We start from the raw sequence: 115343 nt of genomic DNA, 5'->3' as shown, positions 1-115343 counted from the left end.
CTACGCACTTTAAGCATCCTGAAACGCCGATGCCTGACGCACTCCTTGTCGATCGGTGTCAGGCACCAACTCGATACACTCCATCACCGCGCACTACGTCGGCTTCGCCGACAACATCCACCGCCTGAGCGAGCCCCGGAGCTGGACGGCGACATCGGCATGGTCGACCTCCTGCTCCTACGCAGCTGTCCTGCCCGGGGTCTGTGTCGCTGCGGCCGTGGAACCCCGGCTCCGGAGTCGCCACCGGCGGCGACTGCGCCGTGGAGCTCCAACCCACCGTCCCCCACGGACCGGCTCAGGCTGCATCAACGGCTGAACCATCCACATAGCACAGCGTCGGCTGTCGGGGTCGATGCCGTCGCGACCGGCGTAGGACCCGGCGGCGGTATGCGATGGGGTGGTGGTCGCCGCACAACCAGTCGCCCCACACTCGGGTTGCCGGCACATGCCGCTCCCCGCGCCAAGTCCTCCAGGTCGGAATGCGAGGCGCGGAGGGAGGACGCGGGCCGGGTGAGCGCGACCTCCTCCCCGTCACCACCGCGCGCAGTCCTGGCGGGCGCGAGCACCCGCGGTGTCGCGGGCGGGCCGGCGGGGCGGAGTGCGTCGTGGAGCGGTCCCATGTGTGTTCGTTGGCCGCCGACGGCCGTTCTCTTGCCGGGAGATGAGTCGTGCAGCGGTGTCCCGTCGGGGCGATGCGAGTAGTGATGACTCAAGACGCGGGCGGCGCCGCGGTGATGTTGTTGTCCACGGGCCCGCGGCCAGGTGCCGGGACTTTTCCCAGGCAGGCCGGAGGCGGCCGATGCGGACCGGGAACAGCTCGGCCGACGGGGGACGACACCAGACGCGAGCGCTGGTGGGGTGAGAGGAGCTGCGGTGCAGACAGGGAAGACGAATCTCAGGCCGGAAGGGTGCGCCGAGGTCGACCACGCTCTGTCCTTCGCACAGGACCGCATGTGGTTCCTGGACCGGCTGGAGGGCGGGCGAAGCACCGCGTACGTGGCGACCCCCATGTGGCGGATGCACGGCCCGCTCGACCGGAAGCGCCTGGAGCTGGCCCTGTCCCGCCTCGTGGCCCGTCACCAGTCGCTGCGGATGAGGTTCGTCGAGCGAGACGGCACCCCTCGCGTCCTCGTCGCGGACCGTCTCGACGCCCGCATCGACTGGCGTGACGCCGCCACTGCTGCCGAGGTGGAAGCGGAAGCCGCAGCCGAGGCCGGCGAACCGTTCGACCTGACCACGGGTCCGCTGTTCCGCGTCGTGGTGTGGCGGCTGAGCGACACCGAGCACGTACTGCTGGCGGCGATGCATCACATCGTTTCCGACGGCTGGTCGATCTCCCTCTTCGTTCGCGACCTCGGCGCCTTCTACGACGGGGACACCCTGCCCGAGCTGAGCCTCCCTTACACGGAGTTCGCCGATTGGCAGCGGCGTGAGTTGGGTGGGGATGGTGTTGCGGGGGAGTTGGGGTTTTGGCGGGAGCGGTTGTCGGGGTTGCCGGTGTTGGAGTTGCCGGTTGATCGTGTGCGTCCGGTGCAGCCGTCGTGGGTGGGTGGGACGTGTGAGTTCTCTCTTGAGCCGGAGTTGGTTGCGGCTTTGGAGCGGTTGGGGCGGGAGCACAATGCGACGTTGTACATGACGTTGCTGGCTGCGTTTCAGGTGTTGGTGGGTCAGTGGAGCGGGCAGTGCGATTTCGGTGTGGGGACGCCGGTTGCGGGGCGTGGTCGTCCTGAGGTCGAGGGTGTGATCGGGCTGTTCGTGAACACCCTGGTCATGCGTGCCGACCTGTCCGGAGACCCCACCTTCACCGAACTGCTCGCCCGGGTCCGTGACCACACACTTGACGCACTCGACCACCAGGACGTGCCCTATGAGCAGGTCGTCCGGGAACTGCGACCGGAACGCTCCGACACCGACTCGCTGATCGACACCTGGTTCGCCATGCAGAACGTCCCGGACGACCAGGGCACCGGAACGCTCCGGTTCACCGACTACGAGACCGACCGCCCCCGGCCCCTGTTCTCGGTGTCGCTGTTCGCCCAGCCGCGCGACGACGAGATGGCGATGACTCTCGTCTACCGGGCTGATGTGTTCGATGAGGTGTCGATCGGTCGGTTGGTGGAGCGGTGTCGGGTGTTGTTGGCGGGGGTGGTGGCTTCGCCGGGTGTGCGGGTGAGTGGTTTGGGTTTGCCGGCGGGTGAGTTGGGTGTGTTGCGTCGTTGGGGTGCGGGTGAGGTGTCGTCGGGTCTGTCGCGGGATCCGGTGGTGTTGTTCGAGGAGCGGGTGGGGCGTGTTCCTGAGGGTGTGGCGGTTGTTGGTCGGGATGGTGTGGTGTCGTATGCGGAGTTGAATGCGCGGGCGAATCGGGTGGCTTGGTGGCTGCTGGGTCGGGGTGTGTGTGCTGAGGTGCCGGTGGGGGTGCGGCTGCGGCGGGGTGTGGACATGCTCGTTGCGGTGTTGGGTGTGTTGAAGGCCGGTGGTGTGTATGTGCCTTTGGATCCGGCGTGGCCTGCGGAGCGGGTGGAGTTCGTCCGTTCGGATGTGGGTGCTGGTGTGGTGTTGGAGGGTCCGTTGCCGGACGGGGGTCGGGATGATGATCCCGGGGTTGCGGTGGTGGATGGTCAGTTGGCGTATGTGATTTATACGTCGGGTTCGACGGGGCGGCCGAAGGGTGTGGGGGTGTCTCGTGGGTCGATGGCGGGGCATGTGTCACGGATGCGGCGTCGGTTCGGGTTGGGTGCGGGGGATCGGGTTCTGCAGTTCGCTGCGTTGGCGTTCGATGCGTCGGTGGAGCAGATTTTCCCGGCGTTGACGTGTGGGGCCGCGTTGGTGCTGCCGGAACATGGTCTTGTCGCTCCGTCCCAGCTCCTCACCGACCTCGACCACTACCGCGTCACCATCGCCAACCTGCCTCCGGCGTACTTCGGAGAGCTGGTCGACCGGCTGGCCGAACGGGAGGCGGATGCCCTGGGCGCGCTCCGGCTGATGATCCTCGGCGGTGACGTGCTGCGCCCGGCCGAGGCGCGGACATGGTCGGACCGCTACCCCGATGTTCCACTGCTGAACGCCTACGGTCCGACGGAGGCGACGGTTTCGTCGACGGTGTTCGATGTGCCGGCGGGCGTTGAGTGTGGGGGAAGTGTGCCCATCGGGCGTGCGGTGGGGGATCGCTGTCTGTATGTACTGGACGAGGGGCTGTGCGAGGTGCCGGTGGGTGCTGTCGGTGAGTTGTTCATCGGTGGCGGTCAGTTGGCGCGTGGGTATGTGGGTCGTGCGGGGTTGACGGCGGACCGGTTCGTGCCGGATCCGTTCGGTGGTGAGGCGGGGGGCCGGCTGTACCGGACGGGGGATCTGGTGCGGTGGCGTGAGGGGTTCCTGGATTTCTGCGGTCGTACCGATGGTCAGGTGAAGGTGCGTGGATTCCGGGTCGAGGTCGGTGAGGTGGAGTCCCGGTTGCGGGAGCATCCGCTGGTCGGGGACGCGGTCGTGGTGGTGTGGCAGGACCGTCTGGTCGCGTATGTGGCCGGGCAGCGGGGTGTGGCGACGGATCAGGTGCGGGAGTGGTTGGGGGAGCGGCTGCCGGAGTACATGGTGCCGGCGGTGCTGATCCTCCTCGATGAACTGCCGCGCACCGTGGGCGGCAAGGTCGACCGTGACCGGCTCCCTGACCCCGACGGACACCGTCCGACGCTGTCCGGGGAGTACGTCGCTCCGCGGAACCCGACCGAACAGGCCATCGCCGACGTCTGGAAGGAAGTCCTCCAGGTCGACCGGATCGGCATCCACGACAACTTCTTCGACCTCGGCGGCCACTCACTCCTCGTGACGCTGGCCGTGGCACGCGTGGGCAAGGCGCTGGAACGGCCCGTCGACATGCGCGACTTCTTCGAGCACCCGACGATCGCCGAGTTCGTCGCCGCCCTGCCACCGGCGCCCTCCCGCCCGATGCCGCGGATCGGCAAGGTGGTCCGCAGCGGGGACTTCCCGCTCTCCTTCGCCCAGGAAGGCCTCTGGTTCCTGAACCGGCTCGAACCCGATGCCCCGGACTACATGGCCGCCCTGGCCTGGCGGGTCGACGGAGTCCTCGACCGGGAGCGCCTCGACCGAGCCCTCCGACAGCTCGTCGATCGGCACGAGTCACTGCGCACCACCTTCCCGCTGGTCGACGCGCAGCCCGTGCAGCGCGTGGCCACCGGGATGGAGACCGCAGCATCCTGGTACGACCTGCGCTCAGTGCACGATCCGCTCGATGCGGCGGTCAGGCACGCCGGCGAGGAACTGCACCGGCCGTTCGACCTGGCCACCGGCCCGCTGTTCCGGACCATGGTCTGGCAGCTCGACGCCACGGATCACCTGCTGGTGCTGGCGATGCATCACATCGTCTCCGACGGGTGGTCGATGGGCGTGCTCGTCCGCGAACTGGGTGATCTGTACGCCGGCGAAAGCCTGCCCGATCTGCCGGTGCAGTACGCCGACTACGCCGATTGGCAGCGGCGTGAGTTGGGTGGGGATGGTGTTGCGGGGGAGTTGGGGTTTTGGCGGGAGCGGTTGTCGGGGTTGCCGGTGTTGGAGTTGCCGGTTGATCGTGTGCGTCCGGTGCAGCCGTCGTGGGTGGGTGGGACGTGTGAGTTCTCTCTTGAGCCGGAGTTGGTTGCGGCTTTGGAACGGTTGGGGCGGGAGCACAATGCGACGTTGTACATGACGTTGCTGGCTGCGTTTCAGGTGTTGGTGGGTCAGTGGAGCGGGCAGTGCGATTTCGGTGTGGGGACGCCGGTTGCGGGGCGTGGTCGTCCTGAGGTCGAGGGTGTGATCGGGCTGTTCGTGAACACCCTGGTCATGCGTGCCGACCTGTCCGGAGACCCCACCTTCACCGAACTGCTCGCCCGGGTCCGTGACCACATGCTCGACGCACTCGACCACCAGGACGTGCCCTTCGAGCGGGTGGTGGAGGAGCTCCGGCCGGACCGTGACCTCAGCCGCTCGCCGCTGTTCCAGACCATGTTCGACCTCGAGGTCCGCTCCATCGCGGCGCCGCGACTGGGCACCGCGACGTTGCACCCCGCGGACATTCCCTTCGACGTCACCAAGTACGACCTGATGTTCACCTTCACCACCGACCCGGGTGCCGCCGGCGGATTCGTGCAGTACCGGGCTGATGTGTTCGATGAGGTGTCGATCGGTCGGTTGGTGGAGCGGTGTCGGGTGTTGTTGGCGGGGGTGGTGGCTTCGCCGGGTGTGCGGGTGAGTTGTTTGGGTTTGCCGGCGGGTGAGTTGGGTGTGTTGCGTCGTTGGGGTGCGGGTGAGGTGTCGTCGGGTCTGTCGCGGGATCCGGTGGTGTTGTTCGAGGAGCGGGTGGGGCGTGTTCCTGAGGGTGTGGCGGTTGTTGGTCGGGATGGTGTGGTGTCGTATGCGGAGTTGAATGCGCGGGCGAATCGGGTGGCTTGGTGGCTGCTGGGTCGGGGTGTGTGTGCTGAGGTGCCGGTGGGGGTGCGGCTGCGGCGGGGTGTGGACATGCTCGTTGCGGTGTTGGGTGTGTTGAAGGCCGGTGGTGTGTATGTGCCTTTGGATCCGGCGTGGCCTGCGGAGCGGGTGGAGTTCGTCCGTTCGGATGTGGGTGCTGGTGTGGTGTTGGAGGGTCCGTTGCCGGACGGGGGTCGGGATGATGATCCCGGGGTTGCGGTGGTGGATGGTCAGTTGGCGTATGTGATTTATACGTCGGGTTCGACGGGGCGGCCGAAGGGTGTGGGGGTGTCTCGTGGGTCGATGGCGGGGCATGTGTCGCGGATGCGGCGTCGGTTCGGGTTGGGTGCGGGGGATCGGGTTCTGCAGTTCGCTGCGTTGGCGTTCGATGCGTCGGTGGAGCAGATTTTCCCGGCGTTGACGTGTGGGGCCGCGTTGGTGCTGCCGGAACATGGTCTTGTCGCTCCGTCCCAGCTCCTCACCGACCTCGACCACTACCGCGTCACGGTCATGGAGGTGGTTCCCGGATATCTCACCGAACTGATCGCCGAACTCTCCGCGGACGGCACCACGCAGCCCGCCTGGAGCCCCGACCACCTGCGGCTGCTCGTCCTCGGCGGAGACACCGTCCGGCCGGCCGACCTCGCCTGGTGGACCTCGCACTTCCCCGAGATGGCCGTGGTCAATACCTACGGTCCGACGGAGGCGACGGTTTCGTCGACGGTGTTCGATGTGCCGGCGGGGGTGGAGTGCGGGAGCGGTGTGCCGATCGGGCGTGCGGTGGGGGATCGCTGTCTGTATGTACTGGACGGTGGGTTGTGCGAGGTGCCGGTGGGTGCTGTCGGTGAGTTGTTCATCGGTGGCGGTCAGTTGGCGCGTGGGTATGTGGGTCGTGCGGGGTTGACGGCGGACCGGTTCGTGCCGGATCCGTTCGGTGGTGAGGCGGGGGGCCGGCTGTACCGGACGGGGGATCTGGTGCGGTGGCGTGAGGGGTTCCTGGATTTCTGCGGTCGTACCGATGGTCAGGTGAAGGTGCGTGGATTCCGGGTCGAGGTCGGTGAGGTGGAGTCCCGGCTGCGGGAGCATCCGCTGGTCGGGGACGCGGTCGTGGTGGTGTGGCAGGACCGTCTGGTCGCGTATGTGGCCGGGCAGCGGGGTGTGGCGACGGATCAGGTGCGGGAGTGGCTGGGGGAGCGGCTGCCGGAGTACATGGTGCCGGCGGTGCTGATCCTCCTCGATGAACTGCCGCGCACCGTGGGCGGCAAGGTCGACCGTGACCGGCTTCCCGATCCGGACGGACACCGCCCGACCCTGTCCGGGGAGTACGTCGCTCCGCGGAACCCGACCGAACAGGCCATCGCCGACGTCTGGAAGGAAGTCCTCCAGGTCGACCGGATCGGCATCCACGACAACTTCTTCGACCTCGGCGGCCACTCCCTCCTCGCCACCAGAGTCGTCATCCGGCTACGAGCGGCCTTCGGCTGCGACATCGGCGTACGAACCCTCTTCGAGCGGCCGACCGTGACCCGGCTCGCCGCCGCGGTCGAGGAACAGCTGATGCGGGAGATCGCAGGGATGACCGGCGAGGACGTCGAGCAGGCACTGAAGGAGCAGCAGGCATGAGCACGATGCACGGGCTGGTCGAGGCCCAGGTCAGACGTACCCCTGACGGCATTGCCCTGGAGTTCGAGGGCGAGGAGATGACCTACCGGGAACTGGAGCGGCGAGCCAACCGGCTCGCCCACGCGCTGCGCCGGCACGGCGCCGGACCGGAGACCGTCGTCGCCGTCGGCGCCCAGCGCTCCCTGGACCTGGTCGTCTCCCTGCTGGGCATCCTCAAGAGCGGCGCCGCGTATCTGCCGCTGGACCTGGAACTGCCCACCGAGCGGCTGGCCTACATGGTCGGGCAGGCCGGCGCGGTCGCGCTCGTCCGCGGCCCCGGCATGGACTGTGATCTCGGCCGGTCCGGACTGCCCGAGGTGACCCTGGCCGGCACTGCCGGCGAGTCCGACGAGCCCTGTGGCGTCGTCGTCGACGGGCGCAACGCCGCCTACGTCATGTACACCTCTGGGTCCACCGGCCGGCCCAAGGGCGTGGTGGCCGAGCACCGGGGTGTCTGCAACCGTCTGGTCTGGGGCCAGCACGAGTACGGTATGACGTCCGACGAGCGCGTGCTCCAGAAGACTCCGTACGCCTTCGACGTCTCGGTGTGGGAGCTGTTCTGGCCGCTCACCGTCGGCGCCCGTCTGGTCATCGCCAAACCCGGCGGACACCGCGACAGCGGCTACCTCGTCGAGCTGATCCAGCGGCGCGAGATCACCACTGTCCACTTCATCCCCACCATGCTCGCTCTGTTCATCGGCGAGCGGGGTGTGGAGGAATGCCGCAGCGTCCTGCGCATCATGACCAGCGGCGAGGCGCTCCCCACCGACCTGCAGAACCGGGTGCTGCGCGTCCTGTCGCACATCGAACTGCACAACCTCTACGGCCCGACCGAGGCGTCCATCGAAGTGAGCGCCTGGCAGTGCAGACCCGGCTGGCCCGGCGCCGGCGTGCCGATCGGCGCGGCAGTGGCCAACACGCAGCTCTACATCCTCGACGACGACCTGCGCCAGGCGCCGGGAGACGGACCCGGGGAGCTGTACCTCGCAGGAGTGCAGCTCGCCCGCGGCTACTCCGGGCAGCCGGGGCTCACCGCGGAACGCTTCCTGCCCGACCCCTACGGTCAGCCCGGCGCACGGATGTATCGCAGTGGCGATCTGGCCGGCTGGCACCGCCCTGGCGTGGTCGACTACCTCGGCCGGGTCGACGAGCAGCTGAAGCTCGCCGGCAACAGGGTCGAACTCGGCGAGATCCAGGCCGTGCTGAACGAACTGCCCGGTGTGCGCGCCGGTGTGGTGGTGGCCGCCGGCTCGGCCGCCGAACAACGGCTCGTCGCCTACGTCGTCGGAGCCGATCTCGACATCGCCGTACTGCGCGAACAGTTGGCCGGTCTGCTTCCCGCCTACATGGTGCCGTCCACCTTCGTGGAGCTGGCCGAGCTGCCACTGACCTCCAGCGGAAAGCTGGACCGCAAGGCCCTGCCGGCCCCGGACCGCCCCGACCTCGCCACCCCGTACCGAGCCCCCGGGACCCCGGTCCAGGAGAAGCTGGCCGCCGTGTGGGCATCGGTCTTCGGCGTCGCGAGGATCGGCGTCGACGACACGTTCCTCGCACTCGGCGGCCACTCCCTGCTCGCCGTGCGGCTCATCTCCCGACTGCGCGAGGAGGCCGGTGTCGACATCTCGATGCGCGACCTGTTCGCCGGACTCACCGTCGCCGAACTCGCCGACACGGTCACCGCGGCACCTGCCGGCAACGCCGCCACGGCACCCGTCCTGAGCCGGGGCGGCGACGACGAGCCCGTCGTCCCCTCGTTCGGGCAGGAACGGCTGCTGTTCCTCGAGCAGATGAACCCGGACAGCTCCGCCTATGCCATCCCGGTCGCCTGGCGGATGGAAGGGCGGCTCGACGAAGGCGTCCTGCGCCGCGCCCTGGAGCGACTGGCCGCGCGGCACGACGCCCTGCGCACCCGTTTCCCGGGCATCGACCGCGCACCCGTCGTCGCGCCCGAACCCCTGGTGGACCTGCGCCGCGTCGACGCCGGCGCAAGGAACGACGACCTCGCCTCCGCCGAGATCCGCCGGCCGTTCGACCTGGCCGCCGGGCCCGCCTGGCGGGCCGTCCTGATCAGGCTCCCCGGGCACGACGTTCTGCTGCTGGTGCTGCACCACATCGTCGCCGACGGCTGGTCCCTGGGCGTCATCGCCCGCGAGCTGGGCGACCTGTACGCAGGCGCCACCCCGCCGGCGCCGCCCGTGCGGTACGCCGACTTCGCCCGTTGGCAGCGCGCCGCGCTCACCCCGGACCGGCTGGCCGGCGAACTGGAGTGGTGGCGCACCACCCTGGACGGGGCTCCCGCCCTGGAGCTCCCCACCGACCGGCCACGGCCGATGGTGCTCGGCACGCAAGGCGCCACCCACCGGTTCGAGCTGCCGCAGGAGGCCCTGCGCTCGCTGACCCGGCGTGCGCGGACCGACGCCGCCACCCTGCACACCGTGCTCCTGATGGCGTTTCAGGTCCTGCTCGGCCGGTGGAGCGGGCAGAGGGACTTCGTCGTGGGCACACCCGTCGCCGGCCGCACGGCCTCCGAGGTGGAGAACGTCGTCGGCTTCTTCGTCAACACCCTTGCGGTGCGGGCAGATCTCACCGGCGACCCCACCTTCGCCGAGCTGCTCGGCCGGGTCAGGGAGGCCACCCTCGGGGGATACGAGCACCAGGACGTGCCGTTCGAACGGGTGGTGGAGGAACTGCGGCCGGAGCGGGACCTCAGCCGCACCCCGGTGTTCCAGACCATGTTCGCGCTGCGGGACACCGCCGCCACGGCCCTGCGGGTGCCCGGGATGCCCGCCGAGGAGATCCCGCTCGGCTGGCGGACCGCGAAGTTCGACCTCACCCTCTTCGTCGACCAGGCCACCGACGGGTCCTGCACCGGCCTGATCGAGTACGCCACCTGCCTGTTCGACCCGGCGACGGTGGAGCGGATCGCCGACGGGTACCGCCGCCTGCTGCTCACGCTCGCCGAGGACGCCGAGGGCCGGCTCGGAGACTGGGACGTCCTGGACGCCGATGCCCGCGCCCGTCTGGTCGATCTGGGCACCGGTCCCACGCCCGCGATCCCTGCGCGCGCCCTGCACCAGCTCGTCGCCGACCAGGCGGCCGACCGGGGCGACGAGCCGGCCGTCGTGGACGGCGAATCCATCTGGACCTACGCCCAACTGGACGGGCGGGCCAATCGATTGGCCCGGCACCTGCTCGCCCTCGGCGTGGGCCCGGAGACCGTGGTGGCGGTCAGCCTGCCCCGCTGCGCGGACCTCGTCCTCGCCCAGCTCGCGGTGCTGAAGGCAGGCGGCGCCTATGTGCCGCTCGACGCGGACCAGCCCGCCGAGCGCAGCCGGCACATGCTCGACGACACCGCCGCGACGCTGCTCATCACATCAGCCGGCCACCTGTCGGCGGACGGCCTGGGCCTGCGGGTCGTCGATCTTGTCGCGGACGCCGGCGAGATCGACCGGCTGCCGGACACCGCACCCGCAGTGAGCGTCTGCCCGGACAGCCTCGGCTACGTCGTCTACACCTCCGGTTCCACCGGGCGGCCCAAGGGCATCGGCATCACCCACCGCGGGCTGGTCCGTACCGTCCACGAGAGCGACTACCTCACCCTCGGGCCGGACGACCGAGTGGCGTTCGCGGCCAGTCCCGTCTTCGACGCGGCCACCTTCGAGGTGTGGGCCACCCTGGTTGCCGGAGCGACCCTGGTGGTCACCCCGCCGGATGTCGCGCTGTCGCCCGCGGCCCTTGCGGCGCACCTCACCCGGCACCGGGTCACCACCCTGTTCCTCACCACCGCGCTGTTCAACCAGCTCGTCCGGGAGCGGCCCGGCGCTCTCGGCGGACTGCGACACGTGCTCTTCGGCGGCGAGGCCGCCGACCCGCACACCGTGGACGCCCTGCTCGCCCACGGCGGGCCCGGCCGACTGCTGCACATGTACGGCCCGGCCGAGTCGACCACCTTCGGCACCTGGCACGAGGTCACGGCACCGGCCGTCGCCACGGCCGTGCCGATCGGGCGCCCCATGAACAACACCACCGCGTACGTGGTCGACGAGCGGCTGCGTCCGGTCCCCGTCGGTGTCGTCGGCGAACTGCTCCTCGGCGGCGCCGGCCTGGCCCGCGGATACCTCGGTGCGGCACACCGCACGGCCGACCGGTTCCTGCCCGACCCGTTCGGCCCGCCCGGCGGCCGGGTCTACCGCACCGGCGACCTGGTGCGGTGGACGGCACAAGGCCGCCTGGAGTTCATCGGCCGCGCCGACGGGCAGGTCAAGGTGCGCGGCTTCCGGGTGGAGCCCGGCGAGATCGAGACCGCGATACGGCGGCACCCGGCCGTGCGGGACACCGTCGTGGTGGCCCGCCCCGACCGCAGCGGCGCCCTCAGCCTCTGCGCGTACGTCGTGGCCGATCCCGCCGAACTGGGGGATCTGCGCGGGTTCATCGGTGAGAGCCTGCCGGCGTTCCTGGTACCGGCCGCCGTGGTCGTGCTCGACGAACTGCCGCTGACCCGCAACGGCAAGGTGGACCGGGCGGCGCTGCCGGAACCGACGTACGCCCCGACCACCGGCCGGCGGGAGCCGGCCTGCGAGCTGGAACGGCAACTCGCCGAGGCATGGACGGAGGTCCTCGGTATGGCCGAGCCCGGCATGGACGACGACTTCTTCGCCCTCGGAGGGCACTCGCTGCTGGCCATCAAGATGGTCGGCGCGGTCGCCGAGCGCACCGGTCGGGAGATGACCTTCCGCGACCTGTTCACCGCCCGCACCATCGCGGCCCTGGCCCGCCTGCTCACCGACGCCGAACAGGTCGGTGCCCCCATCGTCCGGGGCGACGGCACCACGGGGCTGCCGGTGTCCTTCGGGCAGGAACGACTGGTGTTCCTGGACTGCCTCGAGGGCGCCGGCCCGGCGTACACGATTCCCGTCGCATGGCGCCTGAGCGGACCGCTGGACCGCGACCGGCTGTCCGCCGCGTTCGACGCCCTGGTCGCACGGCACGAGGTGCTGCGCACCCGGTTCACGCTGGTCGACGGCGTAGCGTTGCAGGACATCGTCCCCGACTGGGCCGGAGTCGACTGGCGCGAGGCCGGTACGGTCACCGACGCCATCAGGGCGGTCCGGGACGAGGCGCGGGAGCCGTTCGATCTCACCACCGGGCCGCTGTTCCGGGTCGTGGTGTGGCATGCCGGCGACAACGAGCACGTGCTGCTGATGGCCATGCACCATGCCGTGTCCGACGGCTGGTCCATGGGTCTGCTGATCCGCGAACTGGAGTCCTGCTACGACGGCGCCGAGCCGCCTCCTCCGCCGGTGCGCTACGCCGACTTCGCGGTGTGGCAACGCGACCGGCTCACCGGGGAACGGCTGGCGGGGGAGCTGACGCACTGGCGGCAGCGGCTGTCCGGCGTGCCGACACTCGAGCTGCCCACCGACCGTCCCCGCCCGGTCCGCCGCAACGGCGCCGGCGGCTCGGTGGAGTTCACGGTCGACGCGGAGTTGGTCGCCGGACTGGAACGGCTGAGCCGGGAGCACGGCGCGACACTGTTCATGACCCTGCTCGCCGCCTATCAGGTGCTGTTGGGCCGATGGAGCGGTCAGACCGACTTCGGCGTCGGCACCCCCGTCGCCGCCCGCGGCAGGCCCGAGGTCCGCGATGTCGTCGGGTTCTTCCTCAACACCCTCGTGCTGCGGGCCGACATCGGCGGAGACCCCTCGTTCACCGAGTTGCTCGGCCGGGTCCGCGGCGACGCTCTCAGCGCCTACGAGCACCAGGAGATGCCGTTCGGTCGTCTGGTGGAGGAGCTGCGCCCGGAGCGGGACCTCAGCCGATCCCCGCTGTTCCAGGCCATGTTCAGCTTCAACGACTGGAGCCTGGACACTCTGCGGCTCGGCCCGGCGGCCGGTACGGCGGTCCCCGTCGACCGGGGGGCGGCCAAGCTCGACCTCACCCTGGAACTGGTGCAGCGTCCCGACGGACTGGCCGGCGCCATCGACTACACCACCGACATCTTCGACACCGCCACGATCCGGCGGATGGCCGAGGCGTTCACTCTGCTGCTGCGCGCCGTCGTGGCCGATCCCGCGACACGGACCGGTGATCTGCCGCTCGCCCCGCCGGCCACGGCACCCGCGGCCGTGGCACCGCGTCCCGCCGCGTCCAGGCCGCTGCTGGAACGGATCGCCGACCAGGTCCGGGCCACCCCGGACGCGACGGCGGTTATCTGCGGTGATCGCGAGGTCACGTACGCCGAGTTGGACCGGCGGGCGAACCAGCTCGCTCACCACCTCGTCGGCCGGGGCGTGGGTCCGGAGACCCGGGTAGGACTGCGCCTGCCCCGCGGGATCGACACCGTGGTGGGCGTGCTCGGCATCTGGAAGGCCGGAGGAGCGTTCGTCGGACTCGACCCCGACCTGCCCGCACGCCGCCTCGCGCGGATCGGCGCCGATGCCGGAGCCCGGCTGGTCGTCGACGAGGACATGTTCAACGATCCGGCGCTCGGCCGGTGTCCGACCACTCCACCGGACCTGATCCGCGACCCGGGCACCCTCGCGTACGTCGTCTACACCTCCGGTTCGACCGGGGCACCGAAGGGTGTCCTGGTCGAGTTCGCCGGCCTCACCGGCCACCTCGACACCGTGCTCGACCACTACGAGCTGGGCCCGGACGATGTCGTCCTCCAGCGTGCCTCTGCGTCCTTCGACGCGTTCCTGCGGGACTGCATCGGCCCGTTGACGGTCGGCGCGACCGTGCTGATGGCCGGGCAGTCCGACCTGTCCACCCTTGTCACCGATCTCACGGGCCGGCCCGCGCCGACGGCTGTCCTCAGCATGGTGCCGTCCCTGCTGCACCAGCTTCTCGACGGCGGCGACCTCAGCGAGGTGAGCCTGCCGAAGCTGCGGTTGCTGGTGCTCAGCGGCGAGCCCTCCACTCCGGCACTGCTGGCCCGCCTGCATGAGGCGCTGCCGGCGCTGCGCAGGGTGGTCAACCAGTACGGCCCGTCCGAGTGCACCCTCACCACCACATTCGAGGACCTGGACCCGGCGGTGCGGGAGGCGACGGTGTCCATCGGGCGGCCCATGCCGGCCACCACCGTGCACGTGCTCGACGAGGCACTGCGACCCGTGCCGGTCGGGGTGTTCGGAGAGGTGCACATCGGCGGCGCCGGAGTGACCCGCGGCTACCGCAACCAGGCCGGCACGACCGCGCGGTCCTTCGTACCCGACCCGTTCGGCCCGCCCGGAGCCCGGATGTACCGCACCGGCGACGCCGCACGCCGACTGGCCGACGGGACACTGGAGTTCCGCGGCCGGCTGGACCGCCAGGTGAAGGTCCGGGGCGTGCGGATCGAACCGGGCGAGGTCGAAGCGTGCCTCGCGCTGCACCCCGCCGTGGGTTCGGCGGCCGTGGTCGCCCGCCCGGACGGCCCGAACGGCTGGAAACTCAGCGGCTATGCGCAGCGTTCCCCCGGGGCCCGCCTCTCGGCTGCCGAACTGCGGACGCACCTGGAGTCCCGTCTGCCGTACGCGATGATCCCGACGGAACTGCTGATCCTGGACTGCCTGCCGCTGCTCGCCAACGGCAAGGTCGACCGGCACGCGCTGCCGGAGATCACCGCTACCGCCCCGGAGAGCGGACCGGGGCATGTCGCACCGCGCACCCCCCTCGAGAAGATCATCGCCGAGGTGTGGGCGGAGCTGCTCGACCGGCCCGACGTCGGCGTCGAGGACGACTTCTTCGCCCTGGGCGGCCACTCGCTGACCGCGCTGAGAGTCATCTCCCGTCTCCGGTCCCGGCTCGACACCGCGGTCACCCTCCGTGCCTTCTTCGAGGCCCGGACCATCACCAACCTTGCCCAGAAACTGAAGGAGACGCCGTGAACGGCCTAACCCCCATGCAGCTGGAGCTGCTCCACCAGCGGCTGGCGGGGCGCGCGGAGAACCGCACGGCTCCGGACGGGATCACCCGCTCCACCGGCACCAGCGACCTTCCGGTGTCGTTCGGGCAGGAGCGCCTGGTCTTCCTCGACCGCCTGGAAGGGCCCGGCCCTGCGTACACGATTCCGGTGGCCTGGCGTCTGACCGGACCGCTGGACCGCGGCCGGCTCTCCGCAGCGTTCGACGCCCTGGTGGCGCGGCACGAGACCCTGCGGACCCGGTTCACCGTGGTCGACGGCGTGGTGAGCCAGGATGTCGACCCGGGGTGGAGTGGCGTGGACTGGCGCGAAGCCGGCACCGTCGACGAGGTTGTCCTGGCGGCGGGCGCAGTGGCCCGCGAGCCGTTCGACCTGGCGGCCGGCCCGGTGCTCCGGGTGACGGTGTGGCGCCTCGGCGCCACCGATCATGTGGTTCTTCTGACGATGCATCACATCGTCGCGGACGGCTGGTCGATGGGCGTGCTGGTGCGCGATCTGGAGACCCTGTACGGCGGCGGAACTCTGCCGGAACTGCCTGTCAGGTATGCCGACTTCGCCGCCTGGCAGCGCCGTGAGCTCGCCGGGGACCGGGCGGCCGGGGAGCTGGGCTACTGGCGGAACCGGCTGGCGGGGCTGCCGCCGCTGGAGCTGCCCACCGACCGTGTCCGCCCCGGCAAGCGCGACACCGCCGGCGCCGTCTGCGAGTTCGCACTGGAGCCCGAGACGGTCTCCGGCCTGGAGCGGCTCGGGCGCGAGCACAACGCGACGCTGTACATGACGCTCCTGGCCGCGTTCGAGGTGCTGCTGGGCCGTTGGAGCGGGCAGACCGACTTCGGGGTGGGCACCCCGGTGGCCGGACGGAACCGGCCCGAGGTCGAGAACCTGATCGGCTTCTTTGTCAACACCGTGGTCATGCGGGCCGACCTGGCCGAGAACCCGACCTTCGCCGATCTGCTCGCCCGGGTCCGCGACGACGCCCTCGGCGCGTACGAGCATCAGGACGTCCCGTTCGAGCGGGTCGTCGACGAGGTCAGCCCCGGCCGGGACCTCCATCGCACCCCGCTGTTCCAGGCCATGTTCAGTCTGGACGACGACACCGATGACCGGCCGGTCCACCTCGGCGAGGTCACCGGCGGCCGGTTCGAACTCGACGTGGAAGCCGTCAAGTTCGACCTGATCCTGCAGACCGCCCGGCGCCCCGACGGGCTGGCCGCGGCGTTCTTCCACCGCTCCGATCTGTGGCGCCCGGAGACCGTGCGCCGCTGGGCGGACCAGTACACGCGCCTCCTCCAGCTGGTCCTCGCCCATCCGGACACGCCACTATCCGACCTGGAGCTGCTGCCGGAGACCGAGCGCCGGCAACTCGCCGCATGGGCCGCCCCGCTGCGTTCGTACGACTGTGAGGACCGGCTCCACGAACGGTTCGAGCGGCACGCCGCCGTCCGGCCGGACGCCGTCGCAGTGGTCGCGGGGGAGGAGCGGCTCGACTACGCCGGCCTGAACCGGCGGGCCAACCAGCTCGCCCACCGGCTGCGCGCCGCCGGAGTGGGACCCGAGTCGGTGGTGGGGCTCTGCGTCAACCGGGACCTCGACCTGGCCGTCGGCATCCTCGGCATCCTCAAGGCCGGAGGCGCGTATCTGCCGCTGGACCCGGAACACCCGCGGGACAGGCTGGAGTTCATGGTCGCTGACGCGGGCCCTCGGCTCGCCGTCGTCTCTCCGGGCCTTGCCGAACAGGTGCCCGTCAACGTCGGTCAACTGAGGCTGGACGACCCCGCGTTGGACGCAGAACCGGTGGAGGACCTCCCGTCGGACGGCAGCGCCGACTCACTCGCGTACATCATCTACACCTCCGGATCCACCGGCCGGCCCAAGGGCGTCTGCATCCCGCACCGGCAGGTGGTCCGCCTCCTCGACTCCTGCGAGGACGCCCTCGATCTGCCGGAGGCGGGTGTGTGGAGTCTGTTCCACTCGTACGCCTTCGACTTCTCCGTCTGGGAGCTGTGGGGAGCCCTGACCCGAGGCGGCAGCGTCGTCCTGGTCGACAAGGCCACCGCCCGCGACCCGGAGAGGTTCGCCGCGCTGCTCGGTGCCGAGAGGGTGTCGGTGCTCAGCCAGACGCCCGGCGCGTTCCGCAACCTGCGCGCGGCGCTCGGCGAACGGCGGCCCGCCGACCTGGGTGTGCGGACCGTGGTGCTCGGCGGGGAGAAGCTCGACCTGCCCGAACTCGACGGCTGGCTCGACGGACCCGGTGCCGGTGTGCGGCTGGTCAACATGTACGGCATCACCGAAACCACGGTGCACGTCACCCATCACACAGTGACCTCTGCCGACCTCACCGGCGAGGCCGTCTCGCCGATCGGCCGGGCGCTCGGCGACCTGACGATCCACGTTCTGGACCGTCACCTGCGGCCCGTCCCGGCCGGCGTCGTCGGCGAGATGTACGTCGGCGGCGCCGGGGCGGCCCGCGGCTACCTCGGCCGGCCCGGTCTGACAGCCGACCGGCTGATTCCCGACCCGTTCGGCGACCGGCCGGGTGCCCGGCTCTACCGCACCGGAGACCGGGCCCGCCATCTGCCCGACGGTCGTCTGGAGTACCGGGGCCGCGCCGACGACCAGGTGAAGATCCGCGGACACCGCATCGAGCTGGGCGAGGTGGAGGCGGCGCTGCTGCGCCACCCCGCTGTCGACCAGGCCGCCGTGGTGGCCCATGGTTCCCGCACCGGCGAGTACCGGCTCCACGCGTACCTGGTCGTCGACGGCGAGCCGGCCCGCGACGACCTGCGCCAGTGGCTGCTCGGCCAACTGCCGGAGCCGATGGTGCCGGCCTCGTTCACCGTGCTGCCGGCTCTGCCGCTGACCGCCAACGGCAAGGTCGACCGCAAGGGGCTGCCGGCTGTCGACGGCGCCACCCTGACCTCCGCCGGACGCCACGTCCCGCCGGCGACCCCCACCGAGCGTGCGCTGGCGGAGGTGTGGTGCGACGCGCTCGGCGTCCAGAGACCCGGCGTCACCGACCGGTTCTTCGACCTCGGCGGTGACTCCATCCTGGCCCTGCGCGTGGTGGGGCTGGCCGAGCGGCGCGGGCTGACCGTGGCGCTGCGCGATGTCTTCGCCCACCAGGCGCTCGGCGAGCTGGCCCGGGCCGTGGACCTGGCCGCCGACCAGCGGGGCACCCCGGGGCACGCCGTGCCCGTGGAGCGGTTCGCCATGGTGGCGCCGGGTGACCGGGACCGGCTGCCAGCCGGGCTGGAGGACGCCTACCCGCTGACCCGGATGCAACAGGGCATGCTCTACGAGCTGCTGGCCGACGCCGGCAAGGGCGCGTACCACAACGTGACCAGCTTCCGGGTCCAGGAACCGGCCGGATTCGACGCCGAGGTGATGCAGCGTGCCGCCGACGCGGTGGTCCGCCGGTACGAGATCCTGCGCACCGGTTTCGACTGGAGCAGCTACGACGAGCCCCTGCAACTGGTGCACCCGGACGCCGATCTCCCGGTCGGTGTGGACGACCTGCGCGGGCTGGACGACTCCACCCAGGCCGACCGGGTCCGGGGATATCTGAACGCGGAGGCCGGGCGCTGGTTCGAGCTGTCCGTCCCACCGCTGATCAGGCTGCATGTGCATGTGCTCAACGACGCCGAGTACCGGCTCACCATCACCGACTGCCACGCCGTCCTGGACGGCTGGAGCCTCACCTCCCTCATCGCCGAACTGATCGACCGGCACCGGCGGGAGCGCACCGGCGCGGCCGCAGCGCCCGCCGGTCCACCGGTGCCCCGGTTCGCCGAGTACGTGGTGCTCGAACGAGAAGCCGTGGCCGACCCGGCCGCGCACGCCTTCTGGGACGCCATGGTGGAGTCGTTCCCGCCGGTACGGCTCCCGCGCTCGGCCGGCGGGGACCAGGCGGACAAGTCCACCTGCGAGGCGCTGAGAAGCTACGGCCATCTCCACGCGGGCATCGACGCTCTCGCTGCCCGGGCCGGGGTGCCCCGCAAGACGGTGCTGTTCACCGCCTACTACCACCTGATGGGGCAGCTGGCCGACGGCGACTCCTACTCGACCGGAATCGCCACCAACGGGCGACCGGAGCGGGCCGGGTCGGAGGGGATGCGCGGTGTCTTCCTCAACGTGGTGCCGTTCGGCGTGCGTTCCACCGCGACCAGCTGGGTGGACCTGCTGCGAGACGTCTTCACCGCGGAACAGGAGGTCATCCCGCACCGCCGCTTCCCGCTGGCCGAGATGCAGCGCGGCCAGTGGGCCGGTGAGGTGCTCGTCGACACCGCCTTCAACTACGTGCATTTCCACGGCCTGGGCAGCGAGCACAAGCAGGAGATCGAGGAGATAGCCCGCACCAACTTCGGGCTCATGGTGACCACCGGCCCCGGGGGCGTGTCGTTCGAGTCCGACGCCGGCCGCATGTCGCAGAGCGAGGTCGAACGTCTCGCCGACGCGTACTGCGCGCTGCTCACCGCGATGATCGACGAACCGGAGGGCGTCCCCGGCATCCCGGTCGAGGCTATGGCTCCCCGGTCGGGGGAGAGCGCCGACCAGGTCCGTGACGAGCGCAGTGTGGTGGCCGTCTTCGAGGCCCAGGTGGCCGCCCACCCGGACGGGGTGGCGGTTGCCACCGCTGACGGCGAGTTGACGTACGCGCAGCTCAATGCACAGGTCAACCGCGTCGCCCACCATCTGCGCAGACACGGCGCCGGACCTGAGGCGGTCGTGGGGCTGTGCGCGGAGCGCTCCGTCGAGCTCGTCGTGGGCATGCTCGGCATCCTCAAGGCCGGGGCGGCCTACCTGCCCATGGACCCGCGCGACCCGGGCCGCCGTCTGGACCGGCTCATCCGCGACACCGGTGCGGACCTGGTGCTCGCCCAGCCCGCATGGCGTCACGTCGTGCCCGAGCGGGCCGGCACCGTCATCACCCTCGCCGGGACGAGCTTCGACGGCGAGCCGACGACCGACCCGGACCGCGGCCCGGACACCGACAACCTGGCCTGTGTGCTCTACACCTCGGGCTCCACGGGTCTGCCCAAGGGGATAGCCCTGCCGCAACGGGCCATCGTGGACACCCTGGTGGAGCAGCGGGACATCGCCCTCGACTCCGGCGAGACGGTCCTGCACCTGAGCAGCTTCAACTGGGACGCGGCCATCTTCGAGATCTTCGGGCCACTGCTGACCGGCGGCACCTGCGCCGTCTACCCGGCGGAGCCCATCACGCCGGCCGGCATCGTCGCCGCGATCCGCCGGCACGGCGTCACCACGGCATTCCTCACCACCACACTGTTCAACCTCGTGGTGGAGGAGGGACTGGAGGACCTGGGAGGACTGCGCCAGATCTTCTTCGGGGGCGAGGCGGCGTCCCCGACACACGTTCGCGAACTGCGGACCCGCTGGTCGGACATGCGCATCGCCAACGGCTACGGCCCGGTGGAATGCACCTTCGTCGCCACCACCCACCCGGTGCGCACCGTCCCCGCGGACGCGGTCAGCGTCCCGATCGGCCGCCCGCTGGACCGCACCACGGTCCTGGTACTCGACGACGAGCTCCACCCCGCCCCGGCCGGGGTCGCCGGGGAACTCTGCATCGGCGGTGACTCCCTCGCTCGCGGCTACGCCGGGCAGGCCGGACTGACCGCGGACCGCTTCGTTCCCGACCCCCGCGGCGGCGGCCGGCGGCTCTACCGCACCGGCGACCGGGGACGTTGGCGGGCGGACGGCACCCTCGAGTTCGGCGGACGCCTCGACGGCCAGGTGAAGATCCGGGGCCGCCGGATCGAGCTCGGGGAGATCGAAGCGGTGCTGTCGTCGCGGCCGGATGTGGCGGTCGCGGCCGCGGTCGCCCGTACCGACGAGCCCGGCGACGCCCGGCTCGTGGCCTACCTGGTTCCGGCGGCCGGCGTCGCCGTGCCCACCGCGGACGAGCTGCGCCGCTGGCTGCGCGACCGTCTCCCGGCCTACCTGGTGCCGACGGCGTTCGTGCCGATGCCCGCACTGCCGGTGACGGCCAACGGCAAGCTCGACCGGGCGGCCCTGCCGGCACCGACCGGGCCCGCCGTCACGGACCGCCCGTACGTGGCGCCGCGCACCGACACCGAGGAGAGGCTGGCCAAGCTCTGGGCCGAGACGCTGCGGCAGAACCGGGTCGGCGTGCACGACGACTTCTTCGAACTCGGCGGCAGCTCGCTCGCCGTCGTCAGGGTCGCCGCCCGAGCCTGCGACCTCGGGCTGCCGGTCGGTGTGGCCGACCTCCTGGAGCACCCCACCGTGGCGTCGCTCGCTGCCGCCATCGCCACACGGGAACCAGCCGGCGAAGGAACCGCGCTGCGCCGGGAAGGCGATGTGCTGGTCGTGCTGCGCGAGGGCACACAGCGTCCGCTGTTCTGCGTGCACCCGAGCGGCGGAAGCGTCGCCTGGTACCTCCCGCTGGCCAAGGCACTCCCGCCCGGGCGGCCGGTGATCGGGCTGCAGGCCCGGGGCATCGACGGCGGCGTCGACGCCCACACGATGCAGGGCCTTGCCGAGGACTACGTGCGGCGGCTGCGCGCCCATCAACCGGAGGGGCCGTACGCCCTGTTCGGCTGGTCCATGGGCGGCAACATCGCCCAGGAGATGGCCATTCAGCTCACCGCGCAGGGCGAGCAGGTCGACACCCTGCTGCTGCTGGAGCCGGCCGTGCCGGACGAGGCCGGGATGTTCGCCGTCACCGAGGCGCTCGAGCTGCTCGACCGGGCGGTCGCCATGCGCGAGGCGATCCGTGAACTCTCCCCGGGCACCCCGGCCCGACTGAGCCAGGAGCGGGAGCTGGTGACCACGCTGCTCGCCGCCGGCGTCAACAGCGCGGAGGCCGATCTGGGCGCCGACTGGCCGGTGGCGATGTGGACCGCACTGCTGCGCGCCGCCTCCACCTATCGCCCCGATCCGTACTACGGGCCGGTGCACCTGCTGGTCACCGCCGAGGCGGCGGACGCCGGGCCCGGACGCCCGTCCGTGGTCGCGGGCGAGAGCTACCCGGCTTACGAGCGGCGGTGCCGCGAGCTGTTCCCGGAGGGCCTCACCCTCCACCACGTGCCCGGCACCCACCGGAGCATGGTCGCCGATCCCGGGGTCGCGGCTGTCGCCGCCCTCGCCGCCGAGTTGATGGAGCGCACGGCATGACCACGACCGGTCAGATCACCGACCGTTACCTGCTGGACGACGAGATCGTCGCCGACCCGTTCCCCTACTTCGCCCACCTGCGCACCACCGCACCCGTGCACTGGATCCCGGTCCACCGGGTCTGGCTGGTGACCGGATACGACGAGGCGACCGCCTGCTTCAGCGACCCCGCGGTGTCAGCCGACCGGATATCCCCGATGCTGGCGCAGACACCGCTGCACCTGCTCAGCCCGGAGGCGTCCCGCGCCTTCGGGATCATGGCCGGCTGGATGGTCTTCGTGGACCCGCCCGAGCACCGCCGGCTGCGCAGCGTCTTCCGCGGCGCGTTCGGCCCCCGGCAGATCCGCCGCAACCGGCCGATGGTGCAGGAGGCGGTGGCCCGGCTGACGGCCCGGGCCCGTGAGGGCCGCGACGTCACCGATCTGGTGGCCGACTTCGCCCGGCCTCTGCCGGCGACCGTGGCGGCTGCCTGGATGGGGGTACCGGCGCTGGACACCGAGCGGTTCCAGCGCTGGGCGATCCAGGTCGGTGACCTGGCCCTCGGCTCGGTGCAGTCGGCGGAGGAGCACGAGAGTTCCCAACAGGCCCTGCTGGATCTCTTCGACTATCTCCGGCGGCTGGTCCGTCGGCGGCGGGACGACCCGCAGGCCGACCTGATCAGCGCGGCGCTGGAGAGCGGTCTGGTCGGTGACTCCGTCAGTGAGGACGAGTTCGTCGCCATGCTCACCCATGTCGCGTTCGCCGGCGGGGAGACCACCAGCAACCTGATCGCCGTCGGGGTGTGGAACCTGCTGCGCCGGCCCGACCAGCTCGATCTGCTGCGCGCCGAGCCCGAGTTGGCGGCCGGCGCCGTGGAGGAGCTGCTGCGTTTCGACGGGCCGTCGAAGATGTCCGTCCGGCAGGTGAAGACCGATCTCTCGCTGGGCGAACGGCTGTTGCGGGCGGGAGACCGGCTCTACCTGGTCACCGCGGCGGCCAACCGGGACCCGTCCCGGTTCGTCCGCCCCGACGAACTGGACCTGCGACGGCACCCGAATCCACACCTCGGATTCGGGCAGGGAGCGCACTTCTGCCTGGGAGCACCGCTGGCCCGGCTGGTGGCCGGGGCCGCGCTCACCGACCTCCTGGCCGCCGCGCCGGACCTGGCGCTCACCGCCGCCCCGGCGAACTGGCAGTCGTCGCTCCTCAACCGGAGCCTCCAGTCGCTGCCGGTACGGCTCCAGTAGCGGCTGCTGCCACCCCCGTACGGGACCGGCCCTCCGGCCGGGCCCCACCATCCGTCACCGGACATCAGCCGGGACAACCAACCCACCAGCACGAACGAGGAGAACCGACATGTCCGTCGACGAGGACAACCGCAGCTACCGGGTCGTGGTGAACCACGAGGAGCAGTACTCGATCTGGTTCGCCGGGCGCGAGCTGCCGGCCGGCTGGACGGCCACCGGATTCGAGGGGTCCAAGAGCGAGTGCCTGACCCACATCGACGAGGTGTGGACGGACATGCGGCCGCTCAGCCTGCGCCTGCGGATGGCCGCATCCGAGCAGTGACTCGACGGCATCGCGGCGGGTGGCCGGTGCTCGGCCTGGCCACCCGCCGCGATCCACCGGCCGGCGGTGCCGGCAACCCGGCATCCCAGCGCCGAAAGCAACCATGAGAAGAACAGCACACAGAGTGAGGCAGCGGGTAATGAGGGTCTTTTCCCATGGGCGTCTGGAGCGACTCGCCCGCGATCGAGGCATGCCCGAGGAGTACCTGCACGATCTGCGGGTGGTCTCGTCGGTGCTGCCGTTCAAGGTCAACGAGTACGTCGTGGACGAACTCATCGACTGGTCCGCCGCTCCGGACGACCCGATCTTCCGGCTCACCTTCCCGCACCGGGACATGCTGCCGCCGGACATCTTCGACAGCATGTCGGCGCTGCACCTGGCCGCCGCCTCTCCCGACGTGATCCGCAAGGCAGCCCGGGAGGTCCATGGCCGGCTCAACCCCAACCCGGGCGCCCAACTGGACACGAACGTACCGACACACGGCGGCGAGCCACTCGGGGGCGTCCAGCACAAGTACGCGGAGACGGTCCTGGTCTTCCCCTCACAGGGGCAGACCTGCCACTCCTACTGCGGCTACTGCTTCCGCTGGCCCCAGTTCGTGGGCAACGCCGACATCCGGCAGGCCGCATCGGACATCGACCGGGTCGTGTCGTACCTGGCCGCCACCCCGTCGGTCACCGACGTCCTCTTCACCGGCGGTGACCCCATGATCATGAGTTCCACGGTGCTGGAACGGTGGATCGAACCGCTGCTCGCCCCGGCCCTGGAGCGGATTCGTACGATCCGCTTCGGTACCAAGGCCCTCTCCTACTGGCCGGCCCGCTTCACCACGGACCGTGACGCCGACGATGTGCTGCGGCTGTTCGACCGTGCGGTGGCCCGCGGCCGGCACGTGGCCGTGATGGCCCACTTCTCGCACCCGCGCGAGCTGGAGAGCCCTGTGGTGCGGGAAGCGATCCGCCGCATACGCGCCACCGGTGCCGTGATCCGGGCCCAGGCACCGCTCATCGCCCACGTCAACGACCGGCCCGAGGACTGGGCCACGCTCTGGCAGAAGCTGGTCGAACTCGGGGTGGTGCCCTACTACATGTTCGTCGAACGCGACACGGGCGCCCGCAGCTACTTCGGTCTGCCCCTGACCCGGGCGGTGCAGATCTACACGGACGCCATCCGGAGCGTGTCCGGTCTGGCCCGTACCGCCCGGGGACCCGTGATGTCCGCCGCCCCCGGCAAGGTACTCATCGACGGCGTCGCCGACATCGGCGGTACCGAGGTGTTCAGCCTGCGGATGCTGCAGGCCCGCGATGCCCGCCTGGTGGGCCGGCAGTTCCTGGCCCACCACGACCCGGCCGCCGAATGGCTCGACGACCTGCGGCCCGCGCTCGGCTCGTGGTGGCCGCATGAGGCGCGCCGCCGTCCCTTCCCGGTGGCGCCGGACCCGGCCGGAGCTCCAACCCCCGCACGACCTGGAGGACATGATGGCGCCGACCGGCACCAACGCCGCCCGCACGGAGAGCGGGAGACCACCGAGCCTGTGGCGCAACCGTGAGTTCAATCTGCTCTGGGCCGGCCAGTGCCTCTCCGACCTGGGCAGCGCCATGGCCAATCTGGCCCTGCCGCTGCTCGTACTCCACTTGACCGGATCCCCGGCACAAGCCGGTCTCGTCGGCACCACCGGCCTGCTGGTCACCCTGGTCTGCCGCCTCCCCGCCGGGGTCCTCGCCGACCGCCTCGACCGGCGCCGGCTGATGATCGTCTGCGATGTGCTGCGCATCGCCGCGTACACGGTGCTCGGATGCGCGGTCGTGGCAGGGGCGGCGAGTCTCGTGATGGTGCTGGTCGTCGTGATCGCCGGAGCGGCGGCCAACGCCCTGTTCAGCACCGCCGAGCATGCCGCGATACGCAACCTGGTCCACTCGGACCAGCTCTCCACCGCGGTCGCCCGCAACGAGGCGCGGTCTTACGGCACTTCGCTGGCCGGACCGCCGATCGGGGGACTGCTGTTCGGACTGGGCAGGTCGTTGCCGTTCCTCGGCAACGCCCTCAGCCATCTCCTGTCGCTGGTGGCCGTCCTGCTCATCCGCCGGCCACTGCAGCAACCCCGGCAGGAGCCGACCACGTCGGGCGGCGCGGCGGGGCTCGAGGGCCTGCGGTTCGTGCTGGGCAACCCGTTCCTGCGCGCCCTGCTGATGATCGCGGCCCCGCTCAACATGGCCTTCACCGGCATGATCTTCGCGATCGTCGTCTCCTTGCAGCGTTCCGGTACCTCCTCGTTCCTGGTGGGTCTGGCGAGCATGATCTTCGGCCTGGGAGGGTTCCTCGGCGCCTTCGCCGCCCCGGTCATCCAGAAGTGGCTGCGTCTGCCGCGCCTCATCCTGGTGCTGGCGTGGGCCACCGCCGCACTGATAGCGGTCAGCGCCCTGTTCTCCACCAGCGTGCTTGCGGCGGTGCCGCTGGCCGCGGCGGTCTTCCTCGGACCCACCTGCAACGCCGCCCTCTTCGGATACCAGGCGGCCGTCACCCCGGACCACCTCCAGGGCCGAGTGGTCAGCGTGATCTTCCTGGCCGCCACCTCGGCGGCAGCCCTCGCACCCGGGCTGGCGGGCCTGCTCCTTGCGCACGTCTCCAGCGGGGCGTCGATGCTCGTCTTCTCCCTGCTCGTGGCCGTCGCCGCGGTCACTGCCACCTTCAGCAGCGGGATCAGGTCGATGTCCACCACACCGTGACCCGCGGTCCCGCAGCACCACCCGGTCTTCGCCGAATCCCGGCGCCCCTCCTGCGTACTGCGGAGGCCCGCCGTACGAAACGACCCTGCACCGCTCCTGGCCGCCGCGCCCACGGCGGTCCGACCTCCTGCATTCCGAATGGAGCCCCATGAACGCCGTCCCGCCCGACCGCGCCGCCGAAGGCGGTACCACCGGCCGGACCGCGACACCGCGCCACTACCTGATGTGCGCTCCGACCCACTTCACCGTCAGCTATGCGATCAACCCCTGGATGGACCCCTCGAAGCCGGTCGACACCGCGCTCGCGCTCGTCCAGTGGGAACGGCTGCGCGCTCTCTACGAGAGCCTGGGCCACCGCGTGGACCTCGTCGAACCCGTTGCCGGCCTGCCCGACATGGTCTACGCGGCCAACGGCGCCACCGTCATCGACGGCAAGGTACTCGGCGCGCGGTTCCGGAACGCCGAGCGAGCGGCGGAAGGTTCGGCGTACCTGGACTGGTTCCGGGCCGCCGGTTACACCGCGGTGCACGACCCCGAGCAGGTGAACGAGGGGGAGGGCGACTTCCTCCTCACCGACAGCTTCATCCTCGCCGGACAGGGCTTCCGTACCAGCCCCGAGGCCCATACGGAGGCCCAGAGGTTCTTCGGCAGACCGGTCATCGGCCTCGAACTCGTCGACCCCGCCTACTACCACCTGGACACTGCTCTGTCCGTGCTCGACGGCGACGAGATCATGTACTACCCGGAGGCGTTCTCGGCGGACAGCAGGGCCGAGCTGAAGCGCCTCTTCCCCGACGCGATCCTGGCCACGGCCGAGGACGCCTCGGTCCTGGGCCTCAACGCGGTCAGTGACGGACGGCATGTGGTCCTGCCGCAGGCCGCGACCCACCTGGCCGAGCGGCTGTCGGCCCGCGGCTTCGAGCCCCTGGGAGTGGATCTGTCCGAACTGCTCAAGGGCGGCGGAAGCGTCAAGTGCTGCACCCTGACGCTGCGGGGCTGACCCGGGGAGACGGTGGCGTGCGGCCCGGGCTCCGCGGCGGCCCCCCGCCGCGGTCCCGGGCCGGGTACGTCCTCGTCATTCGCAGGAGCGGTGAGGGGAATCCATGGACGACCCGGAGCCACCGGGAGAGACATCGACCTCGGCGAGGGCTGCCAGCGCGACGCGCAGTTGGGTACGCGAATCGATCCCGAGCTTCGTGTACGCGTGCAGCAGATGGTTGTCGACCGTCCGGATCGAGACCATCAGCCGGCTCGCGATCTCCTGACTGGCGAGGCCCTCCGCCGCCAGCGCGGCGATCTCGGACTCCCGGCGCGTCAGCGGGCGGACCACGCCGACGCCGAGCGCCGGGGTCCGTGCACCGCCGCACCGAGCGAGCGACTGCCCGGCCAGGATCGCCGCCGCCGCGGCCGAGCGGGTGTCTCCCTCCCGTTCAGCGGCTCGCGACGCCTCGCGCGCGGTCTCGGCGGCCAGCAGGTCCGCGCCGGCCGACCGGCAGAGCTCCGCCGCGTCGCGCAACGACTGCGCCGAACCCACCACATGGGCCGCGGCGGCGGCCGCCCGCGCTCGCGCCAGGGCGCTGTCGCTGATCCGGCCCAGTTCGCTCAGGCGCTCGTGGACCCCGGCCGCTCCCCCCAGCCGGGCGACATCGCTGAGCAGCCAGCCTTCGTAGGCGTACATGCCCACTTCACCGGCCTGCCTCGCCGCGTCCGTCAGCAGCCTCCTGGCGCGTGCGAGGTCCCCGGCCGCCGCCGCGCCCCAGGCAGCGGCCAGCTCTATGGAGAATTGCGCCGACTGCTGCTGGTCCGCCGGTGCCCGGCCGATGGTGTCGAACATCGCCCGCGCGTCCGCGGCCGACCCCGACTGCGCGTGCACCACGGCCATTCCGGCACAACTGATCACCAGCGGTCGGGGGTAGTTGTTCGCCCTGGCGAGCGAAATGGCCTCGCCGTACCAGTCGCGAGCCCGCTCCAGCCGCCCGGCCATCAGCTCGCACCGCCCCAGGTGGGCAGCGATCCAGGCCTGGAGATACACCGCCTGGGCTCCCACCGCGCCGGTGTAGGCCTCTTCGCCCACAGCCCGTGCCTCGTCCGGGCGGCCCGCCTCGGTGAGCGCGACCACGCGGTAGATGGCGGGGCCGCTGCAGTGCGCGGACGGGTCGGACCGTCCGCCCTCACCCGCGGCGTCCGTCATCTCCTCGTGGACCCGCCTGCTCAGCTCCACTGCTTCGCGGGTCCGCCCCAGATACGCGAGGGCGAGGGACTTCTGCAACTGGCCCCACATCCGCAGCCGTGGGACCTGTATTTGTTCGGCGTCATCGAGCAGCGGCAGTACTCGGCGTATGTCGCCGCAGTACATGAGATAGCCGGCCTCGTTGATCCGCAGCACCCGGCGAGCGCCCGGGCCGAGTCCGGCACCGGCGGACGTGTTCACCTCGAGGGTGCGCCGTGCGTCGCCGAAGCCCCAGAAGAGGTTCTGGGTGCGTTCCATGACCGCGGTCAGCAACTCCGTGTCCCCGACCGCCTTTTCCTGCGCCCTGGCCAGACAGTGCTCGGCCCGCTCCCAGTCACCGGTGTGGTGGTAGGCCTCCCCTCGCATGAGCCATACGCTGAACGGAGCCGACGCGCCGTCGGACTCCGCGACCTGGGACGGGCCCGAGAGAAGCTCGAGCACGGTGGGGAAGTCGCGTACGTGGCGAGCCATGGCAGCGGCGGACATCAGCAACTCGGGGTCGACCGGGAGCCCCGCGGCCAACTGCCAGGACGCCAGCCTCAACGCGTCCTCGCGGCGGCGTACTCCGTGGGATCGCAGGGTCTCCACCTGCGCGGTGTAGATGGCCCGGCGCCGCCCCGGTGGGATGCGCCGGCGCAGCACATCGCCGTACAACGGGTGGACCAGCGTGCAGTACGTCCGTCTGCCTGTCGCATGGATCTGGATCAGCCCATGCCTCTCCAGCCATTCGACGTCCCCGGGATCGGTGCCCACCGAGCGCAGTGAGGCCAGGGGGACCGGCTCGCAGAGCGCCACCAGCTCCATGATGTCCTCGCGAGGACCGGACAGTCCTTCCAGGCGCCGACGGATGATCGACGACAGGCGCTTCGTCCCGCCGGGCCGGCCGGTGAGATGCCACAGGCCGTCGCCGAGTGCCAGGGTGCCGTCGCCGACAGCTCCGCTGACCAGCTCGTAGAGAAAGAGTGCGTTCCCCCGGGACGAGCTCACCAGGGTCTCGAGAGCGGCGTGCTCGATCGGGTGCCTGAGGCAGCGGCGCAGGAGGTTCCGGACCTGTACGCGGGTGAAGGGGTGCACGGCGATACGGCGGGTGGAGTCGCTGCGGTCGATCGATTCGACCGCGTCGGACGGCGGTGCGCCGTCACGGACCGTGGCGATCAGGAAGACTGCCCGGGCCCACAGCAGATGGCCGAGCAGGACGGCCGATGCGCTGTCGAGCAGATGCAGGTCGTCGACAAGGAGCACGGCCCGCCGGGCGGCTCTCTGCGAGCCGTCGTTGCGCCCCGGGTGCAGTCCGAAGGTCCTTGCCGCGGCGTGGAACGCGGTGACGGCGTCGTCCGAGACGGCGTCGGAAGGCAGCAGGTGTGCCAGCGCCCCGAGCGGCAAGGTGGCCGCCGAGGCGGTGGCGACGGCCCGCTCGACCCGGTGGCCGTTTTGCGCGGCCAGAGTCAGACACTCCTCGGCGATGCGGCTCTTTCCCACTCCTGCCTCGCCGTGAATGAGCACAGCGGTGGTGGCAGGACTCTCCAGACAGGCGGCGAAGGCGTCGAGTTCGGCCTGCCGGGCGGTGAAGGGCCACCGCCGGCGCACGGGCGATGCCGGTTCCGAGGAGGGGCCGGACGGGAAATCCGGCCGCCCGAGGGGAAGGGCAGAGAACCGGTTGGACTTCACGCACTACTCCCTATCGTCCGGACACACGGTCCGGAGTAGCTGACGATGCGGCCGGGAGACCACTGCCAGCATGGACGTCTGATCGCCCATCGCGCATGAGTCGTGCCTACTCATACCCTCGTCCGGTGGGCGGCCGACGCCGTTCGACAGGCTGCCTCCTCCGGTCCCGCGGACCGTCCATGCGCTTCTCGTGGGGCACGGGTTCGGGGCACAGTGCCTGACCGAGCACCCGGCGATCGCGAACGCCGACCTTCGCGTAGACACGGTGCAGGTGATTTCCCACCGTGCGCACCGACAGGGCGAGTTGGTCCGCGATCTGGGCGTTGCCCAGGCCCCCCGCCGCCAGCAGCGCGATCTCCATCTCCCGGTCGGTCAGATTGTCCCGGACACCCTGCGGTGCCAGCCCAGGTGTACGGGCCCCGCACAGGGGTGCGAGCCGCTCCGCCCGTGCTCGGCAGGACGCCGCCGTTCGCTGTGATCCGTTGCGGCTGTGGGCCCCGGCTGCTGCCGTCCATGTCTCGGCCGCCATCAGCCGCGCGCCCATGACGTCCGCCTCTTCGGCACACCGCTCCAGCTCGGCGCCGGCGTGCGCGGCCAGCGCCCCGGCCGTACGGGCCCGGAGGGCGATCAGGGGGTTCGGGCAGCGGATCGCGAGTTCGGTCAGCTGCGGGTGGACGCCGTGGGCGTCACCCAAGCGGGCGACGTCGTAGAGGAGATGGGACGCGAGGGCCACCAGCCCGGTCCGAAGTGCTGTCCGCGCACCGTCGCTCAGCAGGGCGCGCGCATCGCCGTAGCGTCCCAGGGCAGCGGCCCGCCAGCCTTCGACGAGCCGGCATTCGGGACGTCGGTCGTGGTCGGGGAGCATCCGGTCGGCCTCGGCCCAGGCGTCGTCCGAAGACGCCCGGTCACCGGTCACAGCGCAGACGAGAGCCCGCCCTGCCTGCCCCCACCAGAGACCGGACAGGAAGCCCTGGTCCCGTGAGGTGGAGACGACCGAGGCGAACCAGTACCGGGCCCGCGCCATGTCGCCCTGGAGGTAGGCGATCCAGGCGAGGTCCGTGGCGGCACGGATCTGGGCGGTCCCCGCCCGCGTGTCCACCGCATGGTCGTATGCACGGTGGGCCAGGTCCTCCGCCTCGCCGAGCCGCCCGGCCTCCGCGAGCGTCCGGGCCCGCGCGCTGCGCAGCATGGCGGGGTGTGCCACGCTGGCCGCGCGGGCGCACTCGGGTCGTTCGGCGTGCTGATCCGCGGCGGCCAGGGCGTCGTCCGGGTGCCCGGACTCGGACAGGCAGTAGACGCTGGGAACGGCGGCCATCAGCGCGGTCCGCCGACTCCCGTCCGCCGCCGCCTCCTTCAACAGAGCGCGGGCCTTGCCGATGTCTCCGACAAGGGTCCACAGGGCTGCTTCGTTGGCCTTGAGCACGGCGGCGCTGTCGCCGTGGGGCGTACCACCGAGTTCCAGCTGGTTGATGGCGAACGCCTCGCCGATCCGCAGGAGGCCCTGGGCCAGATTCTGGGTGCGCAGCACCACGCCGAGCAGTCGTTCGTCGGGTGTGGTGGCCAGCTCCAGCGCGCGCCCCAACGCGTCCTCCGCCTGCTCGGGGCAGCCGCATGCGTGCTGGAACTCCCCGAGCAGCAGGTACGACTGGGCGTCGGGACGGACGTCGACCAGGGCAGTGGCGAGGCGCAGCGCGGCACGGAAGTCGTGTGCGTCGCGGGCGAGTTCGACTGCTTGCAGGAGGTCTTCCGGGGGGACCTCGACCGCGGCGTCGAGTCGCCAGAGCGTCGACCGCAGCAGCTCCGCTCCGGTCGGACCGTTGCCGCTGGGGACAGCGGCCAGCTCGGCTCGCGCCAGCAGCATCCTGCGCTTCCGGTGCAACGTGGCGGTGGTTCGCAGCACTTCGCCGTGGAGCGGATCGGTCAATTCGGCGAGCGCCTGCGGACCTTCCCCCTGAATGCGCAGCAGTCCGGCTTCTCGTAGCGTTTCGAGCACGTCCGGCGGGAAGAGCGCCGGCCGATCCGGTCCGCACAGGGAGAGATGCTCCAGCACGGCGTGGCTCGGTGGTGAGAGTGTCGCCAGGCGGAACCGAACGAGTTCCACGAGGCGCGGCGGCGGAGCGAGCGGGGTGGTGATCCGCCACAGCCCGGTCTCGCGTACCAACTGCCCCCCGTTCAGGGCTCCGCTGACAAGTTCCCTGAGGTAGAGGGGCCTTCCTCCGCTGACGCGATGGAGCTGTCGTGCGGTGCGCCGCTCCACCGGACCGTCGAGGACGCGTTCGATCAGGGTCTGCACGTCGGTCCAGGAGAGCGGTTCGAGAGGTACGAGGTTCAGGTCCCCGGCGAGGCGGGCGCTCGCGGACTCCTGGCGGCACTCCGGTGCGGCCGTGGCGATGAGCAGGAACTCGCCTGCTGCAAGGAGCGGTTGGAGAAGTCCGGCCGACTCGTCGTCCAGCAGGTGAATGTCGTCCAGGAGGAGCACCGGCGGGCGCCGCCCACGGCCTTCGGCCGTCCGGGGCCGGTCGGTGCGGAGTGTGAGGCGGCCGTGCGGGCCCGGAGAGAGCAACGGAGCCAGCGCACCGAGCGCCACGGAACGTGAGGCGTGGGTCGCTGCGGCCCGGATGACCGGGTGTCCGAGTCGGGTGGCCCCGGCGCCGGCCGGGCCGCGGATGATGACGCCGCGACTGCCTGGAGCGGTCAGGAGGTCTGTGGCGCCTGCCAGTTCGACCGTCCTGCCGATGAGCGGCCACGGCGGTGCGAGGGGGGTTGTGGTCATGTGCTTCTCCAGGGAGCGGCATGGGTGCGCGACGGGTGAGGTGCGTGTCGCGTGCCGTCCGGCGTGCGTGAGGGGTGGCGAGCGGTTGTGCACAGAGCGGCGCTGGGTACGGAGAACCAGGATTCTCAGCGTTCGACCCGGGCGTGTGGCGCGGAGACCGCTGCGGCGGTCGGTGGCGGGAAGGGGCCGGGTCTGGAAGCCGGGTAAGGGGCTAGATCCAGCCGATCGCGTAGCGGAAGGCGATCGACTTGAGAGCGGGCGCACGCCAGGGCCGGGTCGCCGCGAGGTGTCCCCGTGTGTCCGCTGCCAGGTGGAGGCTCGAGCACAAGGACATGATCAGCTCCTCTGCACCATGGTGGCTCAGTGGTCCAGCCACTGGATGGTCGATTCCAGTCATTCACACATGTGCGTGAACCGTCAAGATTGCGGACGCGAGGACGCGGTGCCGCAGAGTTTGTTGATCGTTTGAGCATCAGGTGCGATCTCTGCTCAACCGGCGTCTCCCGCAGGCGAGTTGGATGACCAGGGTGCGGAACCCTCCCTGAGCGTCACGAAGGCGAAGGTGTTTGCGGTGGACGAGCCGGACGAAGTGCCTCTCGATCGCAAGCAACCGGTACCCCTGTCTCGGTAGGGCCGGGACCCATGGCGCTGGACGTCTCCACAGGTCGTGCTGAGAAGATCAGTGGCGTACCGTCCGAGCCACCGGGGAATCGTGGCCGACCGGTGGGACGAAGGAATCCGGTGGGACGAAGGAATGAGGACAGAGGTGTCAGTGGAACCGATCTCCCGGGAATCCGCGGTCGACCAGCTCGAGCGACGTCTGCAGGAGGACATACTCGGAGGCCGGTACGCCGTGGGCACCCTCCTTCCTCCGGAACGCGAACTGGCCGCCCGGTACGGCGTGAACCGGAACACGCTCAAGCATGCGTTCGTACGACTCGTCCAGGTCGGTCTCGTGGAGACCCGCCACGGTGTGGGCACGCGTGTCCGGGACTTTCACCGGCTGGGAAGTGCGGATCTGCTTCCGGCCCTCGTCGTCGCGTATCCGGCATGGCTGGCCGAGGTCTTCGAGGTCCGGCAGAGCGTGGGTGCGCTGATCGCGGTCCGGGCGGCGGCGGAGTCCTCCCCGGAGGATCACGCGGATCTGCGCCGGCAGGTGAAGGCGGTCGGTGAGGCGCAGTCCGTGGACGACGCGCAGCTCGCCGACGCCGAGTTCCATCGCCTGCTGGCGGTGGCTTCCCGCAACCGGGTCTACACCCTGCTGACCAACACGCTGCTCAACGCGTACCTGCCGTTGCGAGCTGCTCTCTCGGAGCCCTTCCGGGACGCGAAGGTGGCTGCGGCACGGCTGGAGCCTCTCGCGGAGGCCGTGTGTGCGCGCGACACCCAGGCCGCCCGCGAAGCGTCCGAGGCCTATATGGCGGAGACCGAACGCCTGATGACTGCCGGCCTGACATCGCGGTCATGAACGTGTCCGCCGCCGCCGGCGGTCCCCGCCCGAACCGTCGACGCCGGCGGCGAGCCCGGGCGGTCGGAGCTTGTGCTGCGCACCGGCTCCGACCACCCGGCGCCGAGGGCGGGACCTGAGCACGGCCCGGCGCCGCCGGCGCACAACAGACCGGTCTCCGCGACGAGTTCAGCGATCACATGCTCCGGTCATCCCTTGACGGCGCCGGAAGTGAGCCCCTGGACGATGTGGCGGCTGGCGAAGGCGAAAAGGACCATCGTGGGCAGGATGGTGAGCACGGCCGCCGCCGACATCGACCCCCAGTCGATGTTGAAGCTGGAGATGAATCCGTTCAGCGCGGTCGGGACGGTCTTGTTGGCATCGCTGTTCATGAGAGTCACCGACAGGAACAACTCGTTCCAGCAGTTGACGAAGTTGAAGATGAACGCGGCCACGATTCCCGGACGCATCACCGGCAGCAGTACCCGGAACAGCGCCCCGAACCGAGACAGGCCATCGATCATGGCGGCTTCCTCGAGCGCGTCCGGGATGTTCTCGAAGAACCCCCGGAGCATCACCGTGCAGAACGGGATGCACACGGCGATGTACACGAGGGCGAGCCCGAGCCGGTTGTCCACCAGCCTGAGGTCCGTCATGAGCAGGTACAGCGGCCCGAGTGCGATGAAGGAGGGGATCATCTGGGTGACGAGCGCGGCCATCAGCAGGGCGGTCTTCGTGCGGAACTCGAAGCGCGCCAGCACGTACGCGGACAGCATCGAGATCACAGTGGCCACCACGCCGGCGACGGTGGCGACCACGAGGCTGTTGGTGAGGTACGTGCCGAAGTCGGCCGTGCCAAACAGCTCGCTGTAGTTCTGCAGCGAGAAGTGCTCGGGCCAGTAGGCGATCGGAAACGCGAAGATGTCGCCCGGTGCCTTGAGCGAGGTGACCGTGATCCAGTACAGAGGGAACACGGTGAACAGCAGCCACACTCCCAGGAAGGCGACCTTGACGGCCCGGCCGGCCGGTGTCTCCTTGCCGATCATGACTTCACCTCGCGCTTCTCACGTGTGGCCAGCAGGTAGAACGTCGCGAACAGCAGCAGCCCGGCCACCACGATCAGTCCCAGCGCGGAGGCTTTGCCGTAGTCGCCCTGCTGCGTGATCTTGATCATCCAGGTGGTCACGATGTGCGTCTCGTCGTTGGGGCCGCCGCCTGTCATACCGAAGATCAGGTCCGGGAAGTTGAAGATCCAGATGATCCGCAGCAGGACGGTGAGCGCCAGCGTGGTCCTGATGTAGGGAATCGTGATCTGGAACAGGGTGCGCGCCTTGCCGGCGCCGTCCAGGGCCGCCGCTTCGTAGAGCTCGTCGGGGATCGACTGCAACGCGGCCAGAATCATGATCGCGAAGAAGGTGACGCCGTACCAGACATTGGCGATCAGCACGGCGGTCATCGCCGTGTCGGGATCGGACAGCCATGCGATCGGTTCGTCGATCAGTCCTGCCTTCTGGAGCAGGTCGTTGACGACACCGAACTCGCTGTTGAACATCCAGCGGAAGAGGATGCCGATGAGGAACCCGGAGATCGCCCAGGGAAAGAAGATCAGTGCCTGGTAGAGACCGCGGAACCGGAAGTGACGGCGCAGCCACAGGGCGAGCGCGAAGCCGATCACCAGCTGGGGCACGATCGAACCGCCCACCCACAGGGCTGTGTTGCCGAGCACGGTGCCCCAGGCGGGGTCGGCGAAGACATCCCGCAGGTTCTTCAGGCCAACCCAGGAGGTGTCGGTGAGGTCCGTCAGCTTCCAGTTGCGGAAGGCCATCTGGCCGCCCGCGAGCACCGGGTAGTAGGTGAAGACGGCGACGAAGACGGCGGCCGGGGCCATGAACGCGGCGATGAGCAGTCCGCGGCGGGTGGTGAACTCCGTTCTGCGGCCCCGGCGGGGCGCCGCGGGGGGTGCGGCGCCGCCTTTGCGGGAGGTGCGCCCCGGCTTTGTCTTCGTCGTGGAGGCGGTGGTCACTGCTGCTTCCACTTCTCGGTCCAGTAGGTGTCCCAGCCGGCCAGGAGCTTCTGGGGTGTCAGCTTGCCGAGGACCATCTTCTGGATGTCGGTGTCGGCCCTCTGCTGCCACTCGGTCCACCAGGCGACGCCGCGCGGCTGAGTGACCACCAGGTACTTGCCCGGGTTCTCCGTCATGGTGACGTAGCTGGCCCAGGGGCCGGTCTTGTAGAAGGGGTCCTCGGTCGCCGACTTCAGGATCGGCACCAGGCTGTTCGCCTTGGTGAACTTCGCCGACGCCTCGCTCTGGGACAGGAATTCGACCAGCTTGACGGCCTCGGCCTTGTGCTTGCTGCCCTTGGCGACACCCCATCCGGCGGTGGCCAGCGGCTGGACGGTCTTGCCGCTCGGACCGGCCACCAGGGGCGCGGTGCTCCACTGGTCGGCCGAGATGGATTTGGACTCCGAGACGGTGGCGATCACTTCGGGATCCTGGAGCAGGAAAGCCGTGGAGCCGTTCGAGAAGCCCTGGACCATCTCGGGGTAGCCCCACGAGACGGACGACTTCGGCGACGCGCTCCGGAAGAGCTCGAGGTAGGTCTCCATGGCGTCGAGCGCGCCGGGTGCGGAGAAGATCGTGCCGCCGTTCTTCAACCGGTAGCCGTTCGCGGGGTCGACGTCGTCGGCGACGTACGCCTCGATGATCGCGGAGGCGTTTCCGTTGGCGTTCGCGCCGCCCCGGAAGGCGTAGCCGTACCGGCGCTCGGACGGGTCGTGGAGGGCGGAGGCCTGCTTCAGCAGGTCATCCCAGGTGGCGGGCGGCTTGTCGAAGCCGGCCTTCTTGACCAGGTCGGTGCGGTAGAAGAGGCTCAGGCCGTAGAAGCCGTAGGGGACGAAGTAGGTCCGGCCCTTGGCGTCCTTGGAGGCCTTGACGGTGTTCTCCGTCATGGCCTGCCAGCCTTTCCAGCCGTCCAGGTCCTTCTTCATGTCGTACAGCCAGCCATTGTTCGACCAGGGGCCGACGGTGATGTCTCGCACCTCGAGGGTGTCCACCCCGCTGCCGGACTGGAGCATCTGCTGGATCTTCTGGTCGGCCTGCTCGGTGGGTGGCGAGACCAGGTTGACCTTGATCTTGGGGTTCTTCTGCTCGAAGTCGGCTATGAGGTCCTTGAGCAGGTCGGTGCGGGCGGGGTTGGTCAGGCTCTCGACCATGTTGAGGGTGACGGTCCCGCCTGCTGTGGGACTCATCGTGGAACAGCCCGTCAGGATCATCGCGGCGGCGGTGCCGATGGCGAGGACTGTCGTCGTCTTTCTCATGGTGCGACCTCGTTCGGGGAGGGGAGAAGGGGCGTGCGGGCGCCGCTACGGCGCGACGTGTGATGCGCGGGCCGTCCTGGCCCACTCGCCGAGAATGGGCACACAGGCCTCGGCGAAGTACTCGTAATCGGCAGCGGTGTTGTAGACGTGGGCGGACAGGCGCAGGTATCCGACGCCGTCGAAGCTGGTGAAGGCCGCCTCCACGCCCAGTTCTTCGGCGACCCGGTCGCGCAGCGCGTCGGCCTCGACGCGGCTCGCGCCCAGTGCGGCGGGCAGCCGCACCAGCCGCATGCCCGGCACGGGCATACCGACGTCCACGGGTTCGTCCGAACCGGTCACCTCGGCGAACGCGGCAGCGATGATCTGCTCGGCGTAGGACGCCAGATCGTCCATGTAGCGGCGTGCTGTGTCCCAGCCCCAGGTCTGCTCGATGAAGTTGAGGGCCGTGTGTGCCGCGAGATAGGCGGTGGCGTCCACCGTGCCCTGCTGGTCGAAGCGGTCGGGATAGGGATCGGCCGCCCCCCAGGAGTCGATCAGCGGGAAGAGCTGCTCACTCAACGGGCCCTGGGCGACCAGCGCCGCTGTGCCGCGCGGGGCGCAGCCCCACTTGTGAAGGTTGCCGACCCAGAAGTCGGCCTGGACGCCGGTGAGTGGGGCGGCGATCAGACCGGGTGCGTGCGCGGCGTCGACGAGGAACGGGATGCCGCGCCGGTGTGCCTCCGCGCCGATCAGGTCCACCGGCATTCTGCGCGCCGTCGGTGAGGTGATCTGGTCCACCACGACCAGGGCGGTGTCCTCGCTCAGCTCCGCCGCAACCGCCTCGTAGGCCTGCTGCTCGCCGGCGTTCAGCGGCACTCGGGCGGTGCGGACCCGGCCGCCCCAACGCCGCGCGAGCCGTTCCGCGCCCATGGTGACGGCTCCGTACCCGTGATCGGTGACGACGATCTCCCCGTGGTGGCGGTGCGTCAGGGAGGCGTAGACGACGCTCACTCCGGCGCTCGCGTTCGGCACCAGAGCGAGGCGGTCGGGGGCGGTGCCGAGGAAGGCCGCGAGGTCGACGCGGGTGGTGGCGATCCGCTGGGGGAGCGCCGGGAACCACACCACGGGTGAGCGTTCCATCTCCGCACGCAGCCGGTGCTGCCGCTCCTGCGCCACCAGCGGGACCGCTCCGAACGAACCGTGGTTCAGATGCCGCAGTTCGGGGTCCAGCGACCACGCCAGGGCGGCGGGTCGGCCGTCGGCCAGCATGAGAGGGCTGGGCGCGGTGGTGACCTCGGTCTCGCTCACTTGACCCCACTTCTGCCGGGTGTGGACGCGTCTGGGACATCAGACGCCGTCCGAGAGACGTATGATGACTCGGCATCCTGGCATGGCGGAATCGGGCCTTCAAGGGTTGGTGCACGACAAGTCATCTGATGAATCTGTCGGATGTGTAGAAGTCATTTGATGTCTCGCCTCGGTACAGTGCAGCGGGGACACGGCCATGGAGCCGGCCCGTCAGGGGAGGAGACCGATGTCCGCAGTAGACAGGGCCTTTCACGGCCTACGGCACATGATCGGCACCGGGCGCCTCGGCGCGGGTGAGCGCCTTCCGCCCGAGGGCGATCTCTGCGAGGAACTGGGCGTTTCGCGCGGGTCGTTGCGTGAGGCCGTGCGGATGCTTGCCGCCCTTGGCGTCATCGAAGCCCGGCACGGGTCCGGCACCTACGTCTCCCAGCTCAGGCCTGAGGACGTCATCGGCAGTCTCTCCCTGACCCTCGAACTGCTACCGCTGACCGGGCTCTTGGAGGTCTACGAGATCCGGCGGGTTCTGGAGGCACATGTCGCCGCCCAGGCCGCCGCACGGTCCACACCGGAGACGGTGGCTGCCCTCTTCGCGCTCATCGAGACGATGGAGGCCACCGACGACCCCACCGAGGCATCGGAGCTCGACCACCGTTTCCACGCGGAGATCGCCCGGATCGGAGGCAACCCGACGCTCGCGTCCCTGCTGTCGGTCTTCCGCGCCCGCTCGCGCAAGTACCAGGTCTTCACCCTTCCCGAGGGGCCGGAACTGCGCCGCAAGAGCGACGAGGACCACCGGATCCTCGCAACGGCCATCGCCGACCACGACCCGGTCGCAGCCGCGGGCGCGGCTCAGGCTCACGTTGCCCAGACGGAACGGTGGCTACGGGCGTTCATGCCCCCGGTGGAGGAGGACGTGGACGCGGATTGAGGGCGCGCCGCGCCCGGGCCTATCCGAAGAACCCCGTAGAGATGAACGCCGGCAGTTACGCCCAACACCAACCCGCTCACCAGATCGGCCCCGAACGGCCGCCCGGCCCGACGGACCTATCTGCGGAGCGAGCCACAACCACGACCGCGGGCCGACGAACGCGGCTCGACCGCCGACGACGCCCTCAAGAACGGCACGGGGCCCAGCACGCAAAGGTTTCTCAGTATGAATTTCGCCGTGTCCCCGGACGAAGTGCGCTCCGCGTTCGGGCTGACGGGTGTCGTCTACTTCCCCCGCTGCAGTGGCCCGCACAACCAGCTCAACGACCGCGCGGCGCGCTTGCTGAGCAGCATCGGCCTACCGGACACCGAATGGTTCATGTCCAAAGCCGGCCTCCGCGCCGAGGACTCCATCAAACTCACCGCGTGGTACGGCGACAGGGGGACGGTGCCCAAGGAGTGCCACGACTGGCTGGTGCTGGGCATGTTCGCCGACACCGTGCTCGCGCTCGCGCCGGACACGGGCACGGTTTACGCCCTCGGCGACGGTGAGACGCAGCTCGTCCACACGGCGCTCCACCGTGACGTCGAATCGCTCGTCCACTCTCTGACCAAGTTCCGGATTCTCCAGCAGGAACTGGAAGCCAGTGACGGCGAAGACGTGGAGCAACGCGTGGACGCACTCCGTGCCGAGATCACTGAGTTCGATCCTCTGCCTTTCCAGGACGAGGGCTCGCAGTGGCACCTGACCTTCGAGGAAGTCATCGACGGCATCTGGTAGCGAGAAGACTGTCTGCGTGCGGCACGCGTTGCGTGACCTGCCGCCAGGCAGATGGAGCGGTCCTACCAGCCCATGTCCCGGGCCACCTCGGCCTGCGCGGCGGCGACTTCCTCGCTCGTCGAACCGGCGATGTCGGCATCGACGTCGAACTCCAGCCGGGGCAGCAGGTCCGTCAGGGCCTGCTTCTGCGCGGGGTGGGTGATGGGGACCGCGTCGAGATCGGTACTCAACTCACCAACCAGTCGAACAGGACGACGGCGTCGGCATGCCACAGCAGGACGTTCACCGTCGGCAGGTCGGGTTCCACTAGTTCATCCTGCATGGTCAGGCACTGGACGCTCTGCGTCTTGCGCAAGAGGCCGTCAGCAACCGACGATTCGAACGTGAGACCTTCAGTCCAAGCTTTTGTCGCCGACGGCCCGCTCCCCGATGGGGACGCGAGTGAAGAAGAGATCGACCGGCGCGGCCAGCAGCTCAGCGCGATCCTGAAGCCGGTCACCGGAGACGAAGCGCGGGCGCTGCTCGCCTGCTTCGGCCCGGACGACTGTTACGGCGTCGCCTGGACGCTCCTGCACCTCATCGAGACCGGCCCGAACCCCGTTTTGACCACCGCTCCCGAGCCTGGCGGGAACGAGTGGCGCCAGCGGCTCTATGACCGCGCCGAATTTCTGCTCACGCCTGGCTGCACAGCCTGCGTTTCTGCGGATGTCACGGACGGCGCACGGCGGATTCGCTGAGGATTCCGCCGTGCGCCGTCATCCCTTGTGAGGGTTCACTGCAGTGTTCCGACTAGCCCTCGTGTCCCTTGGGACCGTCGTGGCCGTTCGGCTTGTCGCCGTAGCCGTAGTGCTCGCCGGGCTTGCCGTCGTGACCGGGCTTGTCGCCGTGGTCACCGTGACCGGGCTTGTCGCCGTGGTGCTGCCCGTGGCCGGGCTTGTTGTCGTGACCCGGCTTGCCGCCGTGGTCCTGGCCGTGGCCGGGCTTGTTGTCGTGGCCCGGCTTGTTGTTGCCGTCGTGGCCGCCCACGGGGCCGCCGTTGCCGCCCGCGGTGTTGCCGGAGGTGTTGCCCTGCGTGTTTCCGGAGGTGGTGTTGCCCGCGGTGTTCCCGGAGGTGTTCCCGGACGAGTTGCCCGCGGTGTTCCCGGAGGTGTTGCCCGCGATGTTGCCCGAGGTGCCGCCGCTGACGACGCCGACGACGGGTCCGCCCAGCAGGCCTCCGCTGACCAGACCACCACTGAGCAGACCGCCACTGGTGGTCGTACCGGTCGTGGTGCCCGTGGTGGTACCCGTCGTCGTGCCTGTGGTGGTCGTACCGGTGGTCGTGCCGGTGGTCGTACCGGTGGTGGTGCCGGTGGTCGTACCGGTGGTGGTGCCGGTGGTGGTGCCGGTGGTGGTGCCGGTCGAGCACCCGCTGAGGAAGATCCTGTTGTTGTTGAGCGTCACCTCGCCGTTACGGGCGAGGGCCCGGCCCTCGATGTTCGCTCCTGCGTTCACGAAGATCGAGGTGAGAGCCATGATCGTGCCGACGAAGGTGGTGGTGGTGCCGATGGTCGCCGAACTGCCGATCTGCCAGTACACGTTGCACGGCGAAGCGCCGTTCGTGAGGAGGATCCGGCTGCTGGTTGCCGTCGTCAGGGCTTCAGGGATCTGGAACACCCAGACCGCATTGGGGTTTCCGCCGGCGTTCAGGACCAGGTCACCGGTGAGTCCGACACCCGAGGTGGCCCGGTGGACACCCGGAAGCAGCTCCTGGCCTCCGCCGATTCCGGCCGGAAGCGCGAAGTCCTGGGCCTGGCCGGCCGCCTGGTTGTACGCCACGACCAGATCGCTCTTGGCCTGTGCGGCCTGAGCGTCCGCCGGATGCACGGCACCGAGCACCAGCCCGGGCGGGAAGCCCGTGATGGCCGGGTTCGGGTGCGTCCCGAGGTCGTTGCTGAGCACTGTGGGGCCGGTGTTGGTGACTCCCTGGCCTGCCAGAACCGAGTAACTCGCGGCAGTGCCCAGAGGTACGGGGATCGCGATGGCCATCGCCTGCGTAGACGTCATGACGACCATCGCTGCGGCAACCGTCGTGGCAAGGGCCGAGGCCAGAATGCCTGACAAAGTACGGCGGTTTGCCGCTTGACGGATCTTCAGCTTCATCTAAGGGCCAATTTCTGTGGGGGGCCGTGGCGCACCGGGCCCTAACCGACAGCCCGGAAGCCTTGCTGATGCCGATGAATATTACGCAGGAGATTCCCCGAGGCAACGATGAAAAATCGAAAATGGGGTAATTGGTAAACGGTCGACGGCGCGATGGGCCATGCATATTCGTGAATGCATATCGGCGATCATCCGACATACCCGCCGAATGCGCGGCTTCCGCAACACGGATGAGGGATATTCACCCGCCTGCCCTCCTGGCCGCACATACAAAATGACGTCCGGCCAGGAGAATTCAGAACTCGCCGCCGGGTGGGCGTGGCGATCAATGCATCGCAGCACTGGCAATGGGTCCTGGGGCAAGATGCGGACCGGCCGGCCGCACACCGCCGGCGGTGCTCTCGAGGCCCCTGCAGGGGGCGGTCTGGGGCGGGCGGATGTGGGCTGTGGTGGGTGAATTGGAGAAACGGGCGGTGCAGGGGCCGTGGAAGGTGCTGGAGCGGTGGTCGGTGTCTGTCGGACGCGGTCCCGCCTCAAGGGCTGTCCAGGGCTGTTGCTGTGGCTGCACCGCCGCGAGGACGGCGTGGCTCCGCGTTGGGCTGACGATCGGTTGTGATGATCAACTGCCGCATAGGGCTGTTAATGAGCACTTTGAGTGATTTGGACGTGATGGGGTATCTCGGGCGATGCGGAAACGTTGGTGCCTGCGTGGAGCCACGTGAACTATGGGAACGCAACACGCTTCTGGCTGAGGCGTTCTGCAGTACGAATGACCGAGTGCGCGAGGCGCAGGCGGTGATGGATGAGGCGCTAGCCAGCCGGACGAGGGCATTGGCCGCGTTTGCCGTGACTGTCGGCAGCGACGGGGCGGTGGCCGACCTGATGGGGCTGAACGAACGCGAGGTACGCATCGCACGTCGCACGGTCGGCAAGGAGGACGCCCGCGCCGTCGCCGACCACTTGCTCAGCCCTCTGACAGAAGCGCCCACCCCGCAGGTGTCACCCGTCCCGGATCCCGTTTGGGAGCCGCATGCCGACACAGTGCCCGCCCATGTGCCCCATCAGCGCCCGGAAGCAGTAACGCCTGCCCATCCGCCCATGGAAAGTGGCGTTGCGGATGCCCCGGTGTCCTGGACGCCTGGGATGGACTCCGTATTGCAGTGGAGTTGCCAATCCGGCCTTGATCTTCAGACCGTGGCGGAAGAACTCGGCCTGAACTCCAAAGACCTGCTTCTGCGAGCGCAGATGCTTGCCGCCGAAGGACGACTGATGCCGAATGTGCCGGCGTACGACGCGAACCGTGCCGGCCGCCACCGCCGGCACGGCTCCATGCAATACAGCTCAGTCCCCGACAGCCCCGAGACCTTGTACAGCTCGCCAGGCCCTTACGGTTGAACTTGGTGAAGACCCCGCGTATTTGGGGTGCCGGCGCGGTGTGCTCGTGTCCGTCGAGCGTGGGGGAGGGAGGCGGCATTCGGTTTCGGCCGCTGGCCAAGAGTGGGGGCCTCAGCGCTCCGCAGCGTAGGCAGCTGATCAGTGGGAGGCCGTCTGTTCGTCTTCCGGCTCCCAGCCCGGCCAGTGCAATTGGCGGTGAGTGAGTTGGTGACCGACGCCTGCAGATAGGTGCCGGGACCGTTCCTGCTGAACCTGGCGATCGGCGGGGGCGTCGGCCAGGTGAGCGTGTGGGCCGACAGCGCCACGCTGCCATCGGTGCTTGCTGACCGGCCCGGACCGGGTCGGTCAGCACGGCCTCGAGATCGTGATGGCGGTGTGCCAGAGCTTCTGCGTTCTCCGGGAACCGATGGGTGTCGGTTACTCCATCCGTTCGTCAGCGGAGTCCCAGGTCAACGACCTGGTTCTACTCGGGGTCGGGTGTGGTGGCGATCAAGATCTGTGCGGCCTCGGTGATGTTGTCTGCGCGGACGGCGCGGGCCATTGCTTCGCGGGCGGCGTCGGCGGTGGTGTCCGGGGGAATCACGAGCAAGGCAAAGTGGTCGTTGTCGCCGCGGGTGATGAGGACGGTGTCGTCGCCGACCGGGTCGGAGTCGAGGTGCACGACTTGGTTGTCGATGACCAGGCGGGTGGGGAGGCCGTTCCAGGCGGATGCGTCCACGCCGACCCGGGTGATGGGCCCGAGATGCTCGGTCACTGTACGGATCAGTGCGGGCAGCTCGGTCTCGATGTCGCGCGTGCGGGGCCACCACGCGCCGTCCAGGAGCCCCTCCCGGGACCGCGTGGTCTCCAGCCGCAGCAGGGCCGTACCCGGGTTGACCGCCTGGTGGATCGCATCCGGCAGGAGCAGTGGGGGCCTGTGGGGAATGTCGGAGTCAGCCATGTGGTCCGCCCGTCTACGGAGTACGGCGTGCTTCGTCGCAGGTCCTTCACCGGTGCCGATCTGCGATGTACGCCGGGCCGCCGTCGTTCCACGGTACTCCTGCAGCCCGCACCGCCGCTCTCGACAGTGCCTGCCCGGAAAGTTCCTGGTCGCACCGGTCATAGTCCATCGAACGGGCGTACAGTGAAAGCACCGGGAGTACTTCGCACACCGGCTTTCACGCGGGTGTCATTTCCGGCGATCGCCTAAAAACCGGGCTGCAGACGGGCAGTCCGGGGGCAGGTCCGCATGATGACCACGACACTCGATCGGACCGCGCCCCGCGATCTCGCCGCGGAGTTCCCGGCACGCTTGTCTCTCACCCCGAAAACCACACTCGCCGGCCAGCTGGACGGGGCCTGGTGGCCCCGCTCCCGCGACCTCGCAGCCGAACTCCCACCACTCGCCGCCGCCCTGGCGGAACCCTGGGGCCGCATCACCCGTGTCACGGTGAGCCCCACCCGCTGGCCGGTTGTCCCGCACACGGTTGCCGTGGACGGGCGCGTGCTGCACGTGGGCTGGTTCACGGAACAGGACCCCGACAAGCTGATTCTGCTCTCCTACTCCGTCGGCCGCTGGGACCTCCTCGTCATCCCGCCCGAGACCGCACCCGCTGCCGCGGCCCGCCTGATGGCCGCCGCAGCGATCCCCGGCAGCGTCCTCACCGCCGGCGTCCTGATGGCCGACGAAGCCGGCATCGTCCGCGGCATCCGGGACGCCGTGCGCCGGGAAGCCACCTGGGAGAGTGAAGGCGGGGCCTGCATGTCCCCGTTCGGGACCCCGATGGGCAGACGCGCCGTCCCGGTGCACGGAAGCACCTGGAGGTGAGCGACATGGGGACCATCGTCTTCATCGGGCTGTTCATCCTCGCGACCGCGGCCGGGATGTGCTGGATCCACCTGCTGAACGCCCAGCACGACGCGCGGATCGCGGCTCACCACTTCAGCGACCCCCTGCCGAGACCTCCCGGTCTGCCGGACGACACCGGTCGTCGCGCCCACCGCACGGATGCCGGCGGGTGAGGCACAGACCTTCCTCCGACCGGGGGCAGCGGGCGGGCGCCGAAGCGCCCACTCGCCGGCCTTTTGCCCACCCTGAAAGGAGCGCGGCCACGTGAGGCACATCGAGACGCGGACACTGCCATCGCCCGGGCACGCCGAGGTACGGATCATCGCGCACACGCCCGAAGCCGCCCGAGCGGTCGCGGAAGCCCTTCGCGGCTTCTTCGCCGGAACGGAACAGCGCAGCTATCCCGGCCTCGACGGCGACACACGCCTCCACCTCACCGTGGACACGGCAACCCCCGCCGGCCCGGAACGCACTTGGCTGGCCGCCGGCCGGAACTCCGTCCGTGTCGCAGCCCACTCCGACGAGACCAACCTGAGCCCCGACGTAACGCGGCAACGATCTGCTCACAGCGCCACTGGCTGACGCTTCCGATCTCCTCGACCTCGGGACATGGCTTTCACCGTCCAAGCGCGGGCCCGAGAACGGCACTTCGAGCCGTAGCGGGCGCTGCGGCCGAGGTCCGGTAGCGACCCGGTCGGGCTGGTCCCTTATGCCAGTGCGTTCATGCCAATGCGTTCACTGCGGCTGCGAAGACTCGTGGCAGGCGTTCGGCCGTGGGCACGATGTGCGGTGCGAGCGCGGGTTGTTGTCGGGCCCGCACCAGGAGTTGGGTCAGCAGGCGGTGGCGGCGGGTCGCGGTCTTCCAGTCGGTCTCGTAGCGCCACGGTGTGCCTCGGCGCACGTTGTGGACCAGGGCCTCGGCGCCGGCGAAGGCGAGGGAAATGCCTTCGCCCGTGAGCGCGTCGATGTATCCGGCGGCGTCGCCCACGAGCAGTACCCGGCCCCGAAATCTGGCGCGGGCGGTTTGGCGCAGCGGCCCCGCGCCTCTCACCACGGTCGCGGCCGCTTCAGCAGGGAGGCGGGCGGCGAGCTCGGGGAAGTGCGCCAGCTGGGTGTCGAAGGGGGCCCGATGGGCGGTGAGCAGGGCGACACCCACGAGTTCGGGGCCGAGCGGGGTGACATACGCCTCCGCATGCGGTCCCCAGTGCACCTCGACATGCGCAGACCAGGGGGGCACAGCGTAGTGACGGCGCAGCCCGTACCGGGGTGTCCCGGAGGGCTGCGCTGCCAGGCCGACGGAGCGGCGCACCGGTGAGTGCAGTCCGTCGGCGCCCACCAGCCACTTGGCGCGAAGACCTGTGCCGGGGACGGAAACACCTGTGGTGTCTTGCTGTACGTCCTCCACTCGCACGGGCAGTACAGGCACACCCTCCTTGAGAACGGCCTGGTGCAATGCGCTGTGCAGACTGGTGCGGCGCACACCGAGGCCGGGGCCTTGGCGGAACGATGCCTGAACCCGGCGTGTGCCCTGGACGTAGCGGATGCCGGTGATGGGGTGTCCGGCGACGTGCAGACCGAGGGTGGTGAGGGCGTGGACGGCGCCGGGCATGAGCCCCTCGCCGCACGCTTTGTCGACCGGCGCCTGACGTGGCTCTGCGATCACGGTGTCGAGACCGGCGCGCGCGGCGTACAGGGCGGTCGCCAGTCCTGCCGGTCCGCCTCCCGCGATCAGCAGGTCGTGGCCGCCGTTCACGCGGGCAACGCCTGTGCGAGGGCTGTGTTCTCGCAGCGGAGACGGACCGTGAGCAGCATGGCGTTGGCCAAAGTGAACGCTGTCGCGGTCAGCCACGCGGAGTGAACCAGGGGTAGGGCGGCGATCTCCACCACGACGGCGACGTAGTTGGGGTGACGTAGGAAGCGGTAGGGGCCGGCGCTGATCAGACGCGCTCCGGGAACGACGATGACGCGTGTGTTCCAGTACGGCCCGAGTGTGGTGATGCACCACCAGCGCAATGCCTGGGCCAGCAGGGCCAGCGCCAGCATGGACCATCCCAGGGCGGGGAGGAATGGGCGGTGGGCGAGGATGGGTTCGAGGAGACAGCACACGAGCAGGCCCGTGTGCAGGGCGACCATGACCGGGTAGTGGCCGCGGCCGTACTCCACACCGGCGCGAGCCAGGGTCCATTCCCCGTTGCGCCGGGCGACGACGAGTTCGGCGACACGTTCGACGGCGACGGCCAGGACAAGAAGCGTGTACCAGTTCATAGGGCCGCTCACCAGCGCAGCAGGACGAGTTCGGAGCAGAACCCGGGGCCCATCGCCATCAGCAGGCCCCATGCACCGGGCTCCGGCCGACGGAACTGCCAGGTGTTCTGCAGGATGTGCAGCACGGAGACGGACGACATGTTCCCTACCGTCGCGAGTGAGTGCCACGCGCTGTCCAGGGCGTCGTCGGGCAGGCCGAGGGTGTCGGTCACCGCGGAGAGCACCTTGGGGCCTCCGGGATGGCACAGCCAGGTCTCGATGTCGTCGACGGTGAGGCCGTGTTCACCCAGGAACGCGCGCAGGTGCAGGCCGAAGTGGTCCCGCACGATGCCAGGGACACCGGCGTCGATCACGACGCGAAACCCGCTGGCGCCGATGTCCCATCCCAGGAGCTGCTCCGTGTCCGGATACAGCCGACTGCACGTCGCGACCACTGAGGGCCCGGCGTTGCCCGGCTCGATGGCGGCACCGTCGGCGCAGTTGCTTCCGCGTGCGACGAGCGCTGCCGCGCCGTCGCCGAACAAGGCGCCGGCAATGAGGTTGGCGGGGGAGTGGTCACGCTGTTGGAGCGTCAGCGAACACAGCTCGACGGTGAGGAGTACGGCGGTGTCGTCGGGATGGCCTCGCAGATAGTCGTGAACCCGGGACAGCCCGGCTGCCCCAGCAACGCACCCCAGCCCGAACACCGGCAGCCTCTTGATGTCGGGCCGCAGCCCCACGCGTCCGGCGAGACGGGCATCGAGTGACGGGGCGCCGATGCCGGTGATGGAGGCGCACACCAGCAGGTCGACGTCGGCCGGCTCGAGTCCTGCATCCTGCAGCGCGCCGGTGAGGGCTTCCTCCCCCAGTTCGAGGCCCGCAGCCATCCAGGCGTCGTTGCACTGACCGAAATCGCGGAGGTCGGAGTATCGCTCGATCGGCAGGGTGAGGTGGCGCGTGCGTACGCCGGCGGACGCGTGAAGGCGACGCAGCACAGCGCGGTCGGCCCCCGGGGGCAGGCACAGATCACCGATCGGTTCCGTGAGGTCGTCCTGCGCGTAACGGTGCGGCGGCAGTGCGGTGCGGACGGCCGCGATCTTGGTGGCCTTGGCGGGCGTGGTCGGCCGGGGCGGCGCGGTACGGACGGAGAAGGCATCAGCACCGGTGATGACGGGGACACGCATGTCGGTAATGCCTTCCTCGGGGCACATGACTTATACCTGCACTCGTGTCTCTACACCCGTCCGAGGCCCTTGCCCCCACGACACACCGCATCCCGGCGCTGCTGCGCTCCTGCCACCTGGAGCCGGCGCTGGCCGTGACCGTCTTCGTGACCGCGCTGGCCCTGGCCTCCGGCCGCGGGCCGGTGGGTTCGGCGGCGGTAGCAGCAGCGGTACTGGCCGGTCAGCTTTCGGTCGGCTGGTGCAACGACGCGGTCGACGCACGACGCGACACCCTCTGCAGTCGCCGTGACAAGCCGGTGGCCTCCGGTGAACTGCCGCGCCGGGTGGTGGCTGTTGCGGCCGGCACGGCGCTGGCGCTGTGCGTGCCGCTGTCTCTGCTCAGCGGCGCGGCCGCGGGTGCGGTGCATCTGGTCGGCACGGCCGCCGGGTGGTCGTACAACCTGCGGTTGAAGAACACCGTGCTCTCCCCGCTGCCGTACGCCGTGGGCTTCGGCTCACTCCCTGCCTTCGTCACCCTTGGTCTGCCGTCGTCCTCATGGCCGGCCTGGTGGGCTCTGGTGGCGGGCGCACTTCTGGGCGTGGGCGCGCACCTGGTGAACGTCCTTCCGGACATCGAGGACGATCTCGCGACCGGCGTGCGCGGACTGCCCCAGAGGATGGGGCGGGCAGCCTGTCGGTGGCTGAGCCCGTTTGCGATGCTGGCGGCTGTCAGCGTGCTCGTGGCCGGGCCGCCCGGGCCCCTTACGGCCATGGACTGGACGCTGGCGACGGCTGCCGTGGTCATCGCCGTGTCGGGCACGGCTGTGTCGTCGGGAACGCGGAGCCGGTGGCCGTTCCGGGCGGCCATCGTGGTCGCCGGCATTGCTGTGGCTCAGCTCCTGCTGCGAGGGGCGGACATGGTCTGAGCAGAACCGCACCGCAGGCTGACCGCACGACATTCCGCCCGTCGACCGACCTGGGCGGCGAGTGTCTTGTCGGACTGTTTCTGACCGCGGTCCGGTCCTACGGGGAAGGGGTCGGGGTCTGCTGCCCGGACTGCGCGGCCGACGGCAGGTCGAATACGTGGTCGGGGGTCACGACGGATGTGACGGCACGGCCGAGCATGGTGCTGAGAGAGTCGCCCTTGTAGTTGATGTCGGAGTTGATGAGGATCACCAACGTGGCCTTCTGGGACGGCAGCTGGACCGCGAGGGTCTCGTAGCCGGGGAGGTCGCCGTTGTGGCCGATCCAGCCGTCCACCCGCATGATGCCGAGCCCGTACGAGACGCCCGGGTAGCCGACCGGGCGGAACTCCAGACGCTGATCCTGCGTCCGTGGGCCGAGGAGTCTTCCGTCGGCCAGGGCCGGTACCCAGGTGTGCAAGTCGTCCAGGGTGGAGATCATGGCTCCGGCTGCCCAGGCCCACGAGGGGTTCCAGTGGGTGGCCGCGGTGACGCTCTCGTCCTTCGTGAAGTCTGTGTACCCCTGGGCATACGGGTCCGGAATCCCGTTGGTCGTGGGGAACGACGTCTCCGACAGCTTCAGCGGCTGGTAGACCGCTTGCTCCAGATAGGCCCCCAGGCGCTGTCCGGTGACCTTCTCGATCACCATGCCGAGCAGGACCAGATTGGTGTTGCTGTACTCCCACTTGGTCCCGGGCGGAAAGTTGAGGGGGTGCGCGAAGGCGTAGTCGAGCAACTGCTGTGGTGTGTAGCTGCGCTGGGGGTCGGCGAGCAGGGACTGCATCCAGCTCTCGTCCTCTGAGTAGTCGAAGAGGCCGCTGCGCATGCCGGCCAACTCGCGAAGGGTGATGCGGTCGCCCTGGGGGACACCGGCGACGTACGTGGCGATGGGATCGTCGAGCCCGACCCTTCCCTGGTCCACGAGCAGCAACAGTCCCTCGACCGTGAAGGTCTTGGTCACGCTGCCGATCCGCATGTGGAGGTCGGACGTCATCGGGGTGCCGGTCTTCGTGTCCGAGACCCCGAACGACTTCACGTACTCGCCTCGCCCGGGAATCCACAGGCCGATGGTCACGCCGGGGATGTCCGCCCGTTCCATGATCCCGGTGATCTTCTCATTCAGCTGCTCGACGGTCGCGGCGTCGAAGTCCTCCTGCCGTGCCGCCTGCGTGGGCGCGGTGCCCGCACCCACCAGAAGGAGGGCGATGAGCACCGTCAGGACCGTTCTGAGCATGCTGAGCCGGATCATCCGCGGTCACCTCTGATTCATTCAGAGAACGGGTGAATCGCCATATGCGCCATGTGTGCGAGAGGCATCCATCATAGGAATGACCGCGTCGACGAGCGAACGCGCCGGGACCGGGGGCGCCGAGGACCCGTGACCGGTCAGGCCCCAGCACCCACGGCTGTGACTGGCTGGGCCCCTGGCCGGACACGTGCCGGGCGGCTCCGTGAGGGGCGGCTCTGTCAGGGGCGGCGATCTTCGGCGGATGCCCGCAGATCCCATCGGTGTCATGCTGGAAGCCCCCGAATGTTGGGAGACGACGCCGTGGCTGAGAAGAAGAACAAGACGGACCCGCAAGAGAAGAACGTCAAGGCTGACCAGTCAGCCAAGGCACCGAACGAGCGAGAAGAAGAGACCCCCGTCGAGGCGCGCATCACCGCGATGGACCCGGCTGGCCCCCTGTTCAGGGGCCCCAACGATCGCTGATGGAAGCGGATCTTCAGCGGGCCCGAGGTCCTCGCGCGTCGTGAGCGCCGGCGTGGGCAGAGCATCAGATGCGTCGTAGGTGGCCGAACTGGAGGTGGGGCCGGGGTGAGATTCGTCCCCCGGTGCCCGCTGCTGGTCAAGGTGCTCTGGCAAGATGACGACGACGCTCCCGAGAGGCCATCCTCGTGCCGACGCCTGCCGACCATCTCGCACTGGCACATGCCGAGACAGACGGTCATGTCTTGCAGCGTCTCGCGCAATGCCCTTACCCCTTTGTCTGGACCGCCCTGGCCGAAAATCCCCACACGCCGCCGGCAGCTCTTCTGGAACTGAGCAGTGCCCGCGACAGCGTCTGGAATGACAACAGGCTTCTGTGCCTGCTGGCAGAACATCCCGGCGCGGACCGCATCGTCTTGCGAGCCGTGCTCGGTGCCGTGGCGGCGAAGCTCGAGGAGGGGGAACGGCCCTACGCCGCCGTACTGGCTCTCGCGGACCGGCAGGAGCTGGGGGCGGACGAGGTGAGGAGGCTCGGGACTCACCGCGGGGCCTCTTCACGTCTACGCAGCCGGCTCGCCCTGCGTCTGAACTCCCGCATCTGATGCATCGCTGGTGGCCGAGCCAGAATCTCGGTGGGCTTGGTGTGATCGCGGCGTTGTCACCGTCCTGGATTCCCGGCCGCGTGCCAGGCCCCGGGGCCACTGGGATCAGCTGAAGGGCCCCCTCGGGCCGATCGTGCTGGTGGGGACAACGCGGGCATGCACATGGTCGCGCTGCTGCGGGAGTTCTTCGCGGCCAACGCCGACCGGCTCACCGTGGTCCAGTTGCCGCTGCCCGCCCCGGACCGCAACATGCAGGAGGCTTCCGGTCGCTGGTCAAGCGCGACATCGGCAACCTGGTTTCCGCCGATGAGTTGTGGTCCGGGAGCCGTCAATCCGGGTCACCGCTACTGCCGTTCGGCACTCATCGTGACGGGCTACAGCGGCGAAGGTGGTCGGCGGGATCTCGCTCACCGCCGCAGGAATGGTCACCGTGCGATACTCGCCCGCATGGATTTTCGGTTGGGTCGGCGTCACGCTGTCGTGCCGGTCCTGGGCGCCGCCGTTCTCCTGGCGGGTATGAACAGCTCTACGGCGGCTCCCGTCCCGGCAGTTGCGCCCGTGACGCTCACCATCGGTGCTCCCGCGACGTATGTCATGTACTCCGCGGACGAGGGCGCGAAGGCGTTCAACACCACCTTCACCGTGCCGGTGGGTGTCACGGGAGGTGGAGGTGCGGAAGCCAGGAACATCAAGCTCACCATCGACGTCACCGCACTGTCGGGCTCGGCTCGGCTCAGCAACTCCAACTGCAAGCGGCACAAGCAGGTGTTCACCTGCGACTACGGCTCCCCGAACGACGGCGAGAGCATGACGCCGTTCACCATCAGCGGTGTCGACGGAGTGAAACCGGGCGACGGCGGCACCATCACGTACACCGCGTCCGCCGACAACGCGCCCACGGTCACCGCCACGACCCGGATGCAGGTCGGCGGTCCGCTGCTGGATCTACGCGAACAACCGCCGGTTGACGGAGTGCGTCCCGGCGGAACGGTGCGGATCACTCCGGCCTTCGCCAACCACAGCCGGTACGCCGCGGACAAGGGCGTGGCGATGAAGATCCACTCGTCCGGCCGGGGCCTCACCTTCGCCCGGGAGCACGACAACTGCTTCTACAACTCCGGTGCCCCCGGCGATCGCTCGGACTCGGCCTGGTGCATGTTTCCCGCTCCGGTCGCACCCGGAACGGCCTACGCGCTCAGCAGGCCCCTCGTCGCCACGGCCGACTCCGGCATCATGGCCGACGCGCTGGTGTACGAGGTGTCGTCCCAGGTGGGGAGAGATGCCGACCACACCGTACGGGGCAAGGGTGCCCCTCTCACGCTGACGCGCGTCGCCGTCGAGGGATTCGGCGCGCAACGCTCCCCGCACCGTGTTGTCGAGGTGCGCACCACCCAGCAGGCCGACTACCGACCGGTCACGGGGACCGTTACCGGCAGGATCGGTGACACCATCCGCCTGGTCCTCGGCGTACACAACGAGGGCCCGGGGGATCCCGGTGAAGAGCCGGGCCGTTTCGAGGTGATCCCGCCCGAGGGCACGACAGTCACGTCCATTCCCTACGTGAGTGACGACAACGGACCCGACTGGGTCTGCGACAGACCGAAGAAGCCGTCCAAGGCGTTCGTCTGCGATCTCGCAACGGACTCTTTCAGAAGGCTCGCGCCCGGACGGGAAACCACCATCGAATTCCACATTCGGATCGACAAGAAGGTGGCTGGTGCCCGTGGCCGGATCTGGGCCGTCGGCTCCTTCGACCGCACGCACGCGAACGACACGGCGGCCATCCCGGTGGACGCGAAGCCGGCGCCTCCGCGGTCGCCCCTGATGTGGGTCGCGGCGGCGGGCACGGTGGTCGTCGCGGGTGCCATGTGGCTCCTGATCCGCCGGCGAGTCAGCAGCGCATAGGGCCGGAGTTCGGCCAGTCGTCGCTGACCACCGAGCCATGCAGGCCATCTGCATTCCCCCGCTCACTGTCACCGCCGTCCGGAACGGCGGTGACAGTGGGTGTGGGGCACCCGGGGAAACCACGGCCTGGTTGTCCCGGCGAGCCCGGACGACGCTGGTGTCTCCAAGCCGTTGCGCGACGACCGCGCCTCCGCGGGAAGGACATCCGATGGACACCGACGACACCACCAGCGCCGGCCTGCTCGACCACATACAGCGTCAGTCCTCCGACCCACACCGACGTATCCTGTTCACCAGCGCGACCATCGTCACGATGGATGCGGACCTCGGAGTCCTCGCCCGCGGTGACTTGCTCGTCGAAGGCGACACCATCACCGCCGTCGGGCCCGATCTGAAGGCAGACGGCGCCGTGGTTGTCGATGCCACCGGCGCGATCCTGGCTCCCGGATTCGTCGACACCCACCGCCACGCCTGGGAAGCCCAGCTGCGCCGGATCATGCCGGACGTCGACGACCTCGGTGCCTATGTGATGACCACCCTGGCCGGTTACGCCACCGTCTACCGACCCCAGGACATGTACATCGGCACGAAACTGGCTGCCCTGACCGCGATCGACAGCGGAATCACGACCATGCTCGACTTCTCGCACAATTCTCGCACCCGGGATCACTCCGACGCCGCCATCCAGGCCTTGCTCGACACTGGCATTCGCGGCGTGCACGCCTCCATGGGACCGCACTTCGGAGAATGGGACCGGCAGTGGCCCGGCGACCTGACCCGGATCAAGAGCCAGTACTTCAGCACCGACGACCAACTGCTGACCCTGCGCCTGGCGACCCTCGCCACCGACGAGATCGCCGGACCGGCACTCGCCTACGGACCTGAACTCGCCCGTGTCGCGCAGGACCTGGGTGTGGGTGTGAGCGTCGACGCCGTTTTCGGCGCATCGTCCTCCGAGGCCGTGCTGGGCTGGGCCAAGGCCGGCATCCTCGGCCCGGACGTCACCCTCATCCACGCGACGGGCCTCACCGCCGAGGCCTGGCAGGAGATGGGTGCCTCAGGGACCACTGTCGCGCTCGCGCCCACGTCGGACGCACAGATCGGTCTGGAGACCGCGGTCCCTGCTGTTGACGAAGCTCTTGCCGTCGGGATCCGGCCGGGACTGAGCATCGACGTCGAAGTCGCTTTGGCCAGCGACATGTTCACCCAGATGCGAGCGCTGCACGCCATACAGCGTATGCGCGCGGTCAACGCCGCATACGGTACCGAGCAGCAGGTCATGCGCATCAGCACGCACGATGTGCTGGACTTCGCCACCCTCCAAGGTGCACGCACCAACGGCCTGCACGGTGTTACCGGCTCGCTCACGCCCGGCAAGAAGGCCGATCTGCTGGTCATCGAGGCCGAGGGCCTCAACAACATGCCCCTCAACGATCCGATCGGCACCATCGTGCTGGGCTCGGACGCCCGCAACATCACGGCCGTCCTTGTCAATGGTGAGCCGCGAAAGTGGAATGGCCAGGTCCTGGACGTCGACCTGCCCGCGTTGCGAAGCCAGGTACACGCATCGCGCGAGTTCATCCTGAACAACTCCACCGACTGAAGCCCTTTTCACGCAGCGTCCCAGGCTCCCTTCATCGCCAGGACGCCGGGCCGGCGCCACAGCGGGCACCCCGGGGAAGCGGGGCTGGAGCGGGCATTGCGCGGCCCCGATGCGCACACATGAATCATGACCATGACGTCAGGCCGAGGCCCTTGTGCGCCTCAGCCCTGTCGGCGACCAACAGGAATTGCCATGACGAACATCCGTACAACCGTAAGTTCCCACCGTGACGAGGCGGTCCGGCGCGAGCTGCTCATCCCTCGGGGGCGGCCCTTGCTGTTGTCCGGCGGCGCGGTCATCACCGGAAACCCGCTGATGGGCGACTGGCAGGAAGCCGATGTCCTCATCGGGGGCTCGCTGATCGTGGGAGTCGGCCCCGGCCTGCTGACCGCCGCGGGCGACGACAACATGGTCGTCATCGACTGCGCGGGTGCACTCGTCCTGCCGGCGGCAACCGACTTCACCTCGCCCGCCGGCAGCGGCACTCTCACCCCAGGCAATGTCGCCGACATCGCCGTCCTCCAGCTGGCCGACGCCCCCGGAACTCCGGTCGGCGCAGTCCCGGCCCGCGGCTCGCACCTCGACATCCTGGTCACCGGAGGCCAGGTGCGCCTCTGGAACGGCCGCCCTCTGGACGAAGCCTCCGCTGCCGCTCCTCCGGACGGGGCGCCCGTCTTCGACTCGACACACCCGTTCACAGGGATGTGGGTCGATGAAGAGGACTTCGTACGCCAGGAACTCCTGCCCAACGGGCGCTACGACGAGGCCCGTGGGGATCGACCCGGCGCCTACCAGGGGCGCTACTGGGTCAGCGGTACCCGCATCGACTACCTCGACGACCTCGGCTTCTGGGCCTTCGGCGAGTTTCACGACGGCACACTGCACCATGCCGGATACCGCTTCACTCGGCGCTGACACCCGTGGACCTCAGCCCCCTGAGCAGACTGGGTGTGCCGCCCCGCGGCTGTCACCGACCCACTGATGCCCTCGGGAGCCTTGAGGCTCCATACGGCGTAGCCGCTCGGAACGACCACGTCGTGAGCCGGACCCTGCCGCTCGTGAAGGTGGGTGGGCTGCCCCCAGGAAGCCCTCACCTGGGGAGACGGAGGCCTGGTTGCGCCGGGTCGCCGGGCCGATTCTTGATTCATGACCAGCAACGAAATCCCCCGCGACCCGCACCCGTACGTCGGGATGTGGGTGACCGCAGACGGACACATCCGCCAGGAGCTCCTGCCGAACGGCCGCTATGACGAGGCCCGCGGCAACCGCAAGAGCGCGTACACCGGCAGCTACACCGTCACAGGCAACCACATCGACTACACGGACGACACCGGATTCACTGCCACCGGCGACGTCCGAGAAGGCGTCCTCTACCACGAACACCTCGTGCTCCATCGCGAGAGTCAAGTGCCGCCGGTGGCGCGGCAGTAGCGTGCGCTCGTAGCCCGAGACCGCGTTCCGTCGCCCGGCTGGGCGTGACGGCCACGGCGGGACGACCACCAGCCCTCTGAACACGCGCACTCCAGGTGGTCGTGTTCGGAGGGCTGGAGCAGCGGCGTACTGCAGCTGCGTGCCGCTGCTCGGGGAAGGTCTACCCGCGCCGGCGGACGAGGTCCGGTGTCGCACCTGATCGTCGTCGGAGCCTACGACGACGGCTGGTGGGGCATCGCCCGGCTCGACGCGTACGACCACACGGGCAACTCCCGCTGTCAACGAGTCGGCCAGGAGCCCACGGTTCGCTCGGCATAGAGCGTGTGAAGCCGCATCGGCGAGGACTGCCTGCGCCGAGCGCGGGTCAGGGAAAGCACTCCTGGGAGAAGCGCACCCCCTTTTCCGTACACCGCAAGGCCGTTCACCCACCTAGCCTCGACTGCATGGACACAGATAAGCGCCCGGCCGCCGAGAGCGCGCTGGGAGGTTTCCTCCGCGCGCGTCGCGCCCAGCTGCGCCCCGAAGACGCCGGGCTCAGTACGTCCGGCCGCCGTAGGGTGCCCGGTCTGCGTCGTGAAGAGGTTGCCCTCCTCGCCGGCGTCAGCGTCGACTACTACATGCGCCTGGAACAGGGCCGCGAACGGCATCCCTCCCGGCAGGTCCTCGACGCTGTGGCCAAGGCTCTGCGACTGGACGATGCCGCTGTTGGCTACCTCTACCAGGTGGCCGTGCCGAGTGCCCGTCGTATGCGCCGCTCCCACCGGGTCGAACGTGTCAGCCGGCCGATGCAGCAACTCATCGAGAGCTGGTCCGACACACCTGCCTTCATCCTCGGCCACAGCTTGGACATCCTGGCGCGCAACCAGCTCGCCGAGGCCCTCCACACAGGCTTCAACTACAGCGACAACCTCGTTCGCATGACCTTCCTCGATTCCTTTGCCCGTGACTTCTACCGGGAATGGGACCGAGCAGCCGTGTCGTGCGTGGCCGCCCTTCGCCAGGCTGCCGGTGGGGACCCGGACGACCGGCGATTGATCGAGCTCGTCGGCGAACTGTCCGTCAAGAGCGGAGAGTTCAGAGACCTCTGGGCACGCCACGACGTACAGGGCAAGACGCGTGAGGCGAAACTGTTCCGACACCCCGCGGTCGGCGACCTTGAGCTGCACTACGAGGCCTTTACCATCCACAGCGCCGCTGATCAGCAGCTTGTCGTCTACCAAGCCGAAGCCGGCAGCCCTTCGGTCGACGCCCTCGCCCTCCTCGGGTCTCTCAGCGCCGTCCCCGCGCCACAAACGCCCCCGTGACTGGCGCCGCCGGTCACGCCCCCGCTGCTGCCCCTGCACCGGCACCGTCGGGCAGCCTGCGACCGTGCAGTCTGGCCTTCGGCTTCCTGGGTGTGCTGCGGCCACGCTCATCTCTCCACTCAGGCCGAGCGCGTCGGAGAATGGTCTGCATGGAACTGATCGTGGAGCTGGGGAGTCACCCTCCGAAACTGCGATGCCACTGCTCGCGACCTGGTCCGGCGGTGGCGCCGTCGACCGTGCGCAACCCGTGCCGATCCGCCATGAGCCGGAGGATGCCTGGACCCGTGCCCGAGCCACCCACCTCGACTAGCCTTGCACCATGAGCGACGGTACCCCTCTGGGTGAGTTCCTCAGAGCACGGCGCGAAGCCCTCAAGCCACAGGATGTGGGGCTTCCCGAGCACGGCCGCCGGCGAGTTCCCGGCCTGCGCCGCGAGGAAGTCGCCCTGCTGGCCGGGGTCAGCTCCGACTACTACATGCGCCTGGAACAAGGCCGCGAGAAGAGCCCTTCGCCCCAGGTCGTTGATGCAGTCGCGACGGCCCTGAAGCTTGATGACGAAGCTGTCGAGCACCTGCGCAGGCTCACCCGGGCGCCGTACGAAAGCCGCAGCCTCGTTGCCGGAGATGAGCAGGTCGATGCTCAGCTTCTGCAGCTCCTCGGCAGTTGGCCGGACACCCCTGCCTTCGTCCTGGGCCCGGCCCTGGACGTGCTGGCCCACAACCGTCTGGCTGCTGCCCTGCACAGTGGATTCCAACGATTCGACAACCTGGCTCGCATGGTGTTCGTCGACCCCGCCGGACGCGATTTCTACTGGGCATGGGAGAGAGCCGCACACTCCTGCGTCGCCGAACTCCGTGCCGCCTACGGATACGATCCGCAATCGCCACGGATCAACGAAGTCGTCCGGACCCTCTCCAGCAAGAGCCAGGAGTTTGTGGATCTGTGGGCACGCCACGACGTGAAGGCCAAGACTCGACAGACCAAGCCTCTTCGGCATTCCCAGGTCGGCGACCTGGAGATCCAGTTCTCTGCTTTCACGGTCAACGGGGCAGCCCACCAGCAGTTGGTCGTCTACCAGGCCGAACCCGCCAGCCGGACCGCCGCCGCTTTCATCGAGCTCCGGTCCACGTTCGAAGCTCAGCGCGAAGAGGCCGGATCGGAACGGGCCGGCGTCGACCGCTAGCCGCGCACAACGGCTCCTGGACGCTCACTCGGCGTCCTGACCACATGTCAGCGGTCGGTCGAGGCGAGCTGCTGCGGGGTGTACCGTGCGCCGCTGACGTTGTCCGGCCGGACGGCTTCGTCCAAGGAGGACAACTCCTCAGCGTTCAGTTCGATGTCGTGGGCTGCGGCGTTCTCCTCGAGGAACCTGCGGCGCTTGGTTCCCGGGATCGCCACCGCACCCTGTGCGCTTACCCAGGCCAGCGCGACCTGGGCCGGCGTGGCATTACGTCGCTCGGCGATGGCGCGTACGTGGTCGACCAGCGCGAGGTTGGCCGCGATGTTCTCCGGCGAGAAGCGGGGGAGTCCTCGGCGCGAGTCGTCGGGCGCCAGGTCGTCCACGCTGCGGATGGAGCCGGACAGGAATCCGCGGCCGATGGGCGAGTACGCGACGGTCCCGATGCCGAGTTCGTCCAGGACGGCCTTGGTCCCGTTGTCCAGCAGGTCGCGGCTGAAGAGCGACATCTCCGACTGCACGGCGGTCAGCGGGTGCACCGCGTGGGCGCGCCGGATCGTCGCGGCGGACACCTCCGACAGGCCGATGTAACGCACCTTGCCGGCCGTGACGAGTTCTGCCATGCCGCCCATGGTCTCCTCGACGGGGGTGTCGGGGTCCAGGCGGTGCATGTAGTAGAGGTCGATCACGTCGGTGCCCAGATGGCGCAGCGACCGTTCGACGGCGCGGCGGATGTGTTCGGGCCGGCCGTCCAGCGGTCCGGGTGCACCGTCGTCGGTGAAGTCGAGGCCGAACTTCGTCGCCAGGACGATTTCGTCGCGGCGATGGCCGAGTGCGCGGTGCAGGAGTCGTTCGTTCTCGAAGGGGCCGTAGGACTCTGCCGTGTCGAACAGGGTGATCCCGAGGTCCACGGCGTGATTGAGCGTCGCGATGGATTCCGCCTCGTCATGACTGGCGCCGTACACCCCGCTCATGCTCATGGCGCCGAATCCCTGAGCGGACACGGTCAGTCCCTGACTGCCCAGTTCAACTGTCTTCATCGCTTGTCTCCCACATGACCTGTGTCGCACAGCGCTGCTTGAAGCCCGACCTCGGATTGCCTGATGCCACGGAACGTGTGGCAAGGGCCCCGGGGCCGGAAGTCCCGGCCGGCCCGGCACATGCACTGTACACAGCACTTTATTGAACACTAAATCATTACTGACGTCGTCCACGTCTCCTCGGGCACCCCCGCCCAACAAGCGGTCATTCGACCGGTTCGCGTGGGGGTCTCCTCGCCGAGGGCCGCTCCATGGAGACGACGCACGCCTGTCCGACCACGCGGAATGTGACGTGGATCCCAGCTTGGCGCACGGTGTCACAACCGCGGCACGGGCCTTGTCCTACGTGTGGTGAGTCGGCTTCGTCGACGCTGCCTCGCCATGACACATCGGCCGTCGGTAGCGGCGGTCGATGGCCCGCCCCCGGTGCCGCACAGGCCCCCATGCTGTGAGAAGGCTGTTATGAGTGATCCGGCCACCCAGCCCACCGCCCCGTCCGCAATCAGCGAGCTCGACCAGCTTCCCGACCGCGACTCCGAGGAGACCGCCGAGTGGCAGGCCTCCCTCGATGCCGTCGTGGAAAGCGCCGGGCCGGAGCGCGCGGCGTACCTGATGCGACGGGTGTACGAGCATGCGACCAGGTCCGGGATAGTTCTGCCGGGCCTGGTGTCGTCGGACTACATCAACACCATCCCTGTGGCGGCGCAGCCGGACTTTCCCGGCGATCTTGCGATGGAGTCCCGGATCACCGCCCTGAACCGGTGGAACGCCGCCGCTATGGTCTCCCGCGGCTCCCGTCTGGGACTGGGCGGCCACATCTCGACGTATGCCTCGGCGGCCTGGCTGTACGAGATCGGGTTCAACCACTTCTTCAGGGGCAAGGACACCGACGGTTCCGGCGACCAGCTGTTTCTGCAGGGCCATGCCACGCCGGGCATCTACGCCCGCCTGTTTCTGGAAGGGCGCCTGAGCGAGAAGCAGTTGGACGCCTTCCGTCGTGAGGCGGACGGCCACGGGCTGCCGTCCTACCCTCACCCCCGGCGGCTGCCGTGGTTGTGGGAGTTTCCGACCGTGTCCATGGGGCTGGGCCCGCTCGGCGCGATCTACCAGGCGCGATTCAACCGCTACCTTCAGGCCCGGGGTATCAAGGACACCTCCGGGTCTCGGGTGTGGGCCTTTCTCGGGGACGGGGAGATGGACGAGCCCGAGTCGATGGCAGCTCTCGCTCTCGCCGCACGCGAACGGCTGGACAACCTCACTTTCGTCGTCAACTGCAACCTTCAGCGGCTGGACGGCCCGGTCCGCTCCAACTCCAAGATCGTCCAGGAGTTGGAGGCCCGGTTCCGCGGCGCGGGCTGGAACGTGATCAAGTCCTTGTGGGGTGAAACCTGGGACCCGGTGCTTCAGCAGGACACCACAGGTGCCCTGGTACACCGCCTGGGCGAGGTACCCGATGCCCAGATGCAGACCTACGCCACGAGAGACGCGGCCTACATCCGTAAGAACTTCTTCACCGGGGACGCGCTGTCCGGTGTGGCCGCCGGACTCGGCGACGCGCAGTTGATGGAGATGTTCGCCACCTCGCGTGGCGGTCACGAACCGCTCAAGGTCCATGCCGCCTACCGGGCCGCGGTGGAGCACAAGGGCGCGCCGACGGTGATCCTCGCGCAGACGGTCAAGGGACACACACTCGGCCCGGCGTTCGAGGCGCGGAACGCGAACCACCAGATGAAGAAGCTGACGATGGAACAGTTCCGGCAGATGAGAGACCGATTGGAACTTCCCATCCCCGACAGCGCGCTCAGCGGCGACCTGGTGCCCTACTTCCATCCCGGCGAGAACTCGCCGGAGGTGCGCTATCTGCGTGACCGGCGGGTCGCTCTGGACGGGCCCGCCCCGGTACGCCGGGTGGTGGCCGACCCCCTGCCGCAGCCGGCTGAGCGGCCCTTCGAATCCTTGAAGAAGGGCTTCGGCAACCAGGAGGTGGCGACCACCATGGCTCTCGTGCGCCTGGTGAAGGACCTGATGCGCGGCGAGGAGACCGGCGCCCGGTGGGTGCCGATCATTCCCGACGAGGCCCGCACCTTCGGTATGGAGTCGCTGTTCCCGTCGGCCGGCATCTACTCACCCGACGGGCAGACCTACGACCCGGTCGACGCCGACCAGTTGCTGTACTACAAGGAGGCACGCGACGGCCAGCTGATCGACGAGGGCATCACCGAGGCCGGCTCCATGGCCGAGTTCGCCGCCGCGGCGACCGCCTATGCCACACATGGCGAGCCGATGATCCCGTTCTACATCTTCTACGCCATGTTCGGGTTCCAGCGCACCGGCGATCAGTTCTGGGCGCTCGCCGACCAGATGGGCCGCGGATTCGCCGTCGGGGCGACGGCCGGGCGCACCACGATGACGGGTGAGGGTCTGCAGCACGCCGACGGGCACTCCCACCTGCTGGCCGCGACGAATCCGGCGGCGATCAGCTACGACCCTGCCTTCGCCTACGAGATCGCGGTGATCGTCCGTGAAGGGCTGCGGCGCATGTACGGCGAGCAGCCGGAGAACGTCTTCTACTACCTGACGGTGTACAACGAGCCCAAGCTGCAGCCGCCCATGCCGACCGATCCGTCGGTGGAGGACGGCATCGTCCGCGGTATCTACCGGTTCCGGCAGGGGGATTCGGCGGCAACCGGCCCGCGTATCCAACTGCTGTCCTCGGGCACGGCCATCCACTGGGCGTTGAAGGCCCAGGAACTTCTCGCCTCGGACTGGGACGTGCACGCCGACGTCTGGTCGGTGACGTCCTGGACGGAGTTGCGCCGCGACGCGCTGGACGCGGACGCCGCGCGGCTGCGCGGTGAGGAGCGTACGCCGTATGTGGCGAGCGCCCTGTCGGAGGCGCAGGGTCCGGTCCTCGCGGTCAGCGACTGGATGCGGCAGGTGCCCGACCAGATCAGCCGGTGGGTCGTGCAGGACTACTCGTCGCTGGGCACGGACGGCTTCGGCCTGTCGGACACCCGGGACGCGGTACGCCGCTACTTCCAGGTGGACGCCGAGTCGATCGTGGTGGCCGCCCTCGACCAACTGGCTCGTCGCGGTGAGGTCCCGCTGGAGACGGCGGCCGAAGCACGCCGGCGCTACGGCTTGGAGGGATGACCCGGTCCTGCGCCGGTGCTCACGGTTCCGCGCACGTCGGCTCGGCGGGACGAGACTTCCGGCGGCAAGGCGGTGACACTCCGAGCCATCCTCTGCCTGGAGCAGGCCCTTTTCGTCACCGGAGAGGTCTCGCATGTGGACGGCGGACAGAGCGCGGGGCACTGATGGATGCCCGGGCCGGCCGGATGCCTCGGGCTGCGGGGGAGTGGCTCCCATGACCACCGCCGTACACGGCGAGCCGTCCGTCCTGCTCGCCGATGGCGCTCGGTACGGCGCTCGGGTCAGTCCGTCTGCGGCGGCGCGGTGCTCTTTCGCACCACCAGGCTCGTCGCCAGTTCCAGCCTCGTCGACGACGGTTCCTCCGTGCGCAGCCGCAGCAGCATCTGGGCGGCTTCCTCGGCCATCTGGCGCAAGGGCTGGTGGACCGTGGTCAGTGCCGGGCTGGACCAGCGGGCGACCTGGACGTCGTCGTAGCCGACCACGGAGAGGCCCTGCGGGACGCGCAGCCCGTTGACGCGTGCCGCCTCCAGGACGCCGAGGGCCTGCAGGTCGCTGCCGGCGAAGACGGCGGTCGGCCGCTCCGGCAGGCTCAGCATCTCCATCGCCCGGTCGTACCCGCCTTCCACGTGGAAGTCGCCGAACCGGATGAGCTCGGGTGGGGTCGCCAGTCCGGCCATGCTCATCGCCGAGCGGTAGCCGTCGAGGCGGGCCAGGGAGCAGAGCATGTCGTCAGGGCCGGTGATGATGCCGATACGCCGGTGTCCGAGCTCGATCAGATGCCGTGTGGCGGCAAGCCCGCCGGCCCAGTTGGCGGATCCCACGGACGGTACGTCGGGGTCGGGGTCGCCTGCCGGATCGATGATGACGAACGGAATGGAACGGGCTCTGAGTTGCTGCTTGACCGCTTGGGGGAGGGCGGAGAAGACCAGGACGACGCCGATGGGCCTGCGCTGCAGGACCCCTTCGATCCAGTCGGGATCCGGTGAGTGGCGGGTGCCGCTCTCGGTCAGCACCACGCTGGCCTGATTGGCCTTCGCGATGTTCTCCACGCCGCGGATCAGCTCGAGCGCCCAGATGCTGTCCAGCTCGTGGAAGACGATCTCGATGAGCGGCGCCTCCTGGGACGACCTCGTCGTGCGTCGGTAGGCGTGGGTCTCCAGGATGCGTTCCACTTTGGTCCTCGTGGGAGGGGCCACGTCCTGCCGGCCGTTGAGGACTTTCGAAACTGTCGAAATGGAGACGCCGGCCTTCTGAGCCACCTGGGCCAGGGTGATGCGGCCCATCTCCTCGTCATCGCGCATGGCAGGGAGCATAAGGCACGTACCAGCGCCGCAGCAGCGTAACGCTTTGGTAACGCGGTGTTCCGGGGTTGACCCCCCAAGTGGGGAACCCTAGCGTCCCCTCTCGTGAACTTTCGGTAGTCGTACCGAAATAGTTTCGAGAGGCGAGGCGATGAAGCAACGCGTACGGTTCTCCCGGGCCACCGTCATCGGCGGGGTGGCGCTGGCCATGACGCTCTCACTGTCCGCTTGCGGCGGGGACTCCGACGGCTCGGCCGGCGGGGCCGACGAGATTCACGTCCTGGTCTACGGCGATGCGGCCAACAAGGTCGAGAAGCAGCTGGTCGACACCTTCAACAAGACCTCCGACGTGAAGGCCGTCCTGGACACCATCCCGGGCGCCGACTACCAGGCCAAGCTGCAGACGGTCATCAGCGGCAAGCAGGCGCCGGACGTCTTCTTCAACTGGGGCGGCGGCTCCATCAAGCCGTTCGTCGACGCCGGTCTGCTGATGCCGCTCGACGACTTCATCGCCAAGGACCAGAGCCTCAAGAACAAGTTCCTGCCCTCGGTGTTCAACACCGCGGTGGTCGACGGCAAGCCGTACGGCGTGCCCATGCGCGGCACCCAGCCCGTGATGATGTTCCACAACAAGAAGGTCCTCGCGGACGCCGGAATCACCCCGCCGAAGACCTGGGACGAGCTGCTCGCGGCGGTCAAGACCCTGAAGGGCAAGGGCGTCACCCCGATCGCGCTCGGCGGCGGCGACAAGTGGCCGACGCAGATGTGGTACCAGTACGTGTACGACCGCGTCGCCGGGCCCGAGCTGTTCCAGAAGGCCATGACGGGCGACAAGAGCGCCTGGGAGAGCGCCGAGAGCAAAAAGGCCCTCTCCCTGATCAAGGAGCTGGTCGACGCGGGCGCCTTCGGCACGAACTACGACTCGGTGAAGTTCACCGACGGCGGTTCCCCGGCCCTGCTCGCCACGGGCAAGGCCGCCTTCGAACTGATGGGCTCCTGGGAGTACTCGACCCTCCAGGACGCTCACCCGGACTTCGCCAAGAGCGACCTCGGCTACGGCACCTTCCCGACCATATCCGGCGGCAAGGGCGACCCGGGCAATCTCGCGGGCAACACCAACAACTACTACTCGGTGCTGAAGAAGACCAAGCACCCCGAAGCGGTCGCCGACTTCCTCAAGCTCATGTACTCGGACGAGTTCGTGAAGGCGCAGCTGTCCATCGGCAATCTGCCCACCACGACGAACACCCCCGACTTCCTCGACACCTCGGCGAGCCCGGAGTACTCGAAGTTCCAGTACGACCTGGTGGCGAAGGCCCCGGCGTTCCAGCTCTCCTGGGACCAGGCGTACCCGCCCGCGGCGACGACCACGATCCACGCGGCCGTCCAGCAGTTCTTCAACGGCCAGATCGACGCGGACGCCTTCATCAAGCAGATGCAGTCCCTGCCGGCCGCCTGACCCCACCACTGATCCGGATCAGGTGACATGACCTCCGCAACCGCACCCGCCGTGGACAGCGAGCAGTCCGAACGGACCGGCCGGACCCCCGAGCGGACCGGCCGGAACCCCGGACGGGCCGGCACCGGCGTGGGCCGCCCGGGCTTCGCCTGGGCTGCCCCTGCCGCCGTGTTCTTCGGGCTCTTCGCCATCGTCCCGCTCGGCATGCTCGTCGTGCTGTCCTTCGCGAGCTGGAACGGCCTCGGCGAACCCGAGTTCGTCGGTCTCGACAACTGGTCGAAGCTCCTCGACGACCCCGTCATGCTGGAGAGCCTCTGGCTGAGCGTCCTGCTCACCCTCCTCGGCGTCGTCGTCCAGACCCCGGTCAGCATCCTGCTGGGTGTCTGGGCCGCGGGCCGCCAGCGGAACCGGGCGGTCCTGACCGCCATCTACTTCGTCCCGCTACTGCTCTCCATCACGGCCGTCTCCGTGCTGTGGCGCGCCGTCCTCGACCCCAACTTCGGCGTGCCCTCGCAGGCTGAGTGGCTCTTCGGGGACGGCAATCTGCTTGGCAAGCAGGCGACTGCGATCGGCGTCCTGGTCTTCGTCGCCACCTGGCAGTTCACGCCCCTGCACACGCTCATCTACCAAGGCGCCGCCCGCGCGGTCCCCCAAGTCCTCTACCAGGCCGCCCAGATCGACGGGGCCGGCCGGGTCCGGCAGTTCATCCACATCACGCTGCCGCAGCTGCGCAACAGCATCATCACCTCGGTGATCCTCATGGTCGTCGGCGGCCTCACGACCTTCGACACCGTGCTGATCCTCACCCAGGGCGGCCCCGGCACCGACACCACGATCAGCGCCTACTACATGTACCAAAAGGCTTTCAAGAGCTTCGACTTCGGCACGGGCGCCGCCATCGCGCTGCTCCTCGTGGTCGTCGCCACGCTCATCTCGCTGATCATGGTCCGACTGTCGGGCTACGACAAGATGCACAGCACCCAGGAGGGCGTGTGATGAAGCGCCGTCCCAACTACCTGGCGGGATTCGGCTCGCTCGTATGGCTCTTCCTGGTCGGTCTGCCGCTGTACGTCATGCTGATCGCGACCTTCCAGAGCCGGGCGGACTACGCGGCGAACGGCCCGCTCGCCTTCCCCGACAACTTCACGCTCGACAACTACATCAACGATCTCAACGACGGCTTCGCGCAGTACTTCCTCAACACGGTGATCGTCACCGTGGCGGTCGTCGGCATCGTCCTGCTGCTCGTACCGCCGCTTGCGTACGCGATCGTCCGCAGTCAGGGCAGGACCACCGGGGTCGTCTTCCGGCTCTTCCTCCTGGGCCTCGCGATCCCCTCGCAGGCCGTGATCGTTCCGATGTTCTACGTCATCAGCAAGGCCGGTCTCTATGACAACCTCATCGGCGTCATCCTGCCGACCGCGGCTTTCGCGATGCCGGTGTGCGCGCTCATCCTCACCGGGGTGATGCGTGACATCACCCCGGAGCTGTACGAGGCGATGACCGTGGACGGCGCATCCCCCTGGCGGACCTTCTTCCAACTCGTCGTCCCCCTCTCCCGGAGCGGCCTGTCGACGATCGTGGTCTTCTCCGCCCTCCAGGCGTGGAACGGTTTCCTCTTCCCGCTGGTGCTCACCCAGTCCGCCGAGACCAAGGTGATCACCATGGGGCTGTACGACTTCCAGACGGAACACGGGGTCGACATCCCCGGCCTGCTCGCCGCCGTGGTCCTGTCCATGCTTCCCATCCTGCTCGTCTACCTGTTCGCCCGTCGTGCTCTGGTCCAAGGGCTGATGGGGGTCGGAGGAAAGTGACCGACAACGTGGCTGTGGAGGACGACGTGGCCGTGGAGACCGACTCCACCGCCCCCCTCTGGAGCGATCCTTCCCTCGACGCCGGCAGCCGCGCCGACGCCCTGATTGCCGAGATGACCCTCCAGGAGAAGATCGCCCAGCTCTTCGGGGTCTGGGTGGGGGCATCCGACGAAGGCGGCGAAGTCGCCCCCCACCAGCACGACATGGAAGAGGCGATCGACCTCGACGAGCTGCTGCCGTACGGTCTGGGCCAACTGACCCGGCCGTTCGGCACGGCACCCGTCGACCCGGCGGTCGGCGCGCTCTCGCTGGCCCGCACCCAGCGGCGGATCGCCCGCGCGAACCGCTTCGGCATCCCTGCCCTGGCCCATGAGGAGTGCCTCGCGGGCTTTGCCGCCTGGGGCGCCACCGCCTACCCGGTGCCGCTGTCGTGGGGCGCCACCTTCAACCCCGGGCTGATCCGTGAGATGGCCGTCGCCATCGGCCGTGACATGCGCTCCGTCGGTATCCACCAAGGCCTCGCCCCGGTCCTCGACGTCGTGCGCGACGCACGCTGGGGCCGGGTCGAGGAGACCATCGGCGAGGACCCCTACCTCGTGGGCACCGTCGCCACCGCCTACGTCCAGGGCCTGGAGTCGGCAGGCATCGTCGCCACGCTCAAGCACTTCGCCGGATACTCCGCCTCCCGGGCCGGGCGCAATCTCGCTCCGGTCGGCATGGGAGCCCGCGAGCGCGCCGATGTCATCCTGCCGCCGTTCGAGATGGCTGTGCGGGAGGGCGGCGTACGGTCGGTCATGCACGCCTACACCGACACCGACGGCATCCCCTCCGCCGCCGACGAGCGGCTGCTGACCGGGCTTCTCCGGGACACCTGGGGCTTTACCGGGACCGTCGTGGCCGACTACTTCGGCATCGCGTTCCTCAAGACCCTGCACGGAGTCGCCGGGACCTTCGGCGAGGCGGCCGGTGCCGCGCTCTCCGCGGGCGTCGACGTGGAGCTGCCCACGGTCAAGACGTTCGGCGAACCCCTGCTGGAAGCGGTCGCCGAGGGACGCGTGCCCGAGGCGTTGGTGGACCGCGCCGTGCGCCGCGTCCTCGTGCAGAAGGCCGAACTCGGTCTGCTCGACCGGGGCTGGAGCGCTGCGCCGCCGGCACTCGCCGGAGCGGGCCCGGACAACGATGCCGACCCGGACGCCGGGACGGAACGCGGTTCGGTGCGCCTGGACTCCGACGACAACCGGGCCCTCGCCCGCCGGATCGCCGAACAGGCCGTCGTACTCCTCCGCAACGACGGCATCCTGCCGTTGTCTCCCGCCCACGCACCCAAGCGGAGCGCACCGCCGGCGAGGATCGCGCTCATCGGCCCCAACGCGGAGGCGCCGACAGCCGTGTTGGGCTGCTACGCCTTCCCGGTCCACGTCGGCGTCCAGCACCCCGAGGTCCCGCTCGGAATCGAACTGCCCACGCTGCGCGAGGCGTTGGCTGCGGAGTTTCCCGACAGTGAGATCGTCGTCGCTCCGGGCGCGAGCGTGGACGGGCCCGACACCACCGGGTTCGCGGCGGCCGCCGAACTCGCCCGGGGCGCCGACATCGTGATCGTGGCCCTCGGTGACCGTGCCGGACTCTTCGGCCGCGGCACCAGCGGTGAGGGCTGCGACGCCGAGTCGCTGGCACTGCCCGGCGTCCAGCAACAGCTGCTCGACACGCTTCTCGACACCGGGGCGCCGGTCGTGGTGACGCTGGTGGCCGGCCGGCCCTACGCGCTGGGCCGGGCGGCGACCGAATCGGCCGCCGTCGTCCAGTCCTTCTTCCCCGGTGAGGAGGGCACACGAGCGATCGCCTCCGTACTCGGCGGGCGGACCGCTCCGGCCGGCCGGCTCCCGGTCAGCGTCCCGCGCCACCCGGGGGCCCAGCCGTCCACCTATCTGGCGGCCCGCCTCGGTCACTCCAGCGAGGTTTCCAACATCGACCCGACACCGGCCTTCGGCTTCGGGCACGGCCTGACGTACACCACTTTCGCGTGGACGGACCTGACCGTGGAGTGCGACGAGGCGGCCACGGACGGCGCGTTCGGGCTGGCGTTCACCGTCCGCAACACGGGCACGCGGGAGGGCACCGAGCTGGTGCAGCTCTATCTGCACGACCCGGTCGCCTCCGTGGTCCAGCCCGTTCAGCGCCTCGTCGGTTACGTCCGGCTGGAACTCGCCCCGGGCCAGGCCGTACGCGTTCACGCGACGGTCCCCGCGGACCTGGCCGCCTTCACCGGCCGGGACGGGCTCCGCATCGTGGAACCGGGGGAGCTGGAGCTGAGGTTCGGCGCATCGAGTACGGAGCCACGGCTCACCTCACGGGTCACGCTCACCGGCCCCGTACGGGAAGTGGACCATCTTCGTCGCCTGCACGCCGAGTTCAGTACGGAGCCGATTGCCTGAAGCGCCGTGCCGAACCGGTGATCAGGGCAGGTGCCCCAGCGACGGCGCTGTGTGGTCGCGTCGTACGACACAGCGCTCGGCCTCACGGTTGTGGGGTAGGCGTTGCTCCGCTGGAATCCGAGGGGGCAGTAGTACTGCCCCCTCGGGCGGTCGGGTCGGTCGCCGCGCGCAGGATGGGGGGCTCCTATGGCGGGCGACTGAAGGAGGAGCGGGCGGATCGCGGCGTACGCGGTCCGGCTGTGCGCGGACGAGTGCGACATCGCACTCTTGGTTCCGCTGGCGTCGGCGCCGGGATGGGCCGCGACGGCGGCCGGGAGACGGACTGGCCCTGTTCCAGCAGCAGGGCATGCTCCCTGCCCCTGGAACGCCCCGCAGTCCGTCGCCGATCAAGCCGCAAGGGCATCCGGCGCGCTCGCTGACCGGCACGCCCGCCGGTAGCCCCCAAACAGGTGGGCGTCCACTGGCGCTGCGGGAGATCCGCGTCGGCGTCCGCAGGACGCCACCAGCACTCTCTGGCCGACATCACCCGCCCGCGGTGTCGCCGGTCTCTCGTCCCGGACGGGACCGGCGCTGCTCAGGGCCGGTCACGGCGGTGCCTGCCGTGGCCCGAGCGGTCTTCGTCCGATGCACGGGAGTCGCCGGTCTCGTCGTTCTGCTCGTACTGCGTACGGTCGGAATCGCCGCGTCCCCGGTCAGGGCTGTCCGTCTCCCTCGCGGGGACCGGGCGGCTGCGCGGTGGCGATGCCGGCTGCGGCCGCCGTGCGAATCCTTGCGGCGTGCCGCCTCCCGGTGCGGTTTGTCGGGCAGAACCGGTGCCTGCCGCGGGCCGCATGTCCTCGGCGCTGTCTCGAGCTGTCGCGTCCGCTGCTGTCGCGTCCGCTGTGTCCTGGTCCCGGGCGGCCATGCCGTACGGGCGGTCGGTCCCAGCGCCGAGGTGCTCCCGGTCCTCGGCGTGGATCGCCTCCCGCTGTTGCTGCTCGTCGCGGGCGTTGCGCACGGCCCGGGACTCGCGTCCGCCCATGACGGCCGAACCGATCAGCACGAGGAGACCGCCGAGCAGGGCGAGTGCCACTCCGCTGCCGAGCCCGTTGCTGTCTCCCGTGACCGTCAGACTGCCCTCTGCCTGCCCCTGCCGGACCATCCAGAGGATGGCGAATCCGAGGGTGATGATTCCGGCGACGAGGACCAGCAGTCGCGATCGAAAGATCACGCCGAGGAGGGTGACGATCGCGCCGACGAGGAGAGGCAGGAACATGGACGCGAACAGCCCCGCGCCCGAGTTCGTCACGCCGGCTCCGGTGAAGAGTTCCCAGACCTGGAAGTCATGTCCGAGACGGCCGTTGTACCAACTGCGGAAGGGCGCCCAGAGCGCCGCGGCGGCGCCGACGAGGGCCAAGATCACTCCAACAGTGTTGCGGATACCCCGTACCATGCCGCAACCTCCCGGCAAGTCGGTCGGTGCACGCCAGAGCCCCCACGTGCCCATCTCGCCCCCCATCGACGCTACGCCTGCCCCGTACGCGACGCCATGTGGCGATGCCCGGGATCCACGCGTGCCCCACTGGCCCGGGGGCGGGCACCTACGCGGGGTGCTCCTGGGCCCCGTTGTCCGGGCACCGCACGGCGAGGGCTGCGATGTCGTCGTCGAGCCTTCCGCCGCTGTAGTGGAGCAGGGCCCGGTGAAGTCGGTCGAGCAGTTCGCGAGGCGGCACCGGGCCCTGTCGCCGCATCCAGTCCGACAGGGGGAAGAACTCGCCGGTCCTGTCCCGGCTCTCCGTTACTCCGTCGGTGTAGAGCAGGAGCTGGTCGCCCGGGGTGAAGGCGACGGTGTCGACGCAGTAGCGGTCTCCGATGAGCGTCGCGAGGTTGAGGGGCGGTGAGGCGGCGGTGGGGTCCAGGACGCGGATCTCCCCGCGGTGCACGAGCAGTGGCGGGGGGTGCCCGCAGTTGAGGAGTCTGATGTGGCCTCTGCCGTGGGGGATCTCGACGAGTAGAGCGGTGGCGAAGCGCTCCGGCAGGTCCTGGGCGGGGAACGTGGCGCTGTGGCGGGTGATGCTGGTCTCCAGGCGATGGATGACGCCCGTCAGGTCCGGCTCGTCGTACGCGGCCTCCCTGAAACTGCTGACCACTGCCGCGGCCGCTCCGACCGCGGGCAGGCCCTTGCCCCGTACATCGCCGATCAGCATCCGGACCCCGTAGGGCGTATCGGCCACCTCGTAGAAGTCGCCGCCGATGCGGGCCTGCTCCTGGGCTGCCAGATACAGCGACTCGATTTCCAGGTGCGCGACAAGGCGCGGTAGAGGACGGAGCAGCACCCTCTGGGCTGCGTCGGCGACGAGCCGGACGTGGAAGAGGGTCTCCTCCCGCTGAAGGCGGACATGGCTCGCGTACGCGGCCGCCAAGGTGACCGCGACGATCGCGGCCGCCGTGTACGGGGTCCCCAGGTCGGTGTAGACGAAGCTGAGGCCGATCATGACCAGCAGGCAGAACGTCCCCAGCAGGAGCGTGGGGAGCACGGGCCACATCGCGGCGGCGAGGGCGGGTGCGGCGGGCAGGAGGCGGCTGAAGGCGATCTCCCGCGGTGTGGAGAATGCCAGGCCGACGATGAGAACGGTAAGGATCACCGGTGACAGCAGGGCAGCTTCCCACCGGCCGTCGTGGGGACGACGACGCCGCAGCCGCCCGGGCGTGATCACAAAATGCATCATATCCGGGCGAAGCCTGCCTTCATCTGGTCCGAGGTTCGAGCGGTTGGACTTCGACGTCGGCAATGCGGTTCTGGGTGAATCGGTTGGCGGGAGCCGTCAGAATCCTCGTCCACGGCCCCGCCGGTCCACAGTGCCGTGCACGACCCCTGGACAGCTCGTCGTCCTGGACGGAGAGGTCGTCAATCACGCCGGCGGGCGCCTCCCCTTCTCCACATCGCAGCAGAAGCTGAACCGCACGACACACTGGCGCGCACCCGATCCCGGAGGGCCGGCTTCGTCACCCCGCGCCGCAGGAGAGCGCCTGGTGGTCAGCCGGGGACCTTCAGGTTTCGCTTGGCCGCGGAGGCGATGTGGTGGCGAGTCACTCGAGCACACTCGTGCCAGAACGGTATGGCGGTCAGGTATGCGCCGAGTGCGGACAGGATGCCGAGGGAGACGTCCACGCTGAGGCGTCCCTGCTGGGTCCAGTAGACGTCTTGCAGGTCGAGGAGCAGGGCGAATTCGTCGGCGATGAGTGCGGTTCCCGCGCCGTATGCTGCGGCGACGGCGGGGTGGCCGACGGCGCGTTCATCGCCGCGTACGGCGATGATGCCGACGCCGGCCAGAGTGCCGATGCCGATGTTGTAGTGGTGCAGGTGCCGGCCGCCGGCGGAGATGTTCCCCCAGGGAAGCCATCCACCGCGGATGCCATGGGTGATGGTTCGCACGGTCCCCCAAGTGACGCCGAACGCGATCCACGTCACGATCAGCGACCTCTTCGTGGGAGTGAGGTGCTGAGTTGCCGATTCGCGCCATCGGGCGACCAGCCGCGGCCGATGCCGGTTCAACTGGGGGGAGGTGTCAGCAACCATGGGGGCCGCCCCCCACACCCGGCGTACGTGGATCCCCCACGAGAAGGGGAGAAGGGCGAACTGCCCCGGCGGCGGCGTTCATACGGCCGCAGCAGTGGTCCTCGCGGTCGCACCCGCCGTTCGGTGTCCGCACCGCGGTGAAACTCCGGGCGCACAAGGCATGGCCATTGCCGTCGACGGCATGCCCCAGCATGCCGGTGCCGGTCTCTGCTTCTCCGCGGTCGGCGTACGTGTTGTACATCGGCCACCTCCCACTCGAACGCTATTGCGGTCCAGATAAAGGGAAGCCCGCGCTGGTCGTGGCGGCCATTCAAACGCGCCAACCAGGTGATGCGAGATTCCGCCACGGCACCTGCTACGCCGCGCAGCCGGTCCGGGCCGTCGCTCCGCAGACCGGAGAAGTGGAGAAGGCCCGATCGGGCAGCTTGTGTCCCTTCCTGGCGGGGTGTTCGACCCGGACTGAAGACCCTGAGTTGAGGGGTGCCCGGGCGTGGGCGGCGAGGTGGCCGAGGCTCGGAAGGTGCTGCCTTCGCGACCTGGACAGGATGTGGTCGCCGGTCCTGGCGCCGATTGCCGGCACGTACGTCAGACCTTCGAGAGAGAGAGGGTGAACCTCGAGCGGTCCTCGATCCGCCGGGCCGGCAGCTCGCGCTGGTCGAGGATCTCAGAGGCTGCACACCGCGACGTTCTCCCCCCCCCAGACGGAATGCCCGTCAACTGTGGCCGGAAACACGCATGGTGACCAACAGTCGGCCTGATCGTTACATCGTTTTCTCACTGGTCCGACGGCCGCGAGGCGAGCGGCCGAGAGGCAGCCGTACCGCCGCCGATCAGGGAACATGCGAGGTTTCCGGCCATTTCCCACGGGCTCGTCCTGGCGTGCGCCCCCTCGCGCGCCCCGCCGATCGGGTGAGGAAAGATCGCATCCCCTTGCGGCATATTCCAGGACCTGCGTCACTGTAAGTATCCAACCGGTGGGCAGCCCATCCCTCTCCGGGGGAGCGCGGCCTCCGGTATGGCTGCTGTCTGTCTTGCGCGCGGGGCAGCCCAGCGTCCAGCTTGATGTCGCGATGGGCACTTCCTGAGAGGGAGTGGATCCCCCAGCCGGTGCCATCTTCCAGGCATCGGCTGGGCGGTTGGGCAGGTGCACGTTCACTTCGAGGAGCCGTACGACCGATGAATGCCAGGTCAGCACCGCCGGGTCGGCTCGAATTCGGCGGACACATGCCGAGCCTCTCCACGCCGGCGTCGATGACGCACCGCTTTGCCCGCATGCCGAGAATTGGTGTTCGCCGCGCCTGACGCGACAAACACCACGCACGGCAACCACGGCCCGGGCAGGCGGCGGTTGTGCATGGCAGCCTCACCCTGGCGGACGGGGCACCGCAGTGTCATTTCCACGCGAGGGCCGCCGCCTCTTCGGGTGGGCGAGAGCGGAAGAGCCGGTCGGCGGCGATCCGGCGATGGCCAGCAGGGTGCCGTCCAGGATGGCGGACGCCATGGTCGTCGCACGCTCGACGGCCGGACGGAGGGCGGGGGCCGGCCATGATGATCCGTCAGCCAGCCTTGTGGTGGGACACGAAGACCTCCGGTGCCGTGGACGCCTGGGGCCGCACCACACCGGAGGTCTTCGCCTGTGAGAGGAAGCCGGCAACTGTCAACAAGGTTGCGGGCTATCTCTCTGCGCGGGTACCGCTGGTTCCCCGTTCTCTACTTGTCCCCGGAGATGGTGACGGTGTTATTGATGTCACCGACGGAGAAGTTGATCAGTCCGCCGCAGGCGAGGAGACAGAAGCCAGGGGGCGGACCGGGGGGCGTCGGGGCAGACGTGACCTGGACGATCGTGGTGTCGTTGGAGGCGTCGCACTCCGTGGTGCCGTTGTACGCGGCGGTGATTTCGTGCGAGCCGGCGGTGGTGAACGTGGCGGTGTAGCTGGCCTGGCCGTTGGCATTCACCATCACGGTGTCGAGCAGGACGTTGCCGTCGAAGAACGTCACGCCGAGCCCGCCAGTGACGGTGGCAGGACAGTCGACCGTGGCTGTCAGTTGCACCGCAGTGCCCACCACGGCGGACGGCGGAGCCGCCACCACCGTTGTGCTCGACGGTACGGCCCAGGCGGGCGAGGCCAACCCCAGCACGGCTGCCATAGCTGTGGCGACGACCAGTCTCCCTCTGCGCGGTGTGATCCTCACCGGTTCGGCTCCTTGTTCCGGCGCCGGGCCCGCCGATTGCGGGCACCGTGCAGCTTCACGCTATGGCGATCTCAGTTGCCTTCCAGGGAGGCGGCGCCCAAAAGTAGCCTGGTTGGATCATCAGCCTGCACCGGTCGTCGGACTGCCGAATGCCAGAGCGGCGCAAGGTGCTGTACGAGGCGTGTGCATCAGCTCCTTTCCCCGACGTCCGTCGGTCAGATGCCGGGCGCGGCAACCCGGGTGTAGGTCAGCCCCGGGCTGGTGCCGCCCGCCGTGGTGACAGTCACCGTGACCGGACCTGCGGGGCCCGCGGCTGCTACGGCCGTGATCTGTGTGTCCGACACGACGGTGAACGAGACGGCCGTACCCCCGAAGGTAACCGCCGTGGCGGTGGCCAGGTTTGTGCCGGTGAGGGTGACCACGGTGCCCGCGGACGTCGGACCGCTACTGGGTACCAGTGCCGTCAGGGTGGGCGTGGCGACATAGGTGAAGGCGACGGGGTTGCTCGTGCCGCCCGGGGTGATCACCGTGATCGGTGAACTGCTCGTCCCAGGCGGGGCAGTGGCCGTGATCTGTGTGGCCGACACCACGGTGAAGGATGTGGCGTTGGTGCTCCCGAACCGTACGGCACTGGCGTTGAGCAGGCTACTTCCGGTCAGTGTGACCACCACACCTCCCGCCGTCGGGCCAAGGACAGGGCTGGCACTGTTGAGGACGGGAGGCGCGGCGTAGAAGAAGAAGGCGTCCGGGGCGCTGACGCCCCCCGGCGTCGTGACGGTCACCACGGCGGCCCCGGCATTTCCGGCGGGTGTTACGGCGGTGATCTGGGTGGCCGAGTTCACGATGAATGACGTGGCCGGCACCCCGGCGAAGGTGACCGCTGTTGCTCCGGTGAACCCGGTTCCCGTGAGGGTGACACTGGTGCCGCCTGATGTCGGACCGTTGCTGGGTGCAACACCGGTGATCACCGGCACCTGCGCCACGACATAGGTGAACGTCACCGAGTTGCTGTTGCCGGTTGGATGGACGACGATCACCGCCGCCGCCCCTGCGGCGCGGGGCGGGCTCACGGCTGTTATCTGTGTCGCCGACACCACGGTGAAGGAAGTGGCGTTGGTGCTGCCGAACCGTACGGCGGTGGATCCGGTCATCCCGGTACCGGTGAGGGTGACGGTAGTACCGCCGGTGGTGGGCCCTTGCGAGGGATTGATGGTACTGATCGTGGGCGGCATGAGGTGCTCCTATGGCAGCCTGGGCGAGGCCCGGGTGACGTGGGTGCCGGTCCGGGCAAGGGGAACCGCCGTGTCTGCGGCATCGGCGGACACGGCGAGAACTACCGCTCGGGAAGCGGTGGTCAAGGCAAGCTGCCGCCCGGTGAAGACCGGACGGCAGCGTGGATGAGGGTCAGATACCGGGAGGCGCGACGTAGGTGAACGCGCCGACGGCCGTGTCGGAGCCGGCCGGGTTGGTCACCTCCACGTCAACCGCGCCGACGGTGCCGGGCGGGGTCACCGCCGAGACCGTGGTGGAGTTCACCACGGAGAACGGAGCAGGGTTGCCGTCGAAGGTGACCGACTCGGTGGTGCCGAGGTTGGTGCCGGTGATGGTCACACCGGTCCCGCCGGACGTCGGCCCGGAGGTCGGCGTAACGGAGGTCACCGCGGGGACGTCCACGTAGGTGTAGGACAGACCGTTGTTCGTCCCGCCTGCCGTGGTCACGCTCACTCCGACGGGGCCCGCCGCTGCGCCCGCAGGCACGGTGACGGAGAGCTGGGTGTCGGAGGCGACCGTGGGCGTGGCGGTGTTGGCGCCGAATGACACACTGGTGGCAGATGCCAGCCCAACACCGTTGATCGTGACCGTGTTGGCGCCCGCGAGGGGGCCGGAGGTCGGATCGAGCGAGGACTTGAACGGGGCTCCCACGTAGAAGAACGGTATGGGGTTGCTCGTGCCACCCCCGGTGGTCACGGTCACCCCCACGCTGCCGGTGCCCGAGGGCGACACGGCCGTGACCTGGGTCGGAGAGACGTTGGTGACGTTGGTGGCCGGCTTGGTGCCGAACTTGACGGCGGTGGTGCCGGACAGGTTCGTACCGGTGATGGTCACCAGTGTGCCACCGCCGGTGGATCCCTGGTTCGGAGAGATAGGCATGGAGAACTCCTCGCTGACGGGAAGGGACAGAGGACGCAGCGGAACCGGGGACCACACCGGGCCGACCTTCGCGGAAGACCCTCACGGGGGTAGACGGCTGAACCGTACCGACCGGGTTTCGGAGTTCCCTCGCAGATACACAAAGGAAGAACCGGCGGATACCGCCCCTTTACCAATATCCCCGGCTATGGGATGGGCGGCCCACCGGTTCGCTGTTTCAAGTACGCCACGAGAAAGCAACTCTGACAAGACGTCAATCAAGGGACTTGGATGGTTGAGTGCGCCAAGGCGGGCGCCTGTGTACCACCGGCGTACGCATCGATAGCTCTTTGGCGATCGGTCAGCGAGGGCCATTCCGGTCGTTGCACCGCCCCGGAGGAGCGTCGTTGGATGTGGAAGGGAGCGGCTCATGGAGCCAAGTGACAAGCGGCCGTGGGCTGCATGGGAGTTGGAGGACTACCTGCACCGTTCCCTGGTGGGCGACGGTGACTGGTGGCAATGGCCACTCGAAAGACGTGCCGGCCCTCCATGTCGTCGCGCGGTCCTTCGCTTACCTGTTGCGGCATCGGAGCGGTACGAGAGCCGAGCCGGCTGCCCGCTGGCGTCAGCTGATGGCCCGAACGCCACTCTTCACCGGGTGGCGGCGCTGCGGGCCTGCCGCTTGGTGCGCGGTGTGGGGCGCCAGGTGGCCACGAGCGCGGCTGCCAGCAGGAGTTCGCCGATGTCTCCGCCGTAGTACATGATCTCCGCGCCGCCTTGGATCTGCTCGGCAGGGGCGCGGACGCCGAGGTAGAGACCGGCATACATCATCTGCGCCAGGATGGCGTGGGCGGCGATCGCGATGCCCAGGACGACCAGCCGGGTGGGCACGCCCGGCCGGGCAGGGGCGGGGTCGGGACCGGCGATGACCCACGCGAACAGACAACCTGAGAGCAGGAAATGGGCGTGGAGGACCTGGTGCCAGAGCAACTGCCCGTCGATCGCCTCGTACAGAGGTGTGAAGTACAGGGCACCGAGTGATCCCACGCTCAGCACCAGTGCCAGAGCGGGGTGAGTGATCACCCGCAGCGGGCGGCTCCGCAGGATTCCGGACAGCATTCGGGCCCGGTCTGTCGGCAGCGTGCGCAGCAGGAGGGTGACCGGAGCCCCGAGGACGAGGGCGAGGGGAGCGTACATCCCGACCAGCAGGTGCTGGACCATGTGGCCGCGGAAGTCTTCGTGGGCGAAGGGTGCCACCGGCGGCAACTGAGCCAGCGCGAGGAGACCAAGGCCGGTCAGGAACCAGCCGGTGCGCCGGCGGCTCCACCCGACTACCGGGTTGCGGTGACGGGCGAGTGCCGCGAGGAGCAGATACAGCGAGCCCAGCGCCAGGATCACGGTCACCGGCAGCAACACGTCCAGCAGAGGGGCCGGGCCGCCATGGTGTTGCTCCGCGGGATGGCCGTTCATGCAGCGGCCGGGCCGGACTGTGACGACCCGTCCTCACCCTCGGGGTCGAACGGCCGGCCGCGGCGCTGGATGGCCCAGCCCCCTGCGACGAACAACGCGCCCAGGAGAAGGAAGCCCGCGTCCCACCATGCCTGCTGTGCTCCGGCGTAGACATGATGGATGCCGAGGATCTGATGGTCGACGAGGCCCTCGACGATGTTGAACAAGCCCCAGCCGACCAGGATCCAGCCCCACAGGGCGGGCGAGGTCCAGACCTGACGCCGGTGGTGGGTCACACGTGAGTACAGCAGGGCCAGTCCCGCAAGGACGGCGACCCAGCAGATGGCGTGGAAGATGCCGTCCCACACCGTGTTCATCTGCAGGCCGTCGATGGTGGTCGCGGGGTAGTACTTCAGGCCGATCCGGTCGTGATTCGTGCTGGTGAGCATGTGGTGCCACTGCAGAAGCTGGTGCAGCACGATGCCGTCGACGAACCCGCCGAGCCCCACTCCCAGGGTGACTCCTGGCAGCTGGAGGCTCCTGGGTGGAGCACTCGCGTGTGTACTGCTGCTGGTAACGGCCATCACGACTCCCTTTGCATCGGTCTGCGCTCGGCGCTCAAGGACCCAGGCGGTACCCCCGTCGGGCGCAGCGTCACGTCCGGCTCACGCCGAGCGCCCGCGCGCCGGTCCAGCGGAATACCACGCTGTTCAATGGATTGGACGTCATGCCAGGGCCTTCCTCAGTGAGGGGCAGGATGAAGCACCCCGCAATCGCACTAGAACTACTCCGACTCCGCAAGAGCACCATTTGCCCATGCTTCGCGCGTCTCAAAAGCGGTCCCTGTTGCAGACGCCTGGTCAGCGGCACGGTTGCCACGTCAGGCGCAATGGCGTAGGGCTGGGCCTGTCGTGGCCCGCCTTATCGACCGAAATGCAGACTCGGCGGCTGGGCAATGACGGCCGGTTCGGTGAACGGGCAAACCCCCGCGGGAGCCAAGCCAGACCGTGCCCCTGCACTGCCGTCGTGTCCCGCCGACCTCGGGAGTGAGAGGGAAGTGACGGCTGAGTGCCCAGTGGCGAAGGCCGTCAGTGGTCGCCAACGGGGCCAGTGGCACCTGCCGGCCTGCCTACCCGGGGCGAGCGCAAACGCGCCACCGCCGGCACGACACTACTGACCGCCAGGGGCCAACTGGCACCGCGGTCGCGACCCAGGGGGTGCGGCGGTCGGTAAGCAGAGCGCCATTGGCAACGGCGACGAGCGCGATCAGCCAGGTCGGTACGCCCCCTGCCGCTTTGACTTCGAGCAGCGGTCCGCTGAACTCGGCGGGTTTGCCGGTCGACACCGCCGCGGAAGCGTCAGTGCCCAGGGGACGTACACGGCGTCCGCTGTGGCGAGCGCGCCGAACAGCGCGCGTGTCAGCTTTCGATGTCTCAAACCGCGGTTCATGCAAGTGCCTCAGAGGTGTTGCTTGGCCGCGTTGACGAGTCGGCTGATGTCGTCACGGGTTCGTTCCCTGAGATTGTCCAGGGCTGCTCTGCTGTCTGCCTTGGGAATCGTTGTGATGTCTGTGAGCACGTCCTCTGCGAGCTGACTCAACGTCTCGTCCTCCGTGAGCATCTGCGCCCGGAAGAGGGCCTCTTGGGCATTGGAGCGCAGGTCATAGGCGCGGATGCGTACCGTGTCGGAGTCCTCGGGTGGTGGCACTTCGTGCTCGCAGAACCAGAGGTGGACCAGGCAGCGGCGGTAGTTGACCAAGGCGCCGGCATAGGCGGAGTAGGCATCGAGTCGTTCCTGCCGCAGGTTTTCGCGGCGTGTGAACTGGTGGCTCCTGTCGGTGGTGCGCTGCTGGAACGCCAGAGTGATTCCCGAACCGAGCAGGGTTCCCAGAACAGCTATGGCGCTCGCGATGATGGTCTGCACGCCTCAAGCTGATTACGTCTTGGCGAATTCGGTAGGCCGCAAGCCCAACTCCTCTGCCGAGACGGAGATGCTGTCTCGGCACGCGAGAGGTCGACACCTTCGGACCCATAGCTCTTCAGAGATCGCTCAGCGACGTTCATACCGGCCGTTGTACGGTCCTGGAGGAGCGCTGCCGGGCGGGACCGGTTGCTCGGGTTGTGGTGCTGCGTTGCCGTACAGCGCCGGCGCTCGGGGCTGTCCCGCTTTACCTGCGCCCATGTGGCAGGAAGCTGCTGTTGGAGCCTTGCAGGACCTTGAGTTCCGGGCACCCGTTGACGCAATCAGGCTGGCGGAGTCGGAGCGGCGCCTTGGCCGAAGTCTGCCTTCGCAGCTGACTCTGCCGCTGGAGACGGACGGGATGGTCGACGAGGGGCCGGAGGCTATCGAGGCTGTCGGCCGCAACAAGGGCGATGCTCGATTGCCGCACACTGCGTCCTGTCTTGGGTCGCTGGCAGGTGCGCCAGGTCTGGATACTGGGCTTCTCGGTCACATTGCCGCTGCTTCCGGTTCATTCTGGACGCCTGCGGCGCCTGTGGGGCCGTCACGATGTACGTCCCAAGGTGAGCCTGGTGAGCCATCCGCAGGTCTGCGCGATGACCTCGGGTCGAGCCAACTCACCATCGGCGGCTACGACTAGCTGATCGTGGTGGTCTTCCACGCCGAGCCCGGAAGCGGGAGCGCCGAACTGCTCGGCAGCCTGAGCCTGTCCGGCCGCGCAACGGGCATGGGGCGCGCTGATCACGGCGGGTATGGGCCTGGTGGACCCGACCCGTCGCGGAGCGGTGAGCGGGACACCTCCGATTTGGCCTGACCGACTCCCTGCCCGACGCGGGTCGGAGCACCGTGTGCTCGGTGCCGGTCGGGGCTGTAGCCAGCGCGAGGGGCGTACGGCTCTGTCCTCTTGTGACTGGCTCCCGCACTCCCAGGAACAATGCGGTACTACCACCTCGATCAGTCCGCGCGCACAGGGGTAATGACCCGGGGCCGGAAAGGACCAGCTGCCCCCGGTGATACGACCGCCCGTATCGCGTAAGCGGTGGGAGCGTGAACGGCGGGAAGCGGCGCCCTCCCGGGAGTGAGCCATCGCCGTGGTCTGCGGCACTCGGTTTGTGTCGGCCGTCGGCCCGGCGTGTGCTCTCGGGGGCCGCATCGCCGTCCAGCCGGGGGGAATGGAGGGGTGGTCACTACCTTTTGACATACCTCCAATATCGAACATACTGTAAAAGATCCTGTGCCCCGGAGGGCATCCCGGGAAAGCCTAGGTTGACGCCGTCATCGGTATTTCTCATTTCACCTGGCAGGAGGCAACGTCGTGACGACAACGCTTATCACCGGGGCGAACAAGGGGCTCGGGTTTGAGGCTGCCCGCCAGCTTTCAGCCGCAGGGCACACCGTCTACGTCGGCGCTCGAAACCCGGAGCGGGGTCAGAGCGCAGCTGCTGAGTTGGGCGCACGGTTCGTGCAGCTGGATGTCACCGATGACACCTCAGTCGCAGCTGCGGCTGAGGTCATCGCGGCCGACGGCGGGCTTGACGTTCTCGTCAACAACGCTGGAATCGAGCCCCGTAAGCCCGACGGCGGCTTCGTCCCAGCCGAAGAGGTCACCGCTGACGCTGTGCGAGCTGTGTTCGAGACCAATGTGCTTGGGCAGGTCAGGATGCTTCATGCGTTCCTGCCCTTGTTGCTGCGTTCAGACGCTCCGGTAGTGGTCAATGTCAGCAGTGGGGCTTCGCTTATGCGGGAACTCGCGAACCCGGACTCGCCCGCGTATTTCTATCCCGACATCGCGTATCCGGCCTCGAAAACGGCGGTCAATATGCTGACGGTTCAGTACGCCAAGGCATATCCCGGCGTAAAGATCAATGCTGTGGATCCTGGATTCACCGCAACTGACCTCAACCACCACGCGGGGCACCAGACCGTCGAGGAGGGTGCGGAGATTCTTGTACGAATGGCCCGGGTAGGCCGCGCTGGCCCCACCGGCGGGTTCTTCGAAGCCAGCGGGGTCATTCCCTGGTAGTAGGCCGTACTCGAAGGCTGACGTCGGGATCCAGACTCCTGAGCCAGTATTCCGGCTCTCCGGTCACGGTCGGTGTGAGTGCGAGATGCCTCTCTGTGGCTGGGCCAGCGGCGGTGGACTGCGCCAGGCTGCTGCAGCGATAAGGGTCAAGCTGCTTGCCTGGCTCGGTTGGCTTCGTGCGATCTCTGCGTCGGCTGAGGCACAGGCGATGACGGCGTCGCCCTCCACCGGGTGGTCGTGAACGCCTCCGTCACCACCCTCACGGTGGGTAAGTCCGGGACCACCCTCCTGACCTCCAACGGGCACGCCCACTTCGCGGACGATCAACGCCACCTGCCCACGTACCGCTGACAGAGTCCGGCGGATGTGGCCGGCACTGTGCGCTTGGACCGTCACCTGCCGACCGGCGCGGATACCGCCTGCGACAGCGCCGGAGAGGCGGCGAACAGTGCGTATACGGAGGCCCGGATCTGCGCGGCGACGGCCTCAGGAGTGGAGGTGTCGAGCTTGCCGTCGAGATGGAGGAAGGCCAGGCCGTGTACGAGGGCCCACACCGTCGTCGCCAGGGCGCCTGAGTCGTCGGCGCCGGGGAAGGCGTCGCGAACGAGGCTCTGGACGTACTCCGTGATGACGGCGGTCGCGGCGACGCGTTCTTCGCTGGTCGGATCGCAGGGCTCGGCGAACATCGCCCGGAACAGGGCGGGGTGCTCGAGGGCGAACTGCACGTACACGACGGCGACGGCGGCCAGGTCGTCGGGTGTGGAGGGCGCGGGGTGAGCCGCGGCCAGGTGCTGGGCAAGCTCGCGGTACCCCTCCGCGGCGACGGCGGACACGAGGTCGTCGCGGTCCGCGTAGTGCCGGTAGGGGGCCGTAGCCGAGACGCCGGCCCGTCGGGCGACCGCGCGGAGGGAGAGCGCGGCGCTGCCGTCCTCCTCCAGCAGCTCTCTCGCGGCCCTCAGGCAGGCTGCACGTAGATCCCCATGGTGGTATCCGCCGGTTTGAGACACAGGTCACCATTCCTTATGTTTATGGCGCATACATCATAGGTGATTGAGAGGGGAGAGGGAACTGGGATGACCAGTGAGCCGTTCTCGCCGCACCTCGTGCCCTCCGATCATGCGCTCCGGGTACCGAAGAACCGGATCGCCATGGCGGGCATGGAGGAGAACATGGCGGCACAAGGCCGGCCTTCCTGGTGGTCGAACCGCTCGGCGTGGACCTGATCCAACCCCCGGCGGCAGCTGCGAAAGCCCCGCGATGACCGGCCGTCCGTCCCGCGGACAACCGCAACCAGGCCCGCGAGGCCTGCTTCCTCGACCTCGCCAAGGACCTGGTCAAGGACGGCCCCATCCCGCTGATGCTCAACGGCGGCACACCCGCCGCGTCACAGCCGCGAGAGGCCTCGACAACGGTGTGGCGTTGCGCTCGTCGGGATGAGCACCGCCCTCACCCTCACCCCTGATCTCCCCGAACGCTGGAAGAACCACCGCGAGGCCGATCGTCTGCTGGAGCCGGTCACATGGTCCGGCAAGGCTCTCGCCCCGGCTGCCGGCATGGCTCGGGTCCGGCACCTGATGCGCCGCCTCGCCCGGGGGAGCACCCCCAGCCTGGCACCCACCCGGTGATCGTACTGATCTCCGAGGGCCGAAGGCAGCGAGTGGCCCTGCGCAGCTACCGCGCCTGGCCGCCCAAGGGGCGGTGCGTCGTTGGGCGGTGGACCACCCTTGAAGCGACGTCGACGGATGGCACCGGTATCCCCAGCGGATCGGGGGACGCGGGCCCCTCTGTCGTGGGGGCGTCGCCCCAGGGGAGCCTGGTGGGTCGCGGCAGAGTCTTCCGGCGTGAACTCGGACCTGCGCAGGTCGCGGGGTTGTGGGGCGGGACGGTGGTCCTGGCGGGGCCTTTGGCGTCCAGCATCTGCCGGAAGCAACAGGCGGGCACCTTCACAAGCGGTGGTGCCGGCCCGCGGATCAGGCGAAGAGGGCGAGCCTGTCGAGTGGACAAGCCGCCCTCTCTTCTTGGCGTGGCCCGATCGTGGCTACGGCTGTGTGCCACACGCTGTTCAGCGGACTCCGACCCGTTTCATGACCTTCAGCGCGCCGGTCAGGAGGGTGGCCCAGGTCTCGGGGGAGATACGGGCCGGCGGGTAGAACCCCTGGATGCGCTGGTGGGCGACGGTCTGGGCCTCGGTGTACTTGAGGATGCCGTCGGCGCCATGACGCCGGCCGAGTCCTGAGTCGCCCATTCCGCCCATGGGGGCGTCGATGCTTCCCCAGGCCGCGGCGAAGGCCTCGTTGACGTTGACGGTGCCCGCGTGTATTCGGGCGGCGACAGCTCGGCCGCGTGCGCCGTTGCCCGACCACACGCTGGCGTTGAGGCCGTATGCCGATGCGTTGGCCAGCGCGACGGCCTCGTCGACGTCGCGGTAGGAGTAGATGGAGACGACGGGGCCGAAGGTCTCGTGGTCGTACAGCGTCATCTCGGGCGTGACGTCGGCGAGGATGGTCGGCTCGTGGAACAGCGGTCCCAGATCGGGGCGTGCCTTGCCGCCGGCGATGATGGTGGCGCCCTTGGAGACGGCGTCGGCGATGTGGGTCGTGACGGTCGTGAGCTGGGACGGCGTGGTGAGGCTGCCGACGTCGATGCTGTAGTCGTACGCGGCGCCGACCTTGAGCTTCTTGGTGCGGGCGACGAACGCGGCGACGAACGTGTCGCGGATGGACTCGGCCACGTAGAGACGCTCGATGGAGACGCACAGCTGCCCGGCGGAGGGGAAGCAGGCGTTGACGGCGCCCTCGGCGGCCTTGTCGACGTCCGCGTCGTCCAGGACGATCATGGCGTTCTTGCCGCCGAGTTCGAGGGAGGCGCCGATGAGGCGCTTGCCGGCGTCGCTCGCGATGTGGCGTCCGGTGGCGGTGGAGCCGGTGAACATCATGTAGTTGGCGTTGTCCATCAGCGCGCCGCCGATGGAGCTGCCCCTGCCGATCACCATCTGCCAGACGTCGGCCGGCAGGCCCGCTTCGTACATGAGCTTCATCGACCACAGGGCGGTGAGCGCGGTCTGGGTGTCGGGCTTCTGCACGACGGCGTTGCCGGCCATCAAGGCCGCGATGGTGTCGCTGGCGGCCATGCTGAGCGGGTAGTTCCACGGGGAGATGACGGTGACGACGCCCTTGGGGTGCCGCAGCTCGGTCGTGTGTGTCAGTAGCGGGATCGCGCCGCGGCGGCGCTTGGGGCTGAGGTACTTGCCGGCGTTGCGGGCGTAGTAGCGGGCGACGATGCCGATGTCGACGACCTCGAGGTAGGCGTCGCGGCGGGTCTTGCCGTTCTCGGCCTGCATCAGGTCCAGCACCTCATCCTGCCGTGCCAGGACGAGATCGTGGTAGCGCAGCATGATCCGCTTGCGCTCCGCGATCGGCGTGGCGGCCCAGGACTTCTGCGCGATCCGGGCTCGCCCGAACGCGGCCTCGACGTCCTCAGGGGTGGAGACGGGGAAGTCGGCCAGGGGCACGCCGGTGTAGGGGGCGTTGGTGGTGACCCGCGCGGCATTCGGCGCGGCCGAGACCTGCGCGGTCAGCTGCGTGAGCAGGGCCGGGGTGATGGACGCGGGCAGGCCCAGGCCGCGGCCGGTGGTGGGGCGGCTGGCGTGGTCGGTGACCATGGGGTCGGACTCCTTGTCGCTTGCTGCTACTTGTTCCGGCTCCGGACCGAGGTGGGCACCGGCATGTGGAGGGCGGCCTGGCCTTCGGTCATGACGTCGAACTGGATGGTCCGCTTCGGCTTGAGCGACCGCAGATCGTCGGACATGCGGCCCTCACCGAGCTGCAGGGTGATGCCGCTGGTGCTGTGCGTCGTGCCGGCGTTCAGTACGTTGGTCTGGTTCAGCGTGGAGTGCCACGCGCCGTTGATCGACGTGTACGAGGTGAGCGAGCCGACGCGCTCTCCGCTCACGTAGGCCCTCTGGGCCGGCGTGTTCGCCAGGAGCGACAGGTCGACTCCGCCGGCGGCGTTGGCCACGCGGGCGCTCGTCCGGTGGTCGTCGATGTCGACGTCGAGCTCGGTGACCCACTTGGGGAAGCCATAGCCGTCGTGGCCGCGGACCTGCGCGATGTCCGAGTTCACGGGAAGGGACAGCACGTAGGAGTCGAGGTGCTCGTTCTTGAGACCGGTGACGAGGTCGAAAAAGCCGAGCTTGCCGTGCCGGGCGGGTTTTACGGCGATGCCGACGGCGGCTTCGGTGTAGAAGTCGATGTCGGCCACGTCGTAGCGGAAGAACATGACCGAGACCAGACCGAGGCCGGGCGTGATCTCCAGCGGCGAGAGATCCTCGGGCAGTCGGCTGCGGATCGCCCGGGTCGGCGCGAGCATCGTGAGCCGCGCGGTGGAGATCGCGTAGTAGAAGTTCGGGGTGAGCGTGGGGCCGATCGGAGAGTCCACCTTGATCTTGGGCAGCTGGCGGAAGAAGTCCACGCTGCTGACGCGGGGGTCGCGGGCGATCTCGTCGAGGTCGGGGTTCATCCGGTAGCGGTCATACAGGCCGCCCTTCGGGACCGTGACCTCACGGCCGCCCAGGTCGACCCTCACGGTGTCCTTCGGTGTTGAAGACATGACGTGCTCCTCACTCTGATGTAAACGGTGTACACATTGCTTTAGGGTTGGCTGTAAGCGCTGTCAACAAGGGAATGCTGGATTCTTGGGTGGGATCTCAGCGGTGAGGCCGGGAGCGTCACGCCGCCGCTGGCCGGTCCGGGCTGTGGCCGCTCCTTCGCAGGGATCGCCAGAGTCTGCCGAATGGTGATCACGGCGGACCGCGATCACGGGCAAGGCCCTTCGTCAGTCCCTCGAGCGCCGCGCACGAACCGCTCGATCGCGACTGGAGGGGTGCTGTGTCAGCCCTGCGTGAGTCGGCGGTATGCGGTGGAGAGAATGCTGGACCAGATTGTGCTCACGGCTCCCGGCAGGGCCGCGGGTTCGGTTTGACTTTCCTTCTCCGGATCGGCGGGCGACGGTTCCTTTGAGGAATGCGAATCGGGTGGCCGATGGCGCCGCGCGGTGGACGGTGTGGACCGAGGCGCCATCGGTCACACCCTCAGGCCTGGGTGGCCCGGGGCTGGGCCAGCCAGGCGCGGTACCTGCGCAGAGCACGCTGTTGCTTGCGGCGCTCTGAGACGAGGGCGATCGTCGGGTGGGTGCCGGGCGTGGTCCTGCGCCCGCGGGCGAGTCGGCGCATCTGATGCCGCACCTGAGCCATGCTGGCGGCGGAGGCGAGGGCCTTGTCGGACCAGGTCACCGGTCGCATGGCTCGGTCGGCTTCGCGGCCCTGGCGCCAGCGTTCGGGGAGGTCGGGGGTGATGGCGAGCGCGGTGCCCATGCCGAGAACCGATACGCCGCTGTCGAGCACCTTCTCCGCGGTGACGCGGCGGGTGATGCCGCCGGTGAGCATCACCGGCAGGGGACTGGTCTTGACGAGGTCCGCGGCGAGGTCGAGGAAGTAGGCCTCGCGGGCCTGGGTGCGGTCGTCGGCGGGGCGGCCGGTCATGGCGGGGCTTTCGTAGCTGCCGCCGGACAGTTCGACCAGGTCGACGCCAAGGGGCGCGAGCATCTCGATCACCTGGCGGGCGTCATCGGCGCCGAAACCGCCACGCTGGAAGTCGGCGGAGTTGAGCTTGACCGCGACTGTGAAGGAGGAGGAGACGGCTGCACGGACGGCGCGGACGATGTCCAGCAGCATCCGGGCCCGGTTCTCCAGCGAACCGCCCCATTCGTCGGTGCGCTTGTTGACCAAGGGGGAGAGGAACTGGGACAGGAGGTAGCCGTGGGCGGCGTGGATCTCGACACCGTCGAAACCGGCATCCTCGGCGCGTCGGGCGGTCACCGCGTAGCGCGCCACGGTCTCGAGGATCTGCCGGGGGGTCATGGCGGTGGGGCGGCCGAAGCGGCTGCTGTGTTTGCCCAGGCTGACGCCGATGTCGGTCGGGCCCCACACGACACCGGGCATGTCCGAGGCGACCTGCCGCCCAGGGTGGTTGATCTGCATCCAGATCGATCCGCCGCCGGACTTGCCCGCCTTCGCCCAGTCGGCGAAGGGCTTCAGGGGGGCGTGCTCGTCGAGCACGACACCGGCGGGCCCGGTCAGCGCCTCGGCATGGACCATCACGTTTCCGGTGATCAGCAGGCCGGTACCGCCGGCGGCCCAGCGCTGGTACAGCGACAGCAACTGCCAGTCGGGGAGCTGGCCTTGTGCGGCCATGTTCTCTTCCATGGCCGCTTTCGCGATCCGGTTCTTCAGCACCTGGCCGGAGGGCAGGGTCAGCGGCGAAAACAGCTCGCTGGTCATCCCGTTCTCTCTTCCATCTCGATTGCTTACGATGTATGCACTACTTACATTAGGGCATCGATGTAATCAGCGTAAACATCGAGAGGTGTGGGGTACGTCGCAGTCGCGCGGCCGGTCGGGTGCCGGCGGAGCGGAACGAGGCGACAAGGGCCCGGGCCTGTCGGCGCCGAGATGGCGCCGACAGGCCCAGCGTGACCGGGCAGGCGCTGCAGGCGCGCAGGATCGCCCGTCCTGCAGTGCGGTGCGGAGAGGACCGACGGCGAGCTTGCGAACGACCTTGGCGGCTCGGGTGTCGCGAAGGCTGTCCACGAGGAGGACGTCGTGGACCGTGTCGGCGACGCGGACGGAGGTGACATCGACGTCGGGCCTCGCGGAGCTTGTTGGGCGTACTGCTCACCCTCGTCACGCAGGACGTCCGCCTCGTCAGTGATGACCAGGGCCGTGGGGGAGTCCCTTGAGCTGATCGAGAGAGGGCTGTGGAGGGGAGGCGTGGTGCTCGGCATATTGAGCGGGATGGGTGGTGCAGGCGTCCGGGCCGTCCACAGCGCGGCGGCTAGGTCTTGTCCGGGCGATCTTCGAGGATCAGCCTGTGGCGTCGGATGCGGTGCATCGCACGGCGGTGGGGGTACCCCCACCGGAGGCTGGGGGAGATCGTCCTCGTACTGGCGTACTCGGGCGACTCCGCCAACACAGCGTGGGGGCACCTCCCGTGCTCGAAGGACTACGGGGGAGTGCCGTAGCTGTCGTCACAGGCCCGACAAGATCGCCCGGACAGGACCTAGTACGCGATGCCCACTGCCTGCTTCAGGGTCGAGGCGTCGTCCGTCATGCGCAGCATCGCGTGGGCCGCGTCCGCCCGGCCGATCGCGTTGCCACCGCGCAGGTTGGCGCCGAGCGCGGTCCGGTAGACGCCGGTCATGGGCTTGTTGGTGAGCTTGGGCGGCCGTACGACCGTCCAGTCGGTGGTGCTCCGGCGGATTTCGTCCTCCATCGCCGTCAGGTCCGCGTACACGTTGCGGTACACGCGCGAGATCAGAGGGGTCACGGCGCGCAGCAGGAGCGTTTCGTCGGGCGGCACCGGGCCGATGGGAGCCGCGCTCACTGCCAGGAAGCGGCGCACCCCCTCCGCCTCCAGGGCCCGCAGGATCGTCCGGGTGCACGTGGTGGCGACGCCTGCGTGCTTGATGGCACGCGCGCCGACGCCTGACAGCACCGCGTCGCGGCCCGCCACGGCCGGCCGCAGGGCCTCTGGATCGTTCAGCCCGGCGGTGACGATCCGCAGGGCCGGGTCGTCGACGGTCAGTCGAGCAGCGTCGCGGACCACTGCGGTCACCTGGTGGCCCGATGCGAGCGCTTGCCGGACGATTTCGTGCCCGACGCCCCCGGTCGCTCCGAAAACGGTCAGTTTCATCGCTGCGCCCCCTGGGTGGGTAAGTACTCACTCACCATTAGGGTGAGTGTTCACCCACCCCTCCGTCAAGCCTTTCCGGAGCGCACACGTGAAGCCTGCACGGGCCCGCATCCTCGACGCCGCCGACCAGCTCATGCGCACCATCGGGCTCGCCCGTGCCACGACCAAGGAGATCGCCAGGGAAGCCGGCTGCTCCGAGGCTGCGCTCTACAAGCACTTCGCGAGCAAAGAAGATCTTTTCCTCCACGTCCTCCAGGAACGCCTCCCGAAGCTAGGTCCGCTGCTCGTCGAGCTGACCGAAGAACCCGCCGGCCACAGCGTCGAGGAGAACCTCGTCACGGTCGTCCGGCAGGCCGCCAACTTCTACGAGTCCACCTTCGCGATCGGCGCCTCGCTCTTCGCCGAGCCCGCGCTACTGCGCCGCCATGCCGAGGGCGTACATGCGCTGGGCAGTGGTCCGCACCATCCGATCGATGCGCTCTCCGGCTATCTGCGCGCGGAGCGTGAGGCCGGCCGGATCGCGCCGGACGCGGACACCGACGCGGCTGCGGCGCTGCTGATGGGCGCTTGTCTGCAGCGGGCGTTCCTCAAGGCGTTCCCGGGCAGCGAGCCGGTCCGTGCGCTCGACGAGTTCGCACGGGCTGTGGCCCGCACGGTCTTCGCGGGCCTGCGCTCGCAGCCGTCCGGCTGACATTGCCTTCTTGGCGGCCGGTCTTCGTGACCCGTTGCGGTCGGCGCACGTCTGCCGGCGCGGTGCCGAGGACTTCTTACGTCATGTGCCGTCCGCCCGATCGATGCTGCCCTGCGGGACCGACATCAGGTCGACGACGCTGGTGGCCCTGGGCTGTTCGTCGGCGAGGTCGATCTCCTGGTGGTCGGCGCTGCTCAGTGGTCGGCGCCGCAATCCTTCGGGAGCTGTTCACGCTGGCGGAGACAGATGCCGAACTCACCAAGCGGCTCGACCGGATCCGACGGATGATGCGCCCCCGCTCATCGACGGGCTTATCAAGTACAGCTGCGCGCGCTGAACCGTGTCTCATCATCACCGCTGACCAACCCCCGCTCCTGGCACGTTCTTCACCGGTTACGCTCCGCGGCGGTGCGGCCGAAAAGGCAAGTGGGTTGCACGTGGCACGCCATCAGACTCCGCAGGCTGAGAGCCAAGACTTCGAGCAACTCTTCCGGTCGCACCCTTCACCCCAACACCCGCGAGTTGGCGATGATCCACCAGGTGCCGGCCAGGTCTGCTCAACGTCACGGGGCCCGGAGCCGGTGCGTCGTCAGCGCCCACGGCAGGCCCAGGAGTCCGCGCCACCGCGGACGACGCCGCCTCCGAACGGGCGGTTACCGCGGCAACTGCCATGAGACCGGCTCTGGTTCAGGCCAGAGGAACCAGCGCGGTGATGTGCTTGCCTCGGGCATGGAGGGTGATCGTGACCTGGTCGGCGAGGCGCCGTACCAGTGGCCAGCCGTAGCCGCCGATCCGTGGTGGTTCCGTGGCGTCGTTGTCGTGGACGAGCGGTGTGCGGGTGCTGGTGTCACCGACGACGACGAGGAGTCCTTCGTCGGTGATTTCCGCGGTGAATTCGGTGAGGCCGCCGCCGTGGCGGAATGCGTTTGTCACCAACTCCGAGGTCACCAGGAGCGCGTCTGCGACCACCACGTCCGCCAGACTTTCCCCTTGCATTCCGCAGAAGCGTGAGTTCAGCAGTCTGGTGACCATGTCACGCGCTGCGGCGGCATTGTGCGGCACCGGTGATAGGGCGTGCGCCGCTTTCCCGCGCTTTCGCACGGCAGCCGTCTCGGCCTCGTCCGGTGCGTGTTCCGGACGAGGAGTCTGGTCAGGTGCCTCGAATTCCACATTCATCGCGTTGTCCTCGTGCCCGGTCGGCCGGGGCACACACCCGCGCGTATGTTCGGAGTGCGGCTCGGCAGGGACGATCAGCACGTGCGCGCTTGTTCGACGCTGCTCGCGAATTGGAAGGCATCCTGCGTTCCGGTGACCTCGAACAGGCGGAGTACCTTGACGTTCATCGGGCCCGCCAACACCAGCGGTATGCCGGCTGCCGCGTGACTGCGCTGGCCGTGCAGCAAGGCATGCAGTGCTGTGGAATCGGCAAACGTCAGACCGGACAGGTCCACGACGGTCCGCCTGCCTCGGTCCTCAGCGGCTTTGGTCAAAGCGTCGACCAGCCGATCGCCGTCCGACCATCCATCCAGGCTGCCCCGGACGCTGATCAGCACCACACCGTCGGCCGAGGGCTCTACAGCCACCACCAGTTCATCACTCGACATGGGGCATATTTTTACAACATCACGGCGCACCGAGGTGACCCGCGGTCGCACCTGGTGATCACGCTACCGGTCACCTGGAATGGCGTGCGGTACGGGCCCGTCGTCCGCGGGCGTCCTGATCAGAGGGCCCGGCGGAAGGGCTGGACCGCCGGTTCCCGACCTCGCTGAACGGCGGGGCGTCGCTCGACCGACCCGTCTGGATCAGTTCGCCTGCTGCCATGCCCGCGTCGGCGTGCTCGTCCGGGGGGATGTGAACCCGGGGTCCCGTACGGCGAGATGCACGCGCACGTCACCTTCACATATGTGCGGATGGTGGGGTGGGTAGGTGCTGAGTTGTCAGGAGGGCGTCCCGTGCGGGATGGTTGCCGAAAGGCAACGTTTCCGTACGAGTTGGTGAGGTGAGGGATTCGCCCAGCGGGTCCTCGATATTTGGTGTCCACTCAAGCGCAGACCGTCGCAGACACGGAGCCGGACTTTCCATGGGGCCGTGCCCCGTACCCCGTGCTGGTCGCTGATCCGGTAGGCACCGTCGTGCAGTGCAACGACGCCGCACAGATACTGCTGCCTGCAGCCCTCCCCGGCACGCCCCTGGCGGACGTGGCCCCGGCCTGGCTGTTCGCGGCCCACGAGGCGATGCGTCCGACCGGCGCCACTGCCGCCCACGACGCCGACACACCGCTCTCCGGTGCGATCGACGGTCGCCGTTTCGAGGCGCACCCCAGCGCCCGCGCCGACGGCACGGTTGCCTGGTGGCTGGTCGATGACACCGACCACCAGCTCGCCCGTGACGCACTCCTGATGGAGAGAGAACGGACCGCGTTCCTCGCGAAAGCGTCCAGCACGCTGCTCTCCTCCCTCAACCTGGGACGCTGCATGGACGTGACCGCGCAGTTGGCCGCCGAGAACCTCGCAGATGCCGCCCTGGCCATCGCGCCCGCCCGGGGCTACCGGCTGCCGGTGGTGACCTGCCTGCGCGGTGGCACCCCCACCACGTCACAGGAAACGGTGGACCCGGACGACGTCCCCGGTCTCGGTGAGGCGCTGCGGGGATTCCCGCCGGTGCCCTCTCGGTGGATCGACCCGGCTTGTGCCCCGGCGTGGATGATCCCGGACGGCTTCGGGCCCATCGGCTCGATAGTGATCACCCCGCTACCCGGGCACGGGGTCCCTGCCGGTGCCTTGGTGCTGCTTCGCAAGGCGGACAGTGCCTCCTTCACCGACGAGGAAGAGGTCTTCGCCCGACTCTTCGCGGCGCGTGCGGGGGCTGCGATGTCAGCTGCCCGCTTGTACGCGGAGCAGACGGCGATCACCGAGGTGCTGATGCGGGAGCTGCTGCCCCCGACCCTGCACCAGATCGCCGGGGTGGACTTCGCCGGCAGTTATCGCCCGTCGGCCGACCATGAGCGGATCGGTGGGGACTTCTACGACGTGTACCCCGCCACCGTCGAAGGGGAAGCCTCGCTCGTCACGCTCGGGGACGTGTGCGGCAAGGGCCTGGAGGCCGCCGTCCTCACCGGCAAGATCCGCAATACCCTGCATGCTCTGCTGCCCATGGCCGACGACCACCAGCGCATGCTGACGCTGCTGAACACCGCGCTGCTGAACTCCCACAACACTCGGTTCGCGACGCTGGTACTGGCCTCCGCCGCCCGTCGGGGCAGCAACGTCGAGCTCAGGCTCACCAGCGCCGGACATGCGAAACCGCTGGTCATCCGCGCAGACGGGACCGTGGAGGAGGCTGACACCTGCGGGCGGCTGGTGGGGGTCATGCCGACCGTTCCCGCCAACACCACGACGATCACCCTCGCACCGGGGGAGTCCTGCATTCTGTACACCGACGGAATCACCGAGGCCCATGGCGGTCCGCTGGGTGACACCCAGTTCGGAGAGGAACGCCTCAAGCGCGCCCTCGCCGGGTGCGCAGGAATGCCGTCCGAGGGCATCGTGGAGCATATTCAGATGCTCGCGTCCCAGTGGCTCGGCAACCGCCGTCATGACGACATGGCCGTCGTCGCGATCTCTGCACCGCGTACCCACCATCTGAGTGCGGTGGATGGTCACACTCGGGGCAGGTACACCGCATGAGCTTGAGCACGAGCACACCACCTCGCCTTCCATGCGGCGCCGAGTTCGCGCAGTTGGCCGACCAGCTGTGGCACGGCGTGGCGGCCGGAGACGAGTACGCCGCCACCGAGATCGTCCTGCGCGCCCTCGACGACGGCATCGAACCGGAGAGCGTGCTCCTGGACGTGATCGCGGCGGTGCAGGGCAAGGTCGGCGAGGAGTGGGCCGCGAACCGGATCAGCGTTGCTCAGGAGCACGCGGCGACGTCCATCAACGAACGCGCCGTTGCCGCGCTCGCCCTCCACCCGGCCGCCCGCAGGACGCCCACCCTTGGCAGGATCACTGTGGCGTGCGTGGACGGCGAGTGGCATGCGCTGCCGGCCCGGATGGTGGCGGAAGTGCTGAAGCTGCGCGGATGGCAGGTCGACTACCTCGGCGCGCAGGTCCCCGCCCCGCACCTGATCTCCCACCTGCACACCACAAAAGCCGACGCGGTCGCGCTGTCCAGCTCGATCGCGACGAGGCTGCCCACCGCGCACGCGGCGATCACCGCTTGCCAGGCCGTGGGAGTGCCCGTCCTGGTCGGCGGTGCCGCGTTCGGACCGGACGGCCGGTACGCGCGGTTGCTGGGGGCCGAGGCCTGGGCGCCGGACGCCCGTACCGCTGCCGACCGGCTCGCCGGGGGACCGCTGCCCCGCCCGCAGGTCGACCACCAGCAGATGGACGACCTGCCGCATCTGGCCGACCAGGAATACACGATGGTCACCCGCAACAGCGACAACCTGGTGCGCACCGTCTTCCACGCGCTGGAGGACGCGTTCCCCGCCATGCGCGCCTACGACGACATGCAGCGGGAGCGAACCGCCGAAGACCTCGCGCACATCGTGGAGTTCCTCGCGACCGCCCTCTACCTCGGTGACGAAAAGCTCTTCACCTGGTTCATCACCTGGACCGCGCAGATTCTTGTCGCACGGGGCGTGCCCGCGCAGTCTCTGCCGCCTGCTCTGAACCTCTTCGCCCGTGAGCTCAAGGACTTCCCCCGGGCGGCCCGCATCCTGCAGCGCGGCGTTGAAGCGCTCGCCACCGCACCTCGGACCACCACTGGAAAGCCCGCATGACGACGCTGCCCCCCGCCCTGCACCTGACCACTGTGGATGCCGAGAACAGAGTCCGCATAGAGATCAGCGGGAATCTCGACTACGACAACGCCGACCTGCTGCTGGACGAGGCCACCGCGCAGCTCTCCGCCCGCCCGCAGCTGACGGACTTGCATCTGCACTGCGCGGGTATCGGCACGGTCGACTCCATGGGGCTGTCCATCTTGCTGATGATCGGCAGACGCACCGACGCAGCAGGGGTGCGCCTCCACTTGGAGGACCGGCCCGAGAAGCTGGACCGGCTCCTCCACGTCACCGGTACGCTTGAGTACTTCACTGTGACGTCCCCCACCGGAGCCGCGATGTCGCACGAGGAGTCTGCGCCTCCCGCGGTCGAGAAGGAAGCGCGAGCGGCCCGCCCGACCGGACCTGACAGCACCACCTGAGAGCCACTGCCCGGCCGATCACCGGGCAGAAGCACCCACCGACGGGGAGCCATGCCCGCACCAGACGCCATCCCCAGCAGCATCTGCGACGAGGCGACCCAGAGCGCCAGTGGCATCGCCGAACTCCTCGACGTGATGTGGGGGCGCGTCCAGGACTCCACCGCCGATGCCACCGCCCCGGCCTCGGCCTCACAACTGCGCCTGATGTACGTCGTCGAGCGGCAGGACGGCATCCGGATGCGGGCTGTGTGCAAATTGCTTGCCGCCTCGCCTCCGAACGTCTCCCGCATGTGCGACCGCCTGCAGGCCACTGGTTTCCTCGAACGGCTGCCGTGCCCCGACAGCGGACGCGAGATCACCTTGCGACTGACCACCGCGGGCAAGCGGCACCTGGAACGCATCCGTGAGCAACGCAAGAGCATGCTTCACCGGGCCATCCACAACATGCCCTCCGTCGAACGCCGTGCCCTGGCCATAGGACTGGCAGAACTTCGGCATCAGCTCACCGCCGCGGCCGACGAGGAGCACGAGAGACCCGGTGCCCACAGCGCAGCCTGAATCCGTGCAGAAGTCGGGCCGGCCGTGTGACGTCCGGATTCGGTGCAGTGGAGCGTGCGAGCAGCCAGGCTCGTAGGACCGACAGGCCCGTCGGCGCTCGGCGACATTGTCTTCGCCCCCCTTGCGGTGCCCCGAGGCTGATGATCCCGCGGGCTTTCCTCCTCGAAGGCCGCCTCACCTGGTCAGCCGTAACCGGGCTCCCGATCGTTCGGAGCAGGGTTCAGCCGCTACGGCGCATGGCGGGAGGCATGTCCTTGCGGGTGGCGGCACGAGTGTCCGGATAGATGGCGAAGACCTGTTCGAGCCCGAGGATCCGCAGGACGCGCAGCGTATTGCCGGGGACGGCGGCCAGGGCGACGCCGGCCTGTGCCGCTTGTGCGTGGTTGCGCGCGAGGATCAAGGCGCCTATGCCGCTGGAGTCGCAGAGTTCCAGGTGGGCGAGGTCCAGGACCAGCCGTTGCCCCGGATGCAGGACCAGGGTGGTGATGAAGGCGCGCAGCTCGTGCGCGGTGTCGTAGTCGAGGTCGCCGGTGATCTCGACTACGGGACCGGTGGCCGCGTCGCGCGCGGCGATCTTCAACGTGCTCATCTCGACAATTCGTAGCCGGGCGGGTTCACGGATGGGTGCGGGAGCAGTGCGGTGTCGTCGTCCGCTGCCCGCCCAGTGGTCTCCAGGAAGGCGGCCGACGCCTGAATCGGCGCCCCGGTCAGGGCGCCGACGCATGGGATAACGAAGTTCCGTAGGGCGAGTCACCCTGGCAGCGCGGTCGGCCTCGGTGCGGGCAGCTGAGCCGGCCGTGGCCGAGCCGAGACTTGCCGCCGCAGGGGTGGGGTCGTTGGCTTGAGGTGGGCCTTCACGCGCAGTCTCGCGCCCGCCTGCGCGCTCACGCCTACGTGGGATCAGTGGATCAACAGTCCGGTGACCGGTGATGGCGTCACGCGGTGCTTCGTGCAGGATAGAGTTGATAGTTGTCGTATGACAACGTTCTTGGTAGGTCATGGTGTCTCATGGAGTTGTGAACTCTCCGCATTCCTTTGCAACCGGATCGCAGGACCCACGCTCTGAGGCCGCGTGCCACCCAGCCTTCTGACCGCTTCCGAAGAAAGGGCGCCCAGCGTGACAGACTTTCAGGCCGTTGAGCGCGCTGTCCGCACAGGGGCTCCCAATGAACTGCTCGACACGGTGCGTGCCGCGTTGATCGAGCGCTTCGACGCCACCGAGGTCAACCTGCTCATGGCTGACTACAGCCTCACCGTTCTTCAGCCGGTGACGGCACTTCCGCACACTGCCCAGCCCCTGTCCGTACAGACCAGTCCAGAGGGCCGTGCCTTCGGCAGCCAGGAGCCATATGGCCAGTACATCGCGCAGGACGGCGCGGTCGACCTGCATCTGCCAGTGACCGTACGTGGCGACAGACTCGGGATCCTGACCGTCCGCCTTCCCGAACACAGATGCACCCCTCAAGCCGTAGACGAGATGACAGGTCTCGCCGAGTTCTTGGGGCACGAAATCATCGTGGCGGAACGCGACACCGATCTCTACCTGCAGGCCCGCCGAAGCCGGCGGCTCACCCTGGCGGCGGAGATGCAATGGCAACTTCTGCCCGCCCGTGCCTGCGCGCGCCGGGAATACGCCATCGGGGCACAGTTGGAGCCCGCCTACGACATCCACGGCGACAATTTCGACTGGGCCACCACGGCCGACACCCTCACCCTCACCATCACCAACGGAATGGGCGAGGGAATCCAAGCCTCACTGCTGACGAATCTGGCAGTCAACGCCCTCCGCAACGCCCGCAGGGCCGGCATCGCCATCGCCGATCAGGCTGCGCTCGCCGATCAGGCGATCTACGCCCAGTATCGCGGTGAGCAGTATGTCTCGACCCTGCTGCTGTCCTGTGAACTGGCCACGGGACGGGTGCAGGTGGTCGACGCCGGATCCCCGCAGCTCTGGCGTTACCGTGACAAGGCCGTGGAGCGCGTCGATTTCAACGCACAGCTCCCGCTGGGGATGTTCGACGAATCCGCCTACGAGGCGCAGGAATTCCAAGCCCTGCCCGGCGACCGCCTGGTCTTCGTCAGTGATGGTGTCTACGGCGCCGTCTCGAAAGCGGGGGAGAGCTATGGCGAACGGGCGCTTGCCCGAGCGATCCACGCGGTCAGCTTCCTGCCTGCGGCCGCGGTCCCTCGGGCGGTGCTGCAAGAGCTCACGGAGTACCGCGACGCCGACGCGGACGACGACGCCTTGGTCGTGTGCCTCGACTGGTTCGGCCGTACCTCGGCACAGACGCACTGACAATAGAGGAACCGAGCCTTCCGCCGCGTGGGAAGTCTGCATGCGATGGCGCGGATGGGGCGCTACTGGCGGCTGGAGCTCGATCCCGCGTCTCGCCTCTGGCTCGGGCATCGGCAGGACGGATGCACCTGCTGGGACCGCGTGGCGCAGGGCGGTCGGGGGCCGGCGGTAGGAGCCGTCGTTCGTGATCACGGGGGAGCAGCGACGGGAATGGGAAGCGGGAACGGGTCGTTATGCTGGGTGACATCCGTAGGACGTACATCGAGGAGTCATAGACGTGGTGGGTGACGACGACATCTCCGGGTGAGATCCGGATCTGACGGCCACCGGCCTGCGCTCAGGAGCGCTGCCGAGGTGGTCTGTTTCGTCGTGCCCCTTTCCCACGTCTGCCCAGGGCAGAGATCTACGCGCTGCCCGCTGTATCCCCGAGGTCACTGCCATGTCCGACGCCGCCGTCGTCTTCTCGAACGTCTCGTTCGCCTGGCCCGACGACACCCCTATATTCCACGACCTGTCGTTCAGCATTCCCCCCGGTCGTACGGGCCTGGTAGCGCCCAACGGCTCCGGCAAGAGCACCCTGCTCAAGCTGATCGCCGGTGAGCTGAAGCCCGCCACCGGCTCGGTCTCGGTGAGTGGCATGCTCGGCTACCTCCCGCAGACCCTGCCTCTGACCAGCGACCTCACCGTCGCCGAAGTACTCGGCGTCGCCGCGGTGATCCGCGCCCTGGACGCGGTCGAGTCCGGCGACGTCGATGAAATGAACTTCGCCACCATCGGTGACGACTGGGACATCGAGGAGCGAACCCGCGCTCAACTCGACCGTCTGGGCCTGGCCGGCCTCACCCTGGACCGCAGTCTGAGCACGCTCAGCGGCGGCCAGGTGGTCTCCCTCGGCCTCGCCGCCCAGTTGCTCAAGCGCCCCGACGTCCTCCTGCTCGACGAGCCGACCAACAACCTCGACCGCCAGGCCCGGCACAAGCTCTACGACGTGCTGTCGGACTTCAACGGCTGTCTGCTCCTGGTCAGCCATGACCGCGCACTGCTCGACCGCATGGAACGCATCGCCGAACTCGGCAGCGACGAACTACGCCTGTACGGCGGCAACTTCACCGAGTACGAGGAGGCCATCCGCACCGAGCAGGAAGTCGCCGAGAAGAACGTCCGCAACGCCGCGCAAGAACTGAAGCGGGAGAAGCGGGAGTTGCAGCAGGCCCGCGAGCGCGCCGAACGCCGGGCGAGCAATGCCACCAAGAACCTGAAGAACGCCGGTCTGCCCAAGATTTTCGCCGGCAACATGAAGCGCGGTGCGCAGGAGGCCGCGGGCAGGTCCGGCACGATGCACGCCTCCCGGGTCAGCGACGCCAAGGCCCGCCTCGACGAGGCCGGCAGGGCCCTGCGCGAGGAGCAGCGGCTCACGCTGGAATTGCCCGGCACCCAGGTGCCCTCCGGCCGCAACCTGTTCCTCGGCGAGGGCATGCAGCTCCACCTCGGCGACAAGGAGGTCTTCGCTTCCAGTGGCGTCGACCTGAGCGTCCGGGGCCCTGAGCGCATCGCGTTGACCGGGCCCAACGGCGCCGGTAAAACCACCCTGATGAGGCTGGTCACCGGTGATCTCGTCCCGACGAGCGGGGAGATCAAGCGCAACGACGGGAGAATCGCCTACCTGTCGCAGCGCTTGGACCTGCTGGACCTGGACCGCACCGTGGCGGAGAACTTCGCCGCGTTCGCGCCTGAGCGTCCCGAGGCGGAGCGGATGAACCTGCTCGCCCGGTTCCTCTTCAGGGGCGCGCGGGCCCATCTGCCGGTGGGCGTGCTCTCCGGCGGCGAGCGCCTGCGCGCCACTCTGGCCTGTGTGCTGTGCGCGGACCCCGCCCCGCATCTTCTGCTGCTCGACGAGCCCACCAACAACCTCGACCTGGTCAGCGCGGGCCAGCTGGAGAGCGCGCTCAACTCGTACCAGGGCGCCTTCATGGTGGTCAGCCACGACGAGCGGTTTCTCGCCGAGATCGGGATCAGCCGCTGGCTGCGGCTGGCCGACGGGGAGTTGAAGGAGACGGGGGAACCGGAGGTGTGAGCCGCATACGTGTGACGGGGCCCGTCTCCGAGGCTGCTCGGCCCGATCGGTGCCGTGTCCCTGTCGAGGTCGCCGTGGGCGATTCCGGCACGGGCATGGCCGCGAACCCGGCTGGGGGCGCTCGGACGGCGGGCTGCCGCCTCAGGAGCACTCAGGGCCCCGTCGCGCAGCGCAGCCTTCCTGAGCCAAGGTGCCTCATTGGTGCCGGCGCTCGCGGAGAGCGCTGCTCGCCGCCGCGCATGCGGGACGCTCAACCGAGGACGCCAAGGTTCGCAGGCGTGTTGGTCGGGCCCGCTGTGGGCGGGGGTGTTGCGGTCGAACCGTTCGTGGGCTTGGCGCAAGTACTCGGGCGACAGGTGAGCACTGTTGTCCGGTGTGGGGGCGGGCGACGAGTCGGACCCGGTCGGCGCGGGTGTAGCCATCGACGAGGAGCGCGTTCGGACAAGGACCGTACCCGTGACCGCACTGACGATTGCTTCCGTGCTGTCGCGGGATCGCCTCTTGATTCTTCTCTGCACAACGCGAAAGGCGCATGAGTGTCTTCGCGAGTCAGCCTGGATTGCGCAGCCCTGTCAGGAGTCGGTCGAGGGCTTGCTCAACTGCGTGCGGGTCCCCACCTCGTGCGATCCAGAGCGCGGCCTCGTTCATCGCCCCCGAGAGAAGCCGGGCCAGGGGTTCGACCGGCTGGTCGGCGATGATCCCGGCTGCGGCGAGTGCCTGCAAGGCGTCCGTAAGGTGCCGGGCGGAATAGGCCTCGTCGAAGGCCCGCCACTCGTCCCAGCCGAGCACGGTCGGCGCGTCGACCAGCAGGATCTGTCGCACCGCCGGGTCGGTGCCCGCAGCCAGGAAGGCCCGGCAGCCGGCCCGGAGCTGCTCCCAGAGGTCGTCGTACCCCTGCGCTGCGGTCGCGACCCGCTCGCCCAACTCCTGCTGCACCTCGGCGACGACGGCCCGGAAGAGCCCCGCCTTGCTCTCGAAGTGATGATAGGCGGCCCCCTTGGTGACCCCGGCGGCCCCGGCCACCTCGGCCAGCACCACGTGGTGGTACCCGTCGGCGGCGAACCGGCGCCGTCCTTCGGCAATCAGCGCCTGCCGCGTGAACGCCCGCTGCTCCGACCGGCTGACCGCCATCACGCGCACCGCCCTCTCCATTTCGCGTACCCGAGGTATGCTAACGCCACAGTTCGCATACCCTCGGTATGCGAAGAGATGTGAAGGGCCTCTGCCATGACGAACGAACCCACGACCAGGACCACGCCCAGGACCACGCCCACGACCAAGCTCGGCGGCTTCTACCCGGTGCTCGCCACCCGGGACGTGGCCGCCTCCCGCGACTTCTACACCCGCCACTTCGGTTTCGAGGTCACTTTCGAGGCGGACTGGTACGTGAGTCTGCGGCGTCCCGACGCGCCGCAGTACGAGCTGGCCCTCCTCGACCACGCCCACCCGACCATCCCCGAGGGCCACCGGGTCGCACTCCGGGGCGGCTTGCTGCTGAATTTCGAGGTGGACGACGTGGACGCCGAGCACCAGCGGCTCGTGGCGGAGGGCGACCTGCCCGAGGTACTGCCCCTGCGTACGGAGGAGTTCGGACAACGTCATTTCATCGTCGCCGCCCCCGACGATGTGCTGATCGATGTCATCACCGTCGTTCCGCCCGGCGAGGAGTATGCCGCCCACTACACCGACGACTGATACCTGTGCCGCATCGTGGCGCTCGAGGCCGGGCTGCGGCCTGCTCAAGCGGGCCGGCCGGCGGTGCCTGTCCCCACCGCTGATCCGGCCAGGCGATCGCGCAGGCCGGGCCTTTGGTGGAGGCTGCCATCGCCGTCTACGAGGCGGGCCTGACGGGCCGCGACGGCTGACGGGGTGCGGGGGCATGGAGATCTGCCAGTTCTCCTGGCTGTTTCTCCTGGCTGGTCGTCGGCGATGAACGCCAAGGCCGTCCGCTCTGGTTCGACTACGCTGGCGGAGCTGACACACGTGAACGAAGGACGCATATGGCTCGCCCCTACAACCCCGGACCGAAACAGTTCGTCTTCGCTGTCGGTGATGGCAACGACCAACAGGTCTCCGTGGGCGACCCACAGGAAGCCTATGTAGCCTTCTCTGCGTTCTTCCGAGATCGAGATGCTGACACCTACACCATCAACGATGAACCGGCGGGGCAGAGTTTGGTACTCATGCCCGGGCAAGGTGTGATCTCCCGGATCAAGGATGCGGACCAACCCCGGTCGGAGTACCTCCAGGTCGACAGGGGCAATCGCTACCTTCCGAGCGCGATGCTGTTCTTCGAGAACGGATATGCCGGCCTCGACCGCTTCGGCCAGTGGTTCTCCGACCTCGCCGACCTCGACGCGTCACCGGAGACTCGCGGTGCCGCCCGCGCCGCCACGATCACGACGGAAGCAGCGGCGATCGAGGAAATCGCTCGGATCTGGGCAGATTCGGGCTACGTGGACCCGAGCGACCAGTACTACATCTTCTTCGGCTCGCATGATGTCGACGACGACCGCGCCGAACGAGCCGAACTGCTCCAGTTGATCGAGTTCCTCGGTATCGAACGAGTCGACGCCCCGGCCGAGGCCGCGGGGGGCGAGGTCTGGGTGCGCACCGACCCGCGTCTCGACGCCGAATGCGCACGGTGGTCGTGAACAGAGGGTGCGGGGTGGGGCCGCAACATCGCCGTCATGCCGGGCCGGTGCCGTTCCGGGAAACACTGGGTCCATGAAAGAGACCGTCTTCACGCGCATGAGCGGCTGGATCCCGAACGTGATCCGCGAAGACGGCGAGCTGATGCTTGCTGCCGGGGCCGACGCCAACCACGACCCTCGCACGTTCACGTTCCCGATCAGCGAAGCCCACCTTGCGGTGATCCGGGAGGACCTGGCCAGACACCTGCTGTTGTGGAGTGCGGTCCTTCCGCTGTGCGACGACGCCGGAACCCGGGGCCGGATCGACGAGAACGCTGCCGTGGCGCTCCTGGACCCGATCCTCCTTGCCGCGCCCGCGGACGTCGACGCGCTCTTCCGGCGCATCCGGTGGGACAGAAGCCGACTCATTGCCCACGGGGCCGACACGGGTCTCCTTGAGCGCGGTCAGGTATGCGCGGCGATGTGCGCGGCGACAGAGACGTCGAACGGGAAACGAGCTCAGGAGTACCACGCGGACCGCCGTCGCGCTGAGCGCGGAGCCGTACTCGATCCGCTCGACGCCGCGATTCTGAGGTACACGGGCCAGTATCTGCACGGCGCGACGGTTCCGAGGCGGCTGCCCGATGCCGTCGACCCCGCCCTCCTCCCCGAGGTCATGCGGGTGATCGCCACTGCGGAGCAGGCGTGCGCCGGGATGCGGATCGGCCGCGATCCGCGACGGGGAAAGCGCGCCACGGACAGGCGCGACTGGGATCGGATGAAGACGACGGTCGAAGCGGCCGTGCGCCGTGCACACCCTGAGCTCGTCGATGACGCGGTGCGTACCGTGAGCTTCCTGATGTGCTCGGAGGCCGCGGACCGCTCCAGGAACACACCCATGGAGGATGACGAGGAGGCTGCCGGCCACCGCGCCGACCTCGGCGGGAGTGCGAGGAAGACGGTTCTGTCGTTCACCGACGACAAGGGCGTCGAGAAGAAGTGGCTACGGGACAGTCCCCGCACTGCCGCCGCGGAGTTCTGGGAGTTCGTAGCCGATCGCTCTGCCGCGGACAACGAAGTGTTCACCATCGAGGACGAGGAGATGGGCGAAGGGATCCAGCTCCACTTCTACGCGGACTCCCTTGCCCGGATCACGACGCTGCGCGAGGGCGACGGCAGGTCGGATCCGGAGTACCGGGTCGAGTACAGCCTGGTCGACGGGATTGGCGGGTACCGGAAGCTGGTGAGCGCCTTCGTCCGCGGCGGCTGCGCCGCACTCGAACAACACGGTCCCTGGATGTCGGATGTCGCCGAGTTCGAGCGCGCGCGTCGGCGGCGCGACGCCCGGTAGCCCCGGCGGAGACGACGAAGATGTCGATGTCCGAGGAGGGCGACAGCTCCGCGTCGTCCGGCAGCCCGACGGTTGAGCCGCTGAAGTACGGACCCCGGAAGTCAGCATCGGGTTGGGGATGCTGGGCAACCCACTGGATCGCGGCGGAACGTGCCAGTTCGACCTACACAGTCGAATCTCCTCCCTCCCTGGTGACGTCTGCAAGATCTTCCGTTGGTCCAGGCACTGAGGTTGAGAGGTGCGACGCCTCCTGGCGAAGTGAGTCCCAGGGCGGTCAGCCTGCGCTGCCGTCCTGGGCGGCGGCCCGGGCTTGGCTGATGGCGAGGCGAAGGATTCAGTGCCGGTCTGGATCAGGTGTGTGATTCCTTCACCACGGGCGGGTGATGGTGTTGGTGTCCAGTGTCACGGTGCCGTCGATGGCCAGGGCCTGGCCGTTGACCGTCACCCCGGCGTTCACGGTGATCGATGTCTGGGCCAGGATCCTTCCTGCGAAGTCGGTGTCGGTGCCCAGGGTGGCTGAACTTCCGATCAGCCAGATGACGTTGCGGGCTGTGGCGCCGTTTATGAGCAGCACCTGGCTCGCGGTTGCCGTCGTCAGGGTCGATCCGATTTGGAAGATCCAGTCGGAGTTGCGGTCGCCCTGGGCATCCAGCGTGAGCGTGCCGGTGAGCCCGATGGAAGAGGCGGCGTTGTAGACGCCGGGGGACAGGGTCTGGCCGCCGATGTCTCCGGTGATGCTGTCGTCCGGGGTCTGTCCGACGGCGTCGTTGTATGTCGCGATCAGGTCGGCATGGCCTGCGACGGCGGTGGCGTCCGCGTTGTGGATACTTCCGTCGACCTGGCCGGGCGGGAATCCGGTGATGGACACCCCCGGGCTCACTCCGAGATCTCCGGTGACGATCGAGGGACCGGTGTTGGTGACCGATGCTCCGCCGAGGACCGCGAAGAGTCCCAGATAGGTGTAGGCGTCGGTAGCGGTGGTGGTGCCACCGAGAGTGGTGACGGAGACGTCGGCAGGGCCGAGATCTCCGGCCGGCAGCACGGCGTCGATCTCGGTGTCCGAGGCGACCCGGAAGGAGAGGGCAGGTATGCCGTCGAAGGTGACGCTGGTGGCGTAGGAGAACGCCGTCCCGGTGATGACAACGAGATTGTCGCCGTCCACCGGTCCCGAGTCGAGGGTGACGGCGGTGATGGAAGGCGGGTCGAGATAGGTGTAGGTGACACCGCCGGCGATTCCGCCCCTGGTGGTCACGGTGACCGCTACCGGACCCGCGGCGGCCGCCGCCGGGACGGTCACGGTGAGCTGGCCGTCCGAGTCGACGGTGAACAGGGCGGTCTGCGCACCGAATCTGACCTCGCTCGTGGTGTAGAGGCCGAGACCGGTGAAGATCGCAGTGTTGCCGCCTCCCAGAGGGCCCGCGGGAGGCGGCTCGATCCGGAAGGAGGGCGGCGGCAGGTAATAGAAGGTGCCCACGATTCCGGTTCCGCCGGCGGTTGTGACGGAGACCGGGACGGCGCCGTGGCCGGAGGGGGTGATGGTGTCCGTCGTGGTGTTGCTGACGACCGTGAAGCTCCTAGCCGGGCGGGAGCCGTAGCGCACGGCGGTGGTGCCGGTGAAGTGGTTGCCGGTGAGGGTCACCGCATCGCCTCCGCCGGTGGATCCCTGGTTCGGTGAGACTGGCATAGGGGCTCCCTGAGTCGATCGCCGACGACAGGGGTCTGTCTCGAACCAGCCCCAGCCCCTCCTTCGACGACAGAGTGGTGCGAATACGCTAAGTAGCCCACCGGTGACACCCAGCGTCAATGCCCAAGGCCCCCTATCCGGCCCCCAGCGGAGGCGCGTTCGCTCCTTGGCGTCAAACAGCACTACCGGCGCACTCAACAGCGCCGTCGGCACACCGGTTCCTCCCTCACCGTCCGCGAGCACCTGCGGCACGCGGCTTCCGAACGGGCGCATCCGTCCCCCACCGCAGGCGCCGTGGTGGCCACGGCCACGGCGTAGCCCGGTGGTCGCGAGGCCGCCTACGCGGCCGGCGCGCCGCTCTGTGCCGCCTTGCGGTGGCGGGCGGTCAGCCGCGAGCCGGACTCGCGGCGGGCGGCGCGGCGCAGGAGCGGTACCGCGAGGAGGAACCCGAGGACCGCCCAGGCCGTGAGGACCAGGGCGACCATGGGCAGTTCCCAGGAGCCGGCCGCCTCGGCGGTCCGTGCCGAGTCCGGGAGCAGCGCCGAACGCAGGCCCTGCGCCAGCCACTTGAGCGGAAAGACCGAGGCCACCTGCTGGACCGGCACGGGCAGTGCGGTGATCGGGAACACCGTCCCCGAGGTGAGCAGCAGCCCCATCGTCGGCAGCATGATCAACGCCAGGGCCTCGCGGGGGTTGGGCAGTACGGCGCCTATGGCCGCGCCGAGCGGTACGACGGCGAGCAGCCCGAGTGTGGTGACCCACAGCAGCGTCAGCCAGTCGCCCGGCCCGTGCGGCAGTGGCCCGTCCGCCAGCAGCGCACCGGCGGCCAGGAGGAGCGCCAGGGTGCCGACCGCCAGGACGACCACCAGCAGGCACTTGGCGACGAGGTAGGCCGGTATCCCGCCGGGCGTGGCACGCAGCCGCAGCAGGGTGCCCTCCTCCCGCTCGGTCACGAGGATCTGCGGGAGGCTGATCAGCCCGACCTGGAACAGCAGGTAGGCGGCGAAGCCCGCCAGCACCAGATGAGTCATCGGGGTTCGGGTCCCGGGCACATCGTCGCTGACGTAGGCGGCGACGAGCAGCGCGACGACCACGTTGGTCAGATGGCCGGACATCTCCTTGCCGTTGCGCAGGAGGTGCCGCAGTTCGATTCGACCGCGCTGGAGCCCGGCATGCCAGCTGTTCGTCCTGTTCGTCATGTATGCCCCCCTCATGCGGCCGGTGCCTCCTCGTTCGTGTCCCTGTCCGTGCCGTCGGCCTCCCGGTGCACCATGTGCAGGTAGGTGTCCTCCAGCGTCGGTCGGCGGACCTCCAGGTCGGCGATCGGGCCGTCCGCGTGCCGGTGGAGTTCCCAGACCAGCTGTGAGGGATCCGCTGTGCGTTCGCGGCGGGGCGTCCCGTCGTCGGCCATCCAGCGGACCACGGCCTGGGCGGCGGCTCGCCGGGCCAGTTCCGCGGGTGTGCCACAGGCCCGAATTTCGCCGCCGACCAGCATGGCGATCCGGTCGGCGAGGCGCTCGGCCTCCGCCAGGTCGTGGGTGGTGAGCAGGACGGTGACGCCCTCGTCGCGGGCCAGTTGTTCGACCAGGACGTGGAACTCGTGCCGCGCCTGAGGGTCGAAGCCGGTGGTCGGCTCGTCGAGGAAGAGGAGTTCGGGGCGGCCGACGATGCCGAGCGCGACGTCGAGGCGCCGGCGCTGGCCGCCGGACAGCCGGTCCACCTGCCGGCCGGCCTGGTCGGTGAGGCCGACCAGGGCCAGCAGTTCGGCCGGGTCGCGCGGGTCGGGGTAGTAGGTCGCGAAGTGGGTCAGCAGCTCGGCGACCCGCCAGCGGCGGTGGTCGCGCCAGGACTGCAGGACCAGGCCGATCCGGGCTCGCCAGGCGTCTCCGCCCCGCTCGGGATCCGTACCGAGGACGCTCACCTCCCCGCCGGAGCGTTGCCGGAAGCCTTCCAGGATCTCGACGGTGGTGGTCTTCCCCGCGCCGTTGGGCCCGAGCAGGGCGAAGACCTCGCCACGGTGGATGTCCAGATCGACGCCGCGCAGGACGTCGACCTCGCCGTACGCCATGGTCAGATCGCGTACCCGGATCACGGGCTGGACGTCGGTGCGCCCGAACGTCGTCATCGGCCCGCCTCCGCGCGGGGCTGCTGTTGTGCCGCCCCGGTCGCGGGTCCGGCGCTGTCGACGATGGCCCGGAGTGCCGCCACATGTCCCTCGAAGGCGGTGCGACCGCGGTCCGTCAGCCGTACTTTCGTACGGCGGTTGCGGCCGCCGCCGTCCTTCCGGGTGTCCAGGTATCCGGCCCCCTCCAAGGTGTGCAGCTGCTTGGAGAGCGCGGAGTCGCTGAGCGAGAGGCTGTCGCGGACGAACGCGAAGTCCGCCCACTCGGTGGCGGCGAGCAGCGCGACCACTGACAGTCGCGTGGCGGGGTGGATCAGCTCGTCGAAGCCGGCGGGGGTGCTCATCGGCCGGCCTCCTCGTCGGCCGCCGGTTCGCTGCCGCTCCGCACCGAGTCGGCCGCCCAGCGGTTGGCGGGACCAAGGGAGAGCAGGTACACGGCCACCGCGGCCGTGGCCTGGATGAGGCCGGCGTAGATCGGCTCCAGTGGCTCGGTCAGGTGGTCCGCCAGCACGATCGTCCCGCCGACCAGTACTGCCACCGCACCGAACGAGGCCCACATACGTCCGGGGCAGCGAGTGTGGTGCAGTTGCATCCGGCTCCTGCGGCTCCTCACCACGATCAGCACGGTCAACAGACCGACGTAGGCGGCCACGAACAGTCCGACGCCCCACGGGGGCAGGTCCATGCCGACGCCGGCCAGGAACACCCACATGAGCGCGGCCAGGCCGTAGGTCATACCGCGTCCGCCGGACGCGGAGCGTTCGAACTCGTCGTACACCCGCTCCTGCGGCACTCGGATGCGCTGGAGATCCTTCCATGCCTGTTCGGCATCCACCGGCATGCTCACGGTCATCGCCCTCCCGTCCCCGATTACTTTCCTACTGGGAAAGTTACTCTTGACTTTCCCGATAGGCAAGTCGGAGGTTTGCCGGAACGGGGAGGCGGGAGCGGCGACGGTGACGACGGTCCGGCCACGGTCACCGGCCGCTTGTCCGCGCCGCTCCCACGGCACGAAGCGCACCCGTGGATGCCCGTGGTTCCGGCCCACCGACAGCCGCAGGACCTCCACCCGCGCGAAGACCAGGCCGATCGCGACGGCGGCGGTCGTCGCGATCGCGCCGCCGACCGACGGGCGGTCATCGACCAGGAGATCGGCGTCATCATGGCCCAGCAGTGCTGCGAATCCGCCGTGTCGCTCACCTCGTTGAGGGCGGCTGCGCACAGGCCGTGCCGCACACGCCGGCGGTCACCGACCTGCACGCGTCGGGCAGCGTCCGGCGGATGGCTTCCGCGTAGGTCGTCGATCCGTCACGGCCCACGGCCTCGATCCTCGGAACAGAGCCCAACGTCTTACAGCCCCCTGTACGGCACCTCGACGCTGTCAGCCGCTGAACTGGACAAGGCCCGGCTCACGCCGACGAGTCGTCGTCGCGGTGGGCGACCGTGATGAGGCGTTCGGTGCCGGGGGCCTCGAGTTCGTCGACCACGGCGACGGCCAGGTCCTCGGTGCTGATCCACGACTGACCGTCGGCGCTGGTGAGCAAGGTGTCCGTACCGCGTCGATAGAGGCCGGTCCGTGTGCCGGGCTCGAGCTGGGCCGGCGGGCTCAGGTAGACCCAATCGGCACCGGCATGGGCCTGGCAGGTCCGCAGCTGGGCGATCCCGGCGGCGGCGACTCTCTTGAACTCGGCAGGCACATAGGCGGGGTTGTCGGCGACCAGCAGTTCGCGGTCACCGGGGCTGCGCAAGGCACCGGCGCCGCCGACCACGAAGACGCGGATGCCGAGCTGTGCGGCGGCATCCAGCACGGTACGGGTGGCGCCGACCAAGAACTCCTGGTCGACCGGAATGGTCCGCACGGACAGTACGACGGCGTCCGCGGCTCGGTTGGAGGCGGAGCCGGCAAGGGTCTCGCGTACGGCGGTTGCGTCCTGCGCATCGACCGCGACCGGCGTCACGTTCGGGTGCTCGCTCGCCGGCTTCCGGGACAGGGCAAGCACCTGGTGTCCGCGTGCACCGGCCTCGCTGATCACCCGGCTGCCGACCATGCCGGTGGCGCCGAGCACAGCGATCGTCATGCCCGTCTTCGGCGCATTCTTCTTCATCGCGTTCATCGAGTCCGTTCTCCTTGAATCCGGTCTTCGCGTATTCGATCTACTGCTGTCCTGCTTCGAGCAACACGGCCGAGCAGGTTCGGGGGACGGAGCTGCGCGGCGAGCAAGGCGGCCAGGGCGAGGGCGAAGCCAAGGGTCTGCAGCAGGCTCAGGGACTCGCCGAGCGTGATGCCGATGACGGCCGCGACCAGCGGGGACAGCAGAACCAGCGGTGCGGACGCGCCGACCGGCAGCTTTCCGATCCCGCGGAACCACAGGGCGTACGCGATCAGCCCGCCCACGCTGCCGAGCCACAGGTAGCCGCCGACAGCTCCGGCGTCGATCCGCTGCGGCACTCCCTCGATGGCAAAGGTGAGCGGGAGCAACAACAGCCCGCCGAACGTCAGTTGCCAGCCGGCCAGGGTGAGGGGACCGACCCCTGCGGGACGGCCCCAGCGCTTGGTGAGGACGACCCCAACCGCCATGGCGGCCGTACCGCCGAGCCCGGCGAGCACTCCCACCGTGTCCAGCCGGGCCTCGGGCCCGAGCACGACGAATCCGATGCCGACCACGCCGAGCACACCCCAGGCCCATCGCCAGGCCGTCGGCCGGTCGTGCAGCACAGCGATCGCCACCCCGGCGACCAGCAGCGGCTGGGCGGCGCCGAGCGTCGCTGCGACGCCGCCGGGGAGTCGTTCGGCCGCCAGGAACAACAGAGGGAACAGAGCACCGATGTTGAGTACGCCGAGGACGGCAGCCTTCCACCACCAGTCCCCGCGCGGGAGCACACGGGTGATCGCCAGCGCGAGCAGCCCGGCGGGCAGGGCGCGCATCAGCCCGGCGAACAACGGATGCCCGGGCGGCAGCAGTTCCGTGGTCACGGCGTACGTGGTGCCCCAGGACGCGGGGGCGAGTGCGGTCAGTGCGACGGTCGCCGCCTGCAGCGGGGGCGAAGTCCGCAGCGGGGCCGGTGCGGTCAAGGTAGGCATGCGATGCAGTCTTGGCCCTGCTCACCATGAATCCAAAGCATGCTTGTCATGCCAGCCATGAACCATAACGATGGTTGTGTGGATCTCCAGCAGATGCGGTACGTCGTCGCCGTCGCCGAAACCCGTAACTTCACCCGCGCCGCGGAGCGTTGCTCCGTGGTGCAGTCGGCTCTCAGCCACCGGATAGCGGGGCTGGAACGGGAGCTCGGGGTCAAGCTGTTTGCCCGGTCCAGCCGCCGCACCGAGCTGACCAGCGCTGGAGCGGCGTTTCTCGTCGGCGCGCGCGAGTGTCTGGCCGCCGCCGACCGCGCGGCCGCCGACGCTGCCGCCGCGACCGGAGTAGTACGCGGCCGGCTCGCCGTCGGCATGATCGTGACCTCGGCCGCCGTCGACGTACCCGAGCTGCTGCAGCGGTACCGCTCCCAACACCCGCACGTCCGCGTCGCCCTCCGTGCCGGCGGCAGCGACACACTGGCGGCGGCGATCCGGAACGGCGAACTGGACATCGCCTTCCTCGGCCTGCCGGAAGGCGAGCGGCCATCCGGTGTGGAATCCGTCGTTCTCGATCATGACGAGCATGTGCTGGTGGTGCCGGCCGGCCACCGTCTCGCGGGCACTTCTCGGGTCACGCTGCAGGAGGTCGCCGAGGAGACGTTCGTGGACTTCATGGACGGAACGCCGGGACGGGCCCAGTCCGATCAGGCGTTCGCCGCTGCGGGCCTGGTCCGTGACGTCGCGTACGAGGCCGGAGCCGCGTTGGTGACCCGGCTGATCGCGCGCGGGCTCGGCATTGCGCTGCTGCCGTCGGCGTTCATCCGGCCGCTGGCCGAGGAGGACCCCGAACTGGCGCTGGTCCCGGTGGTCGACGGGCCGCACCGCATCGAATATCTGGCGTGGAGCCGATTCAACCCCAGCCCGGCAACTCGGGCGATGCTCGACGTCCTCGGGGTCGGGCGACAGGTGTAGGCCCCGGAGTCCTCCGCCCCTACGAAGGCCACCCCAGTGACCTTGCCCAGCTCCAGCTCGATA

The 115343-nt window shown here is 69.1% G+C and carries 87 protein-coding genes and 2 pseudogenes; 45 read left to right on the top strand and 44 right to left on the bottom strand.

Annotated features, from left to right (window positions below):
* Positions 1-873 precede the first annotated feature (873 nt).
* From RPQ07_RS01500 to ddaH, 8 genes are all read left to right on the top strand, one after another.
* On the top strand, positions 874-7080 hold the full coding sequence (locus RPQ07_RS01500) for a non-ribosomal peptide synthetase (protein WP_313942131.1): 6207 nt from the start codon (positions 874-876) through the stop codon (positions 7078-7080).
* Positions 7077-14987 (top strand): non-ribosomal peptide synthetase, encoded by a 7911-nt coding sequence (locus tag RPQ07_RS01495; RefSeq protein WP_313942130.1) that lies wholly within the window; start codon positions 7077-7079, stop codon positions 14985-14987. Before RPQ07_RS01500 ends, RPQ07_RS01495 begins: the two co-directional genes overlap by 4 nt.
* On the top strand, positions 14984-22183 hold the full coding sequence (locus RPQ07_RS01490; RefSeq protein ID WP_313942129.1) for a non-ribosomal peptide synthetase: 7200 nt from the start codon (positions 14984-14986) through the stop codon (positions 22181-22183). The genes RPQ07_RS01495 and RPQ07_RS01490 overlap by 4 nt, the downstream gene beginning before the upstream one ends.
* On the top strand, positions 22180-23409 hold the full coding sequence (locus RPQ07_RS01485) for a cytochrome P450 (protein ID WP_313942128.1): 1230 nt from the start codon (positions 22180-22182) through the stop codon (positions 23407-23409). The genes RPQ07_RS01490 and RPQ07_RS01485 overlap by 4 nt, the downstream gene beginning before the upstream one ends.
* A 109-nt stretch (positions 23410-23518) precedes the next feature.
* Positions 23519-23731 (top strand): MbtH family protein, encoded by a 213-nt coding sequence (locus tag RPQ07_RS01480; protein WP_313942127.1) that lies wholly within the window; start codon positions 23519-23521, stop codon positions 23729-23731.
* A gap of 190 nt (positions 23732-23921) precedes the next feature.
* Positions 23922-25280: a lysine 2,3-aminomutase gene (locus tag RPQ07_RS01475; protein WP_313942126.1), complete on the top strand. Its 1359-nt coding sequence runs from the start codon at positions 23922-23924 to the stop codon at positions 25278-25280.
* Entirely contained in the window at positions 25207-26457 is a 1251-nt protein-coding gene (locus tag RPQ07_RS01470; RefSeq protein WP_313942125.1) for an MFS transporter, read from the top strand. Before RPQ07_RS01475 ends, RPQ07_RS01470 begins: the two co-directional genes overlap by 74 nt.
* 148 nt (positions 26458-26605) lie before the next feature.
* Complete coding sequence (ddaH, locus tag RPQ07_RS01465; RefSeq protein ID WP_313942123.1) at positions 26606-27457, top strand: dimethylargininase; 852 nt, start codon at positions 26606-26608, stop codon at positions 27455-27457.
* Positions 27458-27532: 75 nt separating this feature from the next.
* Here ddaH and RPQ07_RS01460 read toward each other — a convergent pair whose 3' ends face one another.
* From RPQ07_RS01460 to RPQ07_RS01450, 3 genes are all read right to left on the bottom strand, one after another.
* A complete protein-coding gene (locus RPQ07_RS01460; RefSeq protein WP_313942122.1) occupies positions 27533-30355 on the bottom strand; it encodes a helix-turn-helix transcriptional regulator in 2823 nt (940 codons plus the stop codon).
* 106 nt (positions 30356-30461) lie between these two features.
* Positions 30462-33128, bottom strand: a complete 2667-nt coding sequence (locus tag RPQ07_RS01455; protein ID WP_313942121.1) for a helix-turn-helix transcriptional regulator — start codon at positions 33126-33128, stop codon at positions 30462-30464.
* Positions 33129-33339: 211 nt separating this feature from the next.
* A complete protein-coding gene (locus RPQ07_RS01450; RefSeq protein WP_313942120.1) occupies positions 33340-33462 on the bottom strand; it encodes a hypothetical protein in 123 nt (40 codons plus the stop codon).
* Positions 33463-33894: 432 nt separating this feature from the next.
* On the opposite strand from RPQ07_RS01450, the gene RPQ07_RS01445 reads away from it, so the two are divergent.
* Positions 33895-34596, top strand: coding sequence for a FadR/GntR family transcriptional regulator (locus RPQ07_RS01445; protein WP_313942119.1), 702 nt, complete (start codon positions 33895-33897; stop codon positions 34594-34596).
* Between the two features lie 188 nt (positions 34597-34784).
* Here the strand turns inward: RPQ07_RS01445 and RPQ07_RS01440 are convergent, their stop codons facing one another.
* From RPQ07_RS01440 to RPQ07_RS01425, 4 genes are read right to left on the bottom strand one after another with little or no spacing between them, the layout of a single operon-like run.
* Complete coding sequence (locus RPQ07_RS01440) at positions 34785-35621, bottom strand: carbohydrate ABC transporter permease (protein WP_313942118.1); 837 nt, start codon at positions 35619-35621, stop codon at positions 34785-34787.
* Positions 35618-36610, bottom strand: coding sequence for a sugar ABC transporter permease (locus tag RPQ07_RS01435; RefSeq protein ID WP_313942117.1), 993 nt, complete (start codon positions 36608-36610; stop codon positions 35618-35620). The genes RPQ07_RS01440 and RPQ07_RS01435 overlap by 4 nt, the downstream gene beginning before the upstream one ends.
* Positions 36595-37893 (bottom strand): sugar ABC transporter substrate-binding protein, encoded by a 1299-nt coding sequence (locus tag RPQ07_RS01430; RefSeq protein WP_313942116.1) that lies wholly within the window; start codon positions 37891-37893, stop codon positions 36595-36597. The genes RPQ07_RS01435 and RPQ07_RS01430 overlap by 16 nt, the downstream gene beginning before the upstream one ends.
* A gap of 45 nt (positions 37894-37938) precedes the next feature.
* Positions 37939-39180 (bottom strand): aminotransferase class V-fold PLP-dependent enzyme, encoded by a 1242-nt coding sequence (locus RPQ07_RS01425; protein WP_313942114.1) that lies wholly within the window; start codon positions 39178-39180, stop codon positions 37939-37941.
* A gap of 226 nt (positions 39181-39406) precedes the next feature.
* Here RPQ07_RS01425 and RPQ07_RS01420 point away from each other — a divergent pair, with 226 nt between their 5' ends.
* Positions 39407-40108, top strand: coding sequence for a FadR/GntR family transcriptional regulator (locus RPQ07_RS01420; protein ID WP_313942113.1), 702 nt, complete (start codon positions 39407-39409; stop codon positions 40106-40108).
* Between the two features lie 225 nt (positions 40109-40333).
* Positions 40334-40888, top strand: a complete 555-nt coding sequence (locus RPQ07_RS01415) for an SUKH-4 family immunity protein (protein ID WP_313942112.1) — start codon at positions 40334-40336, stop codon at positions 40886-40888.
* Positions 40889-40950: 62 nt separating this feature from the next.
* On the opposite strand, the gene RPQ07_RS01410 is transcribed toward RPQ07_RS01415, so the two are convergent.
* Positions 40951-41118: a hypothetical protein gene (locus RPQ07_RS01410; protein ID WP_313942111.1), complete on the bottom strand. Its 168-nt coding sequence runs from the start codon at positions 41116-41118 to the stop codon at positions 40951-40953.
* A gap of 153 nt (positions 41119-41271) precedes the next feature.
* Between RPQ07_RS01410 and RPQ07_RS01405 the strand changes: the two genes are divergently transcribed.
* Positions 41272-41625 (top strand): hypothetical protein, encoded by a 354-nt coding sequence (locus RPQ07_RS01405; protein WP_313942110.1) that lies wholly within the window; start codon positions 41272-41274, stop codon positions 41623-41625.
* Between the two features lie 52 nt (positions 41626-41677).
* Here the strand turns inward: RPQ07_RS01405 and RPQ07_RS01400 are convergent, their stop codons facing one another.
* Complete coding sequence (locus tag RPQ07_RS01400; RefSeq protein WP_413777688.1) at positions 41678-43030, bottom strand: ice-binding family protein; 1353 nt, start codon at positions 43028-43030, stop codon at positions 41678-41680.
* A gap of 777 nt (positions 43031-43807) precedes the next feature.
* Here RPQ07_RS01400 and RPQ07_RS01395 point away from each other — a divergent pair.
* Entirely contained in the window at positions 43808-44425 is a 618-nt protein-coding gene (locus RPQ07_RS01395) for a hypothetical protein (protein WP_313942108.1), read from the top strand.
* Between the two features lie 463 nt (positions 44426-44888).
* Here the strand turns inward: RPQ07_RS01395 and RPQ07_RS01390 are convergent, their stop codons facing one another.
* The gene (locus RPQ07_RS01390) at positions 44889-45365 is read right to left on the bottom strand and encodes a DUF5994 family protein (protein ID WP_313942107.1); all 477 of its coding nucleotides are present in this window, start codon (positions 45363-45365) and stop codon (positions 44889-44891) included.
* A 291-nt stretch (positions 45366-45656) separates the two neighbouring features.
* On the opposite strand from RPQ07_RS01390, the gene RPQ07_RS01385 reads away from it, so the two are divergent.
* From RPQ07_RS01385 to RPQ07_RS01375, 3 genes are all read left to right on the top strand, one after another.
* Positions 45657-46232: a DUF5994 family protein gene (locus RPQ07_RS01385; RefSeq protein ID WP_313942106.1), complete on the top strand. Its 576-nt coding sequence runs from the start codon at positions 45657-45659 to the stop codon at positions 46230-46232.
* A 5-nt stretch (positions 46233-46237) separates the two neighbouring features.
* On the top strand, positions 46238-46426 hold the full coding sequence (locus tag RPQ07_RS01380) for a hypothetical protein (RefSeq protein WP_313942105.1): 189 nt from the start codon (positions 46238-46240) through the stop codon (positions 46424-46426).
* Between the two features lie 91 nt (positions 46427-46517).
* A complete protein-coding gene (locus RPQ07_RS01375) occupies positions 46518-46835 on the top strand; it encodes a hypothetical protein (protein WP_313942104.1) in 318 nt (105 codons plus the stop codon).
* 139 nt (positions 46836-46974) lie between these two features.
* Here the strand turns inward: RPQ07_RS01375 and RPQ07_RS01370 are convergent, their stop codons facing one another.
* From RPQ07_RS01370 to RPQ07_RS01360, 3 genes are read right to left on the bottom strand one after another with little or no spacing between them, the layout of a single operon-like run.
* The gene (locus tag RPQ07_RS01370; RefSeq protein ID WP_313942103.1) at positions 46975-48006 is read right to left on the bottom strand and encodes an NAD(P)/FAD-dependent oxidoreductase; all 1032 of its coding nucleotides are present in this window, start codon (positions 48004-48006) and stop codon (positions 46975-46977) included.
* Positions 48003-48518, bottom strand: a complete 516-nt coding sequence (locus RPQ07_RS01365; protein WP_313942102.1) for an isoprenylcysteine carboxyl methyltransferase family protein — start codon at positions 48516-48518, stop codon at positions 48003-48005. Before RPQ07_RS01365 ends, RPQ07_RS01370 begins: the two co-directional genes overlap by 4 nt.
* A gap of 8 nt (positions 48519-48526) precedes the next feature.
* Positions 48527-49681, bottom strand: a complete 1155-nt coding sequence (locus tag RPQ07_RS01360) for a type III polyketide synthase (RefSeq protein WP_313942101.1) — start codon at positions 49679-49681, stop codon at positions 48527-48529.
* 44 nt (positions 49682-49725) lie between these two features.
* Between RPQ07_RS01360 and RPQ07_RS01355 the strand changes: the two genes are divergently transcribed.
* Complete coding sequence (locus RPQ07_RS01355; protein WP_313942100.1) at positions 49726-50586, top strand: UbiA family prenyltransferase; 861 nt, start codon at positions 49726-49728, stop codon at positions 50584-50586.
* Positions 50587-50683: 97 nt separating this feature from the next.
* On the opposite strand, the gene RPQ07_RS01350 is transcribed toward RPQ07_RS01355, so the two are convergent.
* Positions 50684-51871 (bottom strand): serine hydrolase domain-containing protein, encoded by a 1188-nt coding sequence (locus RPQ07_RS01350; protein ID WP_313942099.1) that lies wholly within the window; start codon positions 51869-51871, stop codon positions 50684-50686.
* Positions 51872-52171: 300 nt separating this feature from the next.
* Between RPQ07_RS01350 and RPQ07_RS01345 the strand changes: the two genes are divergently transcribed.
* The 9 genes from RPQ07_RS01345 to RPQ07_RS01305 all read left to right on the top strand — a co-directional run bounded on the left by RPQ07_RS01345 (position 52172) and on the right by RPQ07_RS01305 (position 60358).
* Positions 52172-52333 (top strand): hypothetical protein, encoded by a 162-nt coding sequence (locus RPQ07_RS01345; protein ID WP_313942098.1) that lies wholly within the window; start codon positions 52172-52174, stop codon positions 52331-52333.
* Positions 52334-52575: 242 nt separating this feature from the next.
* Positions 52576-52932: a hypothetical protein gene (locus RPQ07_RS01340; protein ID WP_313942097.1), complete on the top strand. Its 357-nt coding sequence runs from the start codon at positions 52576-52578 to the stop codon at positions 52930-52932.
* A gap of 516 nt (positions 52933-53448) precedes the next feature.
* Positions 53449-54837 carry a hypothetical protein gene (locus RPQ07_RS01335; protein ID WP_313942096.1) on the top strand — a complete coding sequence of 463 codons (1389 nt, stop codon included), beginning with the start codon at positions 53449-53451 and terminating at the stop codon, positions 54835-54837.
* A gap of 208 nt (positions 54838-55045) precedes the next feature.
* Positions 55046-56440: an amidohydrolase family protein gene (locus tag RPQ07_RS01330; protein ID WP_313942095.1), complete on the top strand. Its 1395-nt coding sequence runs from the start codon at positions 55046-55048 to the stop codon at positions 56438-56440.
* Positions 56441-56632: 192 nt separating this feature from the next.
* Entirely contained in the window at positions 56633-57355 is a 723-nt protein-coding gene (locus tag RPQ07_RS01325; RefSeq protein WP_313942094.1) for an Atu4866 domain-containing protein, read from the top strand.
* Positions 57356-57586: 231 nt separating this feature from the next.
* Complete coding sequence (locus tag RPQ07_RS01320) at positions 57587-57871, top strand: Atu4866 domain-containing protein (RefSeq protein WP_313942093.1); 285 nt, start codon at positions 57587-57589, stop codon at positions 57869-57871.
* A 186-nt stretch (positions 57872-58057) separates the two neighbouring features.
* Entirely contained in the window at positions 58058-58189 is a 132-nt protein-coding gene (locus tag RPQ07_RS01315) for a hypothetical protein (RefSeq protein ID WP_313942092.1), read from the top strand.
* A gap of 125 nt (positions 58190-58314) precedes the next feature.
* Positions 58315-59175 (top strand): helix-turn-helix transcriptional regulator, encoded by an 861-nt coding sequence (locus RPQ07_RS01310; RefSeq protein ID WP_313942091.1) that lies wholly within the window; start codon positions 58315-58317, stop codon positions 59173-59175.
* 319 nt (positions 59176-59494) lie between these two features.
* Complete coding sequence (locus RPQ07_RS01305; RefSeq protein WP_313942090.1) at positions 59495-60358, top strand: helix-turn-helix transcriptional regulator; 864 nt, start codon at positions 59495-59497, stop codon at positions 60356-60358.
* A 47-nt stretch (positions 60359-60405) separates the two neighbouring features.
* Here the strand turns inward: RPQ07_RS01305 and RPQ07_RS01300 are convergent, their stop codons facing one another.
* Positions 60406-61392: an aldo/keto reductase gene (locus RPQ07_RS01300; protein ID WP_313942089.1), complete on the bottom strand. Its 987-nt coding sequence runs from the start codon at positions 61390-61392 to the stop codon at positions 60406-60408.
* A 462-nt stretch (positions 61393-61854) separates the two neighbouring features.
* Between RPQ07_RS01300 and aceE the strand changes: the two genes are divergently transcribed.
* Positions 61855-64545, top strand: coding sequence for a pyruvate dehydrogenase (acetyl-transferring), homodimeric type (gene aceE / locus RPQ07_RS01295; protein ID WP_313942088.1), 2691 nt, complete (start codon positions 61855-61857; stop codon positions 64543-64545).
* A gap of 281 nt (positions 64546-64826) precedes the next feature.
* Here aceE and RPQ07_RS01290 read toward each other — a convergent pair whose 3' ends face one another.
* On the bottom strand, positions 64827-65858 hold the full coding sequence (locus RPQ07_RS01290; RefSeq protein WP_313942087.1) for a LacI family DNA-binding transcriptional regulator: 1032 nt from the start codon (positions 65856-65858) through the stop codon (positions 64827-64829).
* 139 nt (positions 65859-65997) lie between these two features.
* Between RPQ07_RS01290 and RPQ07_RS01285 the strand changes: the two genes are divergently transcribed.
* From RPQ07_RS01285 to RPQ07_RS01270, 4 genes are read left to right on the top strand one after another with little or no spacing between them, the layout of a single operon-like run.
* A complete protein-coding gene (locus tag RPQ07_RS01285) occupies positions 65998-67305 on the top strand; it encodes an ABC transporter substrate-binding protein (RefSeq protein ID WP_313942086.1) in 1308 nt (435 codons plus the stop codon).
* 27 nt (positions 67306-67332) lie between these two features.
* Positions 67333-68301, top strand: a complete 969-nt coding sequence (locus RPQ07_RS01280; protein WP_313942085.1) for a sugar ABC transporter permease — start codon at positions 67333-67335, stop codon at positions 68299-68301.
* Complete coding sequence (locus RPQ07_RS01275; protein ID WP_313942084.1) at positions 68301-69119, top strand: carbohydrate ABC transporter permease; 819 nt, start codon at positions 68301-68303, stop codon at positions 69117-69119. The genes RPQ07_RS01280 and RPQ07_RS01275 overlap by 1 nt, the downstream gene beginning before the upstream one ends.
* Positions 69120-69151: 32 nt before the next feature.
* Entirely contained in the window at positions 69152-71551 is a 2400-nt protein-coding gene (locus RPQ07_RS01270; protein ID WP_413777819.1) for a beta-glucosidase, read from the top strand.
* 574 nt (positions 71552-72125) lie between these two features.
* Here the strand turns inward: RPQ07_RS01270 and RPQ07_RS01265 are convergent.
* The 10 genes and pseudogenes from RPQ07_RS01265 to RPQ07_RS01220 form a co-directional block, all read right to left on the bottom strand.
* The gene (locus tag RPQ07_RS01265; RefSeq protein ID WP_313942083.1) at positions 72126-72953 is read right to left on the bottom strand and encodes a hypothetical protein; all 828 of its coding nucleotides are present in this window, start codon (positions 72951-72953) and stop codon (positions 72126-72128) included.
* 178 nt (positions 72954-73131) lie between these two features.
* On the bottom strand, positions 73132-74256 hold the full coding sequence (locus tag RPQ07_RS01260; RefSeq protein ID WP_391843217.1) for a PP2C family protein-serine/threonine phosphatase: 1125 nt from the start codon (positions 74254-74256) through the stop codon (positions 73132-73134).
* Between the two features lie 311 nt (positions 74257-74567).
* On the bottom strand, positions 74568-75002 hold the full coding sequence (locus RPQ07_RS01255; RefSeq protein WP_313942081.1) for a hypothetical protein: 435 nt from the start codon (positions 75000-75002) through the stop codon (positions 74568-74570).
* Between the two features lie 1818 nt (positions 75003-76820).
* Positions 76821-77303, bottom strand: a complete 483-nt coding sequence (locus RPQ07_RS01250; RefSeq protein ID WP_313942080.1) for an Ig-like domain-containing protein — start codon at positions 77301-77303, stop codon at positions 76821-76823.
* Between the two features lie 215 nt (positions 77304-77518).
* A complete protein-coding gene (locus RPQ07_RS01245) occupies positions 77519-78535 on the bottom strand; it encodes an IPT/TIG domain-containing protein (RefSeq protein ID WP_313942079.1) in 1017 nt (338 codons plus the stop codon).
* Positions 78536-78707: 172 nt separating this feature from the next.
* Entirely contained in the window at positions 78708-79454 is a 747-nt protein-coding gene (locus RPQ07_RS01240; protein ID WP_313942077.1) for an IPT/TIG domain-containing protein, read from the bottom strand.
* A gap of 630 nt (positions 79455-80084) precedes the next feature.
* Positions 80085-80903, bottom strand: coding sequence for a cytochrome c oxidase assembly protein (locus RPQ07_RS01235; RefSeq protein WP_313942076.1), 819 nt, complete (start codon positions 80901-80903; stop codon positions 80085-80087).
* Positions 80900-81466, bottom strand: a complete 567-nt coding sequence (locus tag RPQ07_RS01230; protein WP_313942074.1) for a DUF2243 domain-containing protein — start codon at positions 81464-81466, stop codon at positions 80900-80902. The genes RPQ07_RS01235 and RPQ07_RS01230 overlap by 4 nt, the downstream gene beginning before the upstream one ends.
* 611 nt (positions 81467-82077) lie before the next feature.
* Positions 82078-82310, bottom strand: a pseudogene (locus RPQ07_RS01225) (amino acid permease); the annotation flags it as partial.
* A 30-nt stretch (positions 82311-82340) separates the two neighbouring features.
* Entirely contained in the window at positions 82341-82805 is a 465-nt protein-coding gene (locus tag RPQ07_RS01220; RefSeq protein WP_313942073.1) for a hypothetical protein, read from the bottom strand.
* A gap of 1351 nt (positions 82806-84156) precedes the next feature.
* On the opposite strand from RPQ07_RS01220, the gene RPQ07_RS01215 reads away from it, so the two are divergent.
* On the top strand, positions 84157-84864 hold the full coding sequence (locus RPQ07_RS01215) for an SDR family NAD(P)-dependent oxidoreductase (protein ID WP_313942072.1): 708 nt from the start codon (positions 84157-84159) through the stop codon (positions 84862-84864).
* 392 nt (positions 84865-85256) lie between these two features.
* On the opposite strand, the gene RPQ07_RS01210 is transcribed toward RPQ07_RS01215, so the two are convergent.
* Positions 85257-85871 carry a TetR/AcrR family transcriptional regulator gene (locus RPQ07_RS01210; RefSeq protein ID WP_313942071.1) on the bottom strand — a complete coding sequence of 205 codons (615 nt, stop codon included), beginning with the start codon at positions 85869-85871 and terminating at the stop codon, positions 85257-85259.
* 66 nt (positions 85872-85937) lie between these two features.
* Between RPQ07_RS01210 and RPQ07_RS01205 the strand changes: the two genes are divergently transcribed.
* Positions 85938-86087: a hypothetical protein gene (locus tag RPQ07_RS01205; protein WP_313942070.1), complete on the top strand. Its 150-nt coding sequence runs from the start codon at positions 85938-85940 to the stop codon at positions 86085-86087.
* 210 nt (positions 86088-86297) lie between these two features.
* The gene (locus RPQ07_RS01200; protein ID WP_313942068.1) at positions 86298-86489 is read left to right on the top strand and encodes a hypothetical protein; all 192 of its coding nucleotides are present in this window, start codon (positions 86298-86300) and stop codon (positions 86487-86489) included.
* A 437-nt stretch (positions 86490-86926) separates the two neighbouring features.
* Here the strand turns inward: RPQ07_RS01200 and RPQ07_RS01195 are convergent, their stop codons facing one another.
* From RPQ07_RS01195 to RPQ07_RS01175, 5 genes and pseudogenes are all read right to left on the bottom strand, one after another.
* Complete coding sequence (locus RPQ07_RS01195) at positions 86927-88525, bottom strand: succinic semialdehyde dehydrogenase (protein WP_313942067.1); 1599 nt, start codon at positions 88523-88525, stop codon at positions 86927-86929.
* Between the two features lie 26 nt (positions 88526-88551).
* Positions 88552-89472 (bottom strand): acetoacetate decarboxylase family protein, encoded by a 921-nt coding sequence (locus tag RPQ07_RS01190; RefSeq protein ID WP_313942066.1) that lies wholly within the window; start codon positions 89470-89472, stop codon positions 88552-88554.
* Between the two features lie 481 nt (positions 89473-89953).
* Positions 89954-91201, bottom strand: coding sequence for an NADH:flavin oxidoreductase/NADH oxidase family protein (locus tag RPQ07_RS01185; RefSeq protein WP_313942065.1), 1248 nt, complete (start codon positions 91199-91201; stop codon positions 89954-89956).
* Between the two features lie 228 nt (positions 91202-91429).
* Positions 91430-91714, bottom strand: a pseudogene (locus RPQ07_RS01180) (alpha/beta hydrolase fold domain-containing protein); the annotation flags it as partial.
* A 265-nt stretch (positions 91715-91979) separates the two neighbouring features.
* Positions 91980-92612: an NAD(P)-dependent oxidoreductase gene (locus tag RPQ07_RS01175; RefSeq protein WP_313942064.1), complete on the bottom strand. Its 633-nt coding sequence runs from the start codon at positions 92610-92612 to the stop codon at positions 91980-91982.
* A gap of 88 nt (positions 92613-92700) precedes the next feature.
* Here RPQ07_RS01175 and RPQ07_RS01170 point away from each other — a divergent pair, with 88 nt between their 5' ends.
* Positions 92701-93303, top strand: a complete 603-nt coding sequence (locus RPQ07_RS01170; RefSeq protein WP_313942063.1) for a helix-turn-helix domain-containing protein — start codon at positions 92701-92703, stop codon at positions 93301-93303.
* 81 nt (positions 93304-93384) lie between these two features.
* Here RPQ07_RS01170 and RPQ07_RS01165 read toward each other — a convergent pair whose 3' ends face one another.
* From RPQ07_RS01165 to RPQ07_RS01155, 3 genes are all read right to left on the bottom strand, one after another.
* Positions 93385-93516: a hypothetical protein gene (locus tag RPQ07_RS01165; RefSeq protein WP_313942062.1), complete on the bottom strand. Its 132-nt coding sequence runs from the start codon at positions 93514-93516 to the stop codon at positions 93385-93387.
* Positions 93517-93990: 474 nt separating this feature from the next.
* Positions 93991-94479: an ATP-binding protein gene (locus RPQ07_RS01160; protein WP_313942061.1), complete on the bottom strand. Its 489-nt coding sequence runs from the start codon at positions 94477-94479 to the stop codon at positions 93991-93993.
* Positions 94480-94553: 74 nt separating this feature from the next.
* Entirely contained in the window at positions 94554-94907 is a 354-nt protein-coding gene (locus RPQ07_RS01155) for an STAS domain-containing protein (RefSeq protein WP_313942060.1), read from the bottom strand.
* 531 nt (positions 94908-95438) lie between these two features.
* On the opposite strand from RPQ07_RS01155, the gene RPQ07_RS01150 reads away from it, so the two are divergent.
* The 4 genes from RPQ07_RS01150 to RPQ07_RS01135 are packed head-to-tail and all read left to right on the top strand — an operon-like array spanning position 95439 to position 99072.
* Positions 95439-96992: a PP2C family protein-serine/threonine phosphatase gene (locus tag RPQ07_RS01150; protein ID WP_313942059.1), complete on the top strand. Its 1554-nt coding sequence runs from the start codon at positions 95439-95441 to the stop codon at positions 96990-96992.
* Positions 96989-98089, top strand: a complete 1101-nt coding sequence (locus RPQ07_RS01145) for a B12-binding domain-containing protein (protein WP_313942058.1) — start codon at positions 96989-96991, stop codon at positions 98087-98089. The genes RPQ07_RS01150 and RPQ07_RS01145 overlap by 4 nt, the downstream gene beginning before the upstream one ends.
* Positions 98086-98514: an STAS domain-containing protein gene (locus RPQ07_RS01140; RefSeq protein WP_313942057.1), complete on the top strand. Its 429-nt coding sequence runs from the start codon at positions 98086-98088 to the stop codon at positions 98512-98514. The genes RPQ07_RS01145 and RPQ07_RS01140 overlap by 4 nt, the downstream gene beginning before the upstream one ends.
* Before the next feature lie 51 nt (positions 98515-98565).
* Complete coding sequence (locus tag RPQ07_RS01135) at positions 98566-99072, top strand: MarR family winged helix-turn-helix transcriptional regulator (RefSeq protein WP_313942056.1); 507 nt, start codon at positions 98566-98568, stop codon at positions 99070-99072.
* Positions 99073-99292: 220 nt separating this feature from the next.
* On the opposite strand, the gene RPQ07_RS01130 is transcribed toward RPQ07_RS01135, so the two are convergent.
* Positions 99293-99661: an STAS domain-containing protein gene (locus RPQ07_RS01130; protein ID WP_313942055.1), complete on the bottom strand. Its 369-nt coding sequence runs from the start codon at positions 99659-99661 to the stop codon at positions 99293-99295.
* A 528-nt stretch (positions 99662-100189) separates the two neighbouring features.
* Here RPQ07_RS01130 and RPQ07_RS01125 point away from each other — a divergent pair.
* Complete coding sequence (locus RPQ07_RS01125) at positions 100190-101368, top strand: PP2C family protein-serine/threonine phosphatase (protein ID WP_313942054.1); 1179 nt, start codon at positions 100190-100192, stop codon at positions 101366-101368.
* A gap of 439 nt (positions 101369-101807) precedes the next feature.
* Entirely contained in the window at positions 101808-103442 is a 1635-nt protein-coding gene (abc-f, locus tag RPQ07_RS01120; protein WP_313942053.1) for a ribosomal protection-like ABC-F family protein, read from the top strand.
* Between the two features lie 549 nt (positions 103443-103991).
* Here abc-f and RPQ07_RS01115 read toward each other — a convergent pair.
* The gene (locus tag RPQ07_RS01115; protein WP_313948742.1) at positions 103992-104573 is read right to left on the bottom strand and encodes a TetR/AcrR family transcriptional regulator; all 582 of its coding nucleotides are present in this window, start codon (positions 104571-104573) and stop codon (positions 103992-103994) included.
* A 96-nt stretch (positions 104574-104669) separates the two neighbouring features.
* Between RPQ07_RS01115 and RPQ07_RS01110 the strand changes: the two genes are divergently transcribed.
* The 3 genes from RPQ07_RS01110 to RPQ07_RS01100 all read left to right on the top strand — a co-directional run bounded on the left by RPQ07_RS01110 (position 104670) and on the right by RPQ07_RS01100 (position 107426).
* Positions 104670-105137: a VOC family protein gene (locus tag RPQ07_RS01110; RefSeq protein ID WP_313942052.1), complete on the top strand. Its 468-nt coding sequence runs from the start codon at positions 104670-104672 to the stop codon at positions 105135-105137.
* 305 nt (positions 105138-105442) lie between these two features.
* Entirely contained in the window at positions 105443-106096 is a 654-nt protein-coding gene (locus RPQ07_RS01105) for a DUF6357 family protein (RefSeq protein WP_313942051.1), read from the top strand.
* A gap of 73 nt (positions 106097-106169) precedes the next feature.
* The gene (locus RPQ07_RS01100; protein ID WP_313948741.1) at positions 106170-107426 is read left to right on the top strand and encodes a DUF6357 family protein; all 1257 of its coding nucleotides are present in this window, start codon (positions 106170-106172) and stop codon (positions 107424-107426) included.
* Between the two features lie 367 nt (positions 107427-107793).
* Here the strand turns inward: RPQ07_RS01100 and RPQ07_RS01095 are convergent, their stop codons facing one another.
* The 7 genes from RPQ07_RS01095 to RPQ07_RS01060 form a co-directional block, all read right to left on the bottom strand.
* The gene (locus RPQ07_RS01095; protein ID WP_313942050.1) at positions 107794-109110 is read right to left on the bottom strand and encodes an ice-binding family protein; all 1317 of its coding nucleotides are present in this window, start codon (positions 109108-109110) and stop codon (positions 107794-107796) included.
* Between the two features lie 338 nt (positions 109111-109448).
* Entirely contained in the window at positions 109449-110309 is an 861-nt protein-coding gene (locus RPQ07_RS01090) for an ABC transporter permease (protein ID WP_313942049.1), read from the bottom strand.
* An 11-nt stretch (positions 110310-110320) separates the two neighbouring features.
* Positions 110321-111235 carry an ABC transporter ATP-binding protein gene (locus tag RPQ07_RS01085; RefSeq protein ID WP_313942048.1) on the bottom strand — a complete coding sequence of 305 codons (915 nt, stop codon included), beginning with the start codon at positions 111233-111235 and terminating at the stop codon, positions 110321-110323.
* Positions 111232-111576 (bottom strand): transcriptional regulator, encoded by a 345-nt coding sequence (locus tag RPQ07_RS01080; protein WP_313942047.1) that lies wholly within the window; start codon positions 111574-111576, stop codon positions 111232-111234. The genes RPQ07_RS01085 and RPQ07_RS01080 overlap by 4 nt, the downstream gene beginning before the upstream one ends.
* A complete protein-coding gene (locus RPQ07_RS01075) occupies positions 111573-112085 on the bottom strand; it encodes a hypothetical protein (protein WP_313948740.1) in 513 nt (170 codons plus the stop codon). The genes RPQ07_RS01080 and RPQ07_RS01075 overlap by 4 nt, the downstream gene beginning before the upstream one ends.
* Positions 112086-112641: 556 nt before the next feature.
* Positions 112642-113310: an NAD(P)-dependent oxidoreductase gene (locus RPQ07_RS01065; RefSeq protein WP_313948739.1), complete on the bottom strand. Its 669-nt coding sequence runs from the start codon at positions 113308-113310 to the stop codon at positions 112642-112644.
* 32 nt (positions 113311-113342) lie between these two features.
* Entirely contained in the window at positions 113343-114314 is a 972-nt protein-coding gene (locus RPQ07_RS01060; protein ID WP_313942046.1) for an EamA family transporter, read from the bottom strand.
* A 78-nt stretch (positions 114315-114392) separates the two neighbouring features.
* On the opposite strand from RPQ07_RS01060, the gene RPQ07_RS01055 reads away from it, so the two are divergent.
* The gene (locus RPQ07_RS01055; protein WP_313948738.1) at positions 114393-115280 is read left to right on the top strand and encodes a LysR family transcriptional regulator; all 888 of its coding nucleotides are present in this window, start codon (positions 114393-114395) and stop codon (positions 115278-115280) included.
* The last annotated feature ends 63 nt before the right edge of the window (positions 115281-115343 follow it).

The sequence above is a fragment of the Streptomyces sp. AM8-1-1 genome (assembly GCF_032229325.1).
In the GTDB taxonomy this organism is placed as follows: Bacteria; Actinomycetota; Actinomycetes; order Streptomycetales; family Streptomycetaceae; genus Streptomyces; species Streptomyces achmelvichensis.
The sequence above is the reverse complement of the archived record's forward strand: the minus strand, read 5'-3'. Positions and strand labels throughout refer to the sequence as shown.

Excerpts from the sequence above, each read along its gene's own strand:
- RPQ07_RS01075 (WP_313948740.1), bottom strand. The coding sequence starts at position 112,085 with ATGACCGTGAGCATGCCGGTGGATGCCGAACAGGCATGGAAGGATCTC.
- RPQ07_RS01280 (WP_313942085.1), top strand. The coding sequence starts at position 67,333 with ATGACCTCCGCAACCGCACCCGCCGTGGACAGCGAGCAGTCCGAACGG.
- RPQ07_RS01245 (WP_313942079.1), bottom strand. The coding sequence starts at position 78,535 with ATGCCGCCCACGATCAGTACCATCAATCCCTCGCAAGGGCCCACCACC.
- RPQ07_RS01155 (WP_313942060.1), bottom strand. The coding sequence starts at position 94,907 with ATGTCGAGTGATGAACTGGTGGTGGCTGTAGAGCCCTCGGCCGACGGT.
- RPQ07_RS01285 (WP_313942086.1), top strand. The coding sequence starts at position 65,998 with ATGAAGCAACGCGTACGGTTCTCCCGGGCCACCGTCATCGGCGGGGTG.
- RPQ07_RS01060 (WP_313942046.1), bottom strand. The coding sequence starts at position 114,314 with ATGCCTACCTTGACCGCACCGGCCCCGCTGCGGACTTCGCCCCCGCTG.
- RPQ07_RS01380 (WP_313942105.1), top strand. The coding sequence starts at position 46,238 with ATGGGGACCATCGTCTTCATCGGGCTGTTCATCCTCGCGACCGCGGCC.
- RPQ07_RS01475 (WP_313942126.1), top strand. The coding sequence starts at position 23,922 with ATGCCCGAGGAGTACCTGCACGATCTGCGGGTGGTCTCGTCGGTGCTG.
- RPQ07_RS01240 (WP_313942077.1), bottom strand. The coding sequence starts at position 79,454 with ATGCCTATCTCTCCGAACCAGGGATCCACCGGCGGTGGCACACTGGTG.
- RPQ07_RS01385 (WP_313942106.1), top strand. The coding sequence starts at position 45,657 with ATGACCACGACACTCGATCGGACCGCGCCCCGCGATCTCGCCGCGGAG.
- RPQ07_RS01080 (WP_313942047.1), bottom strand. The coding sequence starts at position 111,576 with ATGAGCACCCCCGCCGGCTTCGACGAGCTGATCCACCCCGCCACGCGA.
- RPQ07_RS01310 (WP_313942091.1), top strand. The coding sequence starts at position 58,315 with ATGGACACAGATAAGCGCCCGGCCGCCGAGAGCGCGCTGGGAGGTTTC.
- RPQ07_RS01195 (WP_313942067.1), bottom strand. The coding sequence starts at position 88,525 with ATGGTCACCGACCACGCCAGCCGCCCCACCACCGGCCGCGGCCTGGGC.
- RPQ07_RS01365 (WP_313942102.1), bottom strand. The coding sequence starts at position 48,518 with ATGAACTGGTACACGCTTCTTGTCCTGGCCGTCGCCGTCGAACGTGTC.
- aceE (WP_313942088.1), top strand. The coding sequence starts at position 61,855 with ATGAGTGATCCGGCCACCCAGCCCACCGCCCCGTCCGCAATCAGCGAG.
- RPQ07_RS01305 (WP_313942090.1), top strand. The coding sequence starts at position 59,495 with ATGAGCGACGGTACCCCTCTGGGTGAGTTCCTCAGAGCACGGCGCGAA.
- RPQ07_RS01480 (WP_313942127.1), top strand. The coding sequence starts at position 23,519 with ATGTCCGTCGACGAGGACAACCGCAGCTACCGGGTCGTGGTGAACCAC.
- RPQ07_RS01275 (WP_313942084.1), top strand. The coding sequence starts at position 68,301 with ATGAAGCGCCGTCCCAACTACCTGGCGGGATTCGGCTCGCTCGTATGG.
- abc-f (WP_313942053.1), top strand. The coding sequence starts at position 101,808 with ATGTCCGACGCCGCCGTCGTCTTCTCGAACGTCTCGTTCGCCTGGCCC.
- RPQ07_RS01290 (WP_313942087.1), bottom strand. The coding sequence starts at position 65,858 with ATGCTCCCTGCCATGCGCGATGACGAGGAGATGGGCCGCATCACCCTG.
- RPQ07_RS01330 (WP_313942095.1), top strand. The coding sequence starts at position 55,046 with ATGGACACCGACGACACCACCAGCGCCGGCCTGCTCGACCACATACAG.
- RPQ07_RS01335 (WP_313942096.1), top strand. The coding sequence starts at position 53,449 with ATGAACAGCTCTACGGCGGCTCCCGTCCCGGCAGTTGCGCCCGTGACG.
- RPQ07_RS01130 (WP_313942055.1), bottom strand. The coding sequence starts at position 99,661 with ATGAGCACGTTGAAGATCGCCGCGCGCGACGCGGCCACCGGTCCCGTA.
- RPQ07_RS01200 (WP_313942068.1), top strand. The coding sequence starts at position 86,298 with ATGAGCACCGCCCTCACCCTCACCCCTGATCTCCCCGAACGCTGGAAG.
- RPQ07_RS01415 (WP_313942112.1), top strand. The coding sequence starts at position 40,334 with ATGAATTTCGCCGTGTCCCCGGACGAAGTGCGCTCCGCGTTCGGGCTG.
- RPQ07_RS01450 (WP_313942120.1), bottom strand. The coding sequence starts at position 33,462 with ATGTCCTTGTGCTCGAGCCTCCACCTGGCAGCGGACACACGGGGACAC.
- RPQ07_RS01190 (WP_313942066.1), bottom strand. The coding sequence starts at position 89,472 with ATGTCTTCAACACCGAAGGACACCGTGAGGGTCGACCTGGGCGGCCGT.
- RPQ07_RS01205 (WP_313942070.1), top strand. The coding sequence starts at position 85,938 with ATGACCAGTGAGCCGTTCTCGCCGCACCTCGTGCCCTCCGATCATGCG.
- RPQ07_RS01495 (WP_313942130.1), top strand. The coding sequence starts at position 7,077 with ATGAGCACGATGCACGGGCTGGTCGAGGCCCAGGTCAGACGTACCCCT.
- RPQ07_RS01140 (WP_313942057.1), top strand. The coding sequence starts at position 98,086 with ATGACGACGCTGCCCCCCGCCCTGCACCTGACCACTGTGGATGCCGAG.
- RPQ07_RS01440 (WP_313942118.1), bottom strand. The coding sequence starts at position 35,621 with ATGATCGGCAAGGAGACACCGGCCGGCCGGGCCGTCAAGGTCGCCTTC.
- RPQ07_RS01350 (WP_313942099.1), bottom strand. The coding sequence starts at position 51,871 with ATGATCCGGCTCAGCATGCTCAGAACGGTCCTGACGGTGCTCATCGCC.
- RPQ07_RS01400 (WP_413777688.1), bottom strand. The coding sequence starts at position 43,030 with ATGAAGCTGAAGATCCGTCAAGCGGCAAACCGCCGTACTTTGTCAGGC.
- RPQ07_RS01185 (WP_313942065.1), bottom strand. The coding sequence starts at position 91,201 with ATGACCAGCGAGCTGTTTTCGCCGCTGACCCTGCCCTCCGGCCAGGTG.
- RPQ07_RS01160 (WP_313942061.1), bottom strand. The coding sequence starts at position 94,479 with ATGAATGTGGAATTCGAGGCACCTGACCAGACTCCTCGTCCGGAACAC.
- RPQ07_RS01065 (WP_313948739.1), bottom strand. The coding sequence starts at position 113,310 with ATGACGATCGCTGTGCTCGGCGCCACCGGCATGGTCGGCAGCCGGGTG.
- RPQ07_RS01235 (WP_313942076.1), bottom strand. The coding sequence starts at position 80,903 with ATGAACGGCCATCCCGCGGAGCAACACCATGGCGGCCCGGCCCCTCTG.
- RPQ07_RS01115 (WP_313948742.1), bottom strand. The coding sequence starts at position 104,573 with ATGGCGGTCAGCCGGTCGGAGCAGCGGGCGTTCACGCGGCAGGCGCTG.
- RPQ07_RS01300 (WP_313942089.1), bottom strand. The coding sequence starts at position 61,392 with ATGAAGACAGTTGAACTGGGCAGTCAGGGACTGACCGTGTCCGCTCAG.
- RPQ07_RS01230 (WP_313942074.1), bottom strand. The coding sequence starts at position 81,466 with ATGGCCGTTACCAGCAGCAGTACACACGCGAGTGCTCCACCCAGGAGC.
- RPQ07_RS01100 (WP_313948741.1), top strand. The coding sequence starts at position 106,170 with ATGAAAGAGACCGTCTTCACGCGCATGAGCGGCTGGATCCCGAACGTG.
- RPQ07_RS01085 (WP_313942048.1), bottom strand. The coding sequence starts at position 111,235 with ATGACGACGTTCGGGCGCACCGACGTCCAGCCCGTGATCCGGGTACGC.
- RPQ07_RS01110 (WP_313942052.1), top strand. The coding sequence starts at position 104,670 with ATGACGAACGAACCCACGACCAGGACCACGCCCAGGACCACGCCCACG.
- RPQ07_RS01470 (WP_313942125.1), top strand. The coding sequence starts at position 25,207 with ATGATGGCGCCGACCGGCACCAACGCCGCCCGCACGGAGAGCGGGAGA.
- RPQ07_RS01090 (WP_313942049.1), bottom strand. The coding sequence starts at position 110,309 with ATGACGAACAGGACGAACAGCTGGCATGCCGGGCTCCAGCGCGGTCGA.
- RPQ07_RS01420 (WP_313942113.1), top strand. The coding sequence starts at position 39,407 with ATGTCCGCAGTAGACAGGGCCTTTCACGGCCTACGGCACATGATCGGC.
- RPQ07_RS01095 (WP_313942050.1), bottom strand. The coding sequence starts at position 109,110 with ATGCCAGTCTCACCGAACCAGGGATCCACCGGCGGAGGCGATGCGGTG.
- RPQ07_RS01430 (WP_313942116.1), bottom strand. The coding sequence starts at position 37,893 with ATGAGAAAGACGACGACAGTCCTCGCCATCGGCACCGCCGCCGCGATG.
- RPQ07_RS01260 (WP_391843217.1), bottom strand. The coding sequence starts at position 74,256 with ATGCATTTTGTGATCACGCCCGGGCGGCTGCGGCGTCGTCGTCCCCAC.
- RPQ07_RS01135 (WP_313942056.1), top strand. The coding sequence starts at position 98,566 with ATGCCCGCACCAGACGCCATCCCCAGCAGCATCTGCGACGAGGCGACC.
- RPQ07_RS01390 (WP_313942107.1), bottom strand. The coding sequence starts at position 45,365 with ATGGCTGACTCCGACATTCCCCACAGGCCCCCACTGCTCCTGCCGGAT.
- RPQ07_RS01175 (WP_313942064.1), bottom strand. The coding sequence starts at position 92,612 with ATGAAACTGACCGTTTTCGGAGCGACCGGGGGCGTCGGGCACGAAATC.
- RPQ07_RS01325 (WP_313942094.1), top strand. The coding sequence starts at position 56,633 with ATGACGAACATCCGTACAACCGTAAGTTCCCACCGTGACGAGGCGGTC.
- RPQ07_RS01105 (WP_313942051.1), top strand. The coding sequence starts at position 105,443 with ATGGCTCGCCCCTACAACCCCGGACCGAAACAGTTCGTCTTCGCTGTC.
- RPQ07_RS01145 (WP_313942058.1), top strand. The coding sequence starts at position 96,989 with ATGAGCTTGAGCACGAGCACACCACCTCGCCTTCCATGCGGCGCCGAG.
- RPQ07_RS01485 (WP_313942128.1), top strand. The coding sequence starts at position 22,180 with ATGACCACGACCGGTCAGATCACCGACCGTTACCTGCTGGACGACGAG.
- RPQ07_RS01320 (WP_313942093.1), top strand. The coding sequence starts at position 57,587 with ATGACCAGCAACGAAATCCCCCGCGACCCGCACCCGTACGTCGGGATG.
- RPQ07_RS01360 (WP_313942101.1), bottom strand. The coding sequence starts at position 49,681 with ATGCGTGTCCCCGTCATCACCGGTGCTGATGCCTTCTCCGTCCGTACC.
- ddaH (WP_313942123.1), top strand. The coding sequence starts at position 26,606 with ATGAACGCCGTCCCGCCCGACCGCGCCGCCGAAGGCGGTACCACCGGC.
- RPQ07_RS01455 (WP_313942121.1), bottom strand. The coding sequence starts at position 33,128 with ATGACCACAACCCCCCTCGCACCGCCGTGGCCGCTCATCGGCAGGACG.